At 44.4% G+C, this 115,343-nt stretch carries 98 protein-coding genes, 2 tRNA genes, 1 rRNA gene, 1 other RNA gene and 2 pseudogenes (1 of these 104 running past the window's edge); 31 read left to right on the top strand and 73 right to left on the bottom strand.

Annotated features, from left to right (window positions below; all coding sequences use genetic code 11):
• The 3 genes from frsA to R7Z77_RS05385 all read right to left on the bottom strand — a co-directional run.
• On the bottom strand, positions 1–598 hold the start of the coding sequence (gene frsA / locus R7Z77_RS05395) for an esterase FrsA (protein WP_064353673.1). 650 nt of this gene lie to the left of the window's left edge; the window shows 598 of its 1,248 coding nt (coding positions 1–598); the start codon lies at positions 596–598; its stop codon lies beyond the left edge, outside the window.
• 91 nt (positions 599–689) lie between these two features.
• On the bottom strand, positions 690–1,154 hold the full coding sequence (gene tet(34), locus R7Z77_RS05390; protein ID WP_005381590.1) for an oxytetracycline resistance phosphoribosyltransferase domain-containing protein Tet(34): 465 nt from the start codon (positions 1,152–1,154) through the stop codon (positions 690–692).
• Between the two features lie 264 nt (positions 1,155–1,418).
• The gene (locus tag R7Z77_RS05385; RefSeq protein ID WP_005381592.1) at positions 1,419–2,708 is read right to left on the bottom strand and encodes an NCS2 family permease; all 1,290 of its coding nucleotides are present in this window, start codon (positions 2,706–2,708) and stop codon (positions 1,419–1,421) included.
• Between the two features lie 1,023 nt (positions 2,709–3,731).
• On the opposite strand from R7Z77_RS05385, the gene R7Z77_RS05380 reads away from it, so the two are divergent.
• Positions 3,732–5,204, top strand: a complete 1,473-nt coding sequence (locus R7Z77_RS05380; RefSeq protein ID WP_017820602.1) for an aminoacyl-histidine dipeptidase — start codon at positions 3,732–3,734, stop codon at positions 5,202–5,204.
• Between the two features lie 64 nt (positions 5,205–5,268).
• Here R7Z77_RS05380 and R7Z77_RS05375 read toward each other — a convergent pair whose 3' ends face one another.
• Positions 5,269–5,808, bottom strand: a complete 540-nt coding sequence (locus R7Z77_RS05375; protein WP_053306530.1) for a DUF3332 domain-containing protein — start codon at positions 5,806–5,808, stop codon at positions 5,269–5,271.
• 330 nt (positions 5,809–6,138) lie between these two features.
• On the opposite strand from R7Z77_RS05375, the gene R7Z77_RS05370 reads away from it, so the two are divergent.
• The 3 genes from R7Z77_RS05370 to R7Z77_RS05360 all read left to right on the top strand — a co-directional run bounded on the left by R7Z77_RS05370 (position 6,139) and on the right by R7Z77_RS05360 (position 10,215).
• Entirely contained in the window at positions 6,139–7,206 is a 1,068-nt protein-coding gene (locus R7Z77_RS05370; protein ID WP_054576939.1) for a succinylglutamate desuccinylase/aspartoacylase family protein, read from the top strand.
• Positions 7,207–7,469: 263 nt separating this feature from the next.
• Positions 7,470–9,656 (top strand): TonB-dependent receptor domain-containing protein, encoded by a 2,187-nt coding sequence (locus R7Z77_RS05365; RefSeq protein ID WP_017635690.1) that lies wholly within the window; start codon positions 7,470–7,472, stop codon positions 9,654–9,656.
• A 118-nt stretch (positions 9,657–9,774) separates the two neighbouring features.
• On the top strand, positions 9,775–10,215 hold the full coding sequence (locus R7Z77_RS05360; RefSeq protein ID WP_213967778.1) for a DNA-directed RNA polymerase subunit beta: 441 nt from the start codon (positions 9,775–9,777) through the stop codon (positions 10,213–10,215).
• Between the two features lie 90 nt (positions 10,216–10,305).
• On the opposite strand, the gene R7Z77_RS05355 is transcribed toward R7Z77_RS05360, so the two are convergent.
• Positions 10,306–10,614, bottom strand: a complete 309-nt coding sequence (locus R7Z77_RS05355) for a DUF3622 domain-containing protein (protein ID WP_025998700.1) — start codon at positions 10,612–10,614, stop codon at positions 10,306–10,308.
• Positions 10,615–10,909: 295 nt separating this feature from the next.
• Complete coding sequence (gene purL / locus R7Z77_RS05350; RefSeq protein WP_213967777.1) at positions 10,910–14,803, bottom strand: phosphoribosylformylglycinamidine synthase; 3,894 nt, start codon at positions 14,801–14,803, stop codon at positions 10,910–10,912.
• 299 nt (positions 14,804–15,102) lie between these two features.
• On the opposite strand from purL, the gene mltF reads away from it, so the two are divergent.
• The gene (mltF, locus tag R7Z77_RS05345) at positions 15,103–16,680 is read left to right on the top strand and encodes a membrane-bound lytic murein transglycosylase MltF (protein WP_181881277.1); all 1,578 of its coding nucleotides are present in this window, start codon (positions 15,103–15,105) and stop codon (positions 16,678–16,680) included.
• Between the two features lie 588 nt (positions 16,681–17,268).
• Here the strand turns inward: mltF and tadA are convergent.
• The 6 genes from tadA to R7Z77_RS05315 all read right to left on the bottom strand — a co-directional run bounded on the left by tadA (position 17,269) and on the right by R7Z77_RS05315 (position 22,636).
• Complete coding sequence (tadA, locus tag R7Z77_RS05340; RefSeq protein ID WP_373921587.1) at positions 17,269–17,778, bottom strand: tRNA adenosine(34) deaminase TadA; 510 nt, start codon at positions 17,776–17,778, stop codon at positions 17,269–17,271.
• Positions 17,779–18,030: 252 nt separating this feature from the next.
• A complete protein-coding gene (locus R7Z77_RS05335; protein ID WP_017820592.1) occupies positions 18,031–19,590 on the bottom strand; it encodes an AbgT family transporter in 1,560 nt (519 codons plus the stop codon).
• A gap of 288 nt (positions 19,591–19,878) precedes the next feature.
• Entirely contained in the window at positions 19,879–20,289 is a 411-nt protein-coding gene (locus tag R7Z77_RS05330; protein WP_213967776.1) for a prepilin-type N-terminal cleavage/methylation domain-containing protein, read from the bottom strand.
• The gene (locus R7Z77_RS05325) at positions 20,279–21,532 is read right to left on the bottom strand and encodes a hypothetical protein (protein ID WP_005381607.1); all 1,254 of its coding nucleotides are present in this window, start codon (positions 21,530–21,532) and stop codon (positions 20,279–20,281) included. Before R7Z77_RS05325 ends, R7Z77_RS05330 begins: the two co-directional genes overlap by 11 nt.
• Positions 21,529–22,146 carry a PilW family protein gene (locus R7Z77_RS05320; protein WP_005381615.1) on the bottom strand — a complete coding sequence of 206 codons (618 nt, stop codon included), beginning with the start codon at positions 22,144–22,146 and terminating at the stop codon, positions 21,529–21,531. The genes R7Z77_RS05325 and R7Z77_RS05320 overlap by 4 nt, the downstream gene beginning before the upstream one ends.
• The gene (locus R7Z77_RS05315; protein ID WP_005381616.1) at positions 22,127–22,636 is read right to left on the bottom strand and encodes a GspH/FimT family pseudopilin; all 510 of its coding nucleotides are present in this window, start codon (positions 22,634–22,636) and stop codon (positions 22,127–22,129) included. Before R7Z77_RS05315 ends, R7Z77_RS05320 begins: the two co-directional genes overlap by 20 nt.
• Positions 22,637–22,739: 103 nt before the next feature.
• Here R7Z77_RS05315 and R7Z77_RS05310 point away from each other — a divergent pair, with 103 nt between their 5' ends.
• Positions 22,740–23,171: a type IV pilin protein gene (locus R7Z77_RS05310; protein WP_054579037.1), complete on the top strand. Its 432-nt coding sequence runs from the start codon at positions 22,740–22,742 to the stop codon at positions 23,169–23,171.
• A 69-nt stretch (positions 23,172–23,240) separates the two neighbouring features.
• Here R7Z77_RS05310 and dnaJ read toward each other — a convergent pair whose 3' ends face one another.
• The 4 genes from dnaJ to grpE form a co-directional block, all read right to left on the bottom strand.
• Positions 23,241–24,389, bottom strand: coding sequence for a molecular chaperone DnaJ (gene dnaJ, locus R7Z77_RS05305; protein WP_005381620.1), 1,149 nt, complete (start codon positions 24,387–24,389; stop codon positions 23,241–23,243).
• Positions 24,390–24,593: 204 nt separating this feature from the next.
• A complete protein-coding gene (gene dnaK / locus R7Z77_RS05300; protein ID WP_005381623.1) occupies positions 24,594–26,507 on the bottom strand; it encodes a molecular chaperone DnaK in 1,914 nt (637 codons plus the stop codon).
• Between the two features lie 348 nt (positions 26,508–26,855).
• The gene (locus tag R7Z77_RS05295) at positions 26,856–28,130 is read right to left on the bottom strand and encodes a dicarboxylate/amino acid:cation symporter (protein WP_005381625.1); all 1,275 of its coding nucleotides are present in this window, start codon (positions 28,128–28,130) and stop codon (positions 26,856–26,858) included.
• Positions 28,131–28,547: 417 nt separating this feature from the next.
• Entirely contained in the window at positions 28,548–29,144 is a 597-nt protein-coding gene (grpE, locus tag R7Z77_RS05290; protein WP_021034134.1) for a nucleotide exchange factor GrpE, read from the bottom strand.
• 146 nt (positions 29,145–29,290) lie between these two features.
• Here grpE and nadK point away from each other — a divergent pair, with 146 nt between their 5' ends.
• From nadK to bamE, 5 genes are all read left to right on the top strand, one after another.
• A complete protein-coding gene (nadK, locus tag R7Z77_RS05285) occupies positions 29,291–30,175 on the top strand; it encodes an NAD(+) kinase (RefSeq protein ID WP_005381631.1) in 885 nt (294 codons plus the stop codon).
• A gap of 265 nt (positions 30,176–30,440) precedes the next feature.
• Positions 30,441–31,631, top strand: coding sequence for a DUF3103 domain-containing protein (locus R7Z77_RS05280; protein ID WP_005383752.1), 1,191 nt, complete (start codon positions 30,441–30,443; stop codon positions 31,629–31,631).
• 165 nt (positions 31,632–31,796) lie between these two features.
• Entirely contained in the window at positions 31,797–33,461 is a 1,665-nt protein-coding gene (gene recN / locus R7Z77_RS05275) for a DNA repair protein RecN (protein ID WP_005383750.1), read from the top strand.
• Positions 33,462–33,482: 21 nt separating this feature from the next.
• Complete coding sequence (locus R7Z77_RS05270; RefSeq protein ID WP_005381636.1) at positions 33,483–33,965, top strand: GNAT family N-acetyltransferase; 483 nt, start codon at positions 33,483–33,485, stop codon at positions 33,963–33,965.
• Between the two features lie 242 nt (positions 33,966–34,207).
• Positions 34,208–34,567, top strand: coding sequence for an outer membrane protein assembly factor BamE (gene bamE, locus R7Z77_RS05265; protein ID WP_017820585.1), 360 nt, complete (start codon positions 34,208–34,210; stop codon positions 34,565–34,567).
• A gap of 101 nt (positions 34,568–34,668) precedes the next feature.
• Here the strand turns inward: bamE and R7Z77_RS05260 are convergent, their stop codons facing one another.
• Positions 34,669–35,028, bottom strand: coding sequence for an RnfH family protein (locus tag R7Z77_RS05260; protein ID WP_005381640.1), 360 nt, complete (start codon positions 35,026–35,028; stop codon positions 34,669–34,671).
• A complete protein-coding gene (locus R7Z77_RS05255; protein WP_005381641.1) occupies positions 35,018–35,461 on the bottom strand; it encodes an SRPBCC family protein in 444 nt (147 codons plus the stop codon). Before R7Z77_RS05255 ends, R7Z77_RS05260 begins: the two co-directional genes overlap by 11 nt.
• Before the next feature lie 119 nt (positions 35,462–35,580).
• Between R7Z77_RS05255 and smpB the strand changes: the two genes are divergently transcribed.
• The 3 genes from smpB (at position 35,581) to R7Z77_RS05240 (ending at position 37,512) form a co-directional block, all read left to right on the top strand.
• Positions 35,581–36,066 (top strand): SsrA-binding protein SmpB, encoded by a 486-nt coding sequence (gene smpB, locus R7Z77_RS05250; protein ID WP_005381642.1) that lies wholly within the window; start codon positions 35,581–35,583, stop codon positions 36,064–36,066.
• Positions 36,067–36,132: 66 nt separating this feature from the next.
• Positions 36,133–36,500: a transfer-messenger RNA gene (gene ssrA, locus R7Z77_RS05245) on the top strand.
• A 526-nt stretch (positions 36,501–37,026) separates the two neighbouring features.
• On the top strand, positions 37,027–37,512 hold the full coding sequence (locus R7Z77_RS05240) for a DUF6795 domain-containing protein (RefSeq protein WP_064377308.1): 486 nt from the start codon (positions 37,027–37,029) through the stop codon (positions 37,510–37,512).
• A gap of 683 nt (positions 37,513–38,195) precedes the next feature.
• Here the strand turns inward: R7Z77_RS05240 and R7Z77_RS05235 are convergent.
• Positions 38,196–38,759: a porin family protein gene (locus tag R7Z77_RS05235; protein ID WP_005381668.1), complete on the bottom strand. Its 564-nt coding sequence runs from the start codon at positions 38,757–38,759 to the stop codon at positions 38,196–38,198.
• A 398-nt stretch (positions 38,760–39,157) separates the two neighbouring features.
• Between R7Z77_RS05235 and R7Z77_RS05230 the strand changes: the two genes are divergently transcribed.
• The 4 genes from R7Z77_RS05230 to R7Z77_RS05215 all read left to right on the top strand — a co-directional run bounded on the left by R7Z77_RS05230 (position 39,158) and on the right by R7Z77_RS05215 (position 44,032).
• A complete protein-coding gene (locus R7Z77_RS05230) occupies positions 39,158–40,036 on the top strand; it encodes a LysR family transcriptional regulator (protein WP_213967875.1) in 879 nt (292 codons plus the stop codon).
• 120 nt (positions 40,037–40,156) lie between these two features.
• Entirely contained in the window at positions 40,157–41,692 is a 1,536-nt protein-coding gene (locus R7Z77_RS05225) for a bifunctional GNAT family N-acetyltransferase/carbon-nitrogen hydrolase family protein (protein ID WP_047102129.1), read from the top strand.
• Between the two features lie 204 nt (positions 41,693–41,896).
• A complete protein-coding gene (locus R7Z77_RS05220) occupies positions 41,897–42,484 on the top strand; it encodes a DedA family protein (protein ID WP_213967874.1) in 588 nt (195 codons plus the stop codon).
• A 180-nt stretch (positions 42,485–42,664) separates the two neighbouring features.
• The gene (locus R7Z77_RS05215) at positions 42,665–44,032 is read left to right on the top strand and encodes a Na+/H+ antiporter NhaC family protein (RefSeq protein WP_005381672.1); all 1,368 of its coding nucleotides are present in this window, start codon (positions 42,665–42,667) and stop codon (positions 44,030–44,032) included.
• Positions 44,033–44,106: 74 nt separating this feature from the next.
• On the opposite strand, the gene R7Z77_RS05210 is transcribed toward R7Z77_RS05215, so the two are convergent.
• The 4 genes from R7Z77_RS05210 to R7Z77_RS05195 form a co-directional block, all read right to left on the bottom strand.
• Entirely contained in the window at positions 44,107–44,946 is an 840-nt protein-coding gene (locus tag R7Z77_RS05210; protein ID WP_158157263.1) for a 3-keto-5-aminohexanoate cleavage protein, read from the bottom strand.
• Positions 44,937–46,268 carry an aspartate aminotransferase family protein gene (locus R7Z77_RS05205; protein WP_213967873.1) on the bottom strand — a complete coding sequence of 444 codons (1,332 nt, stop codon included), beginning with the start codon at positions 46,266–46,268 and terminating at the stop codon, positions 44,937–44,939. Before R7Z77_RS05205 ends, R7Z77_RS05210 begins: the two co-directional genes overlap by 10 nt.
• 208 nt (positions 46,269–46,476) lie before the next feature.
• Entirely contained in the window at positions 46,477–47,745 is a 1,269-nt protein-coding gene (locus R7Z77_RS05200; protein ID WP_213872726.1) for an O-acetylhomoserine aminocarboxypropyltransferase/cysteine synthase family protein, read from the bottom strand.
• Positions 47,746–47,862: 117 nt separating this feature from the next.
• The gene (locus R7Z77_RS05195; RefSeq protein WP_132937057.1) at positions 47,863–48,774 is read right to left on the bottom strand and encodes a LysR substrate-binding domain-containing protein; all 912 of its coding nucleotides are present in this window, start codon (positions 48,772–48,774) and stop codon (positions 47,863–47,865) included.
• 106 nt (positions 48,775–48,880) lie between these two features.
• On the opposite strand from R7Z77_RS05195, the gene R7Z77_RS05190 reads away from it, so the two are divergent.
• The gene (locus tag R7Z77_RS05190) at positions 48,881–50,137 is read left to right on the top strand and encodes a D-amino acid dehydrogenase (protein WP_213896195.1); all 1,257 of its coding nucleotides are present in this window, start codon (positions 48,881–48,883) and stop codon (positions 50,135–50,137) included.
• A gap of 307 nt (positions 50,138–50,444) precedes the next feature.
• The gene (locus R7Z77_RS05185; RefSeq protein ID WP_005381681.1) at positions 50,445–51,992 is read left to right on the top strand and encodes an alanine/glycine:cation symporter family protein; all 1,548 of its coding nucleotides are present in this window, start codon (positions 50,445–50,447) and stop codon (positions 51,990–51,992) included.
• Between the two features lie 100 nt (positions 51,993–52,092).
• On the opposite strand, the gene R7Z77_RS05180 is transcribed toward R7Z77_RS05185, so the two are convergent.
• The 5 genes from R7Z77_RS05180 to guaB all read right to left on the bottom strand — a co-directional run bounded on the left by R7Z77_RS05180 (position 52,093) and on the right by guaB (position 59,569).
• Entirely contained in the window at positions 52,093–52,683 is a 591-nt protein-coding gene (locus R7Z77_RS05180) for an acetate uptake transporter (RefSeq protein WP_005381682.1), read from the bottom strand.
• A 182-nt stretch (positions 52,684–52,865) separates the two neighbouring features.
• Positions 52,866–54,548 (bottom strand): chitinase, encoded by a 1,683-nt coding sequence (locus tag R7Z77_RS05175; RefSeq protein ID WP_213967872.1) that lies wholly within the window; start codon positions 54,546–54,548, stop codon positions 52,866–52,868.
• A gap of 212 nt (positions 54,549–54,760) precedes the next feature.
• Positions 54,761–56,284, bottom strand: a complete 1,524-nt coding sequence (locus R7Z77_RS05170; protein ID WP_064353653.1) for a Na+/H+ antiporter NhaC family protein — start codon at positions 56,282–56,284, stop codon at positions 54,761–54,763.
• Positions 56,285–56,449: 165 nt separating this feature from the next.
• Positions 56,450–58,003 carry a glutamine-hydrolyzing GMP synthase gene (guaA, locus tag R7Z77_RS05165; protein WP_005381685.1) on the bottom strand — a complete coding sequence of 518 codons (1,554 nt, stop codon included), beginning with the start codon at positions 58,001–58,003 and terminating at the stop codon, positions 56,450–56,452.
• 99 nt (positions 58,004–58,102) lie between these two features.
• Positions 58,103–59,569: an IMP dehydrogenase gene (gene guaB, locus R7Z77_RS05160; protein ID WP_042521181.1), complete on the bottom strand. Its 1,467-nt coding sequence runs from the start codon at positions 59,567–59,569 to the stop codon at positions 58,103–58,105.
• A 231-nt stretch (positions 59,570–59,800) separates the two neighbouring features.
• Between guaB and xseA the strand changes: the two genes are divergently transcribed.
• Positions 59,801–61,132 (top strand): exodeoxyribonuclease VII large subunit, encoded by a 1,332-nt coding sequence (gene xseA, locus R7Z77_RS05155; RefSeq protein WP_136976154.1) that lies wholly within the window; start codon positions 59,801–59,803, stop codon positions 61,130–61,132.
• Between the two features lie 13 nt (positions 61,133–61,145).
• Here the strand turns inward: xseA and R7Z77_RS05150 are convergent, their stop codons facing one another.
• The 20 genes from R7Z77_RS05150 to trmJ all read right to left on the bottom strand — a co-directional run bounded on the left by R7Z77_RS05150 (position 61,146) and on the right by trmJ (position 79,928).
• A complete protein-coding gene (locus tag R7Z77_RS05150) occupies positions 61,146–61,370 on the bottom strand; it encodes a zinc ribbon domain-containing protein (RefSeq protein ID WP_031780210.1) in 225 nt (74 codons plus the stop codon).
• A 309-nt stretch (positions 61,371–61,679) separates the two neighbouring features.
• Positions 61,680–62,555 carry an alanyl-tRNA editing protein gene (locus R7Z77_RS05145; protein WP_136976160.1) on the bottom strand — a complete coding sequence of 292 codons (876 nt, stop codon included), beginning with the start codon at positions 62,553–62,555 and terminating at the stop codon, positions 61,680–61,682.
• A 59-nt stretch (positions 62,556–62,614) separates the two neighbouring features.
• On the bottom strand, positions 62,615–64,111 hold the full coding sequence (gene der, locus R7Z77_RS05140; protein ID WP_005381694.1) for a ribosome biogenesis GTPase Der: 1,497 nt from the start codon (positions 64,109–64,111) through the stop codon (positions 62,615–62,617).
• A 167-nt stretch (positions 64,112–64,278) separates the two neighbouring features.
• The gene (bamB, locus tag R7Z77_RS05135; protein ID WP_213967871.1) at positions 64,279–65,439 is read right to left on the bottom strand and encodes an outer membrane protein assembly factor BamB; all 1,161 of its coding nucleotides are present in this window, start codon (positions 65,437–65,439) and stop codon (positions 64,279–64,281) included.
• A 12-nt stretch (positions 65,440–65,451) separates the two neighbouring features.
• Positions 65,452–66,066, bottom strand: coding sequence for a YfgM family protein (locus R7Z77_RS05130; protein WP_005381697.1), 615 nt, complete (start codon positions 66,064–66,066; stop codon positions 65,452–65,454).
• A gap of 126 nt (positions 66,067–66,192) precedes the next feature.
• Positions 66,193–67,461 carry a histidine--tRNA ligase gene (gene hisS / locus R7Z77_RS05125; RefSeq protein ID WP_005381698.1) on the bottom strand — a complete coding sequence of 423 codons (1,269 nt, stop codon included), beginning with the start codon at positions 67,459–67,461 and terminating at the stop codon, positions 66,193–66,195.
• Between the two features lie 26 nt (positions 67,462–67,487).
• Complete coding sequence (gene ispG, locus R7Z77_RS05120; protein WP_005381699.1) at positions 67,488–68,606, bottom strand: flavodoxin-dependent (E)-4-hydroxy-3-methylbut-2-enyl-diphosphate synthase; 1,119 nt, start codon at positions 68,604–68,606, stop codon at positions 67,488–67,490.
• A 6-nt stretch (positions 68,607–68,612) separates the two neighbouring features.
• Positions 68,613–69,563 carry a cytoskeleton protein RodZ gene (gene rodZ / locus R7Z77_RS05115; protein ID WP_005383707.1) on the bottom strand — a complete coding sequence of 317 codons (951 nt, stop codon included), beginning with the start codon at positions 69,561–69,563 and terminating at the stop codon, positions 68,613–68,615.
• A gap of 435 nt (positions 69,564–69,998) precedes the next feature.
• Complete coding sequence (locus R7Z77_RS05110; RefSeq protein ID WP_017633913.1) at positions 69,999–71,126, bottom strand: bifunctional tRNA (adenosine(37)-C2)-methyltransferase TrmG/ribosomal RNA large subunit methyltransferase RlmN; 1,128 nt, start codon at positions 71,124–71,126, stop codon at positions 69,999–70,001.
• Positions 71,127–71,499: 373 nt separating this feature from the next.
• A complete protein-coding gene (ndk, locus tag R7Z77_RS05105; protein ID WP_042521171.1) occupies positions 71,500–71,925 on the bottom strand; it encodes a nucleoside-diphosphate kinase in 426 nt (141 codons plus the stop codon).
• A gap of 95 nt (positions 71,926–72,020) precedes the next feature.
• The gene (gene pepB, locus R7Z77_RS05100; protein WP_005381709.1) at positions 72,021–73,319 is read right to left on the bottom strand and encodes an aminopeptidase PepB; all 1,299 of its coding nucleotides are present in this window, start codon (positions 73,317–73,319) and stop codon (positions 72,021–72,023) included.
• A gap of 161 nt (positions 73,320–73,480) precedes the next feature.
• The gene (gene iscX / locus R7Z77_RS05095) at positions 73,481–73,675 is read right to left on the bottom strand and encodes a Fe-S cluster assembly protein IscX (RefSeq protein WP_005381711.1); all 195 of its coding nucleotides are present in this window, start codon (positions 73,673–73,675) and stop codon (positions 73,481–73,483) included.
• Between the two features lie 44 nt (positions 73,676–73,719).
• On the bottom strand, positions 73,720–74,058 hold the full coding sequence (fdx, locus tag R7Z77_RS05090) for an ISC system 2Fe-2S type ferredoxin (RefSeq protein WP_005381713.1): 339 nt from the start codon (positions 74,056–74,058) through the stop codon (positions 73,720–73,722).
• 13 nt (positions 74,059–74,071) lie between these two features.
• Complete coding sequence (hscA, locus tag R7Z77_RS05085; RefSeq protein ID WP_053302969.1) at positions 74,072–75,925, bottom strand: Fe-S protein assembly chaperone HscA; 1,854 nt, start codon at positions 75,923–75,925, stop codon at positions 74,072–74,074.
• Between the two features lie 21 nt (positions 75,926–75,946).
• Positions 75,947–76,462: a co-chaperone HscB gene (gene hscB, locus R7Z77_RS05080; protein ID WP_005381716.1), complete on the bottom strand. Its 516-nt coding sequence runs from the start codon at positions 76,460–76,462 to the stop codon at positions 75,947–75,949.
• A 55-nt stretch (positions 76,463–76,517) separates the two neighbouring features.
• Positions 76,518–76,841, bottom strand: coding sequence for an iron-sulfur cluster assembly protein IscA (gene iscA / locus R7Z77_RS05075; protein WP_005381717.1), 324 nt, complete (start codon positions 76,839–76,841; stop codon positions 76,518–76,520).
• Positions 76,842–76,911: 70 nt separating this feature from the next.
• Positions 76,912–77,295 (bottom strand): Fe-S cluster assembly scaffold IscU, encoded by a 384-nt coding sequence (gene iscU, locus R7Z77_RS05070; protein WP_005381718.1) that lies wholly within the window; start codon positions 77,293–77,295, stop codon positions 76,912–76,914.
• Between the two features lie 38 nt (positions 77,296–77,333).
• Entirely contained in the window at positions 77,334–78,548 is a 1,215-nt protein-coding gene (locus R7Z77_RS05065; RefSeq protein WP_005381719.1) for an IscS subfamily cysteine desulfurase, read from the bottom strand.
• Positions 78,549–78,576: 28 nt separating this feature from the next.
• Positions 78,577–79,083 carry a Fe-S cluster assembly transcriptional regulator IscR gene (gene iscR / locus R7Z77_RS05060; protein ID WP_005381720.1) on the bottom strand — a complete coding sequence of 169 codons (507 nt, stop codon included), beginning with the start codon at positions 79,081–79,083 and terminating at the stop codon, positions 78,577–78,579.
• A gap of 125 nt (positions 79,084–79,208) precedes the next feature.
• Positions 79,209–79,928, bottom strand: a complete 720-nt coding sequence (gene trmJ, locus R7Z77_RS05055; protein ID WP_017633919.1) for a tRNA (cytosine(32)/uridine(32)-2'-O)-methyltransferase TrmJ — start codon at positions 79,926–79,928, stop codon at positions 79,209–79,211.
• Positions 79,929–80,159: 231 nt separating this feature from the next.
• Between trmJ and suhB the strand changes: the two genes are divergently transcribed.
• Entirely contained in the window at positions 80,160–80,963 is an 804-nt protein-coding gene (suhB, locus tag R7Z77_RS05050) for an inositol-1-monophosphatase (RefSeq protein ID WP_005381722.1), read from the top strand.
• A gap of 70 nt (positions 80,964–81,033) precedes the next feature.
• Here the strand turns inward: suhB and R7Z77_RS05045 are convergent, their stop codons facing one another.
• From R7Z77_RS05045 to R7Z77_RS05010, 8 genes are all read right to left on the bottom strand, one after another.
• A complete protein-coding gene (locus tag R7Z77_RS05045) occupies positions 81,034–81,345 on the bottom strand; it encodes a hypothetical protein (protein ID WP_017633920.1) in 312 nt (103 codons plus the stop codon).
• 141 nt (positions 81,346–81,486) lie between these two features.
• Positions 81,487–81,903, bottom strand: coding sequence for a hypothetical protein (locus tag R7Z77_RS05040; protein WP_017633921.1), 417 nt, complete (start codon positions 81,901–81,903; stop codon positions 81,487–81,489).
• A 163-nt stretch (positions 81,904–82,066) separates the two neighbouring features.
• Positions 82,067–83,014 carry a protein translocase subunit SecF gene (gene secF, locus R7Z77_RS05035; protein WP_005383689.1) on the bottom strand — a complete coding sequence of 316 codons (948 nt, stop codon included), beginning with the start codon at positions 83,012–83,014 and terminating at the stop codon, positions 82,067–82,069.
• Between the two features lie 14 nt (positions 83,015–83,028).
• Positions 83,029–84,885, bottom strand: coding sequence for a protein translocase subunit SecD (gene secD / locus R7Z77_RS05030; protein WP_080960089.1), 1,857 nt, complete (start codon positions 84,883–84,885; stop codon positions 83,029–83,031).
• A 21-nt stretch (positions 84,886–84,906) separates the two neighbouring features.
• The gene (gene yajC, locus R7Z77_RS05025; protein WP_005381725.1) at positions 84,907–85,236 is read right to left on the bottom strand and encodes a preprotein translocase subunit YajC; all 330 of its coding nucleotides are present in this window, start codon (positions 85,234–85,236) and stop codon (positions 84,907–84,909) included.
• Between the two features lie 177 nt (positions 85,237–85,413).
• On the bottom strand, positions 85,414–86,550 hold the full coding sequence (gene tgt / locus R7Z77_RS05020; RefSeq protein WP_005381727.1) for a tRNA guanosine(34) transglycosylase Tgt: 1,137 nt from the start codon (positions 86,548–86,550) through the stop codon (positions 85,414–85,416).
• A 147-nt stretch (positions 86,551–86,697) separates the two neighbouring features.
• Positions 86,698–87,750 carry a tRNA preQ1(34) S-adenosylmethionine ribosyltransferase-isomerase QueA gene (gene queA, locus R7Z77_RS05015; RefSeq protein WP_005381728.1) on the bottom strand — a complete coding sequence of 351 codons (1,053 nt, stop codon included), beginning with the start codon at positions 87,748–87,750 and terminating at the stop codon, positions 86,698–86,700.
• A gap of 268 nt (positions 87,751–88,018) precedes the next feature.
• Positions 88,019–89,185 (bottom strand): S1 family peptidase, encoded by a 1,167-nt coding sequence (locus R7Z77_RS05010; RefSeq protein WP_213967870.1) that lies wholly within the window; start codon positions 89,183–89,185, stop codon positions 88,019–88,021.
• Positions 89,186–89,497: 312 nt separating this feature from the next.
• Here R7Z77_RS05010 and R7Z77_RS05005 point away from each other — a divergent pair, with 312 nt between their 5' ends.
• Entirely contained in the window at positions 89,498–89,947 is a 450-nt protein-coding gene (locus tag R7Z77_RS05005; RefSeq protein ID WP_017820562.1) for a CBS domain-containing protein, read from the top strand.
• 123 nt (positions 89,948–90,070) lie between these two features.
• Here R7Z77_RS05005 and aceA read toward each other — a convergent pair whose 3' ends face one another.
• From aceA to R7Z77_RS04990, 3 genes are all read right to left on the bottom strand, one after another.
• Positions 90,071–91,384, bottom strand: coding sequence for an isocitrate lyase (gene aceA / locus R7Z77_RS05000; protein ID WP_005381733.1), 1,314 nt, complete (start codon positions 91,382–91,384; stop codon positions 90,071–90,073).
• Positions 91,385–91,504: 120 nt separating this feature from the next.
• Positions 91,505–93,133, bottom strand: coding sequence for a malate synthase A (gene aceB, locus R7Z77_RS04995; RefSeq protein ID WP_213967869.1), 1,629 nt, complete (start codon positions 93,131–93,133; stop codon positions 91,505–91,507).
• A gap of 606 nt (positions 93,134–93,739) precedes the next feature.
• Entirely contained in the window at positions 93,740–94,645 is a 906-nt protein-coding gene (locus R7Z77_RS04990; RefSeq protein WP_005383681.1) for a hydrogen peroxide-inducible genes activator, read from the bottom strand.
• Between the two features lie 199 nt (positions 94,646–94,844).
• Here R7Z77_RS04990 and R7Z77_RS04985 point away from each other — a divergent pair, with 199 nt between their 5' ends.
• The 3 genes from R7Z77_RS04985 to ppk2 all read left to right on the top strand — a co-directional run bounded on the left by R7Z77_RS04985 (position 94,845) and on the right by ppk2 (position 97,330).
• Entirely contained in the window at positions 94,845–95,456 is a 612-nt protein-coding gene (locus R7Z77_RS04985) for a peroxiredoxin C (protein WP_005381738.1), read from the top strand.
• A 283-nt stretch (positions 95,457–95,739) separates the two neighbouring features.
• On the top strand, positions 95,740–96,483 hold the full coding sequence (locus R7Z77_RS04980; protein ID WP_141135606.1) for a copper homeostasis protein CutC: 744 nt from the start codon (positions 95,740–95,742) through the stop codon (positions 96,481–96,483).
• Positions 96,484–96,553: 70 nt separating this feature from the next.
• Entirely contained in the window at positions 96,554–97,330 is a 777-nt protein-coding gene (gene ppk2 / locus R7Z77_RS04975) for a polyphosphate kinase 2 (RefSeq protein WP_318136612.1), read from the top strand.
• 62 nt (positions 97,331–97,392) lie between these two features.
• Here the strand turns inward: ppk2 and phoU are convergent, their stop codons facing one another.
• From phoU to R7Z77_RS04955, 5 genes and pseudogenes are all read right to left on the bottom strand, one after another.
• Positions 97,393–98,091, bottom strand: a complete 699-nt coding sequence (gene phoU / locus R7Z77_RS04970) for a phosphate signaling complex protein PhoU (RefSeq protein WP_005381744.1) — start codon at positions 98,089–98,091, stop codon at positions 97,393–97,395.
• 30 nt (positions 98,092–98,121) lie between these two features.
• Entirely contained in the window at positions 98,122–98,940 is an 819-nt protein-coding gene (gene pstB / locus R7Z77_RS04965) for a phosphate ABC transporter ATP-binding protein PstB (protein ID WP_005381745.1), read from the bottom strand.
• A gap of 2 nt (positions 98,941–98,942) precedes the next feature.
• Positions 98,943–100,319: pseudogene (gene pstA, locus R7Z77_RS04960) on the bottom strand (phosphate ABC transporter permease PstA); the annotation flags it as partial.
• A gap of 65 nt (positions 100,320–100,384) precedes the next feature.
• Positions 100,385–100,616 (bottom strand): annotated as a pseudogene (locus R7Z77_RS28880) (phosphate ABC transporter, permease protein PstA); the annotation flags it as partial.
• A gap of 30 nt (positions 100,617–100,646) precedes the next feature.
• Entirely contained in the window at positions 100,647–102,851 is a 2,205-nt protein-coding gene (locus R7Z77_RS04955) for an ABC transporter permease subunit (protein WP_213967868.1), read from the bottom strand.
• Between the two features lie 207 nt (positions 102,852–103,058).
• Here R7Z77_RS04955 and ppk1 point away from each other — a divergent pair, with 207 nt between their 5' ends.
• Both ppk1 and ppx read left to right on the top strand, forming a co-directional pair.
• Positions 103,059–105,149, top strand: coding sequence for a polyphosphate kinase 1 (gene ppk1, locus R7Z77_RS04950; RefSeq protein ID WP_005381748.1), 2,091 nt, complete (start codon positions 103,059–103,061; stop codon positions 105,147–105,149).
• Entirely contained in the window at positions 105,133–106,638 is a 1,506-nt protein-coding gene (ppx, locus tag R7Z77_RS04945) for an exopolyphosphatase (protein WP_213967867.1), read from the top strand. The genes ppk1 and ppx overlap by 17 nt, the downstream gene beginning before the upstream one ends.
• A 34-nt stretch (positions 106,639–106,672) precedes the next feature.
• Here ppx and R7Z77_RS04940 read toward each other — a convergent pair whose 3' ends face one another.
• The 3 genes from R7Z77_RS04940 to phoB are packed head-to-tail and all read right to left on the bottom strand — an operon-like array spanning position 106,673 to position 109,660.
• Positions 106,673–107,632: a PstS family phosphate ABC transporter substrate-binding protein gene (locus tag R7Z77_RS04940; RefSeq protein WP_025768852.1), complete on the bottom strand. Its 960-nt coding sequence runs from the start codon at positions 107,630–107,632 to the stop codon at positions 106,673–106,675.
• Complete coding sequence (phoR, locus tag R7Z77_RS04935) at positions 107,632–108,930, bottom strand: phosphate regulon sensor histidine kinase PhoR (RefSeq protein WP_005383667.1); 1,299 nt, start codon at positions 108,928–108,930, stop codon at positions 107,632–107,634. The genes R7Z77_RS04940 and phoR overlap by 1 nt, the downstream gene beginning before the upstream one ends.
• Positions 108,931–108,970: 40 nt before the next feature.
• Entirely contained in the window at positions 108,971–109,660 is a 690-nt protein-coding gene (gene phoB / locus R7Z77_RS04930; RefSeq protein ID WP_005381752.1) for a phosphate regulon transcriptional regulator PhoB, read from the bottom strand.
• Between the two features lie 224 nt (positions 109,661–109,884).
• Here phoB and rdgC point away from each other — a divergent pair, with 224 nt between their 5' ends.
• The 3 genes from rdgC to R7Z77_RS04915 all read left to right on the top strand — a co-directional run bounded on the left by rdgC (position 109,885) and on the right by R7Z77_RS04915 (position 112,622).
• Positions 109,885–110,799, top strand: coding sequence for a recombination-associated protein RdgC (gene rdgC / locus R7Z77_RS04925; RefSeq protein ID WP_033905787.1), 915 nt, complete (start codon positions 109,885–109,887; stop codon positions 110,797–110,799).
• A gap of 165 nt (positions 110,800–110,964) precedes the next feature.
• The gene (gene yegQ / locus R7Z77_RS04920; RefSeq protein ID WP_025768851.1) at positions 110,965–112,365 is read left to right on the top strand and encodes a tRNA 5-hydroxyuridine modification protein YegQ; all 1,401 of its coding nucleotides are present in this window, start codon (positions 110,965–110,967) and stop codon (positions 112,363–112,365) included.
• Positions 112,366–112,367: 2 nt separating this feature from the next.
• Entirely contained in the window at positions 112,368–112,622 is a 255-nt protein-coding gene (locus R7Z77_RS04915) for a YfhL family 4Fe-4S dicluster ferredoxin (protein WP_005381763.1), read from the top strand.
• A gap of 42 nt (positions 112,623–112,664) precedes the next feature.
• Here R7Z77_RS04915 and R7Z77_RS04910 read toward each other — a convergent pair whose 3' ends face one another.
• From R7Z77_RS04910 to rrf, 6 genes are all read right to left on the bottom strand, one after another.
• The gene (locus R7Z77_RS04910; protein WP_005381765.1) at positions 112,665–112,973 is read right to left on the bottom strand and encodes a hypothetical protein; all 309 of its coding nucleotides are present in this window, start codon (positions 112,971–112,973) and stop codon (positions 112,665–112,667) included.
• A gap of 323 nt (positions 112,974–113,296) precedes the next feature.
• Positions 113,297–114,133, bottom strand: coding sequence for a penicillin-insensitive murein endopeptidase (gene mepA / locus R7Z77_RS04905; protein ID WP_064353646.1), 837 nt, complete (start codon positions 114,131–114,133; stop codon positions 113,297–113,299).
• A 12-nt stretch (positions 114,134–114,145) separates the two neighbouring features.
• Positions 114,146–114,478 (bottom strand): DUF1904 domain-containing protein, encoded by a 333-nt coding sequence (locus R7Z77_RS04900; RefSeq protein ID WP_064353645.1) that lies wholly within the window; start codon positions 114,476–114,478, stop codon positions 114,146–114,148.
• A gap of 473 nt (positions 114,479–114,951) precedes the next feature.
• A tRNA-Trp gene (locus tag R7Z77_RS04895) sits at positions 114,952–115,028 on the bottom strand.
• 35 nt (positions 115,029–115,063) lie between these two features.
• Positions 115,064–115,140, bottom strand: a tRNA-Asp gene (locus R7Z77_RS04890).
• Positions 115,141–115,217: 77 nt separating this feature from the next.
• A 5S ribosomal RNA gene (gene rrf, locus R7Z77_RS04885) occupies positions 115,218–115,334 on the bottom strand.
• Positions 115,335–115,343 lie beyond the last annotated feature (9 nt).

Genomic DNA, 115,343 nt, shown 5'->3' with positions numbered 1-115,343 from the left:
CGCTCACCATGACCACAGGCAACTGTTTATCCGTTCTTGGTAAATGGAGGTTCGCGATGATTTTGCGATTTTGGTAAGGCACTTCAATTTGCTTGATGGTGTACTTAGTTTTTTCTGCGCCGTCAGAATACGCTTTGTTTGCCAGTACTTGAGCCTGCGATGCCAAATTGTCATTTTTTAAATGTGGGTAGCCTGCAATACTAAAACACAAAGAAGCAGTGAAGAGTTCATCCGCTGCCTCTTCTCCTTGCATTTCATTTGCTCGCTTCTGATGATCCATACCAAGCTTGATCCACTCAAATGTCCAGTTACCACTGTGATAACCCATTACAGTGTCTAACCAATCATCATTGGTTCGCGAGTGAGAAGATGAAGCAATTTTGGACAGTACGCCTTCCATTTCGATCGGAGACAATCCTTGCCAAGCCCATTGCAAGCGACGCAAATGACGATACCAAGCACGATCACCTTGCGCTTCTCGTTCATCAAGTATTTTTTTACTGGTCGGCATGTACTGGGTAAGCGCGGAGGTTTCTTTTGCTTGCTTATGTTTCACGAACAAAGTTTCGGAAAGATTTTTACTGACGTCTTCAGACATAGGAAGAACCCTAGGCTATTAGCATGATTTAATATCATAATAAAAAAAATGCCCCTATAAAGGGGCATTTCTCAATATTCTTTAACCGCGCTTATTTTTGCTTACGGTTTACTGGCTCAGCATACTGGATTGACATATCCCAAGGCTGCTCGATCCAAGTGTCTTGAGCAATATCTACAACGTAATCATCCAGCAGCTCTTTGCCTGATGGTTTCGCACACACAGCGATCATTTTCGCTTTTGGATACATCTCACGTAGTTTGCGCGCTGTATCACCACTGTCTACTAGGTCTTCAACGATTAGGTAACCTTCGCCATCACCTTCAGGTGCTTTTAGTACCGTCATGTCGCGCTGATGATCATGGTCGTAGCTTGAAATACAGATTGTATCAACGTAACGAATACCCAGTTCACGAGCCAAAATAGCGCCAGGAACCAAACCGCCGCGGCTTACCGCCCAAATTCCTTTCCATTGCTCAGCTGGCATTTGTTTTTCAGCCAGTTCACGGCAGTAAGTCTGCATTGCATCCCAAGTGATAATGAATTTTTTACTCATTGTAATAACCTAATAATTTGAAAATATGCATCCTCAAAATCTAGCGAAGTCACTCAAAAGCGGAATGCTCACTAACTTCTCCAAAATGTTTGGAGACGAGGATTTCAAGCTGCGCAAACGATTATTCTACCGAAACACACCGCTAATACCAACGGTGATATCAAAATTCTCTGCCTATTCCGCAGAAAAACCGTCTTCTGTGAACAACGTAAAAAAAGAAAAAGCCAGCGTGAATAAATCCACACTGGCTTTTTGCTCGAGAAATTAACCGACGAGGTATTTAACGATGAAGATGGCTGACATCACCCATACACTCATCGACACTTCACGGCCCTTACCGCTGAATAACTTGATCGCCGCGTATGCGATAAAGCCTAACGTGATACCTTCTGCAATCGAGAATGTTAGCGGCATAACTAAACAAGTCACAACAACTGGGGACGCTTCAGTTAGGTCACGCCAATCAATGCTTACTAGCCCAGACAGCATCAAGATCGCCACATAGAATAGCGCACCTGACGTTGCATAAGCAGGGATCATACCCGCAAGTGGTGAGAACAATAGAGCAAGTAGGAAGAGTACACCAACAACCACGGCTGTTAGACCAGTACGCCCACCCGCAGCTACACCAGAAACGCTTTCAATATAAGATGTCGTGTTGGAGGTACCAAGTAATGCACCTACTGACGTTGCTGTTGAGTCTGCAAGTAACGCTTTGTTTAAACGAGGGATGTTGCCATTCTCGTCAGTTAGACCAGCTTTTTGAGAAACGCCAACGAGCGTACCTGCGGTGTCAAATAAATCGACAAATAGGAAAGCAAATACGACGGAAATCATGCCTACTTCAAACAAACCAGAGAAATCCAGTTGCATGAAAGTTGGCGCAATGCTTGGTGGCGTTGACATAATACCGCCCCACTGCACATCACCAAATAGAAGACCAAGCGCTGTAACGCCAAGAATGGCGATCATCACCGCACCTTTCACACCACGGTGAACCAGTGCAATCGTAAGAAAGAAACCAATCGCGGCCAATACAGATGGCAATGATGTGATCTCTCCCATAGAAACTAATGTCGCTGGGTTATCAACGACGATACCTGCATTTTTTAATGCGATAAACGCTAAGAAAAGACCAATACCAGCTGAAATACCTGTTCGTAGAGAATGCGGGATCGAGTTAATAATCCACTCACGGATCTTAAATACGCTTAAAAGAATGAACAGAAGGCCAGAAACAAATACAGCCGCCAACGCAACTTGCCACGTATAACCCATTCCCAATACAACAGAGTAAGTAAAAAATGCGTTCAGGCCCATTCCTGGTGCCTGTGCGATTGGGTAATTGGCAACAAATCCCATGATAAAACAGCCGATTGCGGCAGCAAGACAAGTCGCGACAAAAATGGCGCCACGGTCCATACCGGTATCCGACAGGATCGCTGGGTTTACAAAAATAATGTAAGCCATAGTTAGGAAGGTCGTAACACCTGCAATGATCTCAGTGCGCACATTTGTGCCATTTTCACTGAGTTTAAAAAGCCTCTCGAGCATGATCGAATCCTGTAAAGGTAAAAAGTAAACGGTTGCGTAATCGATTGGCGGGAATTATAAAGTTATCAAATAGCAAATTCTAGATAGAATCTTCACTCTAATGCGTTTTTTTTCTTTGGATATGAAACACATTCTCTAATCTATCATAGCAAGCAAAGAAATATATTCTTATAAAACAATAGGTAACCCAGATAACACAGTTCTCTAAAAGAGAATAAAAACTGAGCAATGTACTAAACTTTCAGATGAAAAAGGCCCATTTTAAACATGGTATCTAACAGATTTGATGGAAAAGTCGATAAAACCGAAGAATGGGGAATAGAAGAAGGCTTTGATGGCAATAAGTGAGTCAGGAAGAGAAAATAGAGATAAAAAAACGCCACCCAATTTGGGTGGCGGTGAATCATGTCAGCACTATCACTGAAAAAAAATTCCAATTTATAGGGGTGAACAAACTGTTCGAGTCACATGCGTTGACTTCACTTAGTAGCCAAAGCTTGTTGGGTATACAAAGTTACCGGTGTAAACAGACTTGCTATTCCAGAACATTGTACTTGGTAAACCTTTCATAACTATCACCTTTTAAATCAATTAAACATTCGTTGATTTCTCGGTTCCTTGGAGGCGATAAAACGGACTCATCCTTTGAGCATTTCATTCTTCTCTCAGAAGCTGGTTACAAATATACCACCAAGAAATTTAATTACAAGCATTTTAGTGATTGAAATCACAAAAAATGCACAAATTGACCTTTATCAAAGTTTATGTGTAATTAAATTACAACTTTATGAATTAAAAAATAAAGCCACTTTCAGAATATATGATAGAGAACACATAGTGCTTGTTATTGTATTCACAAACTGTGACAGTTCTGAGAGAAATCCTTGTGATCGCGACTACTCGTACTCCTTATCTGGTGGTATGCTAACGGCAATTTGAAGGCCAAATCGTCTAGCATTTAATGCTACCTTGATAATATTTTTACGGTATATATTTGGCAAAGCACATCAAAAGGAGTCCTCCGTGTCTGAGTTCCATTCTGAGATCAGTACCTTATCACCTGCTCCACTTTGGCAGTTTTTCGATAAGATTTGTTCTATCCCTCATCCATCGAAACATGAAGAAGCATTAGCACAGTACATTATCAACTGGGCAACAGAGCAAGGCTTTGACGTTCGCCGTGATCCAACCGGTAACGTGTTCATCAAAAAGCCCGCGACACCAGGAATGGAGAATAAGAAGGCTGTTGTACTTCAAGCACACATCGACATGGTGCCGCAGAAAAACGAAGACACTGAACACGACTTCACCAAAGATCCAATCCAACCTTACATCGATGGCGAATGGGTAACTGCGAAAGGCACGACGCTTGGTGCAGATAACGGTATTGGTATGGCTTCTTGCCTTGCTGTATTGGCATCTAAAGATATTAAGCACGGTCCACTCGAAGTTCTGCTGACGATTGATGAAGAAGCAGGCATGACTGGCGCATTTGGCCTTGAAGCTGGTTGGTTAGAGGGTGAGATTCTTCTAAATACAGACTCTGAACAAGAAGGCGAAGTCTACATGGGTTGTGCAGGTGGCGTTGATGGCACCATGACTTTCGATATTTCTCGAGAATCAACGCCTGCAGGTTTTGTAACACGCCAACTGACGCTGAAAGGCCTAAAAGGTGGTCACTCAGGTTGTGACATTCACACAGGTCGCGGTAATGCCAACAAATTACTTGGTCGTTTCCTTGCCGGTCATGCTCAAGAGCTTGATTTACGTTTAGTCGAATTCCGTGGTGGTAGCTTACGTAATGCAATCCCTCGCGAAGCGTTTGTTACTGTCGCGCTTCCTGTCGAAAACCAAGACAAGCTTGCTGAGCTGTTCAACCACTACACTGAGCTGCTTAAAACTGAATTGGGTAAAATCGAAACAGGTATCGTAACCTTTAATGAAGTGATCACGACTGACGCGCAAGTATTTTCAATCGCCGATCAGCAACGATTCATTGCGGCACTTAACGCTTGTCCAAACGGCGTAATCCGTATGAGTGATGAGGTGGAAGGCGTTGTTGAAACTTCTCTAAACGTTGGTGTGATCAGCACAGAAGAAAATAAAGTCACCGTGCTTTGCTTGATTCGTTCTCTCATTGACTCTGGCCGTAGCCAAGTGGAAAGCATGCTGCGCTCGATTACTGAGCTAGCAGGCGCGCAAATTCAGTTCTCAGGCGCTTACCCTGGCTGGAAGCCAGATGCAGATTCCGAGATCATGGCAATTTTCCGTGATATGTATGAAGGCATTTACGGTCATAAGCCGAACATCATGGTCATCCATGCTGGTCTTGAGTGTGGCCTATTTAAAGAACCATACCCACACATGGATATGGTTTCTTTCGGTCCAACAATAAAATTCCCTCACTCTCCAGATGAGAAAGTGAAGATTGATACTGTTCAGTTGTACTGGGATCAGATGGTCGCGCTTTTAGAAGCGATTCCAGAGAAAGCATAATTCAATCACGAAAAACGACAAAGGGTGCCATACGGCACCCTTTTTTTGGTTTAGTTGAACCCAACTACACACGGTTTTGCGTGTAAGCGGCTAATTCATCCATTGAGGTTTGTGCAGCAACTTCACCATCAATGTAGTAAGTAACAAACTCACCATCGCGTACACCCATGAGTGTCGCCTTTTCACCGTTACTGTAAGTAATATCCATTTGAACAGTGTTCTCATCGATTTGCTGCATTCGCCCCTGCTCAATGACACGGTTATCCGCTAATGGTGCGATTGGTGCCGTCGTTAACGACTTATCTAACTGGTGATTGACATCAATGTAAGTATCTACCTTTGTATCGAAGATATGTGGCTTACCATTTAACGGGTTCTTACCCGTCCAAAATTCTAGAGAGTTAAACACGATATAATCCGCTGCGATCGCGACACCATAAACAGGCGCTAAAAGCATATTTAGGCCACCTCGAGCGTAACGGTTGTCAACAGCTTTCAAGTTAAACCCCATGACATAACCTGTCACGGCATTACTACCTACGCAACCTGAAAGTGAAACTGCTACCGCAGTCAATGCACCAATTTTAGCAATTGCCTTTTTCATCAAAACCTCTAGTTAGAAAGTGTGAAACCTCAAATTCGGCGCGGATATTATCGGATAAAAAGTAGGGTTAAAAGTCCGTTTTTTTGTCCTCCATGAACAGTATTATTTTTAATACAGTCACATTTTTTAAGGCTATTATTGCGCTCTCTTCTCTATGGCTTGTTATGTATTAAACTGATAGAAAAGATCATATTGAAAACAAAAACTTCACACATACCAAAATTTCACGCATGACGATTAAAGTAATTTGTCGTGTCCTTAATGAGAATGATTAGTGCGATTTTGCAGCAATTGTTACATTGCTGATGACGCATTTGACAGAGATGGTTTATGGCCAGAAGTAAAAAAAGCAAAGTGTTTGAGCTCTTAGGACATCAAATACAACCAGGGCAACGATTAGAGATCGAATTTGAAGCAGCGAAGCTATATACACATTCGCCTTTATCTATTCCTGTGGAAATAATCCATGGGAAACAAGAAGGACCAGTTTTAATGGTGAATGCTGCTATCCATGGTGATGAGCTTAATGGCGTAGAAATCGTTCGTCAGATCATTAACCAACTGGATCCACAAAAACTGAAAGGCACTGTCATTGCAGTACCTATCGTTAACGTTTTTGGTTTCATCCATAAATCTCGTTACTTGCCCGACCGACGAGATCTCAACCGTTGCTTTCCTGGCAGTGAAAAAGGCGCACTTGCATCTCGTATGGCACACGGGTTCTTTAACAACATTGCCAAGCGTTGTGACTACATTTTGGATCTACACACAGGGGCCATTCATCGCACGAACTTGCCACAGATCCGCGCAAACTTAAGCAACCCAGAAACTCTGCGTATTGCTCAAGCATTTGCAACGCCAGTGATTGTTGATTCAGCATTGCGTGATGGCTCTTTACGCAGTGAAGCAGAAAAATGTGATATTCCAGTGCTCACCTACGAGGCTGGCGAAGCATTGCGCTTTGATCCACTTTCGATCAGCGCTGGTGTGTTCGGGGTTCGGCGCGTAATGCAAGCCATTGGTATGTTGCGAGCGAGCAGGAAAAAGCTGCCTGAGCCTATCATAGCGAAGTCCACCAGCTGGGTTCGCGCGTCAGGTAACGGCATTTTGCGTACTGTCGTTAATCTGGGAGACAAAGTAGAACAGGGTGAAACGCTCGCTTATATTAGCTCTCCTCTTGGTCATGATGAGATAGAACTAAAAGCCCCGAAGCGTGGTTTAGTTATCGGTCAACAAACATTACCATTGGTGAACGAAGGCGATGCAATTTTCCACCTTGCCTATTTTAACCAAGGTGATAATGCTTTAGAGCAAGCAGTCGAAAGCTATATTGAAGGCCTCACTGAATTCGATGCCGAGCCGCTGACCACCGGACAGATACCGTTAGAAACTCAGTAATTCCTACCAAGTAGGCGCCTGATTAGCTCAAAAGGAGCAACAGTGCTCGCACTATCTTGTTTAAAGCCAATAAGCTCAGCGTCCATGATGCTGGGCTTTTTGTTTTATGTACGCTAACGATACTTATCGTAGTTTCCACGAATGGATAAAAAACTTTACAATCCGTCGCAAAAACACATTTGATAATTAATCTCATTATCATTTATTAATCGTAATAATGTTCTTATAATCCGAGCTGCATAAAAACACTATAAATCATCAATATGAAACGATTAAAAAGTCATCCACTCAAAGTAAATCTCATTTCACTGGCTTTGCTCTTCCCTCTTTATTCATATGCCGAGACAGCGCCAAATGAAGAGCTTGAAGTCATAGGCGTTCGTTATGCCAAACCTATTACCATTGCTGAGCCTGCGCAAACCACCATTAATTGGTCAGAGATTGAAGAGCAACAGTACTCTAATTTTGCCTCAATGATCGATGCCGTTCCCGGTGCATCAATAGATGGTGGCGGTCGTTCTGGTGGCGAACGTATTAACATTCGTGGTTTTGATGATCCAAGCGATATCGCCGTGTTTGTCGATGGCGCTCCAATTGGCTTTCAACAATACCGCTACGGTACCTTCTTTTTTGATCCGTTCTTAATTGGCGAAGCAGAAATTATCAAGGGCGCGCACGACTATCGAGCACTCAACGGGAAGTTTGGTGGCTCCATTCGCATTAAAACCAAAAGTGTCGATGATCTCCTGTACGGCGAAAGAAACTTTGGTGCTCGCATCTCAAGTGCATACAACACCAACGGCGATGAGAACGCCTACACGCTAACACTCTATGGTAAAAACGATACTGGTTTTTATTTTCTAGCGAATGGCTCGGTAAAAGATTCTGATGACATTAAAGTCGGAGGTGGTGAAACGCTGGATTACTCAGGTTATGAGCAAGAAAACATGCTCGTAAAGGTCGGTTATGAAAACAACGATCACGAGTTTGAAATTAGCCACACTCGCTACAAAGATGAAGGTCGTAAACCTTGGGCTAACCGCCGCGGAAAAATGCCTAACATCACCGAATACAATATCAAGAAATACGGCTCATTAGAAAAAGCCCAATACGCTTACACCGTCGATAACAAATACACGGACAACACCACGACCATCTCTTACCACTACATGCCGACTAACCCGTATATTGATTTCAATATCAAAATGGCACGTTCCGAAAACGATCGTCATTGGGTTCGCCCTGACGTAGCATTCGAGAAAATGTTCGTTTCTGTTGGCAGTTACGGTCATGAGTCATGGCTGAGTTACGAGCGTGATTACGTTGATGTGTTTAACCAAGCGCAATTCGGAGATCACACTCTAGTCACTGGGCTTCAATATCAAAAAACCGATAGAGACTCGTTAGTATTCAACGCATCATACGACAGTAATGAAGCGAAAAACTACGGTTGGTACACCCCTTACTACGAACCATCTGGCACGCAGTCAATTTATGCCGCTTACATTGCTGATCACTATCAAGCAACAGACCGCCTAACAATCACACCTTCTCTGCGTTACGAATACATCAAGAGTGAAGGAAAAGGGAACGCAGCGCCGGATTATAATGATCCAGCTGCCGGACATAACTACGGTGAAACGACGCATAAAGGCTTTAGCCCACGTTTGGATATCGACTTTGATGCGAGCAATAATACGCGTTTAAACGCCTCCTACGCCTACGCTTTAAAAGCACCAACCGTTGATAACATCTACTCAGTGCAATATGCGCGAGCTACCGCTACGGCTACTGCTTTGAATCTGGACGTGTCTCGTATCCATGCTTATCAAGCAAGCGTTATCAACTTAACGGAAGGGCTGGTGAACTCTCGCGATAACCTCGCAACAGAGTTAACTATGTTCTATAACGATGTTAGCGACACAGTTGATATACGAACGGGCGAAAACCTCGACAAAAATACTACTGAGTTACAAAGCTGGAATACAAACCTAGATGGCTTTAAAAACTATGGCTTTGAGCTAATTTCACAATACCGGATTGAAGATTTCTACAGTAATTTCTCAGCAAGTTACATTCGCGGCAAAAACAAAGGTAGCCTATCTGACTCTACAGGTTCAGATGATGATCATCCTGATGTACCGCCATTAAACATTAATCTGGGTTTAGGTTACGAATGGATTCCTGGTTTACGTACGGGCTGGGAAGTCCGTTGGTATGATGCGCAAACCAAAACCAAGGCAAGCGGTAATAATTTAAAAGTGAAATCGCCAAGTGAGCAATACACGCTACAAAACGCTTACGTGGTTTGGGAAATACAACAAGTCGAAGGCTTGAGCGTTGGCGCGGTTGTGAAAAACTTAACCGATCGTTACTACGAAGCATACCTATCTAATGGCGTGCCTTCGCCTGGTCGCGAAGTCAAACTGCACCTCACTTATCAATACTAACCATACCTAAAAGATGCAGGGCAGACATTAACTGCCCTTTTATATCGTATCCAATGGCCATAATTGCACGCCGTTTTATTTATCAGTATTATCATTTCCTTTTGCTTGCATACACATTATGAACAATCTAAAAACACGGCTTCTTCTGATTTGCTTCTTCCCTTTAGGTAGCCTAGCGCAAGCTTCTGAGAACATTGCAGACTACTTACAAGAACAAAGCAAGCACCAAGTTTCAGAAGATTTTTACGCACAGCCAACAGCAAATAACCTGAATCTAGATGCAAAAACTAACTCTTTAACTTGGCACGAAGATGGTAAGCCGGATCACTGTCGTTACGCCAAGCAGCCCAAAGACGTCGCAACACATTTCGACTACGGTGAAGCAAACGATCTATCTGACGGCTTACAACACTTTGATTTACCGGAAAGACATTCTGCAAAGGTCAAATCGACACATCGCACTTATGCTAATAACCCTCACCTTCTTCCTGGCAATAAACAATTTGCAGCCCCTGAAGACGGCACGTTTAGCTTGTCCGTATCGTCGGATTGTTTTTAGCCGATATAAATAAAAAATGCCCTGAGACAAAACTCAGGGCATTTTCACTATTTGTTTGATGGGTAACGTCACCATCTCACCGATTTAAACTTATTCTTCGTCAGTGTCTACTTCGGTTTCACGTGCTTTGCGGGCTTCTTCTTTACGAACTTTTGCCGCTAGTTGTTCTGCTTCGCGCTCTTGACGTTGCGCTGCTTTACGCTCGTTACGAACCACTTGGTTTTGGATAAATCCAGCCAGTTCTTGTTCAGCCCAAGCTTGTGCTTTCTCTTCGCTGTCAAAGCCTGTTTCACGCTTTGATACTACAGTCTTACGAGATGTCACTTGGCGAGTGATTTCTGCGCTCCAGCCGTTACGTTTTTCAGTGACGCGGATAGCAAATTTTGGATTCTTAGACATTTCTTTCATTTCCTAAGGGATTTAGGGATCAATCAGGGATTCGGTCAACTTGATAACTCCATCTAAGCTGAGCTGTTTAACACCATCCCTTGGTAAGCGCGGTATTAGAGCATAAAAGTAATCTAAACGCTGCAAGTTTTTTACGCTAGATAATAGATGACAAAGAAGAGGCAGAACAAAGCAACGTTTCGCCAAGTCACTAGAAAGAGCGACGAAGAAAAAAGAGTGATAAGAAAAAAGAAAGCGTTGGTCTCTCAACCAACGCTTTACTTAAGCTAGATTAACTTTTGGTTAATTAACCAATATTCTTACGGGCATTTTGGAATATACGCATCCAAGCGCCATTTTCACCCCAACCTTCCGGAGCCCAAGAATTTGCAACTGTGCGGAATACGCGCTCTGGGTGAGGCATCATGATAGTTACGCGACCGTCTGCTGTTGTTAAACCAGTAATCGCGTTTGGCGAACCATTCGGGTTGTTCGGGTATTGTTGTGTTGGGTTACCGAGGTTATCCACGTAACGAATCGCAACCGTACCTGATGCTTCAATCGCTGCTAGGTGCTCTGCATCACGTACTTCTACACGCCCTTCACCGTGGGAAACCGCGATTGGCATGCGCGAACCAGCCATTCCGTCGAAGAATACAGAGTCAGATTTCTGAACTTCAACTAGACTAAAGCGCGCTTCAAAACGCTCAGATTCGTTGCGCACAAAACGTGGCCACAAGTCTGCACCTGGGATCAGCTCTTTCAGGTTTGATAGCATCTGGCAACCGTTACATACACCTAAAGAGAACGTCTCTTCACGGTTGAAGAAGGCTTGGAATTGTTCACGAGCTTGTGCGTTAAACAGGATAGACTTAGCCCAACCTTCACCCGCACCTAATACGTCGCCGTAAGAGAAGCCACCACAAGCTACTAGGCCATGGTATTCATCCAGTACCGCTTGGCCTGTTAGGATATCGCTCATATGGATGTCGGTTGCTTCAAAACCAGCTCGGTCAAACGCTGCTGCCATTTCGACGTGGGAGTTAACGCCCTGCTCACGTAGAATTGCCATCTTAGGTTTAGCACCTTTCGCAATGTACGGTGCTGCAACGTCTTCATTTACGTCGAAGCTGAGCTTAACGTTTAGACCCGGGTCAGAGTTGTCTTTCTTAGCTTCGTGCTCTTGGTCTGCACACGCTGGGTTATCACGTAGGCTTTGCATCTTATGCGTTGTTTCAGCCCAGATAACGCGTAGTTCGGTACGTGAACGTTCAAGCACAACTGCATCACCAGAAGTGATAACAAAGTCGTCTGAAGCTTCAACAGAACCAATCACATGTGAGCATGCCTCTAAGCCGTTTGCCGCCAGAGTAGATAGAACTGAATCTAGATCATCATTCTTAACTTGAACAACCGCACCTAGCTCTTCGTTAAATAGAACGGCTAGCGCATCGTCACCCAGCTTTGCGATGTTCGCTTTTACGCCACAGTGACCCGCGAACGCCATCTCAGCCAGTGTAACAAAAAGACCGCCGTCGCCTTTATCGTGGTAAGCCACTAGCTTGTCATCACGTACTAACGCTTGCATTGCATCAAAGAAGCCTTTTAGCTGCTCTGCATTATCTACGTCAGCAGGTTTGTCACCCAGCTGTTTGTATACTTGTGCCAATGCTGTCGCACCTAAGCGGTTTTTTCCGTTACCCAAGTCAACAAGAACTAGAGAAGTCTTTCCTTTGTCAGTGCGTAGTTGTGGAGTCACGGTCTTACGTACGTCTTCCACACGACCAAATGCCGTGATAACTAACGACAGTGGAGAAGTGACTTCTTTGCTCTCGCCGTTTTCTTCCCACTTGGTTTTCATCGACATGGAGTCTTTACCAACTGGGATAGTCAAACCTAACGCAGGACACAATTCTTCACCAACCGCTTTCACTGCTTCGTAAAGACCCGCATCTTCACCTGGGTGACCCGCTGGAGACATCCAGTTCGCAGACAGTTTAATGTGTTTAATATCACCGATGTCTGTTGCCGCAATGTTCGTTAGTGACTCACCAACGGCTAGGCGAGCCGATGCTCCAAAGTCTAGTAATGCCACTGGCGTGCGCTCACCCATCGACATTGCTTCGCCATAGTAAGTGTCGTAGCTTGCCGCTGTTACTGCGCAGTTTGCTACTGGTACCTGCCAAGGACCAACCATTTGATCACGAGCAACCAGACCCGTAACTGTTCGGTCACCGATAGTAATTAGGAATGTTTTTTCTGCAACAGCAGGAAGACGAAGTACGCGATCCACCGCTTCATTAAGCTCAATACCATCACGAACAATGGCAGGGCTTTCCACTTTTAGTGTGGTTGCGTCACGGTGCATCTTCGGTGGCTTACCAAGCAGGATATCCATTGGCATATCGATTGGCGTATTGTCGAAGTGAGAATCTTCTAGCGTTAGATGACGCTCTTCTGTCGCCACACCCACCACTGCATACGGTGCGCGTTCACGCTTACAGATGGCGTCGAATGCTTCCATGTTTTCTGGCGCTACCGCTAGAACGTAACGTTCCTGTGATTCGTTACACCAGATTTCCAGTGGGCTCATGCCCGGCTCATCGTTTGGTACATCGCGTAATTGGAACTTACCGCCACGCTCACCGTCGTCGACAAGTTCAGGCAATGCGTTAGAGATACCGCCTGCACCCACATCGTGGATAAATGCGATTGGGTTATCGTCGCCTAACTGCCAACAACGGTCGATCACTTCCTGACAGCGACGTTCCATCTCTGGGTTTTCACGCTGTACCGAAGCGAAGTCCAGATCTTCTGCTGACTGACCAGATGCCATGGAAGATGCCGCACCACCACCAAGACCGATGTTCATTGCCGGACCACCAAGTACGATTAGGCTCGCACCTACAGGGATCTCTTTCTTCTGTACGTGTTCATCGCGGATGTTACCCATACCACCAGCAATCATGATTGGTTTGTGGTAACCACGAATTTCTTCACCCGCATGAGAAGTGACTTTTTCTTCGTAAGTACGGAAGTAACCCAATAGATTTGGACGACCAAATTCGTTGTTGAATGCCGCGCCGCCAAGAGGGCCTTCAAGCATGATGTCTAACGCATTCACAATACGACCCGGCTTGCCGAAGTCGGTTTCCCATGGCTGTTCAAAACCAGGAATACGTAAGTTAGAAGTTGTAAAACCAACCAGACCCGCTTTTGGCTTACCGCCGATACCCGTCGCGCCTTCGTCACGAATTTCACCGCCTGAGCCAGTCGATGCGCCCGGCCACGGAGAGATTGCCGTTGGGTGGTTGTGCGTTTCTACCTTCATCAAGATGTGCGTATCTTCATGGTGGTACGTGTATTGACGAGATTTAGGGTCAGGGAAGAAACGCCCCGCTTTAGAACCTGTCATAACGGCTGCGTTGTCTTTGTATGCAGACAGCACATAGTCAGGTGTCGTTTCAAAAGTGTTTTTGATCATTTTGAACAAAGACTTAGGTTGATCTACCCCGTCGATAGTCCAATCTGCGTTAAAAATTTTGTGGCGACAATGCTCTGAGTTCGCCTGAGCAAACATCATCAATTCAATGTCGTTTGGGTTACGCCCAAGCTTAGTAAAGTTCTCTACCAAGTAATCAATTTCATCTTCTGCGAGTGCCAAGCCAAGGGAAACGTTTGCCTCTTCAAGCGCCAGACGACCGCCAGCTAAGATATCAACATGTGCTACAGGCTTAGGCTCTGCAACAGTAAATAATGCTGATGCGGCTTCAAATTCTGTGAATACTGTTTCCATCATGCGGTCGTGAATTAACGCTTTAACAGCGTCAGCTTGAGCTTCTGATAGAACAACTGAAGATTCGACATAATAAGCCGTACCACGCTCTAGACGTTTCACTTTATCCAGACCACAGTTAACAGCGATATCGGTAGATTTAGAAGACCAAGGCGAGATAGTGCCAGGACGAGGCGTGACAAGAAGTAGAAGACCTTCAGGCTCATGCTCTTCGATGGTTGGGCCGTAAGTTAGTAACTTTTCAAGTTTTTCTAACTCTTGGTCATCAAGGTCTGACTTTAGATCGGCAAAGTGCATAAACTCGGCATAAATGCTAGTTACAGGCAGATCTTGTTCACGACAAAGTTCCAGTAGTTTATTAACACGAAACTCAGAAAGAGCTGGGGAGCCACGCAAAATTCTCATGTGCTTAGGTCTCTTATGCAATTGATTAAGGTGATATTGGAATAAATTCAGACACTTAAAATAAGCCCTGTCGAACCTATGCCGATTCCACCTCGTCATTGCGAGCGCATTATATAGTAATTGTTTTTGTGATGTAACATCAAAAGCAACCGTTTGCGTCATTTTTTTTGTCAAATTTGAATTACAACTAAAATGTCGATAAAACACACAATGTCACGTTATAAGTGTGTGATTCACTTTGCCCCATGAGCTCGCTTTGATATAAAGGCAAATAGAAATTTTCCAAGATGTACCTATTAATGCAAATAAGTCACTTCAACCGGCTCAAGCGCAGTGCTCTAATTTTAGTTTCTGTTCTTTTACTCTCTGCTTGCCAGATTGAGTCGGAGCCCAAAAGTGAATTTGAAAAAATTCAAGAACGTGGTGTGCTTCGTGTTGGCACGCTAAACAATCAGCTTTCCTACTACATAGGTCCCGATGGTCCCGCAGGGTTGGATTACGAATTGGCGCGTCAGTTTGCGGAGCAGCTCGGCGTCAAACTCGAGATTAAACCAGCCTTTCGCCAGGCTGAGCTTTTTCCTGCTCTTAAGAAAGGAGATATCGATATCATCGCTACGGGTTTAAATCAAACGTCACAAGCAGTCAAACGATTTAGACCAGGCCCTGCCTATTATTATGTAAGCCAACAAGTGGTATATAAAAAAGGGCAACTTCGACCACGTGATATCGAACAACTCATTGAATACCAAGCCTCGAAAGACGACGAGTCCGACGAAGATACAAATGCAGGCGCTCAAACATTAAAGATCGTTGAACAATCGCAATATGTTCCGACCCTAACAGCGTTAAAGAAGCAGTATCCAGAACTTCAGTTTGAAATTGTTGGTGATGCTGACACGAGAGACTTACTCAAATACGTATCGAAGGGTGAGTTACGTTTTACTGTGACTGATTCGGTGGAACTTTCCCTAGCTCAACGCCTTTACCCCGATCTTGCGCTCGCGTTCGAACTTACAGAAGATCAACCTGTGTCTTGGTTTACTCGACGTTCTGAAGACGAAAGCTTGTATGCAATGCTGATAGAGTTTTTCGGTAACATCAAACAATCAGGAGAACTGTCCACCCTCGAAGAAAAGTACATTGGTCATATTGAAGCATTTGACTACGTTGATACTCGCGCATTCATTCGAGCTCTGGATGACAAATTGCCTAAATGGGCACCTTTATTCCAAAAATACAGCGAAGAGTTCGACTGGCGATTAATTGCAGCATTGGCTTATCAAGAGTCACACTGGAAACCAACAGCAAAATCGCCAACGGGTGTTAGGGGGATGATGATGCTGACTCTGCCAACGGCGAAAAGCGTCGGGGTGACTGACCGTTTGGACCCTGAGCAATCTGTTCGTGGTGGTGTCGAGTACTTACGTCGTATTGTAAGTCGCGTGCCTGATAGCATTAACGAGCATGAAAAAATATGGTTTGCGTTAGCTTCATACAATATTGGTTACGGCCACATGATGGACGCACGACGACTCACCAAAGCACAAGGTGGCGATCCGAACGCTTGGGCTGATGTAAAAGACAGGCTGCCTTTACTGCGTCAGAAGCGCTATTACAGTCAAACTCGCTATGGGTACGCCAGAGGCGATGAAGCGCGTAATTACGTAGAAAATATTCGACGTTACTACCAATCCATCATTGGTCATGTCAGCCAACAGCCAGCGATTGATGAGAATAGCGATGACTTGCAAGTGATTCCGCCGCTCAACCCCGACATTTTGATATCGGGCGCAGTAGAGACCGTCGTAGAACAAGTCTCTGGCGCTTCTGACGTCACGGTTGAAGAAGACACCGAACAAGAAAGCATTGAAGAATAAACCCGCGGTAAACTAAAAAATGACGAGCCTATGAAGCTCGTCATTTTTGTTGAGTCCTAACGAAAACTTATCTAGACTCCAATATTCTGAGTGACACCAACCACACTCAACCATTCCTTTGGTTGGTCGCCTTTTCTTCATCGTTAGTAAAACTGATTGCTTTGTAACAGATTACTTTACAACCACATGGTTTAGCTCACTTGATGAAGCGGCGCTTTCGGCTACACTCTGCCGAAATAACGTCACTCCTATTATTAAGCATCGTATTGAAATTGTTTGCTGGCTCTGTGCAATGCAGAAGTCAAATGAAGAACGTTTAAACCATACAATGTTTAGTGCGATTATCGAGCCTATTGCCAAGCATCGATGAGCCGCGCTTTACTGGTATAAGTCTTGTCTGCAGGAGGTTTTGAATATGAGAAGACGTAGAGTGCAGTCAAAGCGTTTAAATAACACAGTAGCTGCTATCCGACGTAAACGTAAACTGACATGTATGAAAAAGAAAGTAAGTTCACGTAATCGTGTTTTTGTACATTTAGTCAATCACTAGTGCGTCCAAGCAAACATCTACCACGTTGTAGGTGTTTGCTAGCCCTCACTACTCCTACTACCTTGTTCGCTCTCTCCATTTTCTAATGCTTTTTGTGCTTGCTTCTTCGCTTTAATTTCCTTTCGGCGGCGCTTAAAAAACGCTTGTAGCTGAGTGCGGCACTCATCTTCTAGCAGCCCCTTTTCAACTAAGGCGTAATGGTAAGCTGCTTGGCTTTCAAACAAATTAAGCACTGTTCCTGCAGCTCCAGCTTTTAAATCTGGCGCTCCAAAAACAACCCGCTTAACGCGGCTATGCAATAAGGCTCCGGCACACATTGGGCATGGCTCAAGTGTTACATATAACGTCGTATCCAGAAGACGGTAATTTTCTAGCTTTTGGCCTGCTTTACGCAGTGTTTGGATCTCAGCATGTGCGGTAGCGTCATGGGTGCCAATAGAGCGGTTCCAGCCCTCAGCGATAATTTCACCATCTTTGACAAGCACTGCGCCGACAGGTACTTCCCCCTCAGCTTCTGCTTGCTCAGCAAGCTCCATCGCTCTGCGCATAAACAATTCATCTTGAGGGGTAAACGGATGGTTAGACAAAGGAGGCTCCAAAGAAACAAAAAACGATTGAAGTCAGGAATTTTATCACCAACTTCGGTTTCACTACAGCAACACATCACGGGACAAAGTCTGCAACCCCAAAAAACCTAGTTACAAGACCTATCGATGTTTGTTGTGCGAGAACAAAAAAGCGCAGATCGAAGACCTGCGCTTTTCGGCTGCCAATTAGTGGCTTTCACACCCTACACGTTTTTACATTGTGTAAGTGTAAGGAGCTTGAATGCCTAACGGGATACCTACCATCCAATAAGCAACTAGGAAGATAGACCAACCGATCAGCATTGCGATCGAGAATGGCATCATTAGTGACGCAAGCGTACCGATACCAGCCGACTTCACATAACGCTGACAGTAAACCACAACAAGAGGGAAAAATACCATTAGAGGCGAAATGATGTTCGATACAGAGTCACCCACACGGTAAGCCGCCTGAGACAGCTCAGGCGAGATACCAACCGCCATTAGCATTGGCACTAGGATTGGACCAATTAAAGCCCATTTTGCCGATGCCGAACCAATAAGTAGGTTTACAGACGCGGTTAGAAGGATCATACCGATGATGGTCACTTCACCTGGTAGGTTCATCGCTTTTAAGCCTTCTGCGCCATACAACGCTAGCATCGTACCGATGTTTGACTGAGCAAATGCAGATAGGAACTGAGCACAGAAGAATGACATAACAATGTATGCGCCCATGGTTGACATAGTATCAGCCATCGCTTTGATAATGTCGTTGCTGGTCTTGAACGTTCCAGACACTTTACCGTAAACGTAACCAGGAATGATAAACAGAATAAAGATCAACGGCACGATAGACTTCATTATCGGTGCTGAGAAGGCAGTAATTTCACCTTCAGGCGAGCGAAGTGCTGATGTTTCTGGAATTAACGCTGCAACAAGTAAAGCAATACCCGCCATCATTGCCCAACCTGCATAACGGAATGCTTTTGATTCCAGTTCAGTAAATGAACCTAGGTTTGGCGCGGTTTCCGCATCATCATCAATTGGCATTTTTGATAAACGAGGCTCGATGATTTTCTCTGTCACGTACCAACCAATCCCCACAATAATGATAGAGGATAGGCCAGTGAAGAAGATGTTCGCTAATGGGTTAACCACATATTCAGGATCAAGAACCTGCGCCGCAGTTTGCGTAAAGCCAGCCAATAGCGGATCGATACCTGAAGGGATAAAGTTTGCAGAGAAGCCACCAGATACACCTGCAAATGCTGCCGCAATACCTGCTAAAGGGTGACGACCTGCCGCATGGAAGATAATACCGCCCAGAGGAATAACCAGAACATAGCCTGCATCTGCCGCAGTATGCGATACAATGGCAACCAAAATAAGCATTGGAGTAAGAAGCTTAGCTGGCGTGAAGTTCAGCATCTTCTTAAGACCCGTCGTAATAAAGCCCGAAGAATCTGCAACACCCACACCTAGCATTGCGACAAGTACGATACCCAGTGGCGCAAAGCCAGTAAACGTCGTCACCATGTTAGCAAGGAAACTTGCTAGCGCTTCGCCCGTAAGTAAGTTGGTGATACTAAGAGCTTCGCCCGTTCGAGGGTTTGGAAGATCGAATGATACATTCGACAAAAGTGCTGACGCCGCCCAAGTAATGATCAATGCCCAGAAGAACAAAATCGCAGGATCAGGAATTTTGTTACCTGTCCTCTCGATAAAGTTTAAAAAGCGCTCCATCCCGCTCGGCTTCGATGATGGTGCCTTATTTACAGCTTGGTTACTCATGGTAACTCCATAGTGAATGATGTTGGTGCCAAGGCCTATTTGAATAATTATAACGACCTACTATCCAACGAGTATTCTAGTAAACACTAATGGAGAAAGCACAAGGTTCTAGATTTTTTTTCATAATTGGAGACATATTTTGCAAAAACACCACTTCAATTAAACATAATAAAAACAGTAGCACATCAACTCAATTAACAGTTCAAAAACCATTTATTAACCGTGACCAATTCGGTATTAAACAAGAATTACATCCGCATTTGTCTCAGCCTATGTATGCAATTGAACTTAGTTTTCGAATTCACTGTATTGTGAGATCATCGTTTTAAGCTGAACTGATCGCGTCTCGCCGATTCTATCCTTCCAGCTAGAGGTAATGGTGATAGTTTTCAGTGTTCCTGAAACCGTGGCAGCTGGAACTTCCCACTCGACGACATAAGATCCAGTAACAGAAGAGCCTGTTGCAATAGAAGCAAAATTTGCAGGTGTGATGGTAGACATCGCCGCAGAAGCACCACGCGTCCGGAACCATTCGAGCTGGTTTTCTGCTAGACGAAGTGCTTCAATACTTCTTATGGCATATTCGGATTCGCGTTCTAGATACACGTTTAGCTTAGTTAAACCTAACGCGCCTACGCCAAGAAGCAGGAAAGAAATTAAGACTTCTAGAAGGTTAAATCCTTTTTGTTTAGAGATCATTCCAGGAGCCTTTTTTCCATCTAGGAATTGCATGCGCATTCCTTGAATTGTCTATCACATCTTTATTGTATCTAAAGTCCAAAGAATCGAAGAAAACCGCTGCCTGATCTTCACTATCAAAATATTGACCACCAGATACCGTAAAAGAACCATGCTGATAATAAGAAGCTATTGTCCTGTATGAGTCTTCTACAACACTTGGCACATGATTTAGGTGAGCATTGGCTTCGAACCCAACCCAATCCGCTGTTGTCGGGGTATAATCATGATTGAAATGAAACAAGACCCCTTTAAACTTATTTGATGTAGCGCCGGAGCTCGGTGGTCCCATCACGGAGAAAAGACCATCATGAATGAGCACTGTTACGCCATTGGTCGATGATGTAGCATTCACTAAATCATTGTATTCCGATTGCTTGATTTCACAGCTCCCTTCCACCCATAAATGATGCTTCCCTGACTGAATTTCTGCTGTTAAAGCAGCACCACAATTAGGTATACCATCAGCCACTGAGCCCGTCATAACATGAAATACACCATTATCTCGGACATCGTTATGCTCTTCAGCCTTTACTCCAAAGAAGGATTCAAATGGCTTTAAATCTGTATCTTGAGTAAAATCATCACCAGCACCAACCCCGCCAACACTAGATGAGAGATGACGGTTTGCCGTCGTGTTTGCACAATCTTTATTTGTAGGGTTGTTAAAATCGGCATAGGGAGACTCTCCATGAATTACGCCTTTATTATCAACTGAAGAGGAGTAAAAGCGCTTTTTATACCTTAACGCAATACACTCCCACCCATCGCTGCTCAATTCCCCTGGGTCTGGAGTAGAGAACGTTGCACTAGAATGAAAATAAATGTCGGCACTAGACTGCATTGCACCATAACTCAAGTTACCTCCCAAAATAATCTCCTTACTAATGCTTGTAAATCCAACATTAGAAGTAACCAAATACCCATTTGAAGTACTCGTAAAATTCGGAATCGTCCAAAGCCCTGAGCCACAATCTGTTATTACGGCAGGTACAATATTATTAACTCTAAATTGCGCCCATGCACATTCAACACCTCCTTCCGCTAACCAATGTGCTTGTCGAGATTTTATTTCGTTTTGCGCAACTTTTATTTGAAAAAATACACCTTTGGATGATGCTAATGATGCAATTAAAGCAAGTAATAAAAGTATAGAAGTCACAAGCAAAGTGGTATAACCGGAATAGCTATATTTAGATGTCATTGCCAATTCCTTTGTTTGATAGAAAACTCCGCAACTTCACTAAAGACTCCATCAATCGTTTTCAAACCTAACTTAACGCTCGTGACCGAACTTACATTTCCTCCATTAGTCACTGTTTCTGAACTAACGGTGAATTGGGTAACTTGGAAAATATCATCATCAAATAGAGAACGACAAAAATCTATACCATCAAAAGATAATATTTGTGTTTGAGACACAACGCCTTTTTCACATATAAAAAACCGAGTATCTCTCTTCTCATACTTAATATTTCGATAGTCTTCATTGGCAGCTGAGTCCTCTTTAAAATACACAAGCCCTACAGAAGAGGCGCCGCTCAGCATTATGGTTCCTGTAGCTCCGGATAATTTGAGTGAACTACCGTTCCCACCATCATAACCTGCCCTTTGAATATCTTCTTTCATAACAGATAAAGTGATATTCAGACCTTGCAATAAATTTAGCTCTAAGCTTTTTTCCTTTGCTGTTTTTTGTAAACTCAAGAATATAGAGCCCACTACACTAAGGACAATTAATCCAATTAAAGAACTAATCATCAATTCGATTAAAGAGCTACCTATTTGATAACGTTTGTTAGCACTGACGGTAATCATATAACTTAGCTCCAGAGTTACTACAAATTTTAATCCTTCCGGGAGGGTTGGAGAGCTTTGCTTGTAGTTTTATGTTTTGAGCATTGGTTGGGAAAAACTCTATATTTCCTCCTTGGGGTCGTCCACGGACCTCGTCGAAGCTTATTTTTTGATTATCGTAGCTGTGCTTCAAAGATAATTCAGAGTAGGCGGAGCCGGAAAGGCTTAAAATTACGCCCCCAGAGCCGCTAGACGAGTTAGTTAACTGTAGAGACCATGCACCTTGACTGACAACGACGTTTTTAGCCATAGAGAAATGTATATATAACTTTTGATTTCTCATTACCGCCTCGGACTTACTTTGGCTTAGAAAGCCAGCTAATTCAGTTGCTAATCGCTGCATTTGCACAGTTTGTGAAACACGGCTAAAGCTTGGAGCTGCAAACGCCAATATAATACTCAGTACAGCAACAGTAATAAGAAGCTCCAACAACGTAAACCCGCGAGGCATTTCCCAAATTCCTATGTAAACGGCAAAAGGGCCGTAATTCATCTTGCACAGATGCTATCACCTGCCAAAAATAGGCGGAAAAGTGAAAAGGAAGCTACTCGTGATGATTCGAATTTCTCGTTGTAACGGCTACAAAAAAGGATTGAGAGGGATGACATTGATCGAATTACTGGTAGCTGTAGTGATTGTCGGGATCATTGCTGCAGTCGCATACCCCTCTTACACTAATCATGTAATCAAGTCTCATAGGACGGTTGCCTTGAGCGATCTTAGTCGAATTCAGCTAGAGCTAGAGACATCTTATGATGGTGGGTACGACTGGAGTCATATTCTCTCTGGAGGAACATGCACTCTATGTGACTCAGACACAAATAGATTTTCTTTCGATATTGCGAGCTCTGCAAGTACGGCCTATACCATTACAGCAACAGCAAAATCGTCTCTGGGACAAGACGACGACGAGTGCTTGACTGGTTCTAAAACGATTACTTTAACGTCAACAAATGTCGAAGAACCAAGTGATTGCTGGAATTAGGAAGAACACCGAGATGCAAAAAGGCCTGCATTTTAGCAGGCCTTTGTATGTGTGCTTTTCGCTAACGTCTTAGCTGGTTAAATCATCAAAGAACTTTTTCACACCGTTGAAAAAGCCTTCTGATTTAGGCTTGTGCTTTGTCGCCGCTTCACCACCACAAGACTCTTCAAACTCTTTGAGCAGTTCTTTTTGGCGTGAGCTTAGATTTACTGGTGTTTCGACAACCAACTTCACAATAAGATCACCAACACCGCCACCGCGAACGCCTTTCACACCTTTACCACGCATACGGAACATACGACCTGTTTGCGTTTCTGAAGGCACTTTTAGGCTTACGCGACCATCTAGGGTTGGTACTTCAACTTCACCACCTAGAGCTGCCATCGCAAAGCTTACTGGCACTTCACAGTATAGGTTGTTGCCATCACGCTCGAAGATATGGTGCTCTTTCACGTGCACTTGTACATACAAGTCGCCAGCAGGCGCCCCCATTTCTCCCGCTTCACCTTCGCCAGATAGGCGAATACGATCGCCAGTATCAACACCTGCCGGGATCTTAACGTTAAGTGTTTTTGTTTTCTGCTTACGACCTTGACCATGACACTCATTACAAGGGTCTTTAATGATTTTACCTTTGCCGTGACAGGTAGGACAGGTTTGTTGCACTGCGAAGAAGCCCTGGCGCATCTGTACTTGACCATGACCATGACAGGTACCACATGTTTCAGCAGATGAACCTTTCTTCGCGCCACTACCATCACAGGTATCACAGTGTACTAGTGTCGGTACTTCGATCTCCTTCGTTACACCACGAACCGCTTCTTCTAGCGTCAATTCCATGTTGTAACGTAGGTCAGCACCTCGCTGGGCACGGTGGCCACCACCGCCACGACGACCACCACCAAAGATGTCACCGAATACATCGCCAAAGATGTCGCCGAAATCAGCACCGCCGCCGCCAAAGCCGCCGCCACCGAAACCACCGCCGCCTTGTTCAAAAGCAGCATGACCGTATTGGTCGTACGCCGCTTTCTTTTGAGGGTCGGTCAGAACTTCGTACGCTTCTTTTACTTCTTTAAACTTGTCCGCCGCAGAATCATCACCCTGGTTTCGGTCTGGGTGGAATTTCATCGCTAGACGCTTATACGCCTTTTTGATATCGCGCTCTGAGGCATCACGGCTTACGCCTAATACTTCGTAAAAATCACGTTTTGACATGTTCTTCGTCACCAGTTAATTACTACAAACGGCATCGATTCACCGCTTGGTGTTTGTATCGTTCTAGGTAAGTGCACTTGTCTGCAACATACTTAACTAGAAAGACAGCGTTTACAAACAGACGGGCGTAAGAGTTGCCCCAAACGCCCGCACACGAAGTCTTATCGACCCCAGATGGCTATGCAGCCATCTGGTTAAGAAATATTATTTCTTGTCGTCTTTAACTTCTTCGAACTCAGCATCTACAACGTCGTCTTCTTTAGACTGTGCACCTGCGTCAGCACCTTGTGCTTGCTGCGCTTGAGCTTGTTGTTGAGCGATTTCCATCAGCTTTTGAGAAGCAGTCATTAGTGCTTGAACTTTAGCATCGATAGCTTCTTTGTCTTCGCCTTTACGTGCTGTTTCTAGCTCAGAAATTGCTGCTTCAATCTTCTCTTTCTCTTCTGCAGGTAGCGCTTCACCAGCTTCTTCTACTTGCTTACGAGTACCGTGAATCATTTGGTCAGCTTGGTTACGTGCAGTCGCTAGCTCTTCGAACTTCTTGTCCGCTTCTTTGTTAGCTTCTGCTTCTTGAACCATTTTCTCGATGTCTTCATCGCTTAGACCGCCAGAAGCTTGGATAGTGATCTTCTGCTCTTTACCAGTCTGCTTGTCTTTCGCAGACACGTGTAGGATACCATCCGCATCAAGGTCAAACGTAACCTCGATTTGTGGCATACCACGTGGTGCAGGCTGGATGCCTTCTAGGTTAAATTGGCCTAGAGACTTGTTGTACATCGCTTGCTTACGCTCACCTTGTAGAACGTGGATAGTTACCGCGCTCTGGTTGTCTTCCGCTGTAGAGAAAACTTGGTTCGCTTTAGTTGGGATAGTTGTGTTCTTCTCAACTAACTTAGTCATCACGCCACCCATTGTCTCGATACCTAGAGACAGTGGAGTTACGTCTAGTAGTAGTACGTCTTTAACGTCACCAGCAAGTACACCACCTTGAACTGCAGCACCCATTGCTACTGCTTCGTCAGGGTTTACGTCACGGCGCGCTTCTTTACCAAAGAACTCAGCAACTTTCGCTTGAACCATTGGCATACGAGTCTGACCACCAACTAGGATTACGTCAGTGATGTCGTTTACTGATAGGTCAGCATCAGCTAAAGCTACTTTTAATGGCTCAAGAGAGCGTTGTACTAGGTCTTCAACTAGAGATTCTAGTTTTGCACGAGTCACTTTAATGTTCATGTGCTTAGGACCAGTTGCATCTGCAGTAACGTAAGGTAGGTTTACGTCTGTTTGAGAAGTAGAAGAAAGCTCGATTTTCGCTTTCTCTGCTGCTTCTTTAACACGCTGCATTGCTAGTGGGTCGTTCTTAAGGTTGATGCCTTGCTCTTTGTTGAACTCATCAACCAAGTAGTTGATTAGACGGTTATCAAAGTCTTCACCACCTAGGTGAGTATCACCGTTAGTTGCTAAAACTTCGAATGTTTTCTCGCCTTCAACTTCATCAATTTCGATGATTGAAATATCGAATGTACCACCACCAAGGTCGTATACCGCGATAGTGCGATCGCCGCCTTTCTTATCTAGACCGTAAGCTAGTGCAGCTGCCGTTGGTTCGTTGATGATACGTTTAACTTCTAGACCTGCGATACGGCCAGCATCTTTTGTCGCTTGACGCTGAGCATCGTTAAAGTAAGCAGGTACTGTGATAACTGCGCCAGTTACTTCCTCACCAAGGAAGTCTTCAGCAGTTTTCTTCATTTTCTTAAGAACTTCAGCAGAAACCTGAGGAGCTGCCATTTTTTGGCCTTTCGCTTCTACCCAAGCATCACCGTTGTCAGCCTTAACGATTTTGTAAGGCATGATTTCGATGTCACGCTGAACTTCTTCGTCTTCAAAACGACGACCGATTAGACGCTTAATTGCAAATAGCGTGTTTTCTGGGTTAGTTACTGCTTGACGTTTCGCTGGTTGACCTACTAGCGTCTCACCGTCAGTGTAAGCAATAACCGATGCAGTAGTACGTTCGCCCTCTGCGTTTTCAATTACACGTGGTTTGTCGCCGTCTAATACAGCAACACATGAGTTAGTAGTACCTAAGTCAATACCAATGATTTTACCCATCTGGCTATCTCCGAATAAATTCTATTTTCGTTTGGTTATAACCCCAATGTGGGGGGAGGAGAATCGGGTTTCAACCCTTGCTCACAAACAAAAATAATCAATGTTTGCTTCTCTATGCCACATAGATAAGGGCGGCAAAATGCTTTTCAAGGGCAGAATTAAAAAAAAAGCGTCTTTTTTCGAAATTTATGTGTTTCTTTCTGATTAGTTGGGAACTCGTCACACTGCTGTAGCGCAACAAAACGTCATTTCCCAGATAAATTTATTTATGTCCGACTCTTCCTAAATAAAAAACGAGCTCATAAGAGCTCGCTTCAATATTAGGGTTAAAATAAATTATTCAAGGTATTAGGCGTTCGCTTGAGCAGGCTCAGCATCAACACCTTCTTCTTTACCTATCTCACCTTCTGTTTTTGCAACAATGGTGTTCACTGCCGTGTCGCCGACAACGTTAGATGATGTACAGAACATATCATTTATACGGTCGACCGCTGCAATGATTGCTAAACCTTCAGGTGGTAAACCTAGTTGGTGAAGCAAAACGCCTACCATTACCACGCCGCCCCCAGGAACGCCGCCAGCACCAATAGATAACAGAAGAATAGTTAAGCCAAGTGTGAAGATGTCTGCGGTGTTAATTGGCTGGCCAAAAGCGTTCGCAACAAACATCGTTGCTAGAGCAATATAGATAGACACACCAGACATATTCATCGTTGCGCCCAGTGGTACACCGAAGCCAGCAACCGATTTAGAGACCTGAAGCTTTTCTGTCAGTGTGCGCATCGTTACCGGGATAGTCGCGTTTGAGCTCGCGGTAGATAGAGAGAAAAGAATCTGCTCACGAGTTGCACGTAGGAAAGTCTTTGGAGAAGTTCCTGTCGCAATACTCACTGCCATTGGGTAGAAGAAGAAGATCCAGAACACCAACATCGCAACCACCAAAGCCACGTAACCGGCAACGGACATTAATGTATTGGCGTTTAGCGTTGCACCTAGTTGAATCATTAGTGCGAACACACCATATGGTGCAAGACTCATCACTAATCCAACCAATTTCATCATGATTTCATTTGCCATTTTGAATGTGCGAATAGCTGGGCCACCACGAGAATCCAAAGCTTGAATTGCAAGCCCCGTCAAAATTGCCATAAAGATGATTTGCAGCATGTCGCCGCTAGCAAACGCTTGTACAGGATTGCTAGGAACAATGTTAACAACTAAAGAGAAAATGTCCGGCGTCTCTGTCGTTGTCAGCTGTACAGCCTCAGATACCGTTCCTGCTAGATTAGCGCCCGCTCCTGGCTGGAAGATCAAGCCGACAGTCAAAGCCGCCGTAATCGCAATGATGGTGTTAAGAATGTAAAGGGTAAAAGTTTTTCCACCAAGACGACCAAATGCACTGATGTCTTTCAAGTCAACAATGCCGCATACGATTGAAACGTAAACTAAAGGAACAACAAGCAATTTGATCAGTGAGACGAACATGCCGCCAACACCTTCTGCTGCTCCAAGTAGGTATGTATCAAAAATCGCAATACCGCTAAATAAGTACTGAATTGCTGTCCCCAGCACAAGGCCGGCAAACAAGCCTATAAAAATCTTACTAGAAAGCGATTTATCCATTATAAATCTCCGATATGTTGTGTTTACTATTTACATTTTTGTAGTTATATATGCTTACTTTTAAAGCATTAGTCGCAAATCATACACACCGAAGTTACAAAATAAAGTGATAATTTACATTTTTGTTAACGACATTGTTTTAGAAAAAATGACTATATTTACATTCCTATGCAGAACAAATATTCACACAACGAATGATTACAATCACTTATAGCCCTTTCCGTTAATAAACACGCAGCGAGATGAGAGAAAATCTCCTATAGGAAAATAATTAACCAATAGGAAAAAATATGAAGGGGATCAAATTTTCATTTATCGATATACAACGAAGTTCGATGCAGTCATTTATGTTTAAAACAAAAAAGCGCCCATCAAAAATGATGGGCGCTTTTATATTTAAAAAACAGGTAGTTAAAGTTACTTAGCAACCATTACCATTGCCGGACGAATCACACGGCCGTTTAGTTCGTAACCTTTTTGCATAACAAACATAACAGTGTTTGATTCATGATCAGGGCTCTCCTGAATCGACATCGCTTGATGGAACTCTGGATTGAATGCTTCACCTTCAGGGTTGATTGCTTTCAAGCCAAATTTCGCTACAACGTCTACAAACGTTTTATGTGTTAGTTCAACGCCTTCTAGGAACGGCTTCACAGTTTCATTCTCTGTATCTGCCGCTTGAATTGCACGCTCTAGGTTATCAATAACAGGAAGCAGCTCTTCTGCAAACTTGTTCAACGCAAACTTACGTGCTTTATCGATCTCTTGCTCAGTGCGACGACGCATGTTTTCTACTTCAGCTTTAGAACGCAACACCGCATCTTGTTGCTCTTTTACTTTTGCCTCGCTAGACAATAGTGCCGCTTCTAGTTGAGCAATCTTAGCGTCTGTCTCATCACCAAGCTCTTCAAGCTCAGCTTCAACTTCTTGTGCTTCAGCTTCTACTTTTTCAGCCTCTTCGATGATTTGATCAAGCTCTTCTTCTGTAACTTTGTTTTCTTCGTTGCTCATGATATCTCCAGAATTCAACATAATGCCCTTAAAGCCATGCGCGTTTTTGCGGGCTTTAACCACATAAAAATTCGCATATTTAGGTGACTTGCCATTATTATGGGGATGAAGATTCCTGATTCAAGCCTCTTTAATGCGGAAATGCTATGAAAAATCCATGTAACGTGATCGCGATTATCGGAAAACCAAGAGATCAACAAGCAATTCAAACTCATAAAGAGTTGTACCAATGGTTGACCTCTGAGGGCTATAAAGTATTCATTGACGATCGCCTTGCCGCAATACTGGATGATATCCCACAGAGTCAGTTTGCTAGCTTAGTTGAACTAGGAAAAAATGCCGATCTAGCCATTGTGGTTGGTGGCGATGGCAACATGCTAGGTGCAGCAAGAATTTTATCCCGATTTGATGTACCAGTTATAGGCGTGAACCGTGGAAATCTGGGCTTCTTAACTGACTTGAACCCAGACGACTTCCAAGCGTCTCTGCAAGCGGTACTCGACGGTGAGTATATTGAAGAGGAGCGTTTTCTTTTAGAGGCGGAAGTACACCGCCACGGACAAATAAAGAGTCATAACGCTGCGCTAAACGAAGCCGTACTTCACCCAGGGCAAATTGCCCATATGATTGAATTTGAAGTGTACATAGATGAAAGCTTCGCCTTCTCTTTACGGGCCGACGGTTTGATTGTCTCCACTCCGACTGGCTCGACGGCATATTCACTTTCTGGCGGCGGCCCAATTCTTTCTCCTAGCTTGAATGCCATTTCACTCGTGCCAATGTTCCCGCATACATTGTCGAGTCGACCTTTGGTGGTTGATGGAAAACGTCGAATTAAATTGGTGGTATCACCAGAAAACCGTGGAACACAAGAAGTTAGCTGTGATGGACAAGTCTCACTTCCAGTTACCCCTGGCGACGAAATTCACATCTATCAAAGTCCAAATGTACTAAAGCTCATCCATCCAAAAGACTACAGCTACTATCACGTCTTACGGAATAAGCTTGGCTGGTCTAGTAAATTGTTCTAACACTTGTTACTCAGGGTAATAACTTCAATAAAAAAGCCAGCAGCTCAATTGCTACTGGCTTTTGGCTTTCTTAGACAAGAAATAGACACAAAGTAGTGAGGCGACACGATATTTGTCATCATTAAAGAGAAGCTTATAAATTTTGATCCTGTGGGCAAACTTTACACAAAAGATAGAAAAGCAAATTCAATGATCTATGTCCGGTGATATTCTCACCATGAATAGAGTATTAACTCTATTTCATACAATCAATAAAGGACATATTATGAAGAAAACCATCATTCTGTCTGTTCTCAGTACATTAGCACTTATTGGCTGCCAATCAGAGGAAACGCAAGTCAACAGTGTGTCCAATGCAAAAGCGGAAGATATCACTAAGACGAAACGGGCCCTAGCTCAACAATTGAGTGAGAATTATGCTGCCATTGAACCCATGCTGAGAAGAGATATTACTCCGCAACAGACTAACGTGTCTGTATCAGCATTTGTTAAGCAAAACCCTAACTCAGAGTTCAGCCGCCAGCTTGTACAAGCTGACACTCAAATTCGTAGCTGGAAAGGTATTTCTGAATACTCTGATCAGTTGTTAGAAGTTCGCTTGGCAAATGAAGCCATGATAACAGCATGGCAAAGTGGCGAGGTCGAGCCATTATTTGCATTTGAACCAAGTGGTGATGATGAGAATTGGCAATACATCGAAGCATTTGATGTTTATGGCAACATCCATCAACTCGATGTTTACCAGCTCCCTGAGGTACCTGTACTTGTCGTTGATAACAATAGCTCTGCAGAGCTAAAAGCAGGCTTGCAAGCTATGCAAGCTGAGATGAAAAAACTCGGTCAACCAGCTTTAGTTCAACCATATATTGCTGATGAACAACGCCAAAATACACCGCTATTGTCAAGTAGCGCAGTGGGCGAAGCGGCTCCAATTCAAACCACGCAGTTGAAAAAGATCCGTCTAGCCGATGACAAAGAACCTTGGATCTCTGGCAAGGCAGAAATCTACGCTATCGTAACGGGCGTCAATCCAAGTCGTGATGAACCTACTCTCGATTTGGTGGAGCTTCCATACTTAGACTACGATAACCAAGATTACTATCCAAATCAGATCATTATTCACTGGTCTCGTTACCGCTGGGGTGCGGCAGACATTGTGCTCATGGAGCAAGATGACGGCACAGACTATAAACAATTGGCAAAACTCCTTGTTCAAGTTGCCGAAGAAGTATTGAAAGCGATTCCAGATCCAGAAGTTCAGGCTTACGCGATTATTCCGCAAATCACGAACAAGATCATCGACACTATCCCCGATGGTGTACTCACGAATGATGATGACTTCGTCGACGTTTACTACACTCTAATGCAAGATACTTCATACGTAGATCACCCAGGTGCAGGTGTGAATGCAGTCGTCACACTAGAACCACTAACGATTAACCCAACTCGTCCGTAACCTGTTCAATTTTAATGAGTCGTTGTAATCACATCGGCTCATTTTTCCCACTTCATCACAAAAAACAGCCTACAAAGAAAATTTTCCCTACCTGACTTTACTGTATAAGGGAACAGTATATACTGTTCCCTTATACAGTATTGTTCAGTTATACAGGTAAATAAAATGCTGGCTCATCTAAGTGTTAATAATTTTGCGATTGTTAAGTCTTTACAACTCGAGCTTTCTAAGGGCATGACCACCATTACAGGTGAAACAGGCGCGGGTAAATCCATTGCTATCGATGCTTTAGGGCTCTGCTTAGGCGGACGAGCCGATGCCGGCATGGTGCGACAAGGTGAAGAGAAAACCGAAGTTAGCGCCGCTTTTTTATTGGACAACAACTTACATGCAACACGTTGGTTAGAAGATAACGATCTGCTAGATGGCAGTGAGTGTATTTTGCGTCGTATTATCACAAAAGAAGGCCGCTCAAGAGCCTTCATTAATGGCAGCCCTGTTCCACTATCACAACTCAAATCTCTAGGGCAGCTACTTATCAATATCCATGGGCAGCACGCTCATCATCAATTGATGAAAAGTGAGCACCAAATGGCCATGCTCGACCAATATGCTGGGCATTTAAACCTACTAAAAAGCACACGAAGTGCTTACCAGCATTGGCGTCAGGCGGATAATAACCTCAAGCAGCTAAAAGAAAATAGCCAGCAAAACCAGGCGCAAAAACAGTTGCTTGAATACCAAATCAAAGAACTGAATGAGTTATCGCTAGGTGAAGAAGAATTTGCAGAGCTCGAGCAAGAGCATAAACGACTATCCAACAGTGGTGAACTCGCCACTACCTGTCAGCAAGCCATCGAACTTATTTACGAAGGTGAAGAAGTCAATGCGCTTGGTATTTTGCAATCGGCCAATCACTCCCTAATTCAATTAGCCGAATTAGATGAAAAGCTATCTGAGCTACCTAACATGCTGTCAGAAGCGATGATTCAACTTGAAGAAACGAAGAATGAATTACGCAGCTACTTAGATGGCATCGATGTTGATCCAGCTCGTATGGCTTATGTAGAAGAACGTTTTTCTAAAGTGATGTCTGTAGCTCGTAAACACCACGTAATGCCAGAAGAACTCTACCAGCATCATCAAGATCTTCTGGCCCAAGTAGAAGCGTTAGATTGCTCCGATGAACGTTTAGATGAACTTGCTCAAGAAGTAGAACACAAGTACCAAAGCTTTCTAACACAAGCAGAAAAACTGCACAAATCACGCAGCCGTTACGCAAAAGAACTGAACAAACTGATCACACAAAGCATGCACGAATTGAGCATGGAGAAAGCAGTATTCAGTATCGAAGTTAGCAATGACAACACGCACCCATCGCCGCTTGGCATGGACAGCGTGTGCTTCTTAGTATCGACCAACCCGGGACAACCATTGCAACCTATAGCAAAAGTTGCGTCAGGCGGTGAGCTATCACGTATCTCTCTAGCTATCCAAGTGATCACCGCTCAGAAAGTAGATACACCAAGTTTAATCTTCGATGAAGTGGACGTAGGTATTAGTGGCCCAACAGCTGCCGTAGTGGGCAAAATGCTACGCAAGCTTGGCGAATCTACTCAAGTATTGTGTGTCACTCACCTCCCTCAAGTTGCCGGATGCGGCCATCAACAAATGTTTGTTGCTAAGCAAACCAAAGCAGGCCAAACCGAAACCCAAATGCACGCATTAGATGAACAACAACGTGTGGCAGAATTAGCTCGCTTACTTGGTGGTAGTCAAATAACCGACTCAACGTTGGCAAACGCAAAAGAACTGCTTATCGCCGCTTAATAAATCGACAAGGGATGAGATATGGATATCAGAGCAATACACAAAACCAACTGCTTAGATCTCATCCCTATTTTTATTGAGTTAGAACATTACTACTTCAAAGAAAAAGCTTCATCAAAACACGATCTGGTCCATTATCTAAAGAGCCAAGTCTTCTCTGAACATTCTGGTGTTAATATCATTGCGGTTTACGATAATGATGACGTCGTAGGCTTTGCATCTTATACCGTCATGTTCCCTGCCCCAAAACTCTCAGGGCAGATGTACTTAAAAGATCTGTTCGTATCTTCGAAGGTTCGAGGAAAAGGGGTTGGTCTCAAGTTAATGAAGTATCTGGCATCTTTGGCGATCAAGTGTGGATGCCAAAGGTTGGACTGGACAGCTGAAAGTAGTAACCCTACCGCAGGTCAGTTTTACCGCTCAATTGGTGCAACACTAATTCATGAAAAAGAGTATTATCGTTTTTCAGGTGATGCATTACGCGAATTCGCCAAAACCGACTAACGAGTCACTAGGCTTTGCTCACCGCTGAAAGCGTCCATCACCCTACTTCCGATTGAAATTTGCTCTTCGTCACCTAACTAATACGTCATGTGGTGACATTTACCGCCTAATATCGGTGAATAAATGCAACTCAACTCAAAATTCGTTGTCAGATTGTCTACCATACGACGCATAGCTTTTTACATCTGCGTCGAGCTTGTTTATTATCAGCGCAGTATTTTAAAGGTTACTAAGAAATTATTATGCAATTAAAGAAGTGGTTAGTTGCCGTACCATTAGCAATGACATTGCTGACAGGATGTTCGGTATTGGAAAGACTGGTTTATCGTATTGATATCAACCAAGGCAACTATGTAGAACAAAGTGCGGTTGATAAATTAAAGTTTGGGATGACTAAAGCACAGGTTCGCTTCGTATTAGGGTCGCCAATGCTTATTGAAAACGGCTATCCAAACACTTGGTATTACATCTATCATCATACTCCTGGCCATGGCGAACCAGTACAGAAAGATCTGATTGTAAACTTTAATGACCAAGGCACACTCGCAGACATCAGTGGTGACTTTCCAAAAAGTGACGCATTTTACGAGCAAATTCAGTAAACTGACTTTTGCAAAAAAACCTCCCGTTTGGGAGGTTTTTTATTATATAGAAATCACGTTAGTCAAACTTTGAGTAACTCACATGAGCTATTGGGTTTATATTAATCCTGCTTATTTTTACGTACAGAACTAGGCTTGCCACCGGTGACTGGGTCTGCACTCCCCTCGGCTTTAGCCTGCTCCGCCCGTTTACGGCGAATCTCTTTCGGATCGGCGAGTAACGGACGATAAATCTCTATTCGATCTCGATCTCGAACGGTCGCATCTAACTTCACGTTACGACTAAACACACCCACTTTGTTCTTGGACAAATCAATTTCAGGGTACAACTCCAATACACCGGATTGTCGAATGATCTCTTCTACCGTTGCGTGATTATTTACCACTAAGTTAAATACACGCTGTTCATGAGGAAGAGCATAGACAACCTCAACGTGAATCATATCTGACTCAATACTCATAACACTCGTAGACCTGTTTTGCGCGTTTAGTAAATGCATTTACCATATTACTAGTAAGCTCGTTAAAAATCTTACCGAAGGCCATCTCAATCATTTTACTTGAGAATTCAAACTCAAGCTTTAGTTCAACCTTGCAAGCTTGTTCATCTAGCGCGGTAAAAATCCAACCACCACGCAACGTCTTAAACGGGCCATCCACCAAGTTCATCATAATTGCCTGACCGGGGATCAACTCATTTGAAGTCGTAAACGTTTTGCTGATTCCAGCCTTCGCCACATCGACAGAAGCCACCATACCATTCCCCGAAGACTCAATGATTCTAGAGCCCGAGCAACCAGGCAGAAATTCAGGGTATTTAGCAACATCATTAACCAGATTGAACATCTGTTCGGCGCTAAAAGACACAAGCGCAGAACGGCTGACTTGCTTCATACATACTCCTATCGATACATGTACAGATTTAAAGCTACTCGCCAATTTTACTTTTATTCCACGATTGCGCAAATAAAAGGATTTCCTATCCGATATCCAACCCGTATAATGACGCTATTATGGCAAAGAAAAAAACGAAACAAAAAGCGGGTAGCAATACTATCGCGCTGAATAAAAAAGCTCGCCACGAGTATTTCATCGATGATGAAATCGAAGCTGGCTTGGAGCTCCAAGGTTGGGAAGTGAAAGCCCTTCGCCAAGGTAAAGCCAATATTTCTGAAAGTTACGTATTTATGCGTGACGGTGAAGCCTTTGTGAGTGGCATGACAATCACTCCTTTAAATCAGGCATCGACACACGTTGTGGCGAACCCTACACGTGTGCGTAAACTACTAATGAGTCGTCGTGAGCTGGATAATCTATTCGGACGTGTAAACCGTGAAGGTATGACATTAACGGCCCTCTCACTGTACTGGTCTCGCTCTTGGGTGAAACTAAAAATTGGCGTAGCAAAAGGTAAAAAGCTGCACGATAAACGTACGGATCTAAAAGAAAAAGACTGGGCAAGAGAAAAAGCACGCGTAATGAAGAGCGCGCTGCGTTAATCTTGACCACTTAAACGCATAGTACTGGACAGCCAATGCTTTTCTGTTACTATGCGAATATTACCTGGGGCTGATTTAGGATTCGACGGGAATTCAGAAGTCTGAGGTGCATGCCGAGGTGCGGTAGGCCTCGTTAACAAACCGCAAAAAAATAGTCGCAAACGACGAAAACTACGCACTAGCAGCTTAATAACCTGCTAAGAGCTCTCTCGCCCTAGCTTCCGCACGTAAGACGGGGATCAACGAGGGATCAAACCCAAACGCGCTAGCCCGGATTCTCCCGCCTGAGAGATGAACGGCGAATTTTAATTCAGGCTAGTCATTCATTAGCGTGTCGGTTCGCAGGTGGGTGGCGAAATTAAAGATCGACTAAGCATGTAGTACCAATGATGAACGGTTTTCGGACGCGGGTTCAACTCCCGCCAGCTCCACCAAACGTTTGGAAAAGGCCACCCTCGGGTGGCCTTTTTTGTATCAACTAAAATAGTCTCTTTTTTCAAACATTCATGCTTTCTGAAATCTTACTACATGGATTACCGCATACCTTTGGCCCATGTAGGTTTACAAACTCGTTGAGTATTAATCAGTAAACAAGAAGTTCATAAGTACTAATCAAAAAGGCAGAGAGCATGGTACTAAAAGCCCTGTAACTTAAAAGTCTTCTGCTTACCTATCCTTTCTAAGAGATAACTAGATCTAAGTCTAAAGTCTATACTCATCTCCCTCGATGAATTGATTGATGTATTCATTGTTAGTCCCTACTCGCTTGTTTCATTACAACTCTATAGATGTAATGACTACAAACAGTAGTTACAAAAAATAATGTAACTCTAATCACAAAGTAACCTTAGATATTGAACAGAAACACAACATATATAGATTTTTAAATTTCAAAATGAAAATATTGTTGTGAAAAATTAAGTTGCTGGAATTATTACAGTCATATTAGTGAGCATTGTAATGAATTTTGAAGAAAGTAAATTGAATGACGAACACGTTAATCAATACACACCGCAAATCAATGGTGTGTTAACAAAGAAAGGAAAACCCCTTAGTAGTCTGAAGGTTAGCCTTAGTATTGGTTTAAGCACGTCAGGGAAATCAATAGACTTATCAACATTCACAGACAGTACTGGTCGCTTTGAGTTTTCTCCAGTCTATGAAAATAAAAACATCATAAGCACTCCTCTTATTGAACACTATGTAACTATTGTTTTAGTCGCAGAACTCAGCAATGATGAAAGTACTATTATTTGGGAAGGAAGCTTTGATGGTTATAAAATAGAGGATTACGTAAAAAATAACATGGCTAACCTTGCTTGTGACACTGAGAACCCTCTTAAGTACTTTGCTTTTTCAATTGATGATGAAGAAAACGATGACTACTACGTGAACAGCCAATGTAACTTATTTGGTTATATAGACTCTGACTTGTATGGAAATTAAATAATGCACTCATGATGCAACTCCAGTTCCTATGTCTCCTCTTTGGCCATTCATTCACGGGGGCATTGAGTATCGGTTAGAAGGAGGTTCTGGTATCGACTTCCACGCTCATGGACTAGAAAAAAATCTGTTCCGGGTTATGTCAATAACGCTACAAGTAATGAGTGATCGGCACTACAATCTAAGCCTTAAACTTATCTAGAACGCAACGTATTTCTTGACTTCAACAATAGATATAACGCTCGGATGACTGATGGTTGGGTAAGTAAAATAGTCTCTTCAACTTTGACTTTACTAAGAATTTCAGGTCTGGGTCATATAATACAACAGATGCGACCGTAGGCCTTGCTACTTGGGTTCAATTAGCTAATTTCAGAGCTAAAAAATGAACGTAACGAACACGTACGCGGTATTATAGGCCACATAAATGTAATGTCAGGCAATGCGGAAATTAACCTATCTAATATTACTTGTAGAGCAATAAAGCTTTGTTTTTCAAGGTTAGTAAAAAGGCTAGACAGTCATGCTAGTAACGTATTAAATACCCTGGAGTAACAATAAAATAAATTAGCCATCGTTTTATATATACGCTTCATCGGTCTTAAATTATTTGAATGATAAATAATAAAAGTGCGAAGCTATTTTGCTTCGCACTTTTATTGAGTCCAGCACGGCTAACTATATTAGAAGCGATACTCTACACCTAGTGATGCTTGGTTAAAGTCTGTTTCCGTGTTTGCACCGTTCGCGACATTCTCCGCATTGAGTTCTACGTCGTACCACATATATTCTGCGTTAACTAAGAAGTTATCAGTAACTTTAAAACCCACACCGGCACCAGCGAATACACCTTCATCATCTTTGTTGCCTTGGAAGCCCGCAACGTTGTAATCCGTCGAGTACCACATTTGACCGCCTTTTGCGTAAAGGTCGACACGATCAGCAATGGGAGCGGTAACTTTTAGAGCCGCGGTATAGCCGTCCGTTTCGGCATTTGCTAGGTTATTACCATAGCTACCGAAATCAATGTAACCACCCTCCAACGCTAAGTAAGGATTAAAACGGTAACCAACTAAACCTTGAATAACATCGCTGTCATCATCAAAGTCATCTTGTCCATCAACTTTTAAGTAACCGTAGTTGGCGCCAACATACACACCATGATCGTTGGAGTCCGCAGCATGTGATAAAGTACTAAACGTTGCTAAAGAAAAAAGGCTAATCAAAGTAACAACATTGCTTTTCATTTCGTTCTCCTAATATAAGTTCCATTGAAGGTTCGAATAGTAAAGAGCAAATGCAATGCCAACTTTAAATTAATGAAAAATATATTTAATTTTATAGAATACTGACAATCCTCTAAAGATCGCCGAACAAAAATAGAAAAAAAGAGCTGTCTGTTTACTTTATATAAACAATACTAAATTGAGGTTAATCGCTGATGTGAAAAAGATTCTTGTTAATTTGTAGATTTTTCAAAGAAATTAAATAAACATCTAAAATACTCTTATAGATTAATCAGTCAAAAAATGCTTAGCTAGTTTTTATAAGAAAGGAAGCTAATCACACATACGTTGCATCTTACTTTGCTTCAAGCCATGAATATTCTACTCTTTGCCTAAGCAGAGTTTAATGGAACTGAAGTATGTTAAAAGGCAGTGAATACCCTTCTATTCGAGCATTAAGGACGTTTGTCGCGGTCTCTAATTACCTCAGTTTCTCTAAAGCAGCGGATGCACTATGTATTACGCAAAGCGCAGTAAGCAAACAAATCGCATCGCTGGAGCAATTGGTGGGTTTACCTTTAATACAAAGAGGGGCGAGTGGTATTGAGTTAACCGAAGAAGGCAAGCGTTATCTGCCGCAAGTCACAGAAGCTTTGGAGCTTATTCAGCATGCAACTGCCAACTTAATCCAGTCAGATTCAAAGCAAGAATTACTCACCGTGGACGTAACCCCTTCTTTTGCCAGTCTTTGGTTGATACCTAATATTGATGACTTCCACCAGCAACATCCTAACATCCGAGTAAGAGTCTGTACTGGGGATGGGAACGTCAAAGATTCGAGCAACGAAAGTGACTTACATATTCGCTGCCTTCCATTATCCACGCATTATGAATACAGCCACTTACTATGCGAAGAAATACTACTATTGGTCGGTACTAACGCTCCTGCACTCAAGAATGTGCACGCTGTTAGCGACTATCCGCTGATACCTCAAATCACTCGTCCTCAGTTGTGGGAGCAATTTAAGGCGGCACATGCAGTAGAATCAACCGTTACCTATCACTCTGTAGGCTTTGAACATTTTTACCTAGCTTACGAAGCCGTCAAAATGGGAAAAGGACTCGCCTTACTTCCTGATTTTATGGCGCAGAATTCTATTTTAAGAGGGGATATCCAACATATTCTCAACCTAACTTTACAGAGTGGTTATGGTTATTACGTGATGATCCCGAATTATCGCCTATCGGCTAAGAAAGTGGCGGCGTTTTACGAATGGTTGAAGAGCAAACTAAGCTAATATTGTTTTCTTGAAATGCTTTTGGTAAACCAAAACAACTCAAAGACTTCAGTATCTGTCTGCTCCAAATTGTGGCATTCTCATTAACACTGTTTCAAAAGGATAAATGGATTGAAAGATATGGACAGCAATTCGCCCAAACTCTCATTACGTACCATTGAGCCAACGGATTACCCTGAGCTTGCAGAACTAATGGACTTAGTGTTTCCTGATGTTGGCGGCTCATGGCCACGGCTGACTATTATGGATCTCATTCATCAGTTTCCTGATGGCCAAATCTGTATTGAGGATAACGGAAAAATTGTCGGCGCAGCGCTAACAATCAAAGTGGACTACAACCGGTTTTCACTTCCTCACCTGTACACCGACATCATCACCGAGAACAACGTCATCCAAAACCAAGTGACCGGTGACGCCATGTATGGTCTCGATGTATTTGTTCACCCGGACTACCGTGGGCTGCGTTTAGGTCGCCGTCTGTATGATGCGCGTAAAGAACTTTGCCGGAGTAAGAATTTCAAAGCAATTTTAGCCGGTGGTCGCATCCCGAATTACCACAAATATGCTGACGAACTGAGCGTGGCTGAATACATCGACAAGATAAAACGCCGTGAGCTTCACGATCCTATTTTGTCTTTTCAGCTTGCAAACGACTTCGATGTCAAACGTATTATGCGTGGTTACTTGCCAGAGGATAGTGCTTCTAAAGGCTACGCAACTCTGCTGGAGTGGGATAACTTCTTCTACGAAGAGGATATTCAATCCGTACATGATGTAGAAAAAACGCTGATTCGTATTGGTGTTGTGCAGTGGCAAATGCGCGCCATGAATGACTTAGAGGACTTGCTCGATCAGGCTGAGTTCTTCATTTCTTCTCTTGCGAACTACAAAGCCGATTTCGCCCTATTCCCTGAATTCTTTAACGCGCCGCTGATGGGCTTGCAAAACGACCAAAATTCCGTCGAAGCAATTCGCTTTTTGGCTAGCTTTACAGAAGAGATCAAAAACCGCTTCTCGCAGATGGCAGTCACCTACAACATCAACATTATTGCTGGCAGTATGCCCGTCATCGAAGATGGCAAGTTGTATAATGTGGCCTACTTACTGCAACGAGATGGTGAAATAAACGCTCAATATAAGATTCACATCACGCCCCATGAGCAAAAAGACTGGGTGATCGACGGTGGTGACAATGTTCAGGTGTTCGAAACCGATGCAGGCAAAGTCGGCATACTGATTTGTTATGACAGCGAGTTCCCAGAGTTGGGAAGAATGCTCGCCGAGCAAGGCGCACAAATTGTGTTCGTTCCTTTCTGGACAGACACAAAAAATGGCTACCAACGAGTACGAATCTGTTCCCAATCACGAGCCATCGAAAACGAATGCTACGTTGCAATTGGGGGCAGTGTCGGCAACTTACCTCGTGTTGATAATGTCGATATCCAGTACGCACAATCTGCCGTATTCTCACCGTCGGATATCTATTTCCCACACGATGCGACCTTGACAGAAGCAAGCGCCAACACCGAAATGATAATCTTCGCTGATGTTGATTTGACTAAGTTGAAACAGCTTAATACCGAAGGCTCTGTCACCAACTTACGTCATCGCCGCCTTGATTTGTATGGCGCATTCACCAAAGCCAAAGAGTCATAAGGATCTCCCTAGTTCGCCGCTACCAAAGAGCGTGGCGGCGAGTAAAGCCAGCTGCAGGTTGATTCTGCGCAATTATCAGAGGCATGTCAGTTTTTCTCAACGGTGAGAAACAAGAATTGACCCAATAGGACATTCGGAGTATCACTCCAACTTCGTTCCGCTTTTATTAGGGGAAAGCTTTTGGAACATATTAACGAACTTCTCATGTCAATGAAGCCTTTGCTTGAGCAATACGGCTACGTTGCGCTGATTGTCAGTATATTTCTAGAAGGGATAGGTATCCCGATGCCTGGTCAATCACTGATGATCGCGGCATCTTTGCTCTCGTCAGAACAAGTCATGAACCTAAGTATGGTAATGATGGTATCGTGGCTGAGCTGCTTTTTTGGTAATACCTGTGGCTACTTAATCGGTTATTACTTTGAGGGGTGGTTAGATAAAAAAGGCTACATTTCCGGCCCGAAGATGCAAACGCTTCAATTGACTATCCAGAAATACGGCCCTACGTGCTTGGTGGTCAGCCGCTTTATTGAAGGAATGAAGCAATTTATGCCTCTTGCATGCGGTATCGCGAAAATGCCACGTAGAGAGTTTTTGCTCGGTAACGCCCTCGCGGCGACGGTTTGGGTATTGGTATTCAGCTTGTTAACTCGCTTTGCATTTGAACATTTAAGCGTGTTGAGCAACCTGTACACCGAATACAAATATCTGGTATGGGCATTTGCTGCTGTCTTATTTACGTGGATGGTTTTAGGTATTGTTAAACGCAAAAAAGCCAAATCAATGCAATAACGACAGTCTCTTCATTAGCGCATAACTAAAGCTCGTGGTATCAGTGAGATACGCAACACGAGCTTTTATCTTTTTCTTTACGTGTAAAATCTAAACAGCCATTTAGACGTCTAGACGTTGACAATGCGTAAATGTGATATTAGTCTGCTCTTCTCTCTTATCATTAACATTGTCGTTTACATGTCCGGTTCCCAACAAACAACTAAAACAGTTGCACCGTCTGCGGTCGCACTGATCCCATTAATTGTATTCCTTGCGCTATTTATTGGCGTAGGCACTTACTTATCTTTGCAAGGCGTGGAATTTGCCTTCTACCAGCTGCCTGCACCCATCGCGGTATTACCAGCCATCATCATTGCGTTTCTTTTAAGTAAAGAGAAACTTAACCGCTCAATCGAACACTTCATGCGTGGTGTTGGCCACCCAGACATCATCGCAATGTGTATGATCTATCTGCTTGCAGGTGCCTTTGCTGCGGTAGCAAAAGCCTCTGGCGGTGTTGATGCAACAGTGAACCTTGGTTTATCCGCTATTCCAACCAGCATGATTTTACCGGGCATTTTTCTGATTTCTGCTTTTATCGCAACAGCAATGGGGACTTCGATGGGTACCATCGCAGCCGTTGCCCCCGTAGCGTTGGGTATTGCTGAATCAGCAGGAATGAGCTTACCGTTAACCGCAGGCGTTGTGCTGAGCGGCGCTATGTTTGGTGATAACCTTTCTATCATCTCTGACACCACCATCGCGGCGACACGCTCTCAAGGTTGTGAGATGAAAGACAAGTTTAAAGAGAACATTCGTATTGCTTTACCTGCGGCGTTGATCGCGATTGCAGTGTTCGCTTTCAACAGTACCGCGACTCAAGTGCCTGCAACTGGCGATATTGAGTGGCTAAAAGTCTTGCCGTACATCACTATTTTGATCCTAGCGGTATCTGGTGTAAATGTGTTTGTGGTTCTGTCGATTGGCATTCTTTTGGCTGGCGGCGTGAGCTTGGCATCGATTGACAATTACGGACTGACTAATCTAGCCCAAGACGTATACAAAGGCTTTGGTAACATGCAAGAGATCTTCTTGTTATCCATGCTGATTGGTGGTTTGAGTGAACTGATGCGTCGCCAAGGTGGTCTTGCTTTTCTAACAAATTTCGTTAGTAGCCTTATCCACGCGTTTGGCTCTAGTCACTCTAAGCATGCGAACAGTCGTGCAAGCGAGCTAGGTATTGCAGGTTTGGTATCAATGGTCAATGGCTGTACGGCAAACAACACCGTAGCCATCATTGTATCGGGCAGCGTTGCTCGCCAACTGGCGGAAGAGAATAATGTCTCTCCTCGCCGCTCAGCAAGCTTGTTAGACATTTTCTCATGCGTGGTGCAAGGCGTGTTGCCTTACGGTGCTCAAGTACTGCTGCTAGGTTCCGTATTCAACCTCTCGCCACTTGAAGTAGTTGCCAATTCTTACTACTGTTTTGCATTAGCGATAGCGGCTGTTGTCGCGGTGTTTATCAAACATCCCGCTCGTCAACCTGTAGCGCAAACTGAGAACTAACGACAAATACCGAAAAGGCTCCGATGGAGCCTTTTTACTTTCCTTTCTTCTTTTTTTCTTTTCCGCGAGCAGATTTACTTCAAAGCTGAACGCAAACTTTGCGCACTGTGTAAAGGAATCGCAAAGCGATGCGCCACATCGCGTAGAGCTTCCACCTGAGCCGCGTTACTGATTGCTAATTCGCCTGCCACATCGACGTGGTTATTCTCAAACCCCACTCTCACATCGAATCCAAGTAACATCGCACTCGCTAAACAGTCTTGCTCTCGCGCGCCAAAAGCACAAATGGCACATCGAATTTCTTCCTCGACAAAACGCGCCAAATTCAAACCTCGTAAATCCCATGGCGAAGACTGTTGAGCTTGGTGATAACGCCCTAACACCACTAATGCATGCTGATGCGTTTTAGGTAACACGCCCGCATCACGCAGTTGGAAATAACGTTCAATGTCGGTTGCATCGTAGAGAATAATTTGGCTCACGATGTTGTGTTCTGCCACCCAATGGAAAAAGGCATGCCCTTCTTTCTCACTTGCGCGATCAGGGATTAACTCCCTCAATGCAAAAGAAGCCGCTTCTGGTTTCACAGCTTTAACTAACGCCATCTGTTGTGGCGGAGAATACAAGCCCACCGCCTCTGTGGTGAGCTGTACCATCATGTTTTGTCCCACCGCTTCTTTCACGGCATGGTAAATTGCCATGTTGTCGTCGATGTCTAATGAATGACGTCCGTTGGCGTCTCTAGCATGCAAATGGATCATGGCAGCCCCTGCCGTTTGACAAGCGATAGCCTCTGCAACCAGTTCGTCTGTTGTCATGGGTAAGCTGGCGTGATCGTACTTAGTTTTTCTTGCACCGTTTGGGGCCACGATAATAGCGATAGGCTCTCGTATAGATCGATTTTCTAATTCCATTCCTTCGCTACCTCTTTTAGCGTTAATGAGAGTTTGCCAACTAGCTCATCAATATGGTGAGGCTGAATAATGAATGGCGGTGCAAGCAAGATATGGTGCCCATTAACGCCATCAATCGTTCCTCCCATTGGGTAGCACATTAAGCCATTTTCCATTGCTTGCTGTTTGATGCGTTTGTCTGCCAATGTGGCTTTACTCAGAGGCGCCTTGCTTTCTTTATCCGCCACCAGCTCAATGCCAAAAAATAAGCCTTTACCACGAATGTCGCCAATGTACGGTAAATGGGCCAATTCAGAAGTAAGCTCATTACGCAGCAAAGCACTTTGCTGATTCACCGCCGTTAATAAATCATCTTGGAAGATGGTTTGAATGGTTGCCACGGCAGCAGCGCACGCCACAGGGTGCGCCATAAAGGTATGGCCATGTTGGAAAAAACCGCTTCCACCGGCAATAGCTTGGTAGACTCGATCATTCGCAACCACCGCGCCAATAGGTTGATAACCCGCACCAAGCCCTTTAGCCATACACACCAGATCGGGTTCTGCCTCTTCTTGCTCAAACGCAAAAAAACTGCCACTGCGTCCAACGCCACACATGACTTCATCCAAGATCAATAACACATCGTATTGGTCGCATATTTCGCGAATACGCTTGAAGTAACCTTGTGTGGCAGGCACAGCTCCAGCGGTGGCTCCCACAATGGGCTCAGCGACAAAAGCCATGACATTATCAGCCCCCAACTCAAGAATTTTTGCCTCTAGCTCATTCGCCGCTCGCAATGAGTAATCCAATTCCGACTCATGACTCTGCTGATAACGATAAGCATAGCAAGGGGCGATATGATGGCTCGGGTGTAAGATGGGTTTGAACGGTTCACGTCGCCATTCATTACCTCCGACAGCCAAAGCCCCCAAGGTATTGCCGTGATAACTTTGCTGACGCGCGATGAATTGCTTTTTCTCTGGCTTACCTGATTCCACGAAATACTGCCGCGCCATTTTTAGTGCCGACTCCACCGCTTCTGATCCGCCACTGACTAAATACACATGGTTGAACTGTTCAGGCATGTGCTGACAAACCAATTCTGCTAGGCGCTCACTGTTATCACTAGTAAAAAATCCAGTATGAGCAAACGGCACTCGCTCGATCTGTTCCAACATCGCTTTTTTAACGGCTTGATGACTGTGGCCAAGGTTTGATACCGCAGCCCCACCACAAGCATCGAGATACTGCTTTCCATGCTTATCGAATAGATAAACACCTTCACCTCTATCGATGATTGGCAGCGTGGCATGGCAGTGACGGTGAAATACGTAAGACATTTGAGTCCCTTCCAATGTGTAATACATGCACACATCATCAGGAACAAACCCAAACGTGACAAGAGAATAAATCTCACCCTCTATGAGCTTTTGGAATACCACAAACCAAAAACACCAAAACCCTTGATATTTAAACAATAAAATAAAAATAGGCCAGCTTTTTTAAAGACTGGCCTATGGGTAACCCAAAGCTAAAAAAAGAATCGTTTTACGCGTTTAGTGCCTGTTCTAAATCGGCTAGAATATCGTCAATATGTTCAATACCCACCGATAAACGAATCATCTCTGGAGACACACCAGCTTGTTTTTGTTCTGCTTCGCTCAATTGACGATGAGTCGTCGATGCAGGATGGCAAGCCAATGATTTTGCATCGCCAATGTTCACCAAACGCTTAAAGATTTTCAAAGCATCATAAAAACGCACACCAGCGTCATAACCATCTTTTAAACCAAACGACAAAATCGCAGAAGGCTTACCTTTCATGTATTTTTCAGCGAGGTTGAAGTGTGCTGAACTCGGCAAGCCGGCATAACTCACCCAACTGACTTTGTCATGCTGTTCCAAGAATTCAGCCACTTTGAGAGCATTCTCAGTATGGCGTTCCATACGCAGCGGTAACGTTTCTAGCCCTTGCATAAGCATAAATGCATTCAACGGTGATAATGCCGAACCGGTATTACGCAATGGTACGGTACGCGCGCGCCCGATAAATGCCGCCTCACCAAACGCTTCGGTATACACCACGCCGTGGTAAGAAGGTTCTGGTTGGTTGAAAACAGGAAAACGGTCTTTGTGCTGCGCCCAAGGGAATTTACCGGAATCCACAATCACGCCACCTAATGTGGTGCCATGCCCACCAACGTATTTAGTGAGAGAGTGAACTACGATATCCGCACCAAATTCGATGGGTTTGCAAAGCACTGGCGTCGCAACGGTGTTATCCACAATCACAGGTACGCCTTGTGCATGAGCAAGCTCCGCCACACGTTCTAAATCGATGATATTACCCGCAGGGTTACCAATGCTCTCGCAGTACACCGCTTTGGTATTTTCATCAATTAATTCGGCCAAACTTTCTGGCTTGTCATCTTTAGCAAACTTCACCTGAATACCCTGATTTGGCAGCATATGCGCAAACAAGGTGTAAGTACCGCCATAAAGTTGCGGCGTAGAAACGATGTTATCGCCCGCTTGCGCTAAGGTCAGAATTGCATAGTTAATCGCTGCACTCCCCGCACTCACGACCAATCCAGCAATGCCGCCTTCTAACGCCGCCATGCGTTTTTCCAGAACATCGTTAGTCGGATTCATGATGCGAGTGTAGATATTCCCCGGCACTTCCAAGTTAAACAGATCAGCGCCGTGCTGCGCGTTGTCAAACTCGTACGCGACTGTTTGATAAATCGGCGTCGCGACAGATTTAGTGGTAGGGTCAGTTTCGTAACCAAAATGGATGGATAGCGTTTCGTCTTTCATGTTCTTCCCTGTCTTTCATCACTCAAATAGCGGCAAGCAAAGCACTTACCTTGCTTAAAACTTATATTGCCCAATTTTTCAACAAATAACGTAGGGATGAATCACAGAGATAAAACGCTAATTCAACTGTCCAAGTAACCAGTGACGAAACGTTTCTGTCGCATTCGTACGTGTGTTCATGATCAAGTAATACCCTGCATTGGCAGGAATCGGTTTGAATGGAGAAACCAAACGCTCTGTCGTCAATTCATCCTCAATCAGTGCCATTCGTGCCATCGCAATCCCAACGCCTGCTTCGGCTGCAGACATCGCCATATCCGTTCGATTAAAAAAGTGTCCGATATCGGTTTTAAAATCCAACCCCATCGCTGACGCCCAATATAGCCACTCATAGTCACGCGTCGCGTTTTCCCATGGCATCGCATCGTGTAGTAGCGTCGCCTCTTGCCATTGCTTCACTGGCATTGAGTTTTTTTGCTCACCAAACAACGTTTTTAGCCAGCCATGATCCTCAAGGTATTTTGGACTCATCACCGGTAGCAGATGCTCATCCAAAATCAGCTCCGCGTTAGCATTTCTATAAGGATGAAGACCATAGTCAATTGCGACGTCATAGTCTTTTATCTCACTATTTACCAGCGCACCTTCCGCAAAGATTTGTACTTGGATATCCGGATTATCATGATGGAAGCTTTCGAGCTTTGGGACTAACCATTTGAAAGCAAAAGAAGGCGTCAACTTCAAACGAATTTCATTGGTTTGCTTTTCTACTTTGAGCTCATCAAGCAATTTGCTCAGTTCCGAAAAGTGAAACTGCGTCGCTTGGTGTAACTGAGTGCCTTTTACGGTTAAACGAATACCGCGAGAGTGGCGTTCAAATAAAGTAAAACCTAATAACGCTTCCAAATGAATAATTTGTTGGCTTATGGCACCAGTGGTGAGGTGTAAATGTCTTGCAGCACCAGTAAAGCTGTTGTACTCCGCGACTTGGCTAAATAGACACAAGCCACTTATCAGATTACTTTTCATCCTTGAGCCTATAGTTTTTCTAAACGCTGTGTGTAATTTATATCGATTGTTAACAAAAGGTAAAGAAAAGAAACTGAGCACTCTGATAAATGTGTGGAGTGCATCAATGGAAGTCATCGTATTAGGCAGCGGCGTTATCGGCTTAACCTCTGCTTGGTATTTATCTCAAGCAGGCTATCAAGTTACCGTCATTGACCGCCAACCAAGCAGTGCCATGGAAACGAGCTTCGCCAATGCCGGGCAGATCTCATATGGCTATTCTTCGCCTTGGGCTGCGCCTGGTGTTCCTGTTAAAGCCATTAAGTGGTTAATGGAGGAGCATGCTCCACTTAAAATCAAACCCACTCTGAATGCCGACATGATCCGCTGGGCGAGTAAAATGGTCGCGAACTGCACCCTACCTCGCTATCAAGTTAACAAGGCTCGCATGCTTTCGATCGCTAACCACAGCCGTATTTGCTTAGAACAGTTACGCCAAGAACACGCCATTGAGTATCAAGGACGTCAGTTTGGGACCTTGCAAGTATTCCGAACACATCAACAGCTGCAAGCTATTGAAAAGGACATGCAGCTCCTTGAACAAAGCGGAACCCGATTTAAGCTAATGGACGTCGAACAATGTATTGAACAAGAGCCAGGGCTTGCACTTGTGAAAGACAAACTGGTTGGTGGCTTGCATCTACCTGATGACGAAACGGGCGATTGCCATCAATTTTGCCAACAACTAACGGAGCTTGCTAAGGCACACGGTGTCCGATTTGAGTTCGATACTGAAGTAAGCAATTGGGTTACAGTAGGTAAAAAGATCATAGGTGTCCAAACGAACCGAGGACAATTTAAAGCAGACCAATATGTGGTGGCCTCTGGCAGCTACTCTACAGCGCTACTCAAGCAACTCGATATTGATATTCCGGTCTACCCTGTCAAAGGCTATTCACTCACCATCCCGATGGAAGATGAACACTTCTCTCCTCGATCTACTGTGATGGATGAAACCTATAAAGTCGCTATGACTCGATTTGATGACCGAATTCGCGTAGCTGGCACCGCAGAATTAGCAGGGTTTGATGCTTCCCTTCCACAAAAGCGCAAAAACACCATCGAAATGGTCATCCGTGATCTTTTTCCTCGTTGTGGTGACTTCAGCCAAGCTGAGTTTTGGAGCGGCTTTAGGCCAATGACGCCTGATGGCACACCAATTATCGGCGCGACTAAATACGATAACCTTTTTACTAACACCGGACACGGAACTCTGGGCTGGACGATGGCTTGTGGTTCAGGTCAATTGCTAGCAAGCGTAATTAAAGGTGAAAAAACAAAAGTGATGGATAATGCGGAGCTTAACCTTTGTCGTTACGCCTGAGGACATGACTGAACAAAAAATAGGCAGACACTTACTCCACAAAACGCATAACCACTGGCATTTTTAACTCATCAAAATCGCAGCACATTTAAATGACAATGTGCTGCATAATTAATCATCAGGCAAATCTTCTACCTAAAAGGAGCAAATAAGCAACAAGAACCAAATTTTAACAACTACTCTCCATTCTGTGTTCATCATCACGCTACAAAGGATTTGTAGCTAAAAAAGTTAACAATTGCATTACATAAAGGGTAATGTATTGTGTGAAAAACAACCACAAACACAACTAACAGGGAAAATACTCATGCAGTCATTAGTTGATTTTCTGAATGGAATTATTTGGAGCCCGGTACTGATCTATTTGTGCCTTGGCGCAGGTTTGTTCTATTCAATCATGACGCGTTTTGTACAAATTCGTCACTTCTTTGAGATGTGGCGCTTATTACTTTCAGGGAAGAGTTCAACAAAAGGGATATCATCATTTCAGGCACTTGCCGTTTCACTGTCTGGCCGTGTAGGTACAGGTAACATTGCTGGTGTTGCTGCTGCTATCGGTTTCGGTGGCCCAGGCGCCGTATTCTGGATGTGGGTCGTAGCCTTCTTTGGCGCTGCAACCGCATACGCAGAATCAACACTTGCACAAATTTATAAAGAAGAAGACGAAGGCGAGTTCCGTGGTGGCCCTGCTTACTATATTGAGAAAGCAATGGGACAAAAATGGTACGCTTGGATCTTTGCTATCGCGACCATCTTTGCTTGTGGTGTCCTACTTCCTGGCGTTCAATCGAACAGTATCGGTAACGCAGTAGAAGCCGCATTTGGCTCAGGTGACATGATTGAAACCGCTATTGGTACCTTCAGTTTTGCTAAAATTTTCACTGGTACGGTTGTTTGTGTCATTTTGGCTTTCATCATTTTTGGTGGCGTAAAGCGTATCGCGAACTTTACCCAAGTCGTTGTGCCATTTATGGCGTTAGCTTACATCATTACTGCGTTTGTCATCATCCTTCTAAACATTGGTGAGGTTCCACGCATTTTCGGCATGATCATTGGTGACGCGTTCACACCAATGGCAGGCGTTGGTGCAGCAATCGGCTGGGGTGTAAAACGTGGTGTCTACTCCAACGAAGCAGGTCAAGGTACTGGTCCTCACGCAGCAGCAGCAGCGAGTGTTGATCACCCAGCTCAGCAAGGTCTTGTTCAATCTTTCTCTATTTACATCGATACACTACTTGTGTGTTCAGCAACCGCGTTCATGATTCTTATCACTGGCGCGTACAACGTAAATGGTGCGATTGAAGGTACATTCCTGGTTCAAAACCTACCAGCGGATATTGGTGCAAATGGTCCTGTGTTTACACAGATGGCGATCGAAAGCGCACTACCTGGCGTGGGTAAACCATTCATCGCAATCGCTCTATTCTTCTTCGCGTTTACGACCATTCTGGCTTACTACTACATTGCAGAAACGAACATTGCTTACATTCGTCGTACGTTCAAAGTAAATGGACTGATGTTTATTCTGAAAGTCATCATTATTTCATCCGTGTTCTACGGAACCGTGAAAACCGCCAACTTAGCATGGGCGATGGGTGATGTAGGCGTAGGACTGATGGCGTGGCTAAACATCATCGGTATTTTGATCATCTTCTTTATGTCGAAGCCTGCACTCAAAGCACTGAACGACTACGAAGAGCAACAAAAACGTGGTGTGACCGATTTTACATTTAACCCTGTTGCACTGGGCATTAAAGGCGCAGATTACTGGGAAGATAAGTACCGACGTAAAACGGGTAAAGCACCAACGGCAGACAGCAATAGCGCAGAAACTGTTGAGCAACCATCAACATAGCGTTATCACATAAATAAGAAAAAGCAGTGGTCCGATTGAGGACATAAAAAAGGGGGATTAACCAATGGTTAATCCCCCTTTCTTCATTATGAGTAGCAGCTTAGGCGATAACCGCTTCAACTTTACGAGCGATTTTTGCTTTACCTACAGGTAACACTTCACGACCAAATTCGTTGTTCAGTACTTGTGCCATTGCGAAGTAAATTGCACTTGCGCCACAGAAGATACCCTCGAAGCCAGCGATAGCACCGATCACTTCGCTACCAGTGAAATCACGAGCAGCAAGCAAGAAGAACAGGATAGTTAGAGAGCCAAATACCACTTGCTTCGCTGTTGGGTAACATAGAGAACCAATGAACATGAAACCAGTGAAGATGCCCCAAAGCGCTAGGTACCAACCCATAAAGCTTGCAGGGCTTGCAGGAAGACCCATGTGAGGCATTACGATTAGACCAACCAATGTTAGCCAAAATAGACCGTAAGAAGTAAACGCAGTTGTGCCGAATGTATCACCGCGTTTAAAGCACATGATGCCAACGATTACTTGGCTAAGGCCACCGTAAAAGATGCCCATCGCTAGAATCATAGAGTCAATTGGGAAAAATCCTGCATTATGAATATTGAGCAGAATAGTGGTCATACCGAAACCCATAAGACCTAGCGGTGCTGGGTTAGCCAGTTTTGTCGACATGTACAAATACCTTTTTTCAAAAATGTTGATAAAAAATGCGCGCGAATTTTAATGGGCTCCAGAACAAAAGAGAAAAGCTGTTATTGAAAACTTAGATTCCATAAATAAACCACTACATATATAAAAAAAGACCCTGCAAAAAAGCAGAGTCTTTATAGATGGTTAGGTTGTTTTTTACTCGATCACTGACAAGAAATCTCGTCCCAGAACCAGTTGCTTTGCGTTGGGCTTTCCCACACTCCTGAGCCATTTTTCGCAACAAAACATTTGTTTTGGTACGTCACTTTATCGCCGTTAGCGACTTGCGTTACACCCGGCTCCCACTGAATAAAATTGCCTGTCACTGGTGGTTCTGGCTCGGTTACTGGCGGCTCTGGCTCAGTCACCGGTGGTTCAGGTTCCGTTGTAGGCGGCTCCGTAGGAGTGCCTGAAACCAGCTTCCAAGGGTCTCCTTTCGTTGGCTCATTACCTTGTGACCACCATTTCGCTTCGTAAACAGCACCTTGGTAAGAAACTTGATCACCCGTGTTATATACTTTGCCAGAATCCCAAGCTGCCACACCACCTACAGGCGGATCGACCGGATCCACTGGGTCTAACTTGTCAACTACACGAACTTCTGGCCAACCCGCATGAGATTGGTAGAAGTTAGTTACACATTTCTCATAATCACCCGCAACTAGCGCAGAGTAAGCCGTTTGGAAACCAACAAGTTCACATTCAAAAGAGTGGCCTCCCGGACGATCTGAGTAGTATTTCCAGTTTCCATCCCAGTTGGTGTACAACACGTCTGTCGCACCATTCAGATTTAAGCTACCGTAAGGCGTCTGCTGCCAACAGGTATTGGTCTCATCGGCTTCAATTGGAATTTGATAATGGGCGGCAAGACCTTCCCAATAACGAATACGGTTAACAGGTTGACCTTTATCCTTGTTTTGCTCACCACACTCAATACCACCATTGATCACGTTGATGGTGGTACCAAAGCCGTAACCAATGCCAGCATCAAGCTCACGCTGTGAAGGCACCCAAGTACGGTCAATCACATGTAGCATTGCAGGTTTCGGTGCTTGTGGGGTTAGGAAGAACCAGATAGCCGATGCTAAGTTCAGCCACGAATCCGCAACCAAGCCTGGATTTTTTAGCAATACAGATGCATCACCATCAAACATCACTTCAGAGAACGCGCCATAGTTAAAATGGTAAGAAAGCTGTTTTGCACCACGTCCAAAGTAACCTTGTCCAGGTTCACATGGCCAGCGTTTGTTTTGCCAGTCATTTTGACCACAACCTGTTGTGTAACCTTCTTGCCCTTCAGACCATCCCATTTCTCGCACATGAACCAAAGCTTGCTGCCACTCTTCCAACCCTAGCGGATTATCCGATACGTTATCGATCGAAATATGGCCACCGGTTTCTTGTGCAAAGTGAGCAAACGCTGTCATGATCGATTTTTTACAAATTGCATCCGAATCACGACCGTCTGTGTACTCACCACAGAATGCAGGGAACTTACCAATTGCACGTAGGAAACGCGTGTAAGTGTATTCAGGTGCCGCCATTTGAGTCAGGAAGTCCCACTCACTTTCGGGGAATACACGCTCTACACGCTTCACGTTTTCTGGGTTGGTTGTCGCCCCTGGAACAATCGCTTCAACTACTGAGTTCGGGCGTGTCTCTAATGCTTGTGACCAAATGGCATACATAGGATCAGAAGTTTTGCTTTGCTCTACGGCTTGAACGTCACCACGAGCAATAACATAACCATTCGGATTTTGCGGATCGGGCTGAATATTCATACTCGCATTCACTTGTGCTGCTAAGACACAACTCAATGCAAGAGGAAGATGTTTGAGTGCAAACATGTCTAGTCTCCGGATTTCAACAATACAATATACGAGGAATAACTAGACATATAGTGGATCATATATACGAAACACCGAGCCAAGTACGTTGATTCTGCGAGACAAAATGAATAAATAGGTCCTCACACACATTTTGTCACAAGAAAAATGTTACCTTGACTCAAAAGAAAAGCGGAGACCCTGTGAGCCTCCGCTTTGTGATGTTTCTCTCTTTATTGATCTGCCGAAACCACCTCTAGCTTCGCGGTTGACTTTTGTTTAGACAGCACAAAATAAACCACACACTGAGAAATAATTGCGGCAAGCACAATCACTGGTGAGGCGTTGATTCCAGCTAAAAGAAAACACCCCAATGCGATCATTCCATTGAGTAATGCGTAAGGTAATTGTGTACGGAAGTGCTCATACTGTTCACACCCCGCTCCTGTCGACGACAAAATCGTAGTTTCAGAGATGGGAGAACAGTGATCGCCAAACAAGCCACCAGATAATACCGCACCAATACAAACCAACAGTGGTGCATCAATCGCGACGGCAGTTGGGATCACTAATGGCATCATGATGGCAAACGTCCCCCAAGATGATCCCGTAGCGAACGAGATAATACCGGCCAGTAAAAACGCAACCGCTGGCAATAACCAGTAAGGGAAACCGGCTTGAGCTTGTTCAGCAATGTATGCAGCTGCACCTAATTCTTTCCCAACCGAGCTAAGCGCCCAAGCCAATACCAGAATCACCGCCACTGACATCATGTTTGACATCCCTTTCAGATAAACCTGAATACCATCCGAAAGCTTTCTTACGCCATAAAACGCCATCAGCGCAATTAAAGTGAAGGCCGCGAAGAAATATGCAGAAGAAAGTGCAGCCCTAAACGTTGATCCTGCCACTTTTTGAAATGGAAAACCGTGTGGCACGAGGATGGTACATAGAACCACCAGCATAACGAGCAAAGGTGCCCATACAAAACTAGATTTTGCATTTTTATGCGTAAACACATTCATGGACTCCTGCACTTTCCCAAAGTCGGAGCCCTGCTCTGCTAGTTGCTCAGCCTTCGCCATCGGTCCGAAATCTAATTTGAAGAAAGAGACAATCGGCACAATCGCGATCGCAAGAAAGGCGTAAAACTGATACGGGATCGCACCAATGAAAGCATCCCAATCACTCATACTGACATTCAGGGCAGTAAACTCTTTTTGAATCAATCCCATGATGTAAACGCCCCATCCGATAAAAGGGATCAAGATTGCGACGGGAGAGGAAGTAGAGTCGATAATAAAAGCTAATTTTTGGCGTGATACTTTTAACTTATCAAATAAAGGGCGAAAAACAGGGCCAACAATCAGTGGTGTACCAAGGTCTGAGAAGAAAATAACCACACCACCGAACCATGCGGACAGTTGAGCTTGGCATTTACTCGCAACCCATTGAGTAACCTTTTTAGCAAACGCCACACCACCGCCAGATTTCTCCATCAAGGCAACAAAGCCACCAATAAAGACCAAGAGCAAAATGACGCCCGCATTGTAGCTGTCAGTTAATTGCGGCAGTAGATAGCTTTTCATCAATGCACTAAACGAGTCTAGTGGCCCTTTTTCGACAAATGTCCCTTCGAGCATAGCGACACCACTCACCACACCGGCGAATAAACCAACAACGACATTTCTTGTGGTCAGCGCGAGGAAAAGAGTAATAAGGATGGGAATGAGAGAGGTAACGTCAGCCTGTTCCATAGCAATACCATTTATGATAATCAAACAATTAAAATGAATATATATTTAATTTAACCGCATGTATATATCTCTCACGAAAAAGTTGAGCCTCCTCTTCACAAACTTGAAGTACAAAAAAACCAGCCCGAAGGCTGGTTCTTATAAACTCAACTGTCTAGAGGAAAATTATTCCCACTCGATAGTCGCTGGTGGCTTACCTGAAATGTCGTAAACAACACGAGAAATGCCATCAACTTCGTTGATAATACGGTTAGAAACCTTACCTAGGAAGTCATATGGTAGGTGTGCCCAATGAGCAGTCATGAAGTCGATAGTTTCTACCGCACGTAGAGACACAACCCAATCGTACTTACGACCATCGCCCATTACACCAACAGAACGTACAGGTAGGAATACCGTGAACGCTTGAGATACTTTGTTGTATAGATCAGCTGCGTGCAGTTCTTCAATAAAGATAGCATCAGCACGGCGTAGCAAGTCACAGTACTCTTTCTTGATTTCACCAAGAACACGAACACCTAGACCAGGACCTGGGAATGGGTGGCGGTAAAGCATGTTGTAAGGCAGGCCTAATTCTAGACCAATCTTACGAACTTCATCTTTGAACAGCTCACGTAGTGGCTCAACAAGACCCATTTCCATGTCATCTGGAAGACCGCCCACGTTGTGGTGCGATTTGATCACGTGCGCTTTACCAGTCTTAGATGCAGCTGACTCGATTACATCAGGATAAATCGTACCTTGAGCTAGCCATTTCGCGTTTTTCAGCTTCTTAGACTCTTCATCGAATACATCTACGAATACGTGACCGATAGTCTTACGCTTCTCTTCTGGGTCAGACTTGCCTTCAAGTGCTTTGAGGAAGCGTTCTTCAGCGTCAACTTTGATGATGTTCAAACCAAATTGGTCGCCGAACATATCCATTACTTGTTGACCTTCGTTTAGACGCAGTAGACCGTTATCAACAAATACACACGTTAGCTTGTCGCCGATTGCACGGTGAACCAGCATCGCAACTACCGATGAATCAACACCACCAGATAGACCTAGGATAACTTCGTCGTCACCCACTTGCTCTTTAATGCGAGCAACCGCGTCTTCGATGATAGATTCCGAAGTCCATAGACGCTCACAGCCACATACGCCAAGAACAAAGTTCTCAAGCATTTGTAGGCCACCTTTTGTGTGTGTCACTTCTGGGTGGAACTGAACACCGTAGTATTTCTTCTCTTCGTTCGCCATCGCAGCGTAAGGACAAGTGTCTGTCTCACCAACTTTTACGAAATCGGCTGGGATCTCTACTACTTTGTCGCCATGGCTCATCCAAACGTCTTGAGTTGCTTCAAGATCTTTAAATAGAGCACATTCACCAGAAACTTTAACCTGAGCGTAGCCAAACTCACGTTCGTTAGAGCCCGCCACTTTGCCTCCTAGCTGTTCCGCCATGGTTTGCATGCCGTAACATACGCCAAGCAAAGGAACACCAGAATCAAACACATATTGAGGCGCGCGTGGAGAGTTCTCTTCCGTTACGCTTTCTGGACCGCCAGATAGGATAATGCCATCTGGGTTGAATTCGCGAATATCCGCTTCTTCTACATCCCAGCTCCATAGTTCACAGTAAACGCCGATTTCACGTACGCGGCGTGCTACTAATTGAGTGTACTGAGAACCGAAGTCCAAGATCAGAATACGTTGGTCATGGATATTTTTAGTCATTTTGAGCAGTCTTTTTAAGGCTAAGTGATTAAAACCGAGGCGAGTGTACTCGCCTCTTCTTAATGCTTCAAGGAAAAAGCAAACGTTTCCGTTGGGTAATTAGTTCCCTAGACGGTAGTTCGGCGCTTCCTTAGTAATTTGAACATCGTGTACGTGAGATTCTTGCATACCTGCACCAGAGATACGTACAAATTCAGCTTTCGTACGCATATCTTCGATAGTTGCAGAACCAGTTAGACCCATGCTTGAACGTAGACCACCCATTTGTTGGTGTACGATCTCTTTTAGACGGCCTTTGTATGCGATACGACCTTCAATACCTTCTGGTACTAGCTTGTCCGCTGCGTTGTCAGACTGGAAGTAACGGTCAGAAGAACCTTGAGACATAGCACCAAGAGAACCCATGCCGCGGTAAGACTTGTAAGAACGGCCATTGTATAGAATCACTTCACCCGGCGCTTCTTCAGTACCAGCAAACATAGAACCAACCATCACACATGATGCGCCAGCTACGATTGCTTTACAGATATCACCTGAGAAACGGATACCACCGTCAGCAATAACCGGAATACCATAATCATTAGCCACTTCTGCCGCATCTGCGATTGCAGTGATTTGTGGAACTCCTACACCCGTTACAATACGAGTTGTACAGATAGAACCAGGGCCGATACCAACTTTCACTGCGCTTACGCCAGCTTCGATTAGTGCTTTAGCACCAGCACCTGTTGCTACGTTACCACCGATGATGTCTAGATCTGGGTAAGCTGCACGTGTTTCGCGAATGCGGTTTAGAACACCTTCAGAATGTCCGTGTGAAGAGTCGATAAGTAGAACGTCAACGCCTGCTTCAACTAGAGCAGCAACACGCTCTTCGTTACCAGCGCCAGCACCAACGGCTGCGCCAACACGTAGGCGACCACGCTCATCTTTACATGCGTTTGGTTTACGTTCTGCTTTGTGGAAGTCTTTCGCAGTAATCATACCGGTTAGTTGGAACTCATCATTCACAACCAATACTTTCTCTACACGAGCTTCGTGCATTTTCTCTTGCACTTCTTCTCGTGTTGCACCTTCTTTAACTGCTGCCAACTTCTCTTTTGGCGTCATTACTGAAGATACTTTCTTAGAAAGGTCCGTCACAAAACGAACGTCACGACCAGTGATAATACCAACAAGCTCATTGCTCTCAGTGACAACAGGGAAACCTGCAAAACCATGTTTTTCAGTGAGTGCAACAACATCAGCGATGGTCGCGTCAGGGTTTACAGTAACCGCGTCAGTCACCATACCAGCTTCGAACTTCTTAACTTTACGAACTTCGGCTGCCTGCTGCTCAATAGACATGTTCTTGTGGATAAAGCCAATGCCACCCTCTTGCGCTAGCGCAATCGCTAGACGAGCTTCAGTAACAGTGTCCATAGACGCTGAAATCATTGGGATGTTTAGGGTGATGTTCTTAGTCAACTGAGTGCGAAGATCAGCTGTGTTTGGGAGAACGGTGGAGTGAGCTGGCACGAGTAGTACGTCATCGAATGTCAGCGCTTCTTTGGCAATTCTTAGCATTTGCAATATCTCACAATTAGAGGAGTAAAAAGACAATCCAATCTCATCGTTTCGCATAATGAGGGTAACCAGTTTTAGGTTGTTGGCTACATTTGGATTAGATATTGCGGAGGGATTATACGGTTAACGCAATCGCTTGACCACAAGTTTTTTAATTTTTTTCTTGCAATTACCCCTTTGATATGTATTATATTGCCGCTAATTTCCATACTCACGTCTAAGAGATTAGCTGTGCTCTCCAAGACCAATCAAAACATCTTTACTGTTTCTCGTCTCAACGCAGAAGTTCGTTTACTCCTTGAAAACGAAATGGGGATCGTTTGGCTCGTCGGAGAGATATCCAACTTTTCAGCTCCTGTCTCTGGTCACTGGTACCTCACTCTTAAAGACTCTCGCGCTCAAGTTAAATGTGCCATGTTTCGTGGTAACAATCGCCGCGTTACTTTCAAGCCCGCTAACGGTAATCAAGTTCTAGTAAAAGCTCGTCTTTCTCTTTATGAGCCTCGCGGTGACTACCAATTGATCATCGAAAGCATGCAACCGGAAGGTGACGGCCGTCTTCAGCAAGAGTTTGAAGAGCTGAAAATGAAGCTTGCAGCAGAAGGGTTGTTCGCGCAAATCAATAAGCAATCTTTGCCTGAGCACCCTAAACGTGTTGGCGTCATCACATCGAAAACTGGTGCCGCGCTTTACGATATCTTAGACGTATTGAAACGTCGTGATCCTTCCCTACCTGTTGTGATTTATCCGACAGTGGTACAAGGTGAGGACGCAGCCATTCAAATTGCACAAGCCATTGGTCGCGCTAACAGCCGTGATGAATGTGATGTGCTAATTGTGGGCCGAGGTGGTGGTTCATTAGAAGACTTATGGTGCTTTAACAACGAGATATTAGCTCGCACGATTGCAGCAAGCCAAATTCCTATTATTAGCGCCGTTGGACATGAAGTTGACGTGACAATAGCTGATTTTGTCGCCGACGTACGCGCGCCTACTCCATCAGCAGCCGCTGAGCTAGTAAGCCGTGATAACAGCCACAAAGATCAAGCTTTAGTTACCCGCCAGCATAAGTTAGCGAGCGCGATGCGTTACTACCTAGCACAACAAAAGCAGCAATCTGCTCAATTAGTGCACCGTCTAGAGAGACAGCACCCAAGCTATCGCTTGCAACGTCAGACGCAACAGTTAGATGAGTTGGACATGCGCTTAAAGCGAGCGATGAGTCGTTTTATTGCCTTGCGTCAACAGCGAATCGAGCGTCAACATTATCGGCTGCAATTAAATTCTCCTGTAACACGCCTTGCCGAGCAGAAGTCGAAGCTAGAACGTGTTGAGCAAAAGCTCATGGATGCAATGGATCGCAAATTACTGACTATGCGCCATCAACTCGCGATTGCCGCAGAAAAGTTAGACACCGTCAGCCCACTAGCGACATTGAAACGAGGTTACTCAATTACTCAAACTGAGCAAGGTAAAGTGATTACTCAATCTTCAGATGTAAAATCGGGAGATGTATTGATTACTCGATTAGCCGAAGGCGACGTTCGCTCTACCGTTAACTGAATACAAACTCTGGTTAACTGATTTTCTGGAACTCAAATCGGACACGTGATTTTGACTTGAGTTCATTACACACATTGCAAAAGTAACTCGCAGCACCGCATGCTTGCAGCTTCTCCAGCTCCGCCTCACAATCAGGGCAAAAACCTACTTTTTTAAAATCCGATTCACACTGTTCACAATGGTATTGTCCTGTCCATTCCAGTTCGACATTGCAAGTCGGGCAAATGTTCTGCTGCATATCCCGTTCCTCTCTCTAAACTAAGCAATTTCGAGTAACGCATGCTACTCAAAATAACGAACAAGTATGTTGATCTTCATCACCGCCCTAACAAGTTTCACGAGGCGATAACCATACTTGATACGTAGGATCTTATACTGATCGTCTGATATTTACTCCTTGATCAGCGATCACCCCTTAAAAGAATATTTATATAACCACACACCGAAAGCATAAGTTACATATTCTGCATTCCAATTTAAGGAAGAATAAAAAACCTTATAGTAATTTAATTAAACGAAAAATTAGAATTTAATAAAAAGATCTTATTCAGAAAGCAGTGTTTACATTGGTGTGCATTTCGATAGTTTGAGCGTCGAGCTCAACGAGTTTAACTTGGATAAAAGCAAACTCATTTAAATGGCTCGCATGCGTTCCACCACAAGGGATTACCGCTAATTGACCTTCCCCTAAATCGCACTTCCAATAGCGAGAATCCGTTAATCTATCGCCGTGGCATTCCATGGTGATCATCGCATCTCTTTGAAGCCATTCAACCAGTTGGCCATTCACTTTTTCTGCAATCGCCTGGAGGTCATTCAGCATATCTGCACTGTTTAATCCTCTTTTACGGAGTGTTTTGCCTAAACGGTACGTATCGAGGCACTTGTCTGGAGTGACATAACTAGTAACTTGCGCATAGCTATTAAAGTCATAATAACCATGTGGGTCTTTGCGGTCTGCGTCTTTTCGCCAATAGTCTTCCGATAGTACTTTATTCAACGCCAAATACGCTAAGTGTCCTGCAGTGTGGCCTCGACTCACAGCATTTTGATAGTCTTTATCTACCGCTAATGTTACCAAGTCATTAATTGCAAATGATTCCGTACGTGATAAAACATGCACGACGACAAACACCCAACCTTCAGCATCACGCTTTACAGGGATGTCACTACCCACATACAAAGCACCACTCTCCTGCTCCACTGCTCCAACTTGGCAATCTACTACGTCATGCTCAGACCCATTCACCTTCAACGTTCCTTTATCTGCAGGGTGATCCGGCCATATGTGACTAACGGGATGGAACGGCGTGACATCTGTAATAACGTAAGTCACTTCTTCCGTAGATTGAACGAGCTGTATTTGTGCTTCTAATTGCCATGTTTGATGACAAAAACGAGTCTTTGTTGCTGTGATAGTCATTTTTACGATTACTTTTGATAAAAAAATACCCAAGTAGAAACTTGGGTATTCGAATTTCATTATTTATTGCGGTTTTTCACCATCGACATCATACGCTTACGTTTACGCTCTTGTGATAGCGTAAGCTTATTCGTACGGTTCTCGTATGGGTTATCACTGTTGTGGAAGTTAATGCGAATCGGTGTTCCCATAATTTCCAGAGACTTACGGAAGTAGTTCATCAGATAACGTTTATACGAATCTGGCAATTCACGAACCATGTTACCGTGGATAACAACGATCGGTGGGTTGTAACCACCTGCGTGTGCGTACTTGAGTTTGATACGACGACCACGAACCATTGGCGGCTGGTGATCATCCACTGCCATCTTCATGATACGCGTCAGTACTGACGTACCCACGCGCGTTGTCGCCGAGTTATATGCTTCTTGGATAGATTCAAACAAGTGACCAACGCCAGTACCGTGCAGCGCAGAGATAAAGTGGATACGCGCGAAGTCGACGAATCCTAGACGGCGGTCCAGTTCTTTCTTCACGCTTTCTTTCACGTCACTGTCTAGACCATCCCACTTGTTAACGGCGATGACAATTGAGCGGCCAGCATTCAGTGCAAAACCAAGCAAGCTTAGGTCTTGGTCTGAAATATTTTCACGTGCATCAATCACCAGTAGAACGACGTTTGCATCTTCTACCGCTTTCAGCGTCTTAACAACAGAGAACTTTTCAACCGTTTCATTGATACGACCACGACGACGAACACCTGCGGTGTCAATTAGTACGTATTCGCGTCCATCACGTTCCATCGGGATGTAGATAGAATCGCGCGTTGTACCTGGCATATCGTATACAACTACACGTTCTTCACCCAGAATACGGTTAGTCAGTGTCGATTTACCTACGTTAGGACGACCGATGATCGCCAACTTAATCGGCTGCTCTTGAAGGCGCTTGAATTCAGCTTCTGCGTCTTCTTCAGTGTAATCTTCAACAAGAGGCTCTTCGTCTTCGAATCCAGTCAGGTCTTCAATCTCACCGTCTTCAGATTCACTTGTTAATAGATCATCAAAGAATGGAGATAAAGCACGCTCAAGCAAAGCGGTCACACCACGGCCATGAGCAGCCGCAATCTGGTACATATCATCCACTCCGAGCTGCCAAAAATCAGCACACGCCGCATCGGCATCAATACCATCGATTTTGTTTACTACCAGCATCGCTGGCTTTTCAATTTTACGCAGATGCGCAGCAATTGCTTCATCTGAAGGTGTCAGACCAGCACGACCGTCAACAAGGAACAATACAACATCAGCCTCATCAATCGCGGCTAATGACTGTTCTGCCATCTTTGTTTCCACGCCTTCTTCTGTGCCATCGATACCACCAGTATCAATCACAATGAATTCGTGCTCTTCACCAAGTCTCGCCTGGCCATATTTACGGTCTCGCGTTAGGCCTGGAAAGTCCGCAACCAACGCGTCACGAGTGCGAGTCAATCGGTTAAATAGTGTAGATTTACCTACGTTCGGACGCCCTACTAGAGCTACAACAGGTACCATAACAACCTCTACAATAATCTTTCTTCTGTAGTTATAGGTAACGACTTGCTCGATGCCAAATCAAACCAGCTTTTTACCTATAACCACGTCAGGGTTAATAAATTCAAACAACAAAACGGCTCCTAGCTGTCACCAGCCAGGAGCCGAATGTGAATTATATCACGATATTATTCGTTAATGGTTAGTTTCTTTACATCGCCGTTGCGAGTTGTAATCACATAACCATCCGACAATAACGTCGGGCCAACAGCCAAGCCGCTATCATCGACAAACTGCTGCGCAACAAATTCGCCCGTTGAACGATCCATCCAGTGAAGGTAACCAAGCGTGTCACCGACAACGAGATAATTGCCAACAATAACTGGCGCTGTAAGTTGTCGGTGCTCAAGCAAGCTGTTTTCCCACAACTCAGTTCCGCTTCGTGAATCAACGGCAACAACATGATCTTTTTCCGTTATCACAAAGATGCGACTACCATCTGTAGAAATGTCTGTCGCAGATGAGTAATTACGCTTCCAAATCGGGTTCGCTGAACGCAAGTCAATAGCGATAAGTGGGCCATTGTATCCAATGGTGAAAAGAGTACCGCCTAGCACAATTGGCGATGAATCAACGTCAACCAAACGATCAATTTCTGTCGCGCCTTTTGGCGTACCAACAGGCTGTTGCCAAATCAACTGACCACGCTCAACGATAGCAGCTGCGAGTCGGCCATTTGCCGTTCCCCAAAATACACCGCCACCAATTGCAGTCGGAGTACTGTCGCCACGTAAAGTTAAGTTCGGCACTTCTGTACTCAATGCCCAGCGTTGCTCACCTGTACTCTCATTAAGGGCAATCAACATGCCTCGGCTAGTATTGATGATAATAAGGCCTGAATCTGCAACTGGCTTCGCCAGTACCTCACCACCAACTTTGACACGCCAAACAATTTCACCTGTTTCTTGGTCAAGAGAGATGACTTCACCATTCTCAGAGCCAATGTAAAGGTTTCCGTATGCCGCTGTGATACCACCAGAGAGACGAGCAATGACATCTTCTTCTAGGTCCGTTTGCCAACGTTGTTTACCGTTTTCAGGATCCAGCGCTTTTACTAAGCCATCACGACTTGCCACGAACAATGTATCATTCGCAAATACAGGGGATAGTTTTGAAAAGTAATGACCAACACCATCGCCAACCGATGTGCTCCACTCACTACTGGTTGTAAACTGACTGTCTACCTGAGGTAGTGGCGCCATTACAATGGTGTCTTTCTCACCTGCACAACCGACAAGTACTCCCATTGTTAACGCCCCTAGCAAGGCTTTCTTAAAGACTCTTTTCATCCAATGCGGTCCTTATTTCGCCAGATCGTCCAATTTCATTTGTAGTGTCGGGCTTGCATCTGCCGCTTGCTGAGCTTCAGTATACGCAGCGTACGCAGCATCTTTGTCACCTTGGCGAATCGCAATATCGCCACGAAGTTCAGCAATACGACCTGTCCATGCTGTATCAGTGACGTTACTTAGCTCTGCCGTTGCAGCGTCGAAGTTACCCATTTCCGTCTCAATACGCGCAATGCGGTAACTAATCAATGGTAACAACGCAGCATCTTGAGTGTTGCTTTGCGCCCACTTCAGTTGCTCCAATGCAGCAGAAAGGTCTTGAGCTTCAACTTGTGCTTTAGCAAGTTGTAGCGCAGCCAATACTGAATATTCTTTTACTTCATTTGACTCAATGAAAGCTTTCACGTCAGCTTGAGCATCAGTGCCTTTGTCTTGCAAAGCATTCATTGCTGTCGTGTAGCTTTGAGAAGCTGCTTCACTCGCCTGAATCACAGAATCCTGGTAGTAACGCCAGCCGAATAGACCACCTAAACCAACAACCGCACCGATGATGACGGCTTTGCCGTTTTCCTTCCACCAGTCTTTAATGGCTTCAACTTGTTGTTCTTCAGTATCGTAAAGTTCCACTTCCTGTCCTCTTAAAACATGTAAATGGCAGCTTAGCTGCCATTGTTCCTATTTCGTTTAAAGGCTCCACATTTGGGAGCCTTAGCTTACGAACTAGGATGTAATTTTGTTAGATTACTAAAAGACTTAAATCAGTGCTGCGATCTTTTCTGCAACTTCTGCTTGGTTGTAAGTCTCTTGCTCACCACCAGCTAAGTCTTTCAGTACTACGGTATTATCCGCAACTTCGTTTTCGCCCAGAACCAATGCTACAACAGCACCAACTTTGTCTGCGCGTTTAAACTGTTTCTTGAAGTTACCGCCACCGAAGTGATTCATCACACGAACGCCTGGAACAGACTCGCGAAGCTGTTCTGCTAGCTTCATTCCTGCCATCATGGTGCCTTCACCCGCTGTGACTACGTACACGTCAACACTGCGACGAACGTCTGTCAGTTCCAACGTTTCTAGCATCAGTACTAGACGCTCTAGGCCCATTGCAAAGCCAACCGCTGGTGTTGGTTTACCACCTAATTGCTCTACAAGGCCATCGTAACGACCACCGCCACATACAGTGCCTTGAGCACCTAGGCTCTCAGTGATCCACTCAAATACCGTGCGATTGTAGTAATCCAGACCACGAACTAGACGTTCGTTAACTGTGTATTTGATACCTGCGGCGTCTAAAAGTTCACATAGACCTGCGAAGTGTGCTTTAGACTCTTCACCCAAGTAATCTGAAAGGCGAGGTGCATCACCTAAAATAGCTTGAACGTCTGGGTTCTTCGTATCCAGAACACGCAGTGGATTCGTGTGCATGCGACGCTTACAATCTTCGTCTAGCACATCAATATGTTGCTCAAGGAATGCAACCAGTGCAGTACGGTAGTCTGCGCGGTCTTCTTGAGAACCGATAGAGTTCAGCTCAAGACGGACATGCTCATTGATACCTAGCTCACGCCATAGACGCGCCGTCATCATGATAAGCTCTGCATCAACATCTGGACCATTTAGACCAAACACCTCAACACCACACTGGTGGAATTGACGGTAACGACCTTTCTGCGGACGTTCATGGCGGAACATAGGCCCCATGTACCACAGACGCTGTTCATCACGGTTGATAAGGCTGTTTTGAATACATGAACGTACACAACCCGCCGTACCTTCAGGGCGAAGTGTTAGGCTGTCGCCGTTACGGTCATCAAAGGTGTACATTTCTTTTGAAACGACGTCTGTTTCTTCACCAACAGCGCGGCTGAATAGGTTTGTTTCTTCAACGATTGGCATGCGCACTTCGTTATAACCGTATGCGCTAATTACATTTTTCACTGTGTTTTCTAGTTTTTGCCACAGTGGCGACTGAGTTGGGAGGCAATCGTTCATGCCTCGAATTGCTTGAATTGTTTTTGCCACAATACTTACCGTAATTCTCGTTGAGATTAATCTTGTACTTTAACTTCGATGCGGTTTTCGCCATTCATCATAGCTGCTTTCGCACGGATCTTAGCTTCTAGCTTATTCACAAGGTCATCGTTATCAAAGCGCTCTTTCTGGCGTTTACCATCTTCGTAGAATGCGCTCTTCTTGTTACTACCTGCTAGACCTAAGTGAGAAACTTCTGCTTCACCAGGGCCGTTTACCACACAACCGATGATAGACACATCCATTGGCGTGATGATGTCTTCTAAACGTTGCTCCAGTGCATTCACCGTACCAATCACATCGAATTCTTGGCGTGAGCAGCTTGGGCACGCAATAAAGTTGATGCCTCGAGAGCGAATGCGCAGAGATTTAAGGATGTCGAAACCGACTTTGATTTCTTCAACTGGATCGGCAGCCAAAGAGATACGCAGCGTATCGCCTATCCCTTCAGATAACAGCATACCTAAGCCAACAGATGACTTAACAGCGCCAGCTCGAGCACCACCCGCCTCTGTGATACCTAAATGAAGAGGCTGATCGATTTTCTTCGCCAGCAGACGATATGAATCCACCGCAAGAAAAACGTCTGAAGCTTTCACGCTAACTTTAAATTGGTCAAAGTTAAGACGATCGAGATGATCTACGTGACGCATCGCCGATTCAACCAAGGCTTCTGGCGTAGGCTCACCGTATTTCATCTGTAGATCTTTTTCCAAAGATCCACCATTGACACCAATACGGATCGGGATATTTTTATCGCGAGCGCAATCAACAACAGCGCGAATGCGCTCTTCATTGCCGATGTTACCTGGGTTGATACGTAAACAGTCAACTCCGTACTCCGCCACTTTCAGCGCGATACGATAGTCGAAATGAATATCAGCCACTAATGGTACAGAAACTTGCTGTTTAATCAGTTTGAAAGCTTCTGCTGCGTCCATCGTAGGTACAGAAACTCGAACGATATCTGCGCCGACTTTTTCTAGTGCTCGGATTTGAGCGACTGTCGCTTCTACGTCAGTCGTGCGAGTGTTAGTCATTGACTGTACTGCAATTGGCGCACCATCACCAATTGGCACATCACCCACATAAATACGCGTCGATTTACGACGAATAATTGGAGATTCGTGTTGCATAATTTTTTATAACGGTAGAGTGAATCTAGCTACTTTGCCTGAAGTATACCCAGAAAGGTCGACAGGTTCACTTGCAAATGTCATTGTAACCCCTTCCGGTGCGCCTAATATCACTTTAAATGGCGCTTTTCCGGTAAGTTCTACATCTTGTCCTGGCTTATGAGTACCACTTACCAGCGTTTTACCATTGGTGTCTTTTACTTGAATCCAACAGTCCGCTTTAAACTTCATAGTAAGAAGTGTCATGCCTTCAGGTACTACTGGCGCAGGCTGTTCCTCTTCCGCCGCTTCAATCACGGCAACAGGTTCTTCAGAATCTACGCTTGTTGTATTTTCAGTTTCAGTCAGCAAAGGATCCGCCCCTTGCTCAACGGGTGCTTCAGTCAATTCAGCAACACCTTCATTAGTTGAAGCAACTTCTTCAGGAGTGCTTGCGATTAACTCTTCAGCCGTCATCAAATCGATATCAGCTAATTCTTGAGCAGTGGGCTGCGGCGCTTCAACACTTGAATCCGTTACTTCCTTAGTTAGGCTATTCTCTTGTTGGTTTTGCCACCACCATGCAGCTGAAATGCCAATAATGACTAGCCCGATAACCCAAGTAAGGAGCATAATACGGCTATTGTGCTTCTCGTCTTTTGTTTTACGAGAGAAGCTTTGCATTTCAATTTCTTGCTCTTGAGGCTGAGCATCGGCAGTCTGCTCTAACGCCGTCAAAACCACCTTCTCATCAAGACCTACGAATTTAGCGTAAGAGCGTAAGTAACCACGCGTAAATGTCGCGACTTGTTGAGATTCAAATCGGTTATTTTCAATATCTTCAATCACAGAAATGCGAAGCCTCAGGCGGTCGGCAACTTGCTTTTGGCTCATTCCCAAGGATTCACGTTTGTTTTTCAGTAATGTGCCAGCTTCAATAGAGAGTGGCACTTCATTCGTATTTTCGTGTTCTGTCATAATGGCGGTATTTAATCTGTTTTAGTGGCTAACGTGGTCATGTATTTTCGTTATTGTTCTTAAGCCTCTTTAAAGATAGCTAGCCAAAACGCGTTAACCAAAAATAATAATTTTAAGAAACTCTCAGCGATCTGAGTGCGAATACCCGTTTTGCAAAAATCAGCAAAACGTATGTGAGAAAGTGCTGAGAATTATCGGTGTCATCGTTAGTGTTACATATCATGATAAGCGAATGCGCAACGAAGACAAAAACTCTTTACACTCAAACTAACAGATAGCTCAAGCTTTTGTCCAAACTTTGACAAAGGAATTCGAAATTATACCCAAATAACCTTAGGTTGAAGAGTGATAGTCCCAAATCTTGGCGAAAATGTCCTAAACAATAAACAAAATAGCCAGAGCGAATGGCTCTGGCTATTTTTGAATTCCGGTCGTTTATACAGCTTTCACTTCAATGGTATCAGCACCGCGTGACGCTTTCAGCATTGCCGTACGTTTAGTTCGGTCAATTACATCACCGACCAACTGACCACATGCGGCATCAATGTCATCACCACGTGTTTTACGAACCGTAACTGTGTGCTCGTATTGCATCAATGTTTTTTGGAAGCGATCAATACGTGAGTTACTTGGTTTCTTGTAAGGTGAACCTGGGTACGGGTTAAACGGAATCAAGTTAATCTTACATGGTGTGTCTTTCATCAATTCAGCCAGCTCGCGTGCATGGTCCATGTCATCGTTCACATGATCAAGCAACACGTACTCGACTGTTACCTTGCCACGGTTTGCATTCGATGAAGCAATGTAACGACGAACGGATGCTAGGAAATCTTGAATATCCCAACGATCGTTAATTGGCATAATTTCACTACGCAGCTTATCGTTTGGCGCATGAAGAGAGATCGCTAACGCAACGTCGATTTTGCCCGTCATCTGATCAAGACCAGAAACGACACCTGATGTTGATACGGTTACGCGACGCTTCGACAAACCAAAGCCAAGGTCATCCAGCATTAACTCCAATGCAGGAATCAAGTTCTTCATATTAAGAAGCGGCTCACCCATGCCCATCATCACGACGTTCGTAATTGGGCGACGGCCTGTTTCTTTCTCAAGACCAATTTCACGTGCAGCACGCCACACCTGACCGATTATCTCTGAAACTTTCAAGTTACGGTTAAAGCCCTGCTGTGCTGTTGAGCAGAACTTACATTCCAATGCACAACCTACTTGAGAAGATACACAAAGCGTTGCGCGATCATCTTCTGGAATGTAAACCGTTTCTACATCCTGATCACCAACCTTCATTGCCCACTTGATCGTGCCGTCTGAAGAATGCTGGGCTTCTGCTACAGTTGGTGCTTTAATTTCACACTTGTGTAAAAGCTTTTCGCGCAGCTTCTTGTTGATGTTTGTCATTTTTTCGAAGTCATCGACACCGAAATGGTAGATCCACTTCATAACCTGATCGGCACGAAACGCTTTCTCGCCAAGTTCTTCCGCGAAAAACTGACGCATGCCTTTGCGATCAAAGTCGAGTAGATTGATTTTTTCAGTGGTCATGTTGCCTCTCAATGACTGAAACAAGAATAAGGGCGCGAATTGTACAGCCTTTATGCAGCTACAACAAGGGGTGTAAGACCCTGAGTTTGCTAAGGCATTAAAATAAAAACGATTAAATTTTAAACAGACTTTGCGGTGAGAATAATGATTAGACAACCGACAGCAAAAGCGTAGAAGTGATACAGAGAAAACAGTGAGAACAAACACACTTAACTAAGCTTTCCCCCCTGTAAGATGCTCAGATTAGCCAACGTCTTCGCGAATAATTACGAATGAACTCGCCGGTGAAATGGAGAACGCGGAATAAAAAACCTCGGACAAATCCGAGGTTGTTACGAACTAGATCATCACGCAAAAGTGATGCATGAACGAGTTAGCGAGAGAAAACTTCTGATTCAGGGAAGAAAAACTCAATTTCACGAGCGGCAGACTCAGGGCTATCGGAACCATGAACTGAATTGTGACGCATGCTGAGTGCGTAATCAGCACGCAAAGTGCCGCATGCCGCTTCCTCTGGGTTGGTTTTACCCATTAGCTCGCGGTAACGTGCAATCGCATTTTCACCTTCCAATACCTGAACCATAATAGGACCAGATGTCATGAACTCTTTTAGAGGAGGGAAAAACTCTTTACCTTCATGCTCTGCATAAAAGCCGCTTGCCTGATCTTCTGTCAGGTGAACCATTTTGGCAGCGATGATACGTAGGCCAGCCTTTTCAATACGATTGTAGATTTCACCAATTAGGTTTCGCTCTACAGCATCAGGCTTAATGATTGAAAATGTTCTTTCTAGAGCCATAAAATTTCCTTTCTGTACTTGTAATAATAGTTGTGCTTTTAAAGTGACTTACTGGGTAAGAGCAGCACTCAAACAAGAGAGTGCTGCAATCAATCTTATTTTCCAGCTTGCTCATTGAGGAAACGAGCAAGTGTACGAACACCCATACCCGTTGCTCCCGCAGCCCATTTATCAGAAGCGGCTTTACGATACGTACCCGCACAGTCGAAATGTAACCAGCCTTTTTTGTAGTCCTCAACGAAGTAAGACAAGAATGCAGCTGCAGTGCTTGCACCTGGAGAATAATCACCAGAGCTGATATTCGATAAATCGGCAAAATTAGATGGCAGCATTTCTCGATGGAAGTCAGCAAGTGGTAGCGGCCACAAGCCTTCTTTTTCCTGGTTTGCCGCCGTAAGCGCTTGATGCGATAGCTCATCATCAAAGCTCATTAGCGCATGGTAATCGTTACCTAACGCATTCTTCGCTGCGCCTGTTAGCGTCGCGCAGTCAATAATTAACTCAGGCTTTTGCTCACTGGCGTAGATAAGACCGTCGGCAAGCACCAAGCGACCTTCCGCGTCGGTATTCATAATCTCAACGGTTTTGCCGTTTTTGTAAGTGATGATGTCGCCAAGCTTAAGGGCACGGCCAGAAACCATGTTCTCAGCACAACACAAGATCAGTTTTACGCGCTTGTTTAAACCGCGCAAGATAGCTAATCCTAGGCCACCAGTTATAGTACCCGAGCCACCCATATCTGCTTTCATTGCACTCATGAAGGTAGAAGGCTTCAAGCTGTAACCACCGGAATCAAAGGTGATGCCTTTACCCACAAGACATGCGAATACAGGTGCGTTTTCGTCACCAGTTGGGTTGTAGTCTAACTGAAGCATCGCAGAAGTACGCTCAGAACCACGGCCTACTGCGTAAATACCTTCCCAACCTTCTGCCAACAAGTCTTTGTCTTTGACGATACGAGCTGTCACCGTGCCTTTCGGCGCAACAGATTTGATGAATTCAGCAGCCATTGTCGCTAGCTGACGAGGAGCAACTTCTTCTGCCGTTTTGTTGATAATATCGCGGGTAAAATCAGTCGAAGTAATACGAGCTTGAAGCTCTGCTTGATCTTCATCAGACAATGCTGCCCACTCAACTGAGCCATGTTTTTTAGGGTTACGGAACCCTTGGTGGAAAGCCCATACGCTCTCTAGATCCCAGTTATCACCAGAAAGAAAAATAGAACGAATTCCTTGGCCATCTAGCTGACGAGCTGCACGTTGAATTGCGCCGAGATCATGACCTTCACCTAAGTGAATAGTTGCGCCGTTTTCAGCGAATGAAAGCAGTGCTTTTTCACCCCAATGTGGTGCTGCCGACTCTTGACTTAAAAATACAGACATCTGTGTAGACATGGTTTCTCCTTGTCTTATAGCAGCGTTGCCTACGCTGCTTCTTTTAAATAACTCACGGATGTTAGCATTATGTAGGGCAAAAATGTCAATTGGATAAAAAAACGGACCTAAAGGTCCGCTTTTTTTAGTAAGAATTGTTAACTAGGCTGTGTTTTACAGACTTAGTCTGCTTCGTCCATCCAGCACATGATAACGGCTTCTAGAATCTTTTCATTAGAACGGTTTGGCTCATCGTCAAACTCATCTAACTCCATGATCCATTGATGAAGATCGGTAAAACGCACTGTTTTTGGATCGACATCTGGAAACTTGTCACAAAGTTCAATCGCGATATCGCGAGAATCTGTCCATTTCATTGCTCATCTTCCTTTTGCTTCTTCCCTATATTGGGAAGATAGTTTTAGTGATCTTCTGAAGCGTGGTTTAATGTGTATTTAGGAATTTCTACCACCAAGTCTTCATCAGCAATTCTCGCCTGACACCCTAGGCGTGACTCAGGCTCTAGACCCCACGCTTTATCTAGCATGTCGTCTTCTAGTTCTTCACTTTCTTCGAGTGAATCAAAACCTTCACGGATGATTACGTGGCAGGTAGTACACGCACATGACTTCTCACACGCATGTTCAATACCGATACCGTTTTTTAGCGCTACGTCTAGAACGGTGTCACCAGAGTTTGCTTCCAACACTGCACCTTCTGGGCACAAATCGTCGTGTGGTAATACAATAATCTTAGGCATAACTACTTATCTCTTATATATCGTCTACTGATTGACCTGACAACGCAGCTCGAATCGATTTATCCATACGGCGTGATGCGAAATCTTGGCTCGCTTTATCGGTATCTTTAATGCCCTGCTCTATCGCATCTGCATCATCACCATTACGCAGCTCAATCAAGGCTTCGATGGCTTTAATCAAGTTTTGTTTCTCTTGTTCTGATAGTAAGTCATCACCATCAGCTTGCATCGCTGCAATCAAACCTTCTATCACTCGGTCGGCTTCAACACGCTGCTCAGCTAAGGCACGAGCTTGCATGTCTTCTTTTGCGTGCGTCATTGAATCACGCAACATATCCGCCACTTCATTGTCACTTAAGCCGTAAGAAGGTTTTACTTGAATCTCTGATTGAACACCAGTGCTCTTCTCCATTGCCGTAACAGAAAGAAGGCCATCTGCGTCAACTTGGTAAGTCACGCGAATATGTGCCGCACCCGCTGCCATCGGAGGAATACCTTTTAACGAGAAGCGAGCAAGTGAACGACAGTCATCAACCATTTCACGTTCACCTTGTACCACATGAACACTCATCGCCGTTTGGCCATCTTTGAATGTGGTAAATTCTTGCGCACGCGCAACGGGAATCGTAGTGTTGCGGGGGATGATCTTCTCGACCAAACCACCCATGGTTTCAATACCGAGCGACAGTGGAATCACATCAAGAAGCAACATTTCAGAGTCAGGTTTGTTACCCGCTAGGATATCAGCTTGAATACCCGCACCGATTGCGACGACTTCATCTGGGTTAATGCTTGTCAGTGGTGTACGGCCAAAGAATTCGCCAACCATTTCTCGTACAAGCAATGTGCGTGTTGAGCCACCGACCATGACTACTTCAAGTACATCTTCCGCATCTACATCCGCATCTTTCAGCGCACGGCGGCAAGACATCAGGGTTTTCTTCACTAGCGGACGAATCAGATCTTCGAACTGCTCGCGAGTCACGGTGCCTTTCCAACCAAAAACGTCAACGTCAACACTGTCTTGCTCAGAGAAAGCAATCTTAGCTTCAGTAGCAATGTTCAACAGTGTACGGTTCTTTTCTGCAGAAAGCGGCGCTTCTAGACCCGCTTGCTCCATTAAATAATCGGCAAATAGATGGTCGAAGTCGTCACCGCCTAATGCAGAGTCGCCACCTGTTGCTAATACTTCAAATACGCCTTTCGATAAACGTAGGATAGAGATATCAAAAGTACCGCCACCTAGATCGTAAACCGCAATCACACCTTCTTGACCAGAGTCTAGGCCATAAGCAATTGCCGCAGCGGTTGGTTCGTTAAGTAGACGGAGAACATGAAGACCAGCTAATTTCGCCGCATCTTTTGTACCTGCACGTTGCGCGTCATCAAAGTAAGCAGGAACGGTAATAACTACACCAGCTAACTCACCACCTAACGTATCTTCAGCTCGCTTACCCAATACTTTCAGGATGTCCGCAGATACTTCAATCGGGTTTTTGTCACCTTGAGGTGTTTGCAGAATTGGCAGGCCGTTTTCACTCTCTTTAAAACGATAAGGAAGTGAAGAGTAACGGGACTGAATGTCCTTTAATGAACGACCGATCAAACGTTTTACAGAGATAATCGTGTTCTCTGGTTCAAACTCTGCTTTGGCTTTGGCTTCGTGGCCGACCGTTAACGTTTCCTCAGCGTAATTAACGACTGAAGGTAAAATAGTACGGCCCTGCTCGTCCGCAAGTGGAGTTGCATCGCCGCTACGTACAGAAGCAACCAAAGAGTTGGTAGTACCTAAGTCGATACCCGCTGCTAACTTATGCTCATGAGGTGCCGAGCTTTGGCCCGGTTCTGCGATTTGAAGTAGTGCCATGATAGGTCCTTGTCACGCTTACTAGCCGAGGAGTTTGTCTTCGACTAGCTCAATTTCGTTCTTTAGTTTGGCAATGAATTTTAGCTTACGAACTCGGTCTGCGGCTTCAGTCCATAGACCATCATCAAGCTCTTGCTCGACGCTTGCCAGATGCTGTTTGTACATTTTGCTGACCTTAGAGTCGAAGTCAAAAAGCGCCGATTCAGGATCGGACTTGTCAGCAATCTCTTCCAGTTCTTCGCGCAGTTCCATTTGCTCCATTAAGAACATCGGATCTTGCATTGTTTGCTGTTCACCTCGGATCTCAACACCTTGCTCTGCGAGGATATACTCGGCGCGAGAAATAGGATTTTTCAGAACTTGATAGGCATCGTTGATTTGCGCCGCCTTTTGCACCGCCATCAAACGGTCACGTTCTGAGCCCGTTGCAAAGTTATCCGGGTGGAAGCGTTTTTGTAGTTCTCGGAACTGAGAAGAAAGAAGGCTACCATCCAGCTTAAACTGACTTGGTAGCCCAAATAATTCAAAGTGATTCATTAAGTTCGGGTCCTAGTAAAGCCTTCCGGACTCGTTTGCCCAGAAGGACAATCAATTAGACGTTGAAGCTTTCACCACAACCACATTCACTTTTCGCGTTAGGGTTGTTGAATTCAAAACCTTCATTCAACCCTTCTTTCACGTAATCCAATTCAGTACCATCTAGGTACACTAAGCTCTTTTGATCGATGATAATTTTCACTCCAGAGAGTTCAAATACTTCGTCTTCTTCATTGAGCTCATCAACAAACTCAAGTACGTATGCCATGCCGGAACAGCCAGTCGTCTTCACTCCAAGACGTAAACCGATACCTTTGCCTCGGTTATCTAGGAATGCTCTTACGCGACTTGCCGCTGATTCTGTCATTGTGATGGCCATACTGCACCTTAGTCTGTCTAAATTTCGATTGGAATGGGAGCGTCAAAGCTCCCATTATATTACGGAATAATTATTCTTGGTGTTTTTTCTTGTAGTCAGCAACCGCTGCTTTGATTGCATCTTCAGCAAGAATAGAACAGTGAACTTTCACTGGTGGAAGCTCTAGCTCTTCAGCAATCTCAGAGTTTTTAATTGCTGCCGCTTCATCAACTGACTTACCTTTTACCCACTCAGTTACTAGTGAGCTTGATGCGATTGCACTACCACAACCGTATGTTTTGAACTTCGCATCTTCGATGATACCTTCAGGTGTCACTTTGATTTGAAGCTTCATTACGTCACCACACGCAGGAGCGCCAACCATGCCGCTACCTACTGATGGATCTTCTTTATCGAATGAACCAACGTTACGTGGGTTCTCGTAGTGATCAATTACTTTTTCGCTGTATGCCATGATAAATTACCTCGAATCCTCTATTTCAATCCCTGAGATTAATGGTGAGCCCATTCAACAGTGCTCAAATCAATCCCTTCTTTGTACATATCCCATAGAGGAGACATGTCGCGTAGCTTAGTCACTGCAACGCGGATTTGTTCAATTGCGTAATCAATTTCTTCTTCAGTCGTGAAACGACCAAACGAGAAACGAACCGAGCTGTGAGCCAATTCGTCATCCATGCCTAGGGCACGAAGAACGTAAGAAGGCTCAAGGCTTGCAGACGTACAAGCACTACCAGAAGATACCGCTAGATCTTTAAGCGACATTAGTAGTGATTCACCTTCTACGAATGCGAAACTGATGTTTAGGTTGTGTGGTACACGCTGCTCAAAGTCACCGTTTACCGTCACTGCTTCTAAGTCTTTCACGCCATCAAAAAGACGGTTACGAAGCGCTAAAGCATGATCGTAATCTTTTTGCATGTCTTCTTTTGCAATGCGGAATGCTTCACCCATGCCTACGATTTGGTGAGTAGGTAGTGTACCAGAGCGGAAACCACGCTCATGACCGCCACCGTGCATTTGCGCTTCAAGACGAATACGAGGCTTACGACGTACGTAAAGTGCACCGATACCTTTAGGACCGTAAACTTTGTGAGCAGAAAGTGAAATTAGATCAACTTTCATCTCTTGAACGTCGATTGGTAATTTACCTGCAGATTGCGCAGCGTCCACGTGGAAAACAATTTTACGCTCACGACACAGTTCGCCGATCGCTGTAATGTCTTGAACCACACCAATCTCGTTGTTTACATGCATAATAGACACAAGCACGGTGTCATCACGCATGGCTGCTCTAAGCTTCTCTAGATCGATCAAGCCATTTGATTCTGGCTCAAGGTAAGTCACTTCAAAGCCTTCACGCTCAAGTTGACGACATGGGTCAAGAACGGCTTTGTGCTCTGTTTTACAAGTGATTACGTGCTTGCCTTTCTTCGAGTAAAAGTGCGCTGCACCTTTAATCGCAAGGTTGTCTGATTCTGTCGCACCAGATGTAAATACGATTTCGCGAGGATCTGCATTTAGAAGGTCAGCAATTTGCTCACGAGCAGTATCGACCGCTTCTTCTGCCTGCCAGCCGTAACGGTGCGAACGTGACGCTGGGTTGCCAAATGTGCCATCCATTGTCATGTACTGAACCATTTTTTCAGCAACACGTGGATCAACTGGACATGTAGCGGAATAATCAAGATAAATCGGCAGTTTCATTCTCTACTCCAATGTAAAAAGCTGACCGCTAAGAGCGGACGTTTACACCGATGGGCGCGGCGGTTGTATTTTTGTTTGATAGCCCATGGGTTACCGCCAGATCAATGTCCTGACGATCAGAAATTTCGAGTACTTCATTGTCTGTCATCAACTCACCAAGAGTGATGTTATTCAAAAAGTCACTAATGCGAGAGCTTAGGTCACGCCACAGCGTGTGAGTAAGGCAACGTGTTCCACCTTGGCAATCTCCTTTACCTTGGCATTTGGTTGCATCTACTGACTCATCAACGGCAGCAATCACGGTACCAATAGCGATACTGTGAGCGTCGGCACCAAGTCGGTAACCACCACCAGGACCACGAACGCTGGCAACGAGACCTGCTTTACGCAATTTTGAAAATAGCTGCTCTAAGTAAGAGAGCGAGATCCCTTGACGCTCTGAAATATCAGCCAGAGGTACAGGGTTTTGTTGCGAATGCAGTGCCACATCCAGCATGGCTGTCACCGCATATCTTCCTTTAGATGTAAGTTTCATACCACACCGTATCCACATGGTTTGTAATGGTTAAGATTTTTCCATACCTGAGTAATTTGGTCAAGTATTTATTTGACCATTTTACTCAGGTATTCATCCTCACATCTAAAGTGGTTATTATTCACTCAGAACTTCTTTTCTATCGAAGTCAAAACGCCTCGTAGAATATTAAGTTCTTGGGTTTCTGGTCGAGCACGAGAGAACAAACGGCGCAACTTATTCATCACCTGTCCAGGTTGCTCTTTGTTAATAAACTGGGTCTCAACCATCACCTTTTCAAGATGCTCGAAGAACAATTCGAGTTCTCGATGACGCGGGTATTCTTCCGATTCATTTGGGGAAAACTGGCTTTGCTCTAAGTTCAAGTGTGCAACTCGCACTTCGTAACTGAGAGTTTGTACAGCCATCGCTAGGTTAAGCGAGCTGTACTCAGGATTAGCGGGAATACAAACATGGTAGTGGCACTTTTGTAGCTCTTCGTTTGTCAAACCAGTTCTTTCTCGGCCAAACACGAGCGCAACCGGATGCTTTCGGCCTTCAACTGCAAATTTCTCACCGCATTCACGTGGCTCGAGCATTGGCCATTCTAATGTACGAGAGCGGGCGCTAGAACCCACAACAAGGCCACAATCTTCAACCGCTTCTTCTAATGTGCCGACAATCTTTGCATTTTGAGCAATATCACCAGCACCCGCAGCTAAAGCAAGAGTTTGTTCATCCACTTCACATTGTGGATCGACTAATACTAGTTGGTTTAAACCCATCACTTTCATTGCTCGAGCTGCTGAGCCAATATTGCCTGAATGAGAGGTACCTACGAGTACAATTTTTACTTGATCCAACATCTGTGTTTGCTACCTAAATTAAAACCGCAGAATGTTATCATAGTTTTTTAAGACACCCTAGAGGCAAGCAGACCTCTCTTCTCATTCTTGGTTATTGTTCTCGTCCGCAGTATGATCTGTACACTCAGCCGGCCGCAATTAGAGTAAAAAATAACCACTTCCCTTTTTGATTATCTCTGGTATACTCGCCGCCGCTTTCATTTGTTCTTTAACATCCGTTGGGAAATTCGTATGCATCCAATGCTAAACATTGCTATTCGCGCTGCGCGAAAGGCAGGCAATCATATTGCTAAATCATTAGAAAACACTGATAAAGTAGAATCTACTCTTAAAGGCACTAATGACTTTGTCACTAACGTAGACAAAGAAGCAGAATACATCATCATCGATACTATCAAGCAGTCTTACCCTGAGCACTGTATCGTTGCTGAAGAACAAGGTCTTATCGAAGGTAAAGATAAAGACGTACAATGGATCATCGACCCACTGGATGGCACCACTAACTTTGTAAAAGGTTACCCAACTTTCGCGGTTTCTATCGCTGTTCGTATTAAGGGCAAAACTGAAGTTGCTTGTGTTTACGATCCAATGCAAAACGAGCTATTCACTGCACAACGCGGTGCCGGCGCTCAACTAAACAGTGCACGTATTCGTGTTGCTCAACTAAAAGACCTTCAAGGTACTGTTCTAGCAACAGGCTTCCCATTCAAGCAGAAACAACACGCTGAGTCTTACATCAAGATCGTTGGTGCGCTATTCACTGAATGTGCTGATTTCCGTCGTAGCGGCTCTGCTGCTCTTGACCTTTGTTACGTGGCTGCTGGCCGTGTTGATGGTTACTTCGAGCTAGGCCTAAAACCTTGGGATATGGCAGCAGGTGAGCTTATTGCTCGTGAAGCTGGCGCAATCCTAACAGACTTTGCTGGCGGCACTGACTACATGAAGTCTGGTAACATCGTTGCTTCAAGCGCTCGTGGCGTAAAATCTATCCTTAAGCACATCCGCGAAAACGGTAACAGCGCGATCCTTAAGTAAGATTTGAAAGTCATATATAGCCCGTCACGCTGATGACTTTAGAAAGCCCCGCTCATTGAGCGGGGCTTTTTTATTTCGAACAATCAGCCTGTTTGTAGAAACGGTCGTAGTCAGATAAGTGGTCTATTTTTACGTGCTTAACCTTCCATATTTGTTCCTTCATTAAAAACTGCAGCGAAACCGTGACTGGCTGGTATACATCACCAAAGCCGTTTACAGAAAGACATCCAACTCCTCCATCCTCACTGTACTCTTCAAAGTAAGACAGCTCTGTAACCAAACTTGATGGGATAGATGATAAAAATGGAAATTGATGACCAAATTTTATTGGGTGAGACTTAATACTGTTCAGCTCTTCAATCGATAGATTTGGTCCTGCCATAGCTTCTACCACCTCTATATACTGCATCTTGTATAAATTATTACGTATATCAAGGTAAGTATCGTGGAGTGGACTTGCGATGCAGGGCGTTGAAACACTTAGTAAAACCGGAATAGGTAGAATTCTATTTAGCATAACCAACTAAACCCCAGCTTCACGGAGCGCTTGATCAATTTTACTCGGCTTAAATCTGTACTTACAAAGCCCCCACTCGCACTGCTCTAAAAGCTCACGGACATTTACCTGCCCAGTAACTCCAAAGGAAACAACACCAAAAAGAGAAACACTCCCACTGTATGTCAAAACACCATCACGAGTAGTTTTAAAAGTAACAGAAACGGCTTTTAATTTTATGCCCAGCTCTTCAACCATTTCTTTTGAAACTTCAAACTTAGTAAATCCAAGCTCACCAGATAAAGTTACTTTACCTGACTCATCAACTGCTAACTTGAACCTTTTCCCTCCAGTAACTAGCTTGGTGGTAACACCTTTATTGTGCTTGTAAGAAATCTCTACAAACTTCAGTAACTGTACTTTTATTTCAGCTTGCCTTGACATTATTTCCTCCCGAAATTGTTGAACATACTTCCGATATTCAACTCAATCAAAAAACTACAATTCAAGCTGGAAGTACCTCAAAAAAAATGAAACTTTCAAATCTATCAGGCATAAAAAAACCGCTGATTGTTCAGCGGTTTTTGTTTTCGGTTCTCAATCTGCCTTATGGCATTTCGTCGAACTCTGCACCCTCTTTTTCTACTTGAGGTGGCATCAAGTGCTCTTTCTGGATACCCAGTTTTAGAGCCAGTGCTGATGCTACGTAGATAGAAGAGTAAGTACCTACAGTGATACCGAGTAAAAGTGCGGTTGCAAAGCCGTGAATCATAGCACCACCCTGCATGAACAGTGCAATTACCACGAACAACGTCGTACCAGATGTAATCAATGTACGGCTCAACGTTTGAGTGATTGAGGCGTCCATAATGTCTGAAGGTTCACCCTTACGCATCTTACGGAAGTTTTCACGAATCCGGTCAAATACAACGATGGTATCGTTGAGTGAGTAGCCCACAACCGTCAGTAGCGCAGCTACGATAGTCAGGTCAACTTCAATTTGTAGAAACGAGAAGACACCTAGCGTGATAATTATATCGTGAGCCAATGCCATTACCGCACCAGCCGCTAGACGCCATTCAAATCGCATCGATACATAAAGCAGAATACAGATCAGCGATACCAAGATCGCTAGACCACCAGCTTCTGTTAGCTCATCACCAACGTTGGGACCTACGAACTCAATACGACGCATTTCTACGCTTTCGCCAGTACCATCTTTGATAGCACCAATGATTTGGTTACCTAGCGTTTCACCAGAAACGTCATCACGTGGACGAAGACGAACCATGACTTCACGAGCACTACCGAAGTTTTGTACTGTCGCATCGCCAAAGCCTTTTGAATCTAGTGCTGCACGAATCTCTTCAAGGTTTGCTGGCTGTTCAAAACCGACCTCGATAAGAGTACCGCCAGTGAAATCTAGACCCCAATTAAGCCACTTGGTTGACAAAGTGAAGATAGAAGCAGCAATCATTATAATTGAAAAAACGAATGCTACTTTCGACCAACGCATAAAGCCGATCGTCTTCTCTGCTTTTAGAATTTGAAACATATTAATTCCCAGCCTTAGATCGACAATTTATCAACGCGTTTGCCACCGTAGATCAGGTTCACGATACAACGTGTACCAATAATGGCGGTGAACATTGAAGTTAAGATACCGATAGATAGAGTAACTGCGAAACCTTTCACCGCACCTGTACCGACCGCAAATAGAATGATTGCAGTAATTAGTGTTGTGATGTTCGCATCAGCAATCGTGCTGAATGCATTCGCGTAACCTTGGTGAATCGCTTGTTGTGGACTACGTCCATCACGAATTTCTTCACGGATACGCTCGAAGATCAGTACGTTCGCATCAACTGCCATACCGACTGTTAACACGATACCGGCTATCCCCGGAAGCGTCATGGTAGCGCCTGGAATCATCGACATAACACCAATGATAAGCACTAAGTTTGCCATTAGAGCAATGTTTGCAATCAAACCAAAGCCGCGGTAGTAAAGCAGCGTAAATAGCATTACGGCAACCATACCCCAGATACATGCTTGGATACCCATATCGATGTTTTGCTGGCCCATTGATGGACCAATGGTACGTTCTTCAACGATAGAGATAGGTGCAATCAGTGCACCAGCACGTAGTAAAAGTGCTAGGTTGTGTGCTTCTGCAGCAGAGTCGATACCTGTGATACGGAAGTTACGACCAAGAGCCGATTGAATCGTTGCTTGGTTGATGACTTCTTCATGCTTATCCAGAATAACTTTGCCTTCAGGCGTACGACGGCCACTGTCTTTGTATTCTGCAAACACGGTAGCCATTAGCTTACCAATGTTCTTCTTAGAGAACGCAGACATCTTATTACCACCTTCGCTGTCTAGCGAGATGTTAACTTGTGGACGACCATATTCATCAACACTTGAGCTTGCATCTGTGATGCTTTGACCGCCAAGAATAACGCGCTTCTTAAGCACAACTGGGCGACCATCACGGTCCATCTTGATTTCACTACCTGCTGGCGCACGACCATTTGCCGCTGCCGATAGGTCAGCTTTATCATCAACTTCACGGAATTCAAGCGTTGCCGTAGCTCCGAGAATTTCTTTTGCACGAGCAGTGTCTTGAACACCAGGCAGTTCAACTACAATGCGACTAGCACCTTGACGTTGAACCAATGGTTCCGCAACACCTAGTTCGTTGACACGATTACGTAAAATCGTAATGTTTTGCTCAACAGCATAGTTACGGATCTCTTGTAAACGTTGCTCAGTAAAGGTTGCAGTAAGAGCGTAACGGCCATTTGAATCAGAATCGACAAAAATCATGTCCGGGTGATTCTTTTCTAGCGTTGCTTTCGCTTCTGCTAATTGCTCTTCGTTACGCAACAACACTTCTACCGCTTCTTTTCCAGAAGGGCGGATTGCACGGTAACGAATCTTGGCGTCACGAAGTTCGCTACGGAAAGCTTCTTCTTGTTGACCAATAAGCTTTTCCATCGCTGCATCCATATCCACTTCCATTAAGAAGTGAACACCACCGCGAAGGTCAAGACCTAGCTTCAATGGTGACGCGCCAATCGCTTCTAGCCAATCGGGTGTAGAAGGTGCAAGGTTAAGTGCAACAATTGTGTCTTTGCCTAGCGCTTCGCTGATGACATCACGAGCACTGATTTGTGTGTCAGTGTCGTTAAAACGAACAAGAATTGATCCATCTTCGAGAGCAATGGATTTATGAGAAAGTTGCTCTTTGTTAAGAGCAGTAGTGACAGCATCCAGCGTTGACATATCTACAGAGGCGCCACGCGCCCCTGTAACTTGAATAGCCGGATCTTCACCGTAGATATTTGGAAGTGCGTATAACGCAGCGGTGATGATGGCAAAAAGCACCATCAAGTACTTCCATAATGGATAACGGTTTAGCACAGCGAGGATCCTTTAGCTGTTTTATAGAGACTTAAGCGTACCTTTTGGTAGCACTGCAGTGATGAAGTCTTTCTTGATTACTACTTCATTGTTCGCGTTAAGCTCAATTGAAATGTAGTCATTGTCTTCAGCAATCTTAGTGATTTTACCCACTAGGCCACCGCTAGTTAAAACTTCGTCGCCTTTGCCCATAGAAGCCATTAGGTTTTTGTGTTCTTTTACGCGTTTCGCTTGTGGGCGGTAAATCATGAAGTAAAAGATCACTGCGAACATGCCAAGCATGATTAGCATTTCAAAACCACCGCCTGCTGGCGCGCCTTCTGCTGCTGCGTGAGCCTGAGAAATAAACATTAAAACATCCTCATTATATTTTATTGATAATCAAACAAATTGGGCTTTCGCATTTTAGATTCAAGTCTGAGAGTAACTAATAGAGATCGCTCTCTCAAAAATAACGTGCGTTAGCCTACTTTATTAGCAAAAGCCTCTGGCGACATGCCAAAGGCTTTAATTCTTTTAGTTTTTCAATTACTGCTCTTTTGCTAGTGGTGGCACTTCACGGCCACGACGCTCATAGAACTCAGTAACAAATTCATCGAAGCGATCTTCATCAATTGCTTTACGAATGCTTTCCATCAGACGTTGGTAGTAACGCAGGTTATGGATTGTATTCAAGCGAGCGCCTAAGATTTCATTACAACGCTCTAAATGGTGAAGGTACGACTTGCTGTAGTTTTGACAAGTGTAACAGTCACAATGCGGATCCAATGGTGTTGTATCCGTTTTATGTTTCGCATTACGGATCTTGATCACACCACCAGTCACAAATAAGTGACCATTACGTGCGTTACGCGTTGGCATTACACAGTCAAACATGTCGATACCACGACGAACACCTTCAACCAAGTCTTCTGGCTTACCTACGCCCATCAAGTAGCGAGGTTTGTCTTCAGGAAGTTGAGGACAAGTATGCTCAAGAATACGGTGCATGTCTTCTTTAGGCTCACCTACTGCCAAACCACCAACCGCGTAACCGTCAAAACCGATTTCCGTTAGACCTTTTACCGACACATCACGTAAATCTTCGTAAACACCACCTTGGACAATACCAAATAGGTTGTTCGGGTTTTCTAGCTTCTCGAAGTGGTCACGTGAACGCTGTGCCCAGCGTAATGACATTTCCATCGATTTCTTCGCTTCATCGTGTGTCGCTGGGTAAGGCGTACACTCGTCAAAAATCATAACGATGTCAGAGCCCAGGTCTTTTTGAATTTCCATCGACTTTTCTGCGTCCATGAAAATCTTGTCACCGTTTACTGGGTTACGAAAGTGAACACCTTCTTCAGTGATCGTACGCATCTTACCAAGGCTGAATACTTGAAAGCCGCCTGAATCAGTAAGAATAGGACCGTGCCAGTTCATAAAATCGTGCAGGTCACCGTGCATTTTCATCACTTCTTGACCAGGACGTAGCCACAGGTGGAAAGTATTACCTAGCAGAATTTCTGCACCAGTACCTTTTACTTCTTCTGGTGTCATACCTTTAACGGTACCGTAAGTACCTACTGGCATGAACGCAGGAGTTTGAACAGTGCCGCGTTCGAAAGTCAGTTGACCACGACGTGCATTGCCGTTTTTCTTCTTAAGATCGAATTTTAATTTCACGATGCCTCCGGGTGTCAGAGAAACAGTCTGACTGAGTGTTTAGGGCTCTACCCTACTTTAAGGAGCGGTCGCTTTTCCTTGCGAGAGACAAAGCAATGGATGCTTTATTTCCTAGCTTACTGCTAGCACTCGTAAATCTATTTTTAACTACGCCGTTTTCTTCTTGATGAACATTGAATCGCCATACGAGAAGAAACGGTATTTGTTTTCCACCGCATGTTTGTAAGCATTCATGGTGTTCTCGTATCCAGCAAATGCACTCACCAACATGATCAATGTTGATTCAGGCAAGTGGAAGTTGGTGATCAAGCAATCCACCAGCTGATATTCGTAACCAGGGAAAATAAAGATTTCAGTATCGCCAAAGAATGGGGCCAGCTCAGTCCCTTTTTGCAATGCGTCTTGCGCTGCACTTTCAAGTGAACGCACAGATGTGGTACCAACAGCAATAATTCGTCCGCCACGCGCTTTCGTCGCTTTAATTGCTTCGACGACTTCTTGTGGTACTTCTACGTACTCGGCATGCATGTGGTGATCGTTGATATTTTCCACTTTTACCGGCTGGAATGTACCCGCCCCAACGTGCAAAGTAACGTAAGCAAACTCTGCACCTTTCGCTTTGATTTTCTCCAAGAGAACATCATCAAAGTGAAGGCCCGCTGTCGGTGCCGCAACCGCACCTGGCTTTTGATTATATACCGTTTGGTAACGCTCTTTATCTGCATCTTCGTCTGGACGGTCGATGTAAGGAGGAAGCGGCATATGGCCGATTTCTTCCAGAATTTCTAGTACCGTCTTATCAGAACTAAATTTCAGTTCAAATAAAGCATCATGGCGTGCAACCATTTCTGCTGAATATTCATCATTCTCGCCAACAATAATGGTTGTACCTGGTTTTGGTGATTTAGAGCAACGAACGTGCGCGAGGATGCTTTTCTCATCCAACATGCGCTCCACCAGCACTTCTAATTTACCGCCCGATTCCTTGCGGCCAAAAAGACGAGCAGGAATAACACGAGTATTATTAAACACCACTAAGTCACCGGGTTGAACTTGGCCCAATACATCAGTAAATGTGCCATCAATGAGCTCTCCGGTATTGCCGTCCATTTGCAGCAGTCGGCTAGCGGTACGCTCTGGTTGAGGGTAGCGAGCGATGAGTTCATCTGGAAGGTCGAAATGGAAATCTGATACTTGCATGTTACTTGTCTTATCTATTGGTCAAATCACGTCTAGGCGACGATAAAATTGCGACGAGTTTTTCGCAGCAGACTAGTATATGTTTACATGCTGCAATAGCAAGCAAATCACCAGAATATAGCAGTAAAAGCCATGGTGAAGAGTGTAATAAAACGTGAAAAGCCTCGATTACTTGGCACTATTTTTAATTTGAGCCCCAAAGAGAGAACATGAAAAAAGCAAAGCAACGTATACCGCTGCTTATTAGTTTGGCATTCCAATCGCCCTATCAAACCTCACGCTTTCGCCACAAGAATAACGGCACGAATAAACCCAATAACAAAAACCCTAGACTGCCACCTTCATCATCTGAGCCTTTGAAATCACAGTTATTGGTCGCAATGCCATCGTGACACTCTTTATTGTCACCACTTTCATTGTTAGCACTTTTGATAAAATTCGGCGCAATGATGTAACGACTTGGTGGCGCATCGGCAGTGATGTAAGACTGTACCCAGTCGTAATAGTGGCTCACCTTGGTATAGAAACTTGGGATCGTCAAAGAGCCACACGTTGGTAGAATAAGGGGGCCGCCACTAACAATACCAATTTGTTTGCCGGTCGCCACATCGACCAACGGGCCACCACTGTCACCTTTACATGCAGAGTTGCCATATTGAGTATGGCTATCTGGCTCCAATACATGGTTTTGTGTTGGTAGCGTACAAATTTTGGTTTGGTTGTCTCTTGAATCAATGATCCCCGGAAAACTGCTGCCAATTTCTAAACGCTCATAACATTTGTCGATGGGTAAAAATGTGCTAATGGTGGTTTTGAGCGTATTAGAAGGTTCAGAAGCATCCGGCTGAGTAGCCCCCCATCCAAACACTTGCACATTTTCGACACGTTGATTGGTCAGGTAATTATCGTTCCAATCCGCCACCAAACGTGCTTCGATACTCTCCATGTCAACTTTACTCGCTAGGTCAGCAAAGTTCGCGTTTGCCACTGGGCGCGTGAGATACAGCAACGCGATGTCTGAATCTAAACCGGTTTGGATAGGTTTCACGTTGCCATTACTGTCGGTCTCAGCTTTTGAAATCCGGGTGTAATCCGGATGAACCACAACGTGAGACACCGGATAAAAGTTATCAAGCCCTGCAGAATTAAGTTCATACGCATTCGCATTCACCGACAGCTCACCCGGCGGGGTCACATAGTAGGTTGCTTCATTGGTTCCTTGTCCCATCACCACACAGTGCGCCGCAGTCAGTACCCATTGCTCTGTCAGCATCGTTCCACCACACAGCGGAAACTCTGCCATGTTACTTGCTCGCAAAGTAACGCGGTCAACAGGATCGGTTTGTTCATCTCCTAACACAATCGCCTGTGTTGATGGCACACTGAATGCCGCCACTGCCAGCGCAATAAGTTTGTTACACGTTGTTCGTTTCATATAGGTTGCTGTCTTCAATTTGGTAAGCCTGGACGTATCTTCTTCGAGAGAAGAATCTTGGAAAATCCAGCGAATAAAAATGTGCGATTCAATTCATTGGATTACCTTGGGAACACATTCAATATCAACTAAAAATGCCAACTGACTCGCACACAAACCGACTTATTCAAATTAATAAAAACACCAATAAAACACAGATTACGCAGCCCATCAGCATTGTGCTATTTAATTGATGAAAAACGAGTTAGCTCCCAGATATACAGAAAAATATTCTCTATATTTAAGAGAAGGACAATGCCGCTGGAGGTCTCTATGATCAAGGTTGAAGACATGATGACTCGTAATCCTCATACCTTACTGCGCACGCACACCTTGCGTGATGCAAAAAGCATGATGGATGCGCTTGATATTCGACACATTCCGGTTGTTGATGCCAATAACCACTTACAAGGCTTGGTGACTCAACGCGACATTCTTGCTGCTCAAGAATCGAGCTTGCACCCAGATGAGGCTGAACAATCTTTTACTTTAGACACACCGCTCTACGAAATGATGCACACCAATATCATGACGGCAGAGCCTATCGCGGGGCTCAAAGAGAGCGCTATCTATATGCAAAAGCATAAAGTTGGCTGTCTACCTGTTGTCACCAAAGGTCGATTGGTCGGCATCATTACTGACAGTGACTTTGTGACCATTGCGATTAACTTATTGGAACTGCAAGAAGAAGTGGAACCTGAAGAAATCGAGCAGGAAGAGTAGTACGCAAGCGTATTCTCTTTGTTGTAAGTTTCGTTTTTACACCGGTTAAACGAAAAAAGAGCGGCAGGGTTGCCGCTCAAAATGCCATTACTGACGCTGATTAAGGAAGTGTTTCTCTGCCAATTAGAATTGGTCTTCTTCGGTCGAACCTGTCAATGCTGTCACTGAAGAGTTACCACCTTGGATAGTATTGGTCATTCTATCGAAGTAACCTGTACCTACTTCTTGTTGGTGCGCAACAAACGTATAACCTTTTTCAGCCGCTTGGAATTCAGGACGCTGAACTTTCTCAACATAATGACGCATACCTTCACCTTGAGCGTAAGCGTGTGCCAGTTCAAACATGTTGAACCACATGTTGTGAATGCCTGCTAGCGTGATGAATTGGTACTTGTAGCCCATGTCTGCAAGCTCTTGTTGGAACTTAGCAATGGTTTCTGCATCTAGGTTTTTCTCCCAGTTGAATGAAGGCGAGCAGTTGTACGCCAACAATTGATCTGGGTATTCAGCGTGAATTGCTTCTGCAAACTTACGTGCTTCTTCCAAACATGGCGTAGCCGTTTCACACCAAATCAAGTCTGCATATGGTGCGTAAGCCAGACCGCGAGAAATCGCTTGGTCGATACCCGCGCGAACGCGGTAGAAACCTTCTTGAGTGCGCTCACCTTCAATAAAGTCTTTATCATATGGGTCGCAATCTGAAGTAATGAGATCCGCCGCATTCGCATCAGTACGAGCAATAACTAATGTTGTTGTTCCCGCTACGTCAGCAGCCAAACGAGCTGCAACGAGCTTTTGTACCGCTTCTTGCGTAGGAACTAATACCTTACCACCCATATGACCACACTTTTTCACCGATGCTAACTGGTCTTCAAAGTGAACGCCCGCGGCACCGGCTTCGATCATCGATTTCATTAGTTCGTAAGCGTTAAGCACACCACCAAAGCCCGCTTCCGCATCCGCTACGATAGGTAGGAAGTAATCAATACCACCTTCATCTTCAGGCGTCTTACCAGCAGCCCACTGAATTTGGTCTGCACGACGGAATGAGTTGTTGATACGCTTTACTACTGACGGTACAGAATCTACTGGGTAAAGAGATTGGTCTGGATACATCGTCGAAGCGGTGTTGTTATCCGCCGCTACCTGCCAGCCTGACAGATAGATCGCTTCAATACCTGCCTTAGCTTGTTGAACGGCTTGACCACCCGTTAGCGCACCAAGACAGTTTACGTAACCTTTTTTCGCACTACCGTTGACCAGTGACCAAAGTTTGTCTGCACCACGTTGTGCAATTGTGTTTGCAGGCACCATAGAGCCACGCAGTTCCACCACTTCCTCGGCAGTGTAAGTACGCTTCACATTTTTCCAGCGTGGGTTAGTTGCCCAGTCTTTTTCCAGAGCTTCAATTTGTTGGCGGCGAGTTAAGTTAGTCATTGGTCTATCCCTCTTTATAATTTGCACTTTATGCGTGTGCGTTGAGTTTCCGTTCTCAGGCAGTACTTCCCTATCTGCCTTGAAAATCCTTCACGTTATTGGTGTTACAGTTATTCTTTATTAATCCAGGTAGTCATAACCAGGAACTGTCAAAAAGTTGGTCAGTTCATCGCTCGTCGTGAGCCTTGCCATTAAGTCTGCTGCTTCTTCAAATCGACCCGCATGGTAGCGCTGCTCGCCAATTTCTTGCTTCACGACTTCAATCTCCTCTTTGAGATAGAGCTCGAACAGCTCTTTAGTGACCTTTAATCCGTTGTCTAGCGACTTGCCGTGTTGAATCCATTGCCAGATAGAGGCGCGTGAGATTTCTGCCGTTGCTGCGTCTTCCATCAGTCCGTAAATCGGCACACAACCATTGCCAGAAATCCAAGCTTCGATGTATTGCAGCGCAACGCGAATATTGTGGCGCATTCCGCCTTCAGTGCGCTCGCCTTCACAAGGCTCAAGCAGTTCAGCTGCTGTAATAGGCGCATCCTCTGCACGGCTCACATCCAACTGGTTGGTGCGTTCACCCAGCACAGCACTAAAGACTTCCATAGCAGTGTCAGCCAAACCTGGATGAGCCACCCAAGTACCGTCGTGGCCGTTGTTAGCTTCTAACGATTTGTCAGTCTGGATCTTGTCTAATACTTTTTGATTCTCTTTCGGGTCTTTAGCTGGGATAAATGCGGCCATTCCTCCCATCGCGAAAGCACCTCGTTTATGGCAAGTACGTACCAATAATCGCGAGTAAGCGTTTAAGAATAGCTTGTCCATCGTTACCACTTGGCGATCTGGCAGTACTCGGTCTGAGTGTTTTTTCAATGTTTTGATGTAGCTAAAGATGTAATCCCAGCGACCACAGTTCAAACCAACGATGTGTTCTTTAAGCGAGAACAGAATCTCGTCCATTTCAAATACCGCTGGTAAGGTTTCAATCAGCACAGTCGCTTTGATGGTGCCTGTATCCAAACCGAAGTAGTCTTCCGTGAAATGGAACACTTCGCTCCACCACTTCGCTTCGTGATGCGATTGCAGTTTTGGAAGGTAGAAATAAGGGCCGCTGCCTTTTTGAAGTAACGCTTTGTAGTTGTTATAGAAATACAGAGCGAAATCGAATAGCGCACCTGGAATGATCTGACCGTGCCACGTAACGTGTTTTTCTTTTAAATGAAGGCCGCGAACACGGCAGATCAACACCGCTGGGTCATCTTCCAGCTGATAATGTTTGCCATTGCCAGGATTGGTGTAACTGATGGTGCCATTAACAGCATCGCGCAAGTTAATTTGACCATCCAGCACTTTACTCCATGCTGGAGACATTGAATCTTCGAAGTCTGCCATGAACACTTTTACATTCGCATTCAGTGCGTTAATCACCATCTTGCGGTCAGTTGGTCCGGTAATCTCCACACGGCGATCTTGCAGATCTTGTGGGATTCCTAGGATCTTCCAACTTCCTTCACGGATGTCTTGTGTCTCTGGTAGAAAATCTGGTAGCTCACCAGCATCAATACGTGCTTGCTTCTCTTCTCTTGCTTCCAGCAACTGTTCAACACGTCCGGCAAATTTTTCACACAGTAGAGATAAAAAGGTTTGGGCTTCAACAGGGAAAATTGCTTGATGTTCTGGAGCAACGACTCCATTCACCTCAAGCATGCCTTGGGTTTGCTTTAGTTGTTGTGTTTTTTGTTCTGTCTGAGCAAGCATAATCATTCATCCTTAACGTGCTTTATCAATCTTGGGCAGTCAGCGTAAAGCTACATTTGTAAGTTATGAACAACAAATTACATCCTTTAACTTTGTGTTCAACTCGTCTAGCCATGCCGATAGATTGCGTAATGCTACGTGTATTTTCAATCTAGACATAAGTCGTATCGGCCTTTAAATAAGCTATATCAACAAGGGGTTTAGTGAAACCCCCAATATAAACAAAACAGAAAATTCAAAGTTTTATTCCGCAAGGTAAAAACCATCTATCAAGCGCCTTATTTTGTAAGTTATTACGTAATAAAATTACATTAAATTTAAAGTCGTTTTATCATTTCAAACAAGCGTATGAATATAGACTGGTAAACAAACACCTTGTATTCACAAGGGCTGAAGAGATGTATTTAAACAGGGGTCAAACAAGGTATGCAGGGCTTTGTGTAAAATTAACATTGTGAAATTTCACTATTTTATGAAAGCTTCATCAAAGAAGAGCTGTAAAATTTTACAAGTCAAAGTTTACCAACAGAATAAAATACTAGAAAGCGCACTGTTTCCAGTGCGCTTTTAGATAAATAATGGAGAAGTAAGGGCTAATACTAATAGCTAAAGCAGCTCTGAAACGACTTCTGCAAGTTGATTAAATGTTTTCGTTCTTGACGAGCTCGGACGCCAAACTAAGCCGATTTCGCGATAAGCTTGTTTACCAGGAGGATCGATCACGACTAAATTCTGGTTATGCAGCAAGCCATGGTCGATAGCCATTTGAGGAATGAACGTTGTTCCCAAACCATTCGCAACCATTTGCACCAGTGTATGGAGGCTGGTTGCCGTAAACGGATTGATTTTTTCTTTGTCTGTTAATTTACACGCTGATACCGCATGTTCCGTTAAGCAATGTTCTTTCTCTAGTAGAAAGACGGATTCGTCAGGTAAATCCGCGTAACGAATCGGCACAGGGACCGATTGGGCTTGATTAGCGCTTATAACCATTCGAAACGGATCCTTACCCACTACTCGGCTTTCCATCCCATCAATTTCGACTGGTAACGCTAAAATAAGCACATCCAGCTCACCATGTCTGAGCGCTTGAAGTAAGTTTGTCGTCGTGTCTTCTCTTAATAAAAGATTCAGTTGTGGAAAACGGTAGTTCACCTCTTGTACCAAATCACACAGTAAAAACGGAGCAATTGTTGGTATACATCCTACTTTTAGCTGGCCTTGCATATCGTCGCCTTGGCACATACGTCCAAGCTCGACCAAATCTTGCCCTTTTGCTAACAGCTCTCGCCCCTGCTTTACTACCATTTCTCCTGTTTGGGTAAAAACCAGTGGACTTTTCTTATCTTTCTTTTCATATAAGGGACAACCTATCAATTCCTCTAAGTTTTGAATACCCTTACTTAAAGTCGACTGACTGACAAAACAACGCTCTGCAGCGTCACTAAAATGTCTTGTTTCATGCAGTGTGACTAAATAGTGTAACTGCTTCAAACTGGGCCATTTATTCATAATTGTATTTGTATCTACCGCCGTTCCAGTGATCGAGTTAAGAGTTTTGTTATTATCGTTTTTTTCGATTAACTCAATCTATTTATTTCGCTTTTTTCAATACTACAATCTGTACTATAGTTTGTCTCGTACAAACACGAACCAAACCGACACAACTGAATTCGGTTTGGAGCTAACCATACTTTTTAGGAGCAAAAAAATGGTACTAGTAGGTCGTCAAGCCCCTGATTTTACTGCAGCAGCTGTTCTAGGTAACGGTGAAATCGTTGAAAACTTCAACTTTGCAGAGTTCACTAAAGGTAAGAAAGCAGTAGTATTCTTCTACCCACTAGATTTCACTTTCGTTTGCCCATCTGAGCTAATCGCATTCGACAACCGTCTAGCTGACTTCCAAGCTAAAGGTGTTGAAGTAATCGGTGTTTCTATCGATTCTCAGTTCTCTCACAACGCATGGCGTAACACTGCTATCGAAGATGGCGGTATCGGTCAAGTTAAGTACCCACTAGTTGCTGACGTTAAGCACGAAATCTGTAAAGCTTACGACGTTGAGCACCCAGAAGCAGGCGTTGCTTTCCGTGGTTCTTTCCTAATCGACGAAGAAGGCGTTGTACGTCACCAAGTAGTTAACGACCTACCACTAGGCCGTAACATCGACGAAATGCTACGCATGGTTGACGCTCTTAACTTCCACCAGAAGCACGGCGAAGTATGTCCTGCACAATGGGAAGAAGGTAAAGCAGGTATGGACGCATCTCCAAAAGGTGTTGCAGCGTTCCTATCTGAGCACGCAGCTGACCTAGGCAAAAAATAATAGACCTTCACCCTAGCTCAACGGGTGTGATGGTTGGATGTATATAAAGCAATAAGCTAATGCGGAAAACCGCAAACGCCAATCAGTCTAAGTAAAGTCCTATCAAAGCCCAGAGCCTCTGCTCTGGGCTTTCTTTTTCCTTCAGATAAACCGCCAAAATGAGGTAACGCTTTAGCGTAAACTTTACCTCTATTTATCATCTCCTCCATACAGATTCTGCTTACTTGCCCTGTTAATATCTTAGCCACAACACCTATTTGTAACGTTAGCAGGATGAATGAACGTGGTTACTCACCTAGAAGTCTGTATTGATAATATTGAATCTCTGCACTACGCCATTGCTGGCGGCGCCACTCGGATTGAACTTTGCTCCTCTTTGGCTTTAGGCGGACTAACACCCAGTTATGGCTTTATGCAGCAAGCGGCTAAGCTTTCGAGTGTTCCAGTTTATGCCATGATCCGCCCACGCCAAGGTGACTTCTTCTACAATGCAGAAGAGATCGAAATGATGCGTTGGGATATTGAAGCAGCTCACCAATCAGGCTTGAGCGGTGTCGTGTTCGGCGTGCTCACTCAAGACGGTGATATTCATATGCCTTACGCGGCTGCGCTGTGTGAATTTGCTCAAGCGCTTGGCTTAGGCGTGACCTTCCATCGTTCCTTTGACCAGTGTCGTGACGCTGAAAAAGCTTTGGAAGAAGTGATCAGCTTAGGTTGTGAACGTATTTTAACCTCCGGTCTTGCGCCTTCAGCACCACAAGGGATCGATGTGCTTAGAGCTTTGGTTAAGCAAGCCCAAGGACGCATAGCAATCATGGCGGGTGCTGGCGTTAATGCGAGTAACGTACGTGCGTTAGTAGAAGACACTCAAGTTCCTGAAATCCATCTGTCAGGCAAAACCACACGCCCTAGCCAAATGACCTTTGTTGCTGAACAAAGCAAAATGGGCGCATCCGATGTCGATGATTTTTTAATCCCCATCACAAGTACACAAGCCATTACCGATGTCGTAGCAGCTCTCAAATAGACCACCGTAACCTCACGCGCATAGCTTTTGAGTGCTAACATATTGTTTATCAAGGAGTGAGGAAAGGTGTATGTCTAAATTGAAGAAAAAGGAATACGAAAAGGAGCTCAAAAACCTTCAAGTTGAGCTCGTAAAACTTCAAGAGTGGGTCAAACACAAAGGGTTAAAAGTGGTGGTTCTGTTTGAAGGACGTGATGCTGCGGGCAAAGGCGGAGTGATAAAGCGAATTACAGAAAAGCTAAACCCGCGTGTTTGTCGCGTAGTGGCTCTGCCTGCACCGACAGAAAAAGAAAAAACGCAATGGTACTTCCAGCGTTACGTCGCTCATTTACCATCTGCTGGTGAAATCGTTTTATTTGACCGAAGTTGGTATAACCGAGCAGGTGTCGAAAAAGTCATGGGGTTCTGTACTCCAGACGAATACGAGGAGTTTTTACGCTCTTGCCCTGAATTCGAGAGAATGTTGCAACGCTATGGGATTATTCTGATTAAGTATTGGTTTTCGGTTTCAGACGAAGAGCAGGAAAAACGTTTTCTAGGTCGAATTAATACGCCGATCAAACGTTGGAAATTCAGCCCAATGGATTTAGAGTCACGTCATCGCTGGGCGGAGTATTCGGAAGCAAAAGATAAGATGTTTGCCTATACAGACACGAAAAACTGCCCTTGGTGGGTCGTCCCTTCTGATGACAAAAAGAAAGCGCGCTTGAACTGTATCAGTCATTTACTAAGCCAGATTGATTACAAAGCACTTGAGTACTCACCCATCGAATTACCTGAACTCAATAAAGAAGGTTACGTCAGAGCGCCCATTGATGATCAGACCTTCGTTCCTGATAAATATTGATGTGCTTTCCTTCTCTCTAATAAATAGACCAGCCTAAAAGCTGGTCTATTTATTGAAGTCAGTTACTTCAGTACGTCATCAATACTTTGATCACCTAGATGGCGTACATCTTTCCCTTTCACGAAGTAAATAATGTATTCACAGATGTTCTGGCAGCGGTCCCCCACGCGCTCAATCGCGCGTGCCGACCACATCACTTGCAGAATATTAGGGATATTTTTTGGATCTTCCATCATGTATGTCATCAACTGACGAATCACCGCTTCATACTCGGCGTCTAGTTTGTCATCTTGTTTGTGCACCTCTGCTGCCGCTTCTACATCCATGCGGGCAAACGCATCTAAAACCTGATGCAGCATATTAATTGCCTGACGGCAGAGAGGCTCTAACGACACTTGGAATTGTCGTTCTTTTGATGATGGGCTTTCAATGGCAACGTAAGCAATGCGTGTCGCCACATCACCGATGCGTTCTAAATCCGTGATCGTTTTGATGATAGCCATGATTAAGCGCAAGTCTTTTGCCGTTGGCTGACGCTTAGCAATAATGCGTGTACAGGCGTCATCGATCGAGACTTCCATCGCATTCACTTTATGATCGTCACGCACAACCTTACGCGCCAGTTCGATGTCTTCTTTATGCAAGGCTTGAATAGCATACGAAAGCTGCTGCTCTACCAAGCCTCCCATGGTTAATACATGAGTACGAATCGATTCTAGCTCTACGTTAAATTGTCCTGAAATATGACGTCCAAAGTGCATGATGTTCCTTATTCCGTATAGAGTCGCGACTTAACCGTAGCGACCCGTAATGTAATCTTCGGTCTGTTTCTTCATTGGCGAAGTGAAGATCGAGTCCGCGTCAGAGTATTCAATTAACTTACCCATATGAATGAATGCAGTATGATCGCTCACTCTCGCCGCTTGTTGCATGTTATGGGTAACGATAACCACAGTATATTGAGTCTTCAGCTCATTGATAAGCTCTTCAATGGTTAAAGTTGAGATTGGATCCAACGCTGATGTTGGCTCGTCCAATAACAGGACTTCCGGCTCAATCGCCACCGCCCGCGCAATGACCAAGCGCTGTTGCTGACCACCAGATAAGCCAAATGCGTTCTCATGCAAGCGGTCTTTTACCTCATCCCACAACGCCGCCGAGCGCAAGGATCGCTCCACTGCGTCATCTAAACTGCGGCTGTTTTTTACACCTTGTAAGCGTAAGCCATAAACTACGTTTTCATAAATTGACTTAGGAAATGGATTGGGTCTTTGAAACACCATCCCCACTCGGCGTCGAAGTGTCGCAACATCGACATTAGGATGATAAACATTCTTGCCGTGGAGACGCACTTTACCTGTGACTCGACACCCTTCCACTAAGTCGTTCATGCGATTGATGCAACGTAATAACGTCGACTTTCCACACCCTGAAGGACCGATAAAAGCGGTGACTCGCCCTTTGGGAATTCGCATCGAAATATCATGCAGCGCCTGAGTTTGACCATAGAACAGATTAAGGTTCTCGATTGAGATGGCTGTTTGTTCATCCGTTAAATTATGAACATCCAATGGTGGCTCATAACCTAATGTACTATCAAAATTAAACATACTTAATCTTGTCCTAACGTTCTGTATTTTTCTCGTAAATTATTGCGAATACTGATTGCTGTTAAGTTTAGCCCGACAATCACTGTCACGAGTAAGAAAGAGGTAGCATAAACTAATGGTCGCGCCGCTTCGATGTTGGAGGTTTGAAAGCCAACATCGTAAATGTGAAAACCTAAATGCATGAACTTTCTATCCAAATGCACATAAGGGAATTGTCCGTCAACCGGTAAACTGGATGCCAATTTCACGACCCCCACCAGCATCAGTGGCGCTACTTCGCCAGCTGCACGTGCAATCGCAAGGATCAAACCTGTGATAATAGCTGGCGTCGCCATAGGTAAAACCACACGCCATAGTGTTTCGAACTGAGTTGCACCAAGCGCCAGAGAACCATGTCGTACTGAGCTCGGAATACGAGTTAAACCTTCTTCAGTAGTCACAATCACAACTGGAAGCGTCAGCACGGCAAGAGTTAGTGCAGACCATAACAAACCCGGCGTACCAAAGGTTGGTGCCGGTAGCTTCTCCGCATAGAATACGTTGTCGATAGAGGCACCAATCGTATAAACGAAGAAACCTAAACCAAACACGCCATAAACAATCGATGGAACACCCGCTAGGTTTATAACCGCAATACGAATAACTCTGGTTAGAGCGTTATTCTTAGCATATTCATGTAGATAGATAGCGGCGATCACCCCGAGTGGCATCACAATGATCGACATGATGAGTACTAAGAAAACCGTACCAAATATCGCAGGGAACACGCCTCCTTCGGAGTTAGACTCTCTTGGATCTTCAGATAAAAACTTCCAAACCTGTTTTCCCCAATGCATGACTTTATCAGGTAGTGACATTTGGTTTGGATACCAGTAGTCCAAAATGTCTTCGAGCGGAATCGATACTTGTGACCCCGTCATATCCTCGACAATCAAGGCATAGTCAGAGAGCTGAAGTCGTAAACCATCAAGTTGCAAATCTAACGTCGCAAGCGCTTTTTCTATCTGCTCTTTTTTCGTCTGATTTTCCTTTAAGAAGCTTTCTGTCAGCGTGTCATTCAATTCATGCTTGCGCTTTTCTAATCGCAACTGCTCTAGCTTCCAACCAAGCTCTTTAAGCTGATCGACCACCAAAGAATCAATCTCATGGCGCAGAGTTTCTGCATCATCAAGCTTTTTATTTAGTATCGATTGAATATCACTGGTGTATATATTATCGCCATCTTGAAACGCCACCAGCTTACCAAAGAAATAACCACCGCTACTGCGCTCTATCACCGCCCACTCTTTTGGCGTCGTGGGCTCATCCAACTGCATTTGCAATACGGAGATAAAATCGGCGGGATACAACTCTCGGTTAGCGATTTTGATACTGAGTCGAGTGGCAAAATCTTCATCGTCTTCTAACTGTTGTGCTGCGCTTTCAGGCAAATAACTCTTCGGTACAAAGCTGCGCTCATACACTTGACCAATCAGAATAGTATTTTCATGTAGCACTTCGCCTTGTACAGGTGTCAGCGCTGCAACATTCCACTGATACAAGGGCGCTGGCCAAAAGTAAGTCAGGCCTTTCCAGCCGATAAGGAGTAACAACCCTAATACCGACAACAAACTGATGCTGACTGCACCACCTGTCAGCCATATCCACGGTGCGCCAGAACGAATCCAATTTAACACGTTATTACTCGCTCTTTATTCAAACCATTATTACAACGCACGGTACTTATCTCTCAATCTTTGACGTACCAACTCTGCCAGCGCGTTCACCGCAAAGGTGAAGACAAACAAAATCAACGCAGCGAGGAACAACAAACGATAATGCGAACTTCCAACTTCCGACTCTGGCAACTCAACAGCGATGGTCGCCGACAGGCTGCGCAATCCTTCCAAAATATTCCAATCCATTAATGGCGTATTGCCCGTTGCCATTAACACAATCATGGTTTCGCCAACAGCGCGTCCCAGGCCCATCATAATGGCAGAAAAAATACCTGGGCTTGCAGTAAGCAAGACAACATAGATTAAAGTTTGCCAAGGCGTGGCCCCTAATGCCAAAGAGCCATCCGATAAATGCTTCGGTACAGAGAAAATGGCATCTTCGGCAATGGTAAAAATCGTCGGGATAACAGCAAACCCCATCGCTAACCCCACCACCAATGCATTGCGTTGATCGTAACCAATACCATGCTCGGTTAAGAATAAGCGCATATCGCCACCAAAGAACGTCTGCTCAATCGTAGGCGAAATCCACACTCCAAGCCCAATCAGTACCAATATGACAGGCATGAGCACTAAAGCATGCCAACCATTAGGCAGACGATTCCGCAAAGGTTGCGGTATTAATGCCCATAGCCCGCCCATAATCATGGTGCTCAAGGGCAAAACAAACAGCATAACGACGATCGTAATCAAATGGTCTTCGACAATAGGCGCGAACCACAATCCCGCGAGGAAACCTATGATCACCGTCGGCAGTGCTTCCATTAGCTCAATCGACGGTTTTACTACACGACGCATGCGTGGCGACATAAAGTAAGCCGTATAAATAGCACCTAGCACTGCGAGCGGTACTGAAAACAGCATCGCAAACATCGCCGCTTTTATCGTCCCAAATGCAATAGGTACTAGGCTGAACTTAGCCTCAAAGTTATCGCTCGCCGAAGTCGATTGCCACACAAATTCAGGCTCAGGATACCCTTCGTACCACACTTCTTGCCATAATGAGGACAATGAAATTTCCGGATAGGCATTGTCCACTTCAGCAACATTTAACGCATTATTTTGCCAAGTGATTAAGTAGCGCTCATTGTTAGACATGGCTGCGATTGCAGGCGCTTGATGGTACGCACGCTTAAACAACACCAGTTTTTCACTGGTTGTATAATGGCTTTGCAGCGTGCCGTTGGTGTAAAAGCTATAAAATCCTTTTCGATGAAAATACGGCAACAAATACTTAAGCTCTGATGCCAATTTAAAATCACGAATATGCGTTAACGTGCGTTTTTCTTCTTGCAGCGTATCAAACCATTGCGACACCCGACCATCGTTGTGCGTCACCAAAAGCGAGTAAGCACCAGCCAATAAGTCTATCGTACGAACGGAATGCTTCTTATCACCTTGAGTGAGATCGACCACCTCTCGCACAGCAAATTTACGTGCGGTTTTCTTTAACACGATCAACTCAGAGCCATCGCGCAAATAAAGCGTTTCACCGTCAGGTGTCAACAACATTTGCTGAGGCGTATTAAAGCCTGAAGAGAACGTAAAATCGATCGTTGTAGGAGACGTACCCAAAGACGAAGCCACTTGCCAGCGAGCTTTCACTTCACCACTTTGCGTCTGCCAAACAACCGTTGGTAAGGGCGTCGAAGCTGCAAATACAAACTGAGTCACAGGATCTTGAGGCGTACTTAGTGTCAGATCCATGCTGGTGTCTAGCTCAATCACTTCCGGAGGACGTGTATTTTCTCTCAATGTGGCATTAAATTCTGGCTTGAAAAGGTTCGCTTTACCCTGCCCATCAACAAATCCATACCAACCTAGCCCAGGAGCAGATTGAGAGAAAGCGACGGGTTTCTGGACGATTTGCTGTGTATACACCGCAGGTTTCGTAGGATCGTCCATCGACAAATATTGAATCTCACCACTTTGGGTTAGAACGAACGCGAGCTGAGCGTAATCATCCACTGAAATCGCAAGTGGTGTTTCAATATGAGTGGCTCGAATGGCTTGGTTGGTTTTGATCTCCGCATCAGAAAAAAGCGGAATGATCACCATAGCGAGGTAGACAAAGATCAAAATAAGCGCCGCGAGTACGCCGACACCACCGGATGTCACTGCAAGTCGAACTAAACGATCTTTTATCAGTCGTTTCTTATCTTTTTCCTGCAATGAAAACTCGGCTTGTGCCATTTAAATCTCTACCTTTTTTGACTTAGTACTAGAATATGTCGTTAAGATGACAATTATATTACAGATCACATTAAACACCTGAAAAGAATACAACTCTTATGCAATGCGTGGTATGAAATAAATCTGTAATGAAAATCTCATAATGTTCTCACTCATCCATTTTTCCAAGATGAGTACGTATTACTTCACTTTTGGCTAGGTAAGGTTATGAGCGCAGAAAAACTATATATAGAAAAAGAACTGAGTTGGTTGTCTTTCAACGAACGAGTATTACAAGAAGCTGCCGATAAAACCGTCCCTTTGATCGAACGTATTCGCTTTCTTGGGATCTTTTCCAACAATTTAGATGAATTTTACAAAGTACGCTTTGCGGACGTGAAGCGCAGAATCCTAATCAGCCAAGAGCGCGGTGGCAGTGATAGCCCTAAACGACTGTTAACCAAAATGCAGTCGAAAGCACTAAAGCTTAACGAACAATTTGATGAGCTTTACAGCGAATTGATTCGAGAAATGGCGCGACGTCGCATTTTCTTGGTCAACGAACAACAACTGGATGAATCGCAACAAAAGTGGATCGCGAAATACTTCCGTAGAGAGGTAATGCCGCATATCACTCCCCTCCTAATGAAAGACGAGATCGATGTTCTGCAATTTCTCAAAGACGAGTACGCTTACATCGCCGTGGAACTGCGTAAAGAAGAACATTACCAGTATGCTCTGATCGAAATTCCGACCGATCACCTTCCCCGCTTTGTGATGGTACCAGAACAGAAAGGAAAGCGTCGAAAAACCATCATCTTACTTGATAATATTATCCGCCACTGTTTGGACGAGCTGTTCAAAGGCTTTTTTGATTATGATGAGCTTAGCGGCTATGCGATGAAAATGACGCGTGACGCTGAATACGATTTACGCAATGAAATCGAGTACAGCTTGCTTGAACAAATGTCAGAGGGTGTCAATCAGCGACTGACAGCAAAGCCCGTTCGCTTCGTCTACGAACGCGATATGCCGCCTCAAATGTTAGAGTTTCTGTGTAACAAACTTAATATCTCTAACTACGATAATCTTATCCCCGGCGGACGCTATCACAACTTTAAAGACTTCATCGGGTTTCCAAATGTTGGACGAGAATATCTTGAAAATAAACCTCTCCCGCCAATGAAATGTGCCGATTTCGAAGGTTATGCCAACAGCTTTGACGCGATTAAAGCGAAAGATATTCTGCTCTATTATCCCTACCACACTTTTGACCACATTAGTGAGTTAGTGCGCCAAGCCTCCTTCGATCCCAAAGTACTTAGTATCAAGATTAACATTTATCGCGTCGCGAAAGATTCTCGCTTGATGAACTCTTTAATTGATGCAGTGCACAACGGCAAAAATGTCACTGTGGTCGTCGAACTGCAAGCTCGCTTTGATGAAGAAGCCAATATCGAATGGTCAAAAGTATTAACCGAAGCGGGTGTGCACGTCATCTTTGGTGCGCCTGGTCTTAAGATTCACTCAAAGCTACTGATGATTAGCCGCCGCGAAGGTGAAGAAATTATTCGCTACGCACACATCGGCACAGGCAACTTCCATGAGAAGACGGCACGAATTTATACCGACTTCTCCCTGCTTACGGCAGATCAAGAAATCACTAATGAAGTCCGTAATGTCTTCGGTTACATTGAGAATCCATACCGACCAGTGAAGTTCAATCACCTTATGGTATCTCCTCGTAATTCTCGAACCCAAATCTACCGCTTAATCGATAATGAAATTGCGAATGCCAAGCTAGGGAAAAAAGCCGCTCTTACGATCAAGGTCAATAACCTAGTTGATAAAGGCATCGTCAATAAGCTTTATGGAGCAAGTACTTCCGGTGTAAAAATAAACATGATCATTCGAGGCATGTGCTCATTAGTACCGGGCATTGAGGGGATCAGCGACAATATTCGCATCATCAGTATTGTTGACCGCTTTCTTGAGCACCCTCGCGTGGTGATCACCCACAATGATGGCGATCCGCAAGTTTATATCTCCTCCGCAGACTGGATGACAAGAAATATTGATCACCGTATCGAGGTAGCAGTACCAGTCCGTGATCCACGTTTGAAACAGAGAATTATTGATATAACGAATATCCATTTTACCGATACAGTAAAGGCTCGTTTAATAGATAAAGAAATGAGTAACGCTTACGTACCACGAGGTAATCGCAAAAAAGTTCGCTCTCAAATCGCTATCTATGACTATCTTAAAAATATAGAAAAGCAAACTAGAAAACAAAATTCAGATGCCTCAAATACTTGAACAAGATACTCGCTACATTGCCGCGATAGACCTCGGCTCAAACAGTTTCCATATGGTGGTGGCCAAAGTTGTCGGCAGTGACCTACAACTGGTTAGTCGTCATAAACAACGTGTTCGCTTAGCTTCAGGACTCGACAGTGAATTGAACTTAAGTCACGCCGCAATGGAGCGTGCGCTAGAATGCTTAGCCATGTTCGCTGAGAGGCTGCAAGGGCTTGATGAGTCAAATGTACGTATCGCCGCCACACACACACTAAGACGCGCTAAAAATGCCCACCTTTTCATCGAGCGTGCGAAAGAAGTGATGCCTTTCCCAATAGAAATTATCCCTGGAGAAGAAGAAGCCCGCCTGATTTACTTAGGCGTCGCGCATACTCAAGTAGAATCCAACTCCAAACTAGTCATCGATATCGGAGGCGGCAGTACCGAGATGATTATTGGACAAGAATTTGAGCCTGAGCTTCTCAACAGTAAACAGATGGGATGCGTCAGTTTTACAGAGCAATACTTTAAAAACGGCAAACTGTCAGGAAAAAACTTCAGCAAGGCGATGTTAGCTGCCGAACAAAAACTCGAGTCCATCGCTTCAACATATCGTAAAAAGGGCTGGGATATTGCTCTCGGCTCATCAGGAACCATCAAAGCGATTCAAGAAGTGCTAATAGGATTAGGTTTTGAAGATGGCCTGATCACAGCGAGTCGACTGGATACACTTATCGAAACTCTGTGTAAATTTGATTCAATTGAAGATATTGAGCTGACGGGTCTAACAGAAGAACGTAAACCCGTATTCGCAGCAGGCGTAGCGATTTTGTCCGCGATTTTCAAAGCGCTTCGCATTGAGCAAATGTTTTTCTCCGATGGTGCTCTACGCGAAGGCCTGTTGTACGAAATGGAAGAACGTTTTGCACGCTCCGATATTCGCATGCGCACCACAGAAAATTTAGCCAACAAGCACCGAGTCGACTTAGAGCATGCCGCTCGTGTGAAGGGTCATGCACGTGAGATGTTATGTCAGGTACGCTCTGAACTAGGCATTAAGAAAAAGAGTGAATTATTTGACTTACTAGAGTGGGCAGCGTTGCTTCATGAAGTCGGATTAAGTATCAACTTGCGTAGTTTCCATCGCCACTCTTTTTATATTCTGTTGCACTCCACCCTACAAGGCTTCAACCGTGAGCAGCAATTAGTGCTTGCAACATTAGCTCGCTTCCAGCGTAAAGCGCTCAAATTGCAAGAACTACCAGATTTCAACCTCTATAAACAGAGTGACGTTATAAGCCTCATCAAAATATTACGACTTTCTATCGTATTAAATGGGCAGCGTAATGAAGATCCATTGCCTGATATCACCTTATCTATCAAAAATGACAAATGGATTCTCACCTGCACAGATGAAGCATGGCTAGAAAACAATAAATTACTTCACGCGGATTTACAGGAAGAACAAGAACGTTGGGACAGCGCGAAGTGGACACTCACTTTCTGATCTCGTACTGTCCATACCTAAATAAAAAGTCGGCTTACAGGCCGACTTTTTTTAACTCTTCTTCTGCAAAATCTGCCGTAATGGGCACATAACCATCTTTCTCAACCAACGCTTGTCCCTGAGCAGAAAAGATAAAGCGAATAAATTCAGCTTCAATTGGTGTTAATGGGTAATCAGGGTGCTTATTCACGTAAACATATAAGTAACGTGATAGTGGGTACTTACCACTAACAATATGTTCTCGCGTTGGAGTCACGTAGTCATTTCCCATTTTAGCCACAGGGACTAAGCGCACGCCTGCCACTCGATAACCGACACCGGAATAACCAATTCCACTGATGGTTGACGCTACAGCTTGCACAACTGACGCGGAGCCTGGCTGCTCGTTAACTCGGGTCTTGAAATCGCCGCCACACAAGGCATTGCTTTTGAAGTAACCGTAAGTTCCAGAAACGGAGTTACGACCAAACAACTGTACGTTTCGCTTTGCCCACTGTGATTCAAGACCGAGTTGCTGCCAGTTTGTTACAAATTGACTTTCGCCACAGCGTAGCGTGGCAGAAAACAAAGCATCTAATTGACTAAAGTTAAGACCTTGAATTGGATTATCTTGATGAACAAAAATACCGATTGCATCGATGGCTACCCTAAGCGCCGTTGGCTTGTAGCCATGTTCACGTTCAAACGCTTCAACCTCTCTTAAACGCATAGGGCGACTCATGGGACCAAACTGAGCTGTTTGTTCGGTCAATGCTGGAGGGGCAGTAGAAGAGCCAGATGCTTGGACTTGCGCATTAATATTCGGGTAAATGGATTTAAACTCTTCAACCCAAAGCGTTGTCATACCCGCAAGTGTATCGGAGCCAACAGAGAGCAAGTTCCCGACAATCCCCGTCGTTTTATGATAACTCGGCAATGGTTTATCTTGAGCGGCAGCCATAAAAGAACAAACAAGCGCGAATAAACTGAATGTTTTTGCTAATCGTAAAGCCATTATTTCACCACCAAACGCTCAGGCAATACGAAAGAAAACTTACTACCCACGCCTACTTCACTGTGAATTTCTAAATGAGAGTCGTGGTGACTCAGCGCGTGTTTTACAATGGCAAGCCCTAAACCACTTCCACCAGTATCACGTGATCTTGCTTTATCCACTCGATAAAAACGCTCAGTAAGTCGATGGAGGTGCTGAGGTTCAATACCATCACCACTATCTTCCACCTCTAAGCATGCGCCTTGAGAGGTCTGGAACCAACGAACATTAATGTTCGCACCAGGCGGTGTGTATTTGACGGCATTATAAACGAGGTTAGAGATAGCACTACGTAACTGGTCATCATCGCCCAGCACGCGTAGGCTAGCATCAACATCAAATTTCAATTTATGTTGGTTGTCCCCACTAAGGCTAACCGCCTCTTTTTCTAACACTTCAAGCATCGCGGGCACATTCACGACTTCCTCAAGCTCATGCATAGGTGCCGCTTCAATTTTAGATAGTGTCAGTAGTTGGTTCACCAAACTGTTCATGCGGTTAAGCTGCTCCGTCATGACACCATGAGCTTTGCTCCACATAGGACCCACGACCATATCAGGATCTTCTGTCATCTCAAGATAACCTTGTAGCACCGTCATTGGTGTACGCAGTTCATGAGATACGTTGGCAAAGAAGTTGCGACGCATTCCCTCAAGTTGTTTTAACTGGCTAACATCACGCACCACCATCAAATGTTCACCTTCGGTATACGGTACGATACGTAGTTCTAGCATGCGTTCGACATTGAGTGGTGAACGCATTTCTAATGGCTCTGAAAAGTCTTTCTTGTTGAGGTACTTGATAAAATCAGGTGTACGAATGAGATTGGAGATAGGTTGACCTGAATCTTCTGGCCAATGGAAGCCCAGTAAGTGCTGAGCCAGCTTGTTGCACCAAACAATATTGCCTTCAGCACGGAATACCACTACCGCATCGGGTAGCGATTCTGCACCATTTCGGAATCGACGAATAAGATTAGTAAGCTCTTTTCGTTTGCGGCGTTGGCGCTGTTGTAAGCGATACAACCCATTGAACAAAGATTCCCAATTACCGCTACCAGATGGTGGCGTGAGGCGTTTTTCATCCCATAACCAAGAAGATAAACGTACTTGGTTATGCAAATGCCACACAAGCTGCAATGCCGTAGCAGCCAAAAGCAACCACGGCATATAACCGAATATCCAACCTACTATCACCCATGGGGTGTAAAAAAAAGCCAGCTCCCAGGCCAGCTTTTTCCACGTTAATCTTTCAACCACTCATAACTCCAGAAATGGTACCGATAAGCTGCGTGTTAATTTATGCCTTCGTCGAGAAGCGGTATCCAGCACCACGAACAGTTTGGATCAGCTTATCATGCCCTGCAGCTTCCAATGCTTTACGCAGGCGGCGAATGTGAACATCGACCGTACGGTCTTCGACATACACGTTGGTGCCCCAAACATTGTTTAATAGCTGCTCACGGCTGTATACGCGTTCTTGATGCGTCATGAAAAAATGAAGCATCTTAAATTCTGTAGGGCCCATGTCTAATGGCGCATCATTAGCCGTAACACGGTGCGATACAGGGTCAAGCTTCAATCCCTGTACATCAATTACATCTTCTAGTGCAGTCGGAGTAACGCGACGAATGACCGCTTTTAAGCGTGCAACCAACTCTTTAGGAGAGAATGGCTTAGTAATGTAGTCATCCGCACCAACTTCTAAACCACGCACTTTATCTTCTTCTTCACCACGAGCGGTAAGCATCACAACTGGAATGTTGCGCGTTAATTCCTCTCGCTTCATATGTTTGATGAAGTTAATGCCACTACCGCCTGGTAACATCCAATCCAGTAAAACTAAATCAGGGAAGGGTTCAGCCAGTTTGGTTACTGCAGTATCGTAATCTTCCGCTTCTACCGCTTGGTAACCTTTCTGCTCAAGTACGAAGCACAGCATTTCGCGAATAGGAGCTTCGTCTTCAACAACCAGAATCCTTCTAGACATAATTGAGTAACCTTATGTTCGTTGAGCTAATGAATTTAAGAGACAAAGCGCCTCTCTTTGCATAAGCATTATCACTACCAATTATGACACTTTTGTGACCTTTGAAAACAAATTTTCATATAACTTTCTTTTGAGGTTCATTCGGATATTTTTCATTTCTATTAAGACATCAGCACAAAAATTCCCTATGATTAGTCCCTTGTCATCAAGCCTAGAGAAGATTTATGTGGTTTAAAAACTGTCTGGTATACCGCGTTAACCGCGAGGTTACTTTTAACGCCGAACAACTAGAAACTCAGCTGTCTGAATTCCGATTCACCCCGTGTGGCAGTCAAGACAAACAGAAATTTGGCTGGGTCAGTGCAATGGGTAGACATGGCGATATGATGACTCACGTGTCAGAAAACCGCATTCTGATTTGCGCCAAGAAAGAAGAGAAAATGCTACCTGCCTCTGTGATCAAAGAATCATTGAATGCAAAAGTAGAAGCAATGGAAGCGCAAGAAGGTCGTCCTCTGAAGAAGAAAGAGAAAGACAACCTGAAAGATGACATCGTAATGGATTTACTGCCGCGCGCATTCAGCCGCAGCAGCCACACTCACGTGCTTATCATGCCAAAAGAAGGTTTTATCCTTGTTGATGCAAGCAGCTACAAAAAAGCAGAAGATGTATTAGCATTGCTTCGTAAAACCATGGGTAGTTTACCTGTTATTCCTGCTATTCCAGAAGTGGCGATTGAAACTACGCTAACCGAGTGGGTGAAAAGCGGTGACACACCTCAAGGTATCAGCATGATGGACGAAGCTGAGCTAAAATCCGTACTTGAAGAAGGTGGTGTGATTCGCTGTAAGAAGCAAGAGCTAACCACTGATGAAATCCGCAACCACATCGCTGCGGATAAAGTCGTGACGAAACTTGCGCTTAATTGGCAAGATCGTATTGAGTTCATTATGACGGAAGATGCGGGCATCAAACGTCTAAAATTCTCTGATGAATTGAAAGATCAAAACGATGATATTCCACGTGAAGATCAAGCAGCTCGATTTGATGCAGACTTCTCTCTAATGTGTGGAGAGTTCAGTGCTTTCCTTCCCAACCTATACGATGCGCTAGGCGGCTTACCGAATCCTAACGCATAATATTGTATAAAGGTTAACCATAACGCCCTCACTTTTTTTGAGGGCGTTTTTCTATCTGAAGCACAATTACCCTAGTCACAGTTCACATTTTGACGTAAAATTTGCGCCCCATTTCCATTAGGTGGAATTGGCCTGACTTGTGATCAGATAAAAGAGAATTGAGCAATGACAACTGAGAAAGCATTCGTGCCTGAGCTACTATCTCCAGCGGGCAGCCTGAAAAACATGCGTTACGCATTCGCCTACGGGGCAGATGCAGTTTACGCTGGCCAACCTCGCTACAGCCTTCGCGTACGTAACAACGAGTTTAACCACGAGAACCTAAAAATCGGTATCGATGAAGCCCACGCCCTAGGCAAAAAGCTTTATGTGGTATGTAACATTCAACCACACAACTCGAAGCTAAAAACCTTCATCCGTGATCTTAAGCCAATCGTAGAGATGGGTCCTGACGCATTGATCATGTCAGATCCAGGCCTAATTATGATGGTTCGTGAAGCTTTCCCAGAAATGCCAATTCACCTTTCTGTACAAGCGAACGCTGTAAACTGGGCGACCGTTAAGTTCTGGGCAGCGAATGGCGTGGAACGTGTGATCGTTTCTCGCGAGCTATCTCTAGAAGAAATCGAAGAAATTCGTGAGCATTGCCCTGAAACTGAGCTTGAAGTATTCGTTCACGGTGCATTATGCATGGCTTACTCAGGTCGTTGCCTACTTTCTGGCTATATCAACAAACGTGACCCTAACCAAGGCACTTGCACTAACGCATGCCGCTGGGAATACAAAGTTGAAGAGGGTAAAGAAAACGACGCTGGTGATATCGTAGAGAAATTCGACCCGACTGAAGCACAGCCTGTCGAAGTACAAGACGAGCGCCCTGAAACCACAATTGGTCGCGGTAAACCAACAGATGAAGTCGTTCTGCTTTCTGAAGCACACCGTCCAGAAGAAAAAATGGCAGCTTACGAAGACGAGCATGGTACTTACATCATGAACTCTAAAGACCTACGTGCGGTACAGCATGTTGAGCGCCTAACCAAGATGGGTGTGCACTCGCTGAAAATCGAAGGTCGTACTAAATCATTCTATTACTGTGCTCGTACTGCACAGGTTTACCGTAAAGCGATTGATGATGCTGTAGCAGGCCGACCATTTGATGAAAGCCTAATGGGCACACTAGAGAGCCTAGCTCACCGTGGCTATACCGAAGGCTTCCTACGTCGTCATACTCACGACACCTACCAGAATTACGATTACGGCTACTCAGTTTCTGATGCTCAACAGTTTGTCGGTGAGTTCACTGGTAAACGTCGTGGCGATATGGCTGAAGTAGAAGTGAAAAACAAATTCCTTGTCGGTGATAGTCTTGAGCTAATGACGCCAAAAGGTAATGTTGTTTTCACGCTAGAAGCGATGGAAAACCGTAAGTCAGAGTCTATTGAGGATGCCAAAGGGAATGGTCACTTCGTCTTCATTCCAGTACCAGCAGATCTAGATTTAGAATACGGTCTATTGATGCGTAACTTGAACTCAGGGCAGGACACCCGTAACCCGACTGGTAAGTAATCATGGCCTTGCTCATTACTGACAAATGCATCAACTGCGACATGTGTGATCCCGAATGCCCCAATGGGGCAATCAGTATGGGAGAGAGCATTTTCGAAATTGATCCAGCGCTATGTACAGAGTGTAAGGGGCATTACGAAAAGCCGACCTGTCAGTCAGTGTGTCCAATTACAAAATGCATAATCACTGATCCGAACCATGTCGAAACTGAAGAGCAGTTGCTTGAAAAATTCGTGATTATTCAAGGGTTAGCATAAGAGCAATTAGGTTCAACTTTGACATCAAAGTTGAACCTTTTCTCAACCTGATTTTTCAATAGGGATAATATTGCAGAACAGCTCTTTTTCAAAATGATACTCTAGTCTCTCACGCCAATTTTCCGCTTGAGAAACAGGTATTAAATAAAAGTTTTCTCGGCTCGTATCAGTAACGAAAGCCATTCCATATTGCATCAGCTCATAATGCACATCATTAACAAAACCCGGATCAAGGCGTTGACGCCCAGTCAGGTGATTCACATCCTCTCGAGTCAAAGAGACTCCTTTAGTATCACTGCTAAATCTGTGTCTTAACCACTCTGCAAATTCTTTTGCACAAATCATAGTCATGGTTTTGTCCTTGATTTACTCTTCTAACAGGAAAAGGGTATATCCCTGCCTTACACACTTGTCTGCGTTGTTATCGCTTTTTAGCCAACTGACAGACATATTGCTAAGAAACCAGAGTATCGTGACGAAAGATCTTTTTCTAAACAGAGAAGTTACAACTTACCCATACTACAACTCTTTGTTTAATTTAGATTTCTATAATATGTCCCCAAAACTGATTGGGTTAGTTTTTGTATTGGTACTATTCAATGTAGACAAAAGTATGATGTTTCTCCAGTTTCATAAAAGAGATCACCAAGTACAGATAAACCTGAAGAGTAACACTAATTAGGATTGATAAGCGGCAAGCATTGAGGTGGAACGACTTTTTTTCGTTTGGGCTTAGAGGTTGTTTTTACCCGTTGAGGGGTATCAGTAGGTTTTGCTTTTGGCGCCCAACTTGCAAGCTCAGCACCGCAACCATCACCTACTGGAGGTGGTGCTTGATCAACACAATAGTCGCTCGAATCAGGACAAGACAACCTGACGTGAAAGTGGTAGTGATGCCCCCACCATGGACGCACTTTACGTAACCAAGAACGATCTTTGCCGTTTTCTTGCAAGCAAAGTTGCTCCTTAATAACAGGATGTACAAAAATTCGTGCAACATCCTTACTTTTTGAAGCGTACCGAATTAGTTTAAAGTGTCGTTCTTCCCAGCGATGATTAAGTATGGAATAACCTTTTAAATCCACCACACTCATGGGCTTAGGAAGTTGTAATTCGTTATAAGAAAGCGGTTGGTCAGCAAGTCTTAACCAGATATCGATATCTAACCCAGTTTGATGACTAGAATGACCAGAGGAGAACCTTCCACCTCTAGGTAAAGACAAATCACCAATTAGCAGAGTGGTGTTGAGATTTTGATGAGCTTTAAGCGCCAGATTTTCAATAAACCCTATCGTTTTAGGGTGCCCATAGTAGCGCTTCGTTTTACTACGTAAGACTTGATAACCAACGCCATCGAGAGGCAAGGGTAATGCACCATCTAAACAACCGTTAGCATAACTACCAATAGAGGAGGAAGAGTTTCGGGTAGGATTAACCACAGACTCCCAAGGAGTAGAACATACTGAAGCTGAGAAACATAAACCCAAAGTTACAATGAAACTCAGCCTCATAGCCTTTAACCTTTAGTAGTGTTCGCCATTATCGTAATAAGCTTTAGGAGATAAGGCGGAAAAGATAACTGCAACATCAATATCGGCACCAGCGATACCGCGCACTTGTTGCGTAATAAGCTTGGCAACTTCATCTTGCACTACCTGGCCACGGTCGAACCAAAGCACTTCGACAAAAGGATATGCAGCACTCACCTCACCCTCATTGAAAAACGTAGTGTAGATATACTCAAAAGTAAAATCCTCACGCGGACAGTCCATTAGAGGCTGAAGTTCATCCGTAAGGGGTTTTGATAATGCCTGAACAGCTTGTGGCTCTACAGCACGGAATCGAAAATGTGGCATAAACTTACTTCCTAATTATTAGCATTAATGCATGATGATAACAGGAACCAAGTCAGTAATCATCCAAGCCAATGTAACCACTGACCTTTCAATAGATTGTGAATCAGATGTGCTCGATAACGAAGAAAAAGTGTTATGAAATTCGAAGGTAAAACAGAAAGAGCAAAGCGATACATCAACATTTAGTAATTACATTACTAGAAAATAAAACTATCTGAAGCAAAGGTATGCCATATTCGTTGGATAAACATACACCTGACGCCGAAACTATACGTTAGGAATAAAAGAGCCCCTGACCTAAGCCAGAGGTTATGAACATGGGGGATAGGTGAAGTGGACCAATATCCCGGAGATATGAACTTTCAATCCCCCGATACTTTGGTATCAGAGGAATCGACAGCTCTCCAACTAGTCAGATTCTCTTTTCTTCAGATGCAAAAAAGCCCCAGCATTACTGCTGAGGCTTTAGAGTATGGCAGGGGTGGAGAGATTCGAACTCCCAACACGCGGATTTGGAATCCGCTGCTCTGCCAATTGGAGCTACACCCCTGTAATTCGTGTTTATTGAGACGACGCTCAAATAAGTGGCGGAGTGGACGGGACTCGAACCCGCGACCCCCGGCGTGACAGGCCGGTATTCTAACCAACTGAACTACCACTCCGCAGTGGTATCACTCGCTTTAATAAGCAAGCGTCCGCTTTTGTCTTCACTTTTCGAAAAAGTGAAAATAAAACTAAAGCCTGGCGATGTCCTACTCTCACATGGGGAAGCCCCACACTACCATCGGCGCTATTTCGTTTCACTTCTGAGTTCGGCATGGAAATCAGGTGGGTCCAAAACGCTATGGTCGCCAAGCAAATTCTT

Source organism: Vibrio sp. 1401, assembly GCF_033340295.1.
Note: the sequence above shows the minus strand (reverse complement) of the source record. Positions and strands in the feature narration are given on the sequence as shown.

Bases quoted from the DNA above. Each gene is read 5' to 3' on its own strand.
- R7Z77_RS05210 (WP_158157263.1), bottom strand. From the start codon at position 44,946: ATGGAATTAGAAAATCGATCTATACGAGAGCCTATCGCTATTATCGTG.
- ppx (WP_213967867.1), top strand. From the start codon at position 105,133: ATGCCTCAAATACTTGAACAAGATACTCGCTACATTGCCGCGATAGAC.
- R7Z77_RS05220 (WP_213967874.1), top strand. From the start codon at position 41,897: ATGTCAATGAAGCCTTTGCTTGAGCAATACGGCTACGTTGCGCTGATT.
- R7Z77_RS05320 (WP_005381615.1), bottom strand. From the start codon at position 22,146: ATGATTACCGTCAGTGCTAACAAACGTTATCAAATAGGTAGCTCTTTA.
- guaB (WP_042521181.1), bottom strand. From the start codon at position 59,569: ATGCTAAGAATTGCCAAAGAAGCGCTGACATTCGATGACGTACTACTC.
- R7Z77_RS05360 (WP_213967778.1), top strand. From the start codon at position 9,775: ATGAACAATCTAAAAACACGGCTTCTTCTGATTTGCTTCTTCCCTTTA.
- iscR (WP_005381720.1), bottom strand. From the start codon at position 79,083: ATGAAACTTACATCTAAAGGAAGATATGCGGTGACAGCCATGCTGGAT.
- tadA (WP_373921587.1), bottom strand. From the start codon at position 17,778: ATGCGCAGAGCGATGGAGCTTGCTGAGCAAGCAGAAGCTGAGGGGGAA.
- R7Z77_RS05180 (WP_005381682.1), bottom strand. From the start codon at position 52,683: ATGTCGACAAAACTGGCTAACCCAGCACCGCTAGGTCTTATGGGTTTC.
- rdgC (WP_033905787.1), top strand. From the start codon at position 109,885: ATGTGGTTTAAAAACTGTCTGGTATACCGCGTTAACCGCGAGGTTACT.
- fdx (WP_005381713.1), bottom strand. From the start codon at position 74,058: ATGCCTAAGATTATTGTATTACCACACGACGATTTGTGCCCAGAAGGT.
- R7Z77_RS05040 (WP_017633921.1), bottom strand. From the start codon at position 81,903: ATGTCAAGGCAAGCTGAAATAAAAGTACAGTTACTGAAGTTTGTAGAG.
- R7Z77_RS05065 (WP_005381719.1), bottom strand. From the start codon at position 78,548: ATGAAACTGCCGATTTATCTTGATTATTCCGCTACATGTCCAGTTGAT.
- R7Z77_RS05270 (WP_005381636.1), top strand. From the start codon at position 33,483: ATGGATATCAGAGCAATACACAAAACCAACTGCTTAGATCTCATCCCT.
- pstB (WP_005381745.1), bottom strand. From the start codon at position 98,940: ATGTTTAATTTTGATAGTACATTAGGTTATGAGCCACCATTGGATGTT.
- phoU (WP_005381744.1), bottom strand. From the start codon at position 98,091: ATGCACTTTGGACGTCATATTTCAGGACAATTTAACGTAGAGCTAGAA.
- R7Z77_RS05355 (WP_025998700.1), bottom strand. From the start codon at position 10,614: ATGTCTAAGAATCCAAAATTTGCTATCCGCGTCACTGAAAAACGTAAC.
- secF (WP_005383689.1), bottom strand. From the start codon at position 83,014: ATGTTTCAAATTCTAAAAGCAGAGAAGACGATCGGCTTTATGCGTTGG.
- guaA (WP_005381685.1), bottom strand. From the start codon at position 58,003: ATGACTAAAAATATCCATGACCAACGTATTCTGATCTTGGACTTCGGT.
- R7Z77_RS04985 (WP_005381738.1), top strand. From the start codon at position 94,845: ATGGTACTAGTAGGTCGTCAAGCCCCTGATTTTACTGCAGCAGCTGTT.
- ndk (WP_042521171.1), bottom strand. From the start codon at position 71,925: ATGGCTCTAGAAAGAACATTTTCAATCATTAAGCCTGATGCTGTAGAG.
- R7Z77_RS05310 (WP_054579037.1), top strand. From the start codon at position 22,740: ATGATTCGAATTTCTCGTTGTAACGGCTACAAAAAAGGATTGAGAGGG.
- iscU (WP_005381718.1), bottom strand. From the start codon at position 77,295: ATGGCATACAGCGAAAAAGTAATTGATCACTACGAGAACCCACGTAAC.
- R7Z77_RS05145 (WP_136976160.1), bottom strand. From the start codon at position 62,555: ATGACTATCACAGCAACAAAGACTCGTTTTTGTCATCAAACATGGCAA.
- iscA (WP_005381717.1), bottom strand. From the start codon at position 76,841: ATGGCCATCACAATGACAGAATCAGCGGCAAGTCGCGTAAGAGCATTC.
- rodZ (WP_005383707.1), bottom strand. From the start codon at position 69,563: ATGACAGAACACGAAAATACGAATGAAGTGCCACTCTCTATTGAAGCT.
- R7Z77_RS05225 (WP_047102129.1), top strand. From the start codon at position 40,157: ATGGACAGCAATTCGCCCAAACTCTCATTACGTACCATTGAGCCAACG.
- R7Z77_RS05370 (WP_054576939.1), top strand. From the start codon at position 6,139: ATGGCCAGAAGTAAAAAAAGCAAAGTGTTTGAGCTCTTAGGACATCAA.
- R7Z77_RS05315 (WP_005381616.1), bottom strand. From the start codon at position 22,636: ATGCCTCGCGGGTTTACGTTGTTGGAGCTTCTTATTACTGTTGCTGTA.
- R7Z77_RS05005 (WP_017820562.1), top strand. From the start codon at position 89,498: ATGATCAAGGTTGAAGACATGATGACTCGTAATCCTCATACCTTACTG.
- aceB (WP_213967869.1), bottom strand. From the start codon at position 93,133: ATGCTTGCTCAGACAGAACAAAAAACACAACAACTAAAGCAAACCCAA.
- R7Z77_RS05215 (WP_005381672.1), top strand. From the start codon at position 42,665: ATGTCCGGTTCCCAACAAACAACTAAAACAGTTGCACCGTCTGCGGTC.
- recN (WP_005383750.1), top strand. From the start codon at position 31,797: ATGCTGGCTCATCTAAGTGTTAATAATTTTGCGATTGTTAAGTCTTTA.
- R7Z77_RS04910 (WP_005381765.1), bottom strand. From the start codon at position 112,973: ATGACTATGATTTGTGCAAAAGAATTTGCAGAGTGGTTAAGACACAGA.
- R7Z77_RS05365 (WP_017635690.1), top strand. From the start codon at position 7,470: ATGAAACGATTAAAAAGTCATCCACTCAAAGTAAATCTCATTTCACTG.
- trmJ (WP_017633919.1), bottom strand. From the start codon at position 79,928: ATGTTGGATCAAGTAAAAATTGTACTCGTAGGTACCTCTCATTCAGGC.
- mltF (WP_181881277.1), top strand. From the start codon at position 15,103: ATGCAAATAAGTCACTTCAACCGGCTCAAGCGCAGTGCTCTAATTTTA.
- pepB (WP_005381709.1), bottom strand. From the start codon at position 73,319: ATGTCTACACAGATGTCTGTATTTTTAAGTCAAGAGTCGGCAGCACCA.
- yajC (WP_005381725.1), bottom strand. From the start codon at position 85,236: ATGTTTATTTCTCAGGCTCACGCAGCAGCAGAAGGCGCGCCAGCAGGC.
- R7Z77_RS05255 (WP_005381641.1), bottom strand. From the start codon at position 35,461: ATGAAGCAAGTCAGCCGTTCTGCGCTTGTGTCTTTTAGCGCCGAACAG.
- R7Z77_RS04955 (WP_213967868.1), bottom strand. From the start codon at position 102,851: ATGGCACAAGCCGAGTTTTCATTGCAGGAAAAAGATAAGAAACGACTG.
- bamB (WP_213967871.1), bottom strand. From the start codon at position 65,439: ATGAAAAGAGTCTTTAAGAAAGCCTTGCTAGGGGCGTTAACAATGGGA.
- grpE (WP_021034134.1), bottom strand. From the start codon at position 29,144: ATGAGCAACGAAGAAAACAAAGTTACAGAAGAAGAGCTTGATCAAATC.
- R7Z77_RS05280 (WP_005383752.1), top strand. From the start codon at position 30,441: ATGAAGAAAACCATCATTCTGTCTGTTCTCAGTACATTAGCACTTATT.
- R7Z77_RS05330 (WP_213967776.1), bottom strand. From the start codon at position 20,289: ATGATCTCTAAACAAAAAGGATTTAACCTTCTAGAAGTCTTAATTTCT.
- R7Z77_RS05185 (WP_005381681.1), top strand. From the start codon at position 50,445: ATGCAGTCATTAGTTGATTTTCTGAATGGAATTATTTGGAGCCCGGTA.
- nadK (WP_005381631.1), top strand. From the start codon at position 29,291: ATGAAAAATCCATGTAACGTGATCGCGATTATCGGAAAACCAAGAGAT.
- R7Z77_RS05195 (WP_132937057.1), bottom strand. From the start codon at position 48,774: ATGAAAAGTAATCTGATAAGTGGCTTGTGTCTATTTAGCCAAGTCGCG.
- ppk2 (WP_318136612.1), top strand. From the start codon at position 96,554: ATGTCTAAATTGAAGAAAAAGGAATACGAAAAGGAGCTCAAAAACCTT.
- R7Z77_RS05375 (WP_053306530.1), bottom strand. From the start codon at position 5,808: ATGAAAAAGGCAATTGCTAAAATTGGTGCATTGACTGCGGTAGCAGTT.
- der (WP_005381694.1), bottom strand. From the start codon at position 64,111: ATGGTACCTGTTGTAGCTCTAGTAGGGCGTCCGAACGTAGGTAAATCT.
- bamE (WP_017820585.1), top strand. From the start codon at position 34,208: ATGCAATTAAAGAAGTGGTTAGTTGCCGTACCATTAGCAATGACATTG.
- smpB (WP_005381642.1), top strand. From the start codon at position 35,581: ATGGCAAAGAAAAAAACGAAACAAAAAGCGGGTAGCAATACTATCGCG.
- R7Z77_RS05335 (WP_017820592.1), bottom strand. From the start codon at position 19,590: ATGAGTAACCAAGCTGTAAATAAGGCACCATCATCGAAGCCGAGCGGG.
- R7Z77_RS05325 (WP_005381607.1), bottom strand. From the start codon at position 21,532: ATGACATCTAAATATAGCTATTCCGGTTATACCACTTTGCTTGTGACT.
- R7Z77_RS05045 (WP_017633920.1), bottom strand. From the start codon at position 81,345: ATGGCAGGACCAAATCTATCGATTGAAGAGCTGAACAGTATTAAGTCT.
- R7Z77_RS04990 (WP_005383681.1), bottom strand. From the start codon at position 94,645: ATGAATAAATGGCCCAGTTTGAAGCAGTTACACTATTTAGTCACACTG.
- suhB (WP_005381722.1), top strand. From the start codon at position 80,160: ATGCATCCAATGCTAAACATTGCTATTCGCGCTGCGCGAAAGGCAGGC.
- R7Z77_RS05240 (WP_064377308.1), top strand. From the start codon at position 37,027: ATGAATTTTGAAGAAAGTAAATTGAATGACGAACACGTTAATCAATAC.
- R7Z77_RS05235 (WP_005381668.1), bottom strand. From the start codon at position 38,759: ATGAAAAGCAATGTTGTTACTTTGATTAGCCTTTTTTCTTTAGCAACG.
- iscX (WP_005381711.1), bottom strand. From the start codon at position 73,675: ATGAAATGGACAGATTCTCGCGATATCGCGATTGAACTTTGTGACAAG.
- R7Z77_RS05295 (WP_005381625.1), bottom strand. From the start codon at position 28,130: ATGGATAAATCGCTTTCTAGTAAGATTTTTATAGGCTTGTTTGCCGGC.
- R7Z77_RS05230 (WP_213967875.1), top strand. From the start codon at position 39,158: ATGTTAAAAGGCAGTGAATACCCTTCTATTCGAGCATTAAGGACGTTT.
- R7Z77_RS05205 (WP_213967873.1), bottom strand. From the start codon at position 46,268: ATGTCTTACGTATTTCACCGTCACTGCCATGCCACGCTGCCAATCATC.
- R7Z77_RS05170 (WP_064353653.1), bottom strand. From the start codon at position 56,284: ATGGAACAGGCTGACGTTACCTCTCTCATTCCCATCCTTATTACTCTT.
- aceA (WP_005381733.1), bottom strand. From the start codon at position 91,384: ATGACTAACTTAACTCGCCGCCAACAAATTGAAGCTCTGGAAAAAGAC.
- purL (WP_213967777.1), bottom strand. From the start codon at position 14,803: ATGAGAATTTTGCGTGGCTCCCCAGCTCTTTCTGAGTTTCGTGTTAAT.
- mepA (WP_064353646.1), bottom strand. From the start codon at position 114,133: ATGAGGCTGAGTTTCATTGTAACTTTGGGTTTATGTTTCTCAGCTTCA.
- ispG (WP_005381699.1), bottom strand. From the start codon at position 68,606: ATGCAACACGAATCTCCAATTATTCGTCGTAAATCGACGCGTATTTAT.
- hscB (WP_005381716.1), bottom strand. From the start codon at position 76,462: ATGAATCACTTTGAATTATTTGGGCTACCAAGTCAGTTTAAGCTGGAT.
- R7Z77_RS05110 (WP_017633913.1), bottom strand. From the start codon at position 71,126: ATGACCACTGAAAAAATCAATCTACTCGACTTTGATCGCAAAGGCATG.
- queA (WP_005381728.1), bottom strand. From the start codon at position 87,750: ATGCAAGTATCAGATTTCCATTTCGACCTTCCAGATGAACTCATCGCT.
- dnaK (WP_005381623.1), bottom strand. From the start codon at position 26,507: ATGGGTAAAATCATTGGTATTGACTTAGGTACTACTAACTCATGTGTT.
- R7Z77_RS05175 (WP_213967872.1), bottom strand. From the start codon at position 54,548: ATGTTTGCACTCAAACATCTTCCTCTTGCATTGAGTTGTGTCTTAGCA.
- R7Z77_RS04900 (WP_064353645.1), bottom strand. From the start codon at position 114,478: ATGCCACATTTTCGATTCCGTGCTGTAGAGCCACAAGCTGTTCAGGCA.
- phoB (WP_005381752.1), bottom strand. From the start codon at position 109,660: ATGTCTAGAAGGATTCTGGTTGTTGAAGACGAAGCTCCTATTCGCGAA.
- R7Z77_RS05150 (WP_031780210.1), bottom strand. From the start codon at position 61,370: ATGCAGCAGAACATTTGCCCGACTTGCAATGTCGAACTGGAATGGACA.
- R7Z77_RS05385 (WP_005381592.1), bottom strand. From the start codon at position 2,708: ATGCTCGAGAGGCTTTTTAAACTCAGTGAAAATGGCACAAATGTGCGC.
- R7Z77_RS04940 (WP_025768852.1), bottom strand. From the start codon at position 107,632: ATGGCTTTACGATTAGCAAAAACATTCAGTTTATTCGCGCTTGTTTGT.
- dnaJ (WP_005381620.1), bottom strand. From the start codon at position 24,389: ATGTCAAAACGTGATTTTTACGAAGTATTAGGCGTAAGCCGTGATGCC.
- R7Z77_RS05190 (WP_213896195.1), top strand. From the start codon at position 48,881: ATGGAAGTCATCGTATTAGGCAGCGGCGTTATCGGCTTAACCTCTGCT.
- ppk1 (WP_005381748.1), top strand. From the start codon at position 103,059: ATGAGCGCAGAAAAACTATATATAGAAAAAGAACTGAGTTGGTTGTCT.
- hscA (WP_053302969.1), bottom strand. From the start codon at position 75,925: ATGGCACTACTTCAAATCGCAGAACCGGGCCAAAGCTCGGCACCTCAT.
- R7Z77_RS05010 (WP_213967870.1), bottom strand. From the start codon at position 89,185: ATGAAACGAACAACGTGTAACAAACTTATTGCGCTGGCAGTGGCGGCA.
- R7Z77_RS04915 (WP_005381763.1), top strand. From the start codon at position 112,368: ATGGCCTTGCTCATTACTGACAAATGCATCAACTGCGACATGTGTGAT.
- R7Z77_RS05200 (WP_213872726.1), bottom strand. From the start codon at position 47,745: ATGAAAGACGAAACGCTATCCATCCATTTTGGTTACGAAACTGACCCT.
- R7Z77_RS05260 (WP_005381640.1), bottom strand. From the start codon at position 35,028: ATGAGTATTGAGTCAGATATGATTCACGTTGAGGTTGTCTATGCTCTT.
- yegQ (WP_025768851.1), top strand. From the start codon at position 110,965: ATGACAACTGAGAAAGCATTCGTGCCTGAGCTACTATCTCCAGCGGGC.